A 114,977-nucleotide genomic window follows, 5' to 3' on the forward strand; every position below is an offset into this window, starting at 1 on the left:
ACGCCTCCAGACCCGCGTCACGCGCCATGGTCCGGGTGCGCATCGAATGCCACGGATCGCTCACCAGCACCACCGACGACAGGCTCCGCCCGCGCATGGCGTCGGCGACCGCGTCGATACTCTCCAAGGTGTCCGAACCGGTCTGCACCGCCAGCACGTGATCCGCCGGCACGCCGTGATCGGTCAGGTACATCTTGCCCGCCGCGGCCTCGGTGTACTCGTCCCCGGGACGCTTACCGCCGACCGTGATCACCAGTGGCGCAACACCTTTCCCGAAGAGCCGATAGGCCTGGCCCAGCCGCGCCTGGAATACCGAGGACGGCGTCCCGTCGTACTGCGCGGCGCCCAGGACCAGGATCGCGTCGGCGTGGGAGTAGTCGTCGATGCGCGCCACCTGCCACACCCGGACCGCGGTCCCGCCGATCAGCACCAGAGCGGCCAGCAGGCTGCCCGCGATCACACGACGCACCCAGCGCCCGGTCGCGGATCGGCGCGGACGGGCGGCCGTGCGGACGACGGGCGACGGTGCGGGACGAGTCGGGGCCCAGGACATTCCACGAGTGTGCCAGTATTCGATCACGCCGAGGTTGCGGCGCGAGCTACCAGCCGCGTTCACGCCATTCTCCCAGGTGCGGGCGCTCCGCACCGAGGGTCGTGTCGTCGCCGTGGCCGGGATAGACGATGGCCTCGTCGGGAAAACGGTCGAACAGTTTGCTGGTGACATCGCCGTAGAGCGAATCGAATTGCTCCGGCGATGTGGTGCGCCCCACACCGCCGGGGAACAGCGAATCTCCGGTGAACAGATGAACCTGTCCGGCCCCGTCGGTCAGCGCGAGCGCCACCGAACCCGGTGTGTGCCCGCGCAGGTGGATCGCCTCGAGGGTGAGTTCACCGACCCGGACGGTATCGCCCTCGGCGAGCAACCGGTCGGGTGTGACCGGCAGCGGCTCGGCATCGAGCCGGTGGGCGGCGGTGGGGGCGGCGGTCTCCGCGGCCACCTTCTCCAGACCCCACCAGTGGTCCGGATGCTGGTGCGTGGTGATGATCAGCTCGAGCCGCCCGGCGGCCTCTTGCCCGATCAGTTCCAGCAGACGCTCGGGATCGTTCGCCGCATCGATCAGCAGACTCGCCCCGGTGGCGGCGTCCTGCACCAGGTAGGCGTTGTTGTCCATCTTGCCCACGGACATCTTGACGATGCGCGCACCGGGCACGGCGCGCTGCTGCGGGTTCGACCCCGGCGAGACATGGCCGGTGTATGCGTCCAGGGTAATCACGGTTCGATCGTAACCACGGGCGCCGACACCGCGCCCGTCCGCGGCCGATCAGCTCGCGGGCGGAACGGGCTCGCCGGAACGCGTCGTCAGCCACTGCTGGATCTCGACCAGATTGCCCTCCGGATCGCGCAGGTACGCACAGCGGATCCGATCTCCGAAAGTCACCGGGCCCGCGGCGATCTGGGCTCCCCGGGCGGTGATCTCGTCCAGATATTCCGTCAGATCGTCCACCCGCAGCGACACCATCGCGGTATCGCCGCGGCCCGGCCGCAGCACCTCGCCGAGCATCGCGTCCAGATCGGCCCGCTCGTGCAGGCACAGGCTGCTGCCCAGCGCGGGCTTGAAGGCGATATACGGCGGCGCGGGATCGGCCACCTGCGGTTCGAGCCCCACGACGGTGCGGTAGAACTCGGCGGTACCCGCGAAATCGTCCACGATCAGCCGGATCTGAGTCAGATGCACGGCACGAACCTACGCCGGTCGGCCGCACCTCGACCACGCAGCACTACAACCAGCCCTGGCGATCCGCGGCCCGGACCGCCTCGGCGCGGGTGCGGGTGCCGGTCTTGCCGATCGCCGCGGACAGGTGATTGCGGACCGTTCCCTCGGACAGGTGCAGCCGGGCGGCGATCGCCGCCGCGGTCGATCCGTCGGCCGCGGCGGCCAGCACCTCGCGCTCGCGGGCGGTCAGCGGTGAGGTCCCCGAGGTGAGGGTTTCGGTGGCCAGCGCGGGGTCCACCACGCGCAGACCGAGATGGACGCGCCGCACCGCGTCGGCCAATTCCCTTGCGGGCGTGTCCTTCACGACGAATCCGCTGGCCCCCGCATCGATCGCGCGGCGCAGGTATCCCGGGCGGCCGAATGTGGTGACCATCAGGATTCGCACCTCCGGACGGCTCGCATGCAACCGCGCCGCCACCGAAATACCGTCCGCCCCAGGCATTTCCACATCCAGCAGCACCACGTCGGGTGAACTGCGCTCGACCGCGTCGAGCACCTCGTCGCCCCGGCCGACCTCGGCGACCACCTCGAGGTCTGACTCGAGGCCGAGCAGCGCCGCCAGTGCGCCGCGCACCAGGGCCTGATCATCGGCCAGCAGCAGCCGGATCACCGCCGCCACCTCCGTTCACCGCACATCGGCAGGTCTCCTTCCGCACGGTCACCGGTACCGTAATCCGTTCGCACGCGAGTCATTCCGGAAAGTCGGCGGTCACCCGCAGCCCGCCGCCGGGCGCCGCGGCGAGGGTCAGCGCGCCGCCCTCCGCGCGGACCCGCTCGCGCAAACCCGCCAGGCCCGAACCGAATTCGGCATCCGGACGCAATCCGGTGCCGTCGTCGACCACCTCGATGCGCGATGGGCCGACCCGCACCGTACAACGCGAGGCAGCGCTGTGCCGCACGACATTGGTCACCGCCTCACGCAGCACCCAGCCGAAGATCGGACGGTAGCCGCCGAAGTCGCCATCGGGCAGTTCCGCCTCGATCCCGGCCGCTCCCAGGGCCGTTCGCACATTGGCCAGCTCACCGGCCAGCGAGACCTCCCGCAGCCCGCCGACGGTGTCGCGCACACCGGCCAGCGCCTCGCGGGCGAGCCTCTCCACATCGGACATCTCGGCCCGCGCACGTTCGGGGTCGAGATCGATCAGTCGAAGCGCCAGTTCGGTTTTCACGGTGATCACCGTCAGCGAGTGGCCGAGGATGTCGTGCACGTCGCGGGCGACGCGGTTGCGGTCCTCGATGATTGCCATCTCGGCGCGCTGCCGCCGTTCCAGTTCGATATTGCGCCGGCGGCGGGTTCCGATCTCCCGGCCGCCCCAGAACACGATCGGGATGACGGCGAGGAAGAAGGGGACCAGGCCCAGATGCCACCGCGGCACCAACATCGGCACGACCACCATCAGGACCGCGTAGGTGAAGACGAACTGCGCGGATTCGCGGGCGGGCAGTACGAATACGCTCATCGCGGCCACATACGTCACGGTCACGATGCCGTGGCCACCCAGCAGCACCAGCGTGGCCGCGCTCAGCAGCCCCTGCGCGCCCAGCAGCAGCAGAGCCCGCCGATCCACCCGGCGCACCAGCGGCACACCGTCCCAGCCCGGCTGCGGGAAGAGTGCGAACGACAGGGCGATGTTCACCCCGAACGCGACCACGCACGCCGAGGCGGCCACCACGAGCAGATGCTGGCCGCGGTGCCAGTGTTCGGCCAGCGGCGCGTACAGCCCGGACAACCAGGCGACGGCCATGACTCCGCCGAACGCGCCCCGGCGCAACCGCGACCCGCTGAACGGCGCGGTCCCGGCCAGCCGGTCCATCCCATCGGAAACCGGCCGCACCGCCGCCGCGAGCCAGGACCTCACCGGCATCGGCAGCTCCCGCCGGCCTGCGCGCACCCGATCATTCATCGACGCTAACCCATCCCCGCAGCATCGGGCACAGCCCGGACCCGAACCCACCACCCGCGCACGACAATCCGCGGCTCGCCGACGTCACCATCGTGCGGCCGCCTCCGATTTCCGCACCGTGCGCGCCATCTCGAACACCGAGTCCTCGCGACCGGAAGAACCGCACTCGAACCGGGAGCGAACCACCGCGAACCTGCCAGCGCCACCCGGCCCGGCGATTCGCCCCGGCCCGGTGAACGCCGCCGACCACCACCCCGGGCAGCACGCAATTCCGACCTCGCGACACCCACACCGCTCGCCCCAGCCCAGTGGCGGCCGACCACAAACCCTGGCGGCGGACAACTCCGACCTCGCGGCACCCGCACCGCTCGATGGGAGCGCTGCCCGGCGAGCGGTGCCGGCACCTCCGATAGCTCGCGGGAACACGGTCACCGGGCGGTGTCGCGGCGGAACAAAATCGCCGCGCCCCCATGACCGCCGACCACAAAACCTCGCAGCGGACAACTCCGGCCTCCCCGCACCCGCACCGCTCGATGAGCGCGCTGCCCGGCGAGCGGTGCCGGCACCTCCGATAGCTCGCGGGAACACGGTCACCGGGCGGTGTCGCGGCGGAACAAAATCGTCGCGCCCGCGGTGAAGGCCACCGCCCAGAACACGACGTTGAGCGCGGCCAGTGCGATGTCCAGGCCGGTCGAGCCGCCGAACGGGATGCGGGCGAGGGTGGCCACGCCATTGGTCGGGAACACCCGCGAGAGGTCGCCTACCCAGCCGCGCAGCGGGAAGAAGAGTCCGCCCGCGAAACCCAGGACGGCCAGCAGCAGGCCGAGGATCTGCATGATGCTGCTCGCGGGCAGCAGATAGCCGAGGAACAGCCCGAGGGCCGCGAAGATGAGCGATCCGGCCCAGACGATGACGAAACAGCTCACCCATGCCGCCGCGGGCAGATGCGCGCCGAGCGCCGCGCCGAGGATGAATACCACTGCGGCGGAACACAATCCGAGCAGCATTGCCAGCATGATCTTGGTCGCGATGTAGAGAATCGGGCGCAACGGGGTCAGGCGCAACTGACGACTCCAGCCCGAGGCCCGCTCCACCGCGACCGTCGCGCCGCCGCTGGTGGTGCACAACATCGCGCCGTAGAGCGCCATCGACACCATCGCGTACGCGGTCATATTCCCGGAACCGTATGCCTGGGTGCGGAATCCGGATTGGGTGCCGTAGGACAGGAAGACCAGCGGCGGCACGATCAGGGAGATCACCATGGTACGGCGGTTGCGCAGCATGCGGCGCAACTCCAGTGCGAGGAATTCCCAGCTGAATCCGCCCGCTCGGCGAGTCCGGTCGGCGGGCAACGTGTTTCCGAGAGTGTGGCTGCTCATGTCAACGGTCTCCGGTGAGGGCGAGGAAGGCATCCTCGAGGTTGTGGCTGGTGATCTCCAGATCGACGGCCGGGGTGGCGGTGATCAGATAGCGCGCGACGGCGTCGGAATCCTTGGCGTGCACCAGGATTCGGTCGCCGCGCTGTTCCACCTGCTCGACTCCGGGAATGGCCAGCAGCCGGGCCTGATCGGCGTCGGGCAGGGTGGCGGATACGACGCGCCCGGCCGCGAGGTTCTTGATCGCCGACGCGCTGCCGTCGGCGACCACGGTTCCGTTGCGCACCAACACGATCCGGTCGGCGTAGGCGTCGGCCTCGTCGAGGTAATGGGTGGCGAACACGACCGTGCGGCCGCCGCGAGCGTCGGCGCGGATGGCGTTCCAGAACTGCCGCCGCCCCTCCACATCCATGCCCGCGGTGGGCTCGTCGAGGATGAGCAGATCCGGATCCGGCAGCAGCGCCAGCGCGAACCGCAATCGCTGCTGCTGGCCACCGGAGCACTTCCCCACCGGCCGTCCGGCGATACCGTCGATGCCCGCGCGCGCGAGAACCTCGCCGACCGGGCGCGGACGAGCGTGCAGGCTCGCGACCAGCCGCACGGTCTCCGCGACGGTCAACTCCGGCAGCAGCCCGCCGGTCTGGAGCACCGCGGAGATCCGCCCCGCCGCGATGGCCTGATCGGGTGTGCCGCCGAAGACGCCGATCCGGCCCTCGTCGGGGCGCAGCAGCCCGAGCAGCATATCGATGGTGGTGGACTTGCCGGCGCCGTTGGGTCCGAGGAAGGCGACCACCTCACCGGGCGCGACGACCAGGTCGAGCCCGTCGACCGCGCGGACAGGCCCGGCGGAGGTGCGAAAGGTCTTGCGCAGACCGCGAATCTCGATCGCCGGTGCGGCGGCGGTCCGGTGCGCCGAGCCGGACGTGAGTGCAGATGTCATGCTTCGAGTCTGCGGCGCGCGAGGCCGGCGCACCTGCGCCGACCGTCACGACTCCACCATGACATCTGTCATGCCCGGCGCGCCCACCGGTTCCGGATCACCTGTGAGCCAGGGGCTTTCACGGATGCAGGACGATCTTCCCATGGGTGTGCCCGCGCTCGAGTTCGGTATAGGCAGCACGCACCTCGGCCAGCGGGTAGACCGCCGCGATCGGCACGTCGAGAGTTCCCGCGACGACCTGATCGGCCAGCTCGGCCAGCACGTCGATGGTGTCGGCCGCCGCGTTGCCCTCGGCCTTGACCCCGTACTTCGCCACGGCGGCGAAGTCGGCGATCGTATCGATGCGTTCGGGCCGCACGCCCAGCTCGATCGCCAGCGCGACGTAGTCCGGCCCGTACAGGTCGATGAACGCGTCCACGCCGTCGGGCGCGGTGGCCCGGATCCCGTCCGCCAGACCGTCGCCGTAGCTGATCGGAGTGACGCCCAGCGACCGCAACCACTCGTGGTTGGCCGCCCCGGCGATTCCGATCACCGTGCCGCCGCGAGCCCGAAGCAGTTGCACCACAAGCGAACCCACGCCACCGGCCGCACCGGACACCACGATGGTGTCACCGGCCTCCGGGCTCACCGAACGCACCGCCGCGAACGCCGTTGTCCCGGCCACGAACAGCGATCCGGCCACGTCCCAGGACAATCCGGCGGGTTTGGGCGCGATCTGCTCCACCGGAACGACGACGTGCGTCGCATGACTCGCACGCTCGTTGGTGAAGCCGAGCACCTCGTCGCCGACCGCGACCCCGCTCACACCCTCGCCGATCGAGGCCACCCGCCCGGCAAAGTCACTGCCCTGCCCGGACGGGAACGTCGCGGGAAAGACTTCGTGCAGCGAGCCGTTGCGAATCTTGGCCTCGCCCGGGTTGATTCCCGCCGCGACCACCTGAACGACGACCTGGCCGGGGCCCGGCACCGGGTCCGGCACCTCGACCACGTTCAGTACGTCCACATCACCGTACCGATCGAACCTGACTGCTTGCGCCATGGTGCAACTCCTGTCTGCGACGTCTACGACGTAACCGAACAGCACCTCCCGGCCCAGTATTTCCGCGGCCGGTGGACCCAGCCCCTCGATCGCGAGCTCAGGCCCCGATCAGTCGCTGCGCCAGATAACCCTCGACCTGGTCCAGCGCGATGCGCTCCTGGGCCATCGAATCACGCTCGCGCACCGTCACCGCCTGGTCCTCGAGCGTGTCGAAGTCGACGGTGATGCAGAACGGCGTGCCGATCTCGTCCTGGCGACGGTAGCGGCGGCCGATCGCGCCGGCATCGTCGAAATCGATGTTCCAGTTCTTGCGCAGTTGCGCGGCAAGGTCTTTCGCCTTCGGCGAGAGATCCGCGTTGCGCGAGAGCGGCAGCACCGCCACCTTGACCGGGGCGAGGCGCCGGTCCAGGCGCAGCACGGTGCGCTTCTCCATGACGCCCTTGGCGTTGGGCGCCTCGTCCTCGGTGTAGGCGTCGATGAGGAAGGCCATCAGCGAGCGGGTCAGACCGGCCGCGGGCTCGATCACGTACGGAATGTAGCGCTCGCCCGAATTCTGGTCGTAGAAGCTCAGATCCACGCCGGAATGCTCCGAATGCGTCTTCAGGTCGAAGTCGGTGCGGTTGGCCAGGCCCTCGAGCTCACCCCATTCGCTGCCCTGGAAGTGGAAGCGGTACTCGATGTCGACCGTGCGGGTCGAGTAGTGCGAGAGCTTCTCCTTCGGGTGCTCGAACAGCCGCAGGTTCTCCGGATCGATGCCCAGGTCGGTGTACCAGGCCAGCCGGGTGTCGATCCAGTACTGGTGCCACTTCTCGTCCTCGCCCGGCTTGACGAAGAACTCCATCTCCATCTGCTCGAACTCGCGGGTGCGGAAGATGAAGTTGCCCGGTGTGATCTCGTTGCGGAAGCTCTTGCCGATCTGCGCGATACCGAACGGCGGCTTCTTGCGCGCGGTGGTCTCGATGTTCTTGTAGTTGACGAAGATGCCCTGCGCGGTCTCGGGGCGCAGATAGTGCAGGCCCTCCTCGGATTCGATCGGGCCGAGGTAGGTCTTGAGCATCATGTTGAAGTCACGCGGCTCGGTCCACTTGCCGACGGTGCCGCAATCCGGGCACGAGATCAGTTCCATGGACACGCTGTCCGGATCGTCGATCTTGTGCTTCTCGGCGTACGCCTCCTGCAGGTGGTCCTGCCGGTGCCGCTTGTGGCAGTTCAGGCATTCCACCAGCGGATCGTTGAACACCGTGACGTGGCCCGAGGCGACCCACACCTGACGCGGCAGGATGATCGAGGAGTCCAGGCCCACGACGTCGTCCCGGCCGGTGACCATGGCCCGCCACCACTGCCGCTTGATGTTCTCCTTGAGCTCCACGCCCAGCGGCCCGTAGTCCCACGCCGACCGGGTACCTCCGTAGATCTCACCGCTCGGGTAGACCAGGCCCCGCCGCTTGGCGAGATTGGCGACGGTGTCGACCTTGGACTTGGGTGCCACGACTGGAGCTCTCCCTCTGCGATGTGATCAGGCTGTTCGCCTCAGGGTATCGGGCGTACCGGCGCGGGGTCGAAGCAGTATCCGCGCGAGCCGGCGAGCATCCTGCTCGACCTGACCCAACTCGGATCGCCGGAATGCGAGCCGTTCGGACGAGCCGCTCCGGAATAGGGCTCTGCCGTTCGGGTATCCGCCGGCCATGAGACTTCTGCCCTCCATCAACCCGCTGCGGGCGTCGGCGCGACTGTTGCTCGGCTCCAGCTTCGCCATCCTGGGCTGGGACGCCGCTCGTGAACCGGGCGGTCGCGTCGAGGTGGCGGCCGAGACGCTCGAGAACATACGCACGGTGCTACCGCTGCCGCGCGACGACGAACTCATCGTGCGCGGTAACGGCGCCGTGCAGGTCCTCGCCGGGGTCCTCTTGGCGTCCGGTCGCCTGACCCGGCCGGCGGCGGCGGCACTTGCTGGATCGCTGGTGCCCACCACCTTCGCCGGACACAGTTTCTGGAAGCTGGACGACCCGGAAGCCCGGGCGATGCAGCAGGTGCAGTTCCAGAAGAATCTCGCGATGCTCGGCGGCCTGCTGTTCGCGGTGGCCGACGGGTGATTTCGCGCGTTGTCACGCACAACCCCGGCCGGCGGCCCGGCGCACCGGTCCCGCGGCACCCGACGACACGCTGAAGTCGCCGGGAGGCGGCGCAGCATTGACATGCGCACGTGTGCATACTAATAATGGCATCGATTTCCGATAAGGAGTTGGATTCGATGACCGCCGACAGTGGTGCCACGGCGCGTGAGGGCGGCGCCCCCGCACGTCGCAGCCGCGTCGCGATGGAAGCACCCACCGCGATCCCGCACGACCCGTTTCCGTATCGCGCGCCGCTCGCCCCGGCCGTTCCCACGCGTCCGGTGCTGGACAGCGCGGGTGAGCTGCTGCGCGCACTGGCCGCGCCGGTGCGGATCGCCATCGTGCTGCAGCTGCGCGAGTCGCCGCGATGCGTGCACGAACTGGTCGACACGCTGGGCGTGACGCAGCCGCTGGTGAGCCAGCATCTGCGCATTCTCAAGTCGGCGGGGGTGGTGCGCGGCGAGCGCACCGGCCGCGAAGTCATCTACGAGCTCGTGGACGACCATCTCGCCCGCATCGTCGTCGATGCGGTCGCACATGCCGAGGAAGGGTGACAAGTGCCGGACAAGACGGGCACGGCAGACAAGATCGTCGGAGTTCGCAGTACCCGCCAGCGCAGCGCCATCTCGGCGCTGCTGAGTGATACCGAGGAGTTCAGGTCCGCACAGGACCTGCACGACGAGTTGCGCCGTCGCGGCGAGGGGATCGGCCTGACCACCGTCTACCGCACGCTGCAGTCCCTGGCCGACGCGGGCGTGGTCGACGTATTGCGTACGGACACAGGCGAATCGGTGTACCGGCAGTGTTCCCAGGGGCACCATCACCACCTGGTGTGCCGGCACTGCGGACGCACCGTGGAGGTCGAGGGCCCGACCGTGGAGGCATGGGCGCAGACCGTCGCGCGCCAGCACGGCTTCACCGATATCAGCCACACCATGGAGGTCTTCGGGAGCTGTTGCGAGTGCGCGGCGGCCGGGCGGTGATTCTCGCTCGCACCGGAGAGGATGCGGTACAGTTGAACCCGTCACGAAAGTGATGCTGGCGGTGAGGACGCCGCGTGAACGACACCCTCACCTGGGTGGGTTTACTTAGCCCGCTTGAACCAGCGGACCGAGTAGAGCGCCCCGGCGATCACGGCACTGACTGTCAGGATGATGCCGTAGTCGACCGGGGCCTTGCTCTTCTTCCGGCGATGCTTCGCCATTCCCCACCACCTCCCTTCTGGGCGCGGTGTTCGGACCTGGTCCACCGCCCCTCGAAGTGAGGTGCCACTCACATTACACGAGTCGAATACCTTGCCGTGCAACGCATTTCGCGAGCACAACTGCTATGGAACAAGTCCTTTCCGGGCGTTGCTCGCACCGGACAGGACCAGCAGCAACATTGTCGCGAGCGCCTCGTCGCTCAGGCCCGCGGCCGGGAACGTGTAGCGCAGCAGGATATCGGCCAGCTTCTCGCGGGCGATCACCGTCAGCGAGCCGAACTGCAGGGCGTTGTTGCGCTCGGCGACACGTTTGTGCAGCTGGGCCTTGAGCGGGCGGTCCCAGGCCAGCACCGCGGTGAGGGTGAGCACGTCCAGGCCGGGGGCCAGATTCACCGCGCGCAGCGAGCACAGCAAACCCTCGTATTCGAAACCGAGCGCCTTCTGCTCGATACGCACGTCGACGTTGCCGTAGTGCGCGAGGCAGGCACCGGCCCGCGCCTCCAGGTCCGCGGTGGTGGTGTCCTCGCTCATTTGACGCCCCCGAACCGACGGTCGCGCTTGGCGTAGTCCAGGCAGGCGGCCCACAGGTCGCGGCGGTCGAAATCCGGGAAAAGCGTGTTCTGATAGACGAATTCGGCGTAGGCCGACTGCCAGATCAGGAAGTTGGAGCTGCGCAGCTCCCCCGAGGGCCGCAGGAACAGATCCACATCCGGCATATCGGGCTCGTCCAGGTACTTGGCGAAACTCGCCTCGCTGATCCGCTCCGGATCCAGTTCGCCCGCAGCGGCGCGACGCGCGATTTCCCTTGCCGCGTCGACGATTTCGGCTCGTCCCCCGTAGTTGACGCACATTGTCAGGGTCATCACCGTGTTGTCCTCGGTGAGCTTCTCGGCGACCTCGAGTTCCTTGATCACGCTGCGCCACAACCGCGGCCGCCGCCCGGCCCAGCGCACCCGCACGCCCATCTCGTGCATCTCGTCGCGGCGGCGGCGGATCACGTCGCGGTTGAACCCCATCAGGAAGCGCACCTCCTCGGGGCTGCGCCGCCAGTTCTCGGTCGAGAAGGCATAGGCCGACAGCCATTTCACGCCGATCTCGATACATCCCTCGACGGTGTCCATCAGCACCGCCTCGCCCCGCTCGTGTCCGGCGGTGCGCGGCAGGCCGCGGTCCTGCGCCCAGCGTCCATTGCCGTCCATCACCAGCGCCACGTGGCGGGGCACGAATTCGGCCGGGATCTCCGGCGGCCGCGCCCCCGAGGGATGCGGCGACGGCGGGCGAATCGTGCGGGTGGACGGTGCGTCAGCGTTCTGGGTGCGATTACCGATCACGCCCCCATCCTGCCCGATGACACCCGGCGGCTCCGAACGCCCGGGAAATTCCCATCCATCCGGTCCTCTCGGACTGGACGCGGGTACCGGAGCCGACGGGGCATTACACCGCATCAACAGGGCAACAGTCCCGGTCGGCGGCCGACCGGCGCACCGCACTCACCAGCTACGGCTGGGGCGTCCGTTCTCCAGGTGACCGGTGAATCGACGGGACCACGCGGCCGCGCCGAGGCCGGTCAGGGCGAGGTCGTACCAACCGTCCGAAGTCGGCGCCACCCGGTCGTGCACCGCGCCCGGCAAAACGGTGATGTTCTCGCTGTCGGCGCGAAAGGTGATCGGCGCCGGCGTAGCGTTCCGGACACTGACCACCAGCACCGGCTCCTCGGGCGTCCCCCGCACCGCCGCCGACACCACGACCCCGATCGCCGCGGATCCACCGGTGGCCGAGAACCGGAACCCGTTCGCCGCGTACACCTCGATGTCGTAGTCTCCGGACCAGGCGATCTCCCGGGACGTCGCCGCACCCGGGCCGACGACGATCTGACTCACCCGCGCACCGCCCTCGGGCCGAAAGGCGTACGCCTGGAACGCGACCGCCTCCCGGCCCTGGTTGGCAAGGTGCACGGTGACATCCGCCTCGGTCGCCTCGGCCCATACGATCGGCTGGTACGGCAGCGGCCGCGCCTTCGCCGATCCCGGATCCTGGTGCGGTAGGGACTGTTTCGCCGGAGGCGAGGGCGCCGGCAGTTTCGATTGCGTCCGGTCCGCCTGTGCGCGCAGGGCTTTCGCATCCGGCAGCGCCGGGATACTGGTGTCCGGGTTCTCGAAATCGAAGCAGCCGAGCAGGTCTCCGCAGACCGCCCGCCGCCAGGGCGAGATATTGGGCTCACGCACCCCGGTCCACTGCTCGAGGAACCGCAGCACCGAGGTGTGGTCGAACACCTGCGAATCGACCCATCCTCCACGGCTCCACGGCGACACCACGATCATCGGCACCCGCGGCCCGAGACCGATCGGAGTCAGCGCACCGCGCGCGGCGGCGACGCCGGTGCCGGTCTGGACGAGCGGCAACTCCTCCCCCGGCGTTCCGGGCGGCGCGGTCGGCGGCACCAGGTGATCGAACAGGCCGTCGTTCTCGTCGAAGTTGATCAGCAGCACCGTGCAGCGCCACAGTTCCGGATCCTCCCACAGCGCCTGCAGCACCCGCTGGACGTAGGCCTCACCGTCCACCGGCCGCGCCGCGGGATGTTCACTGTAGCCCTGCGGCGCGACGATCCAGGAGACCTGCGGCAGGGTGTGCGTCCGGCAGGCCGAGATGAACTGCCGCAGAACGTAATCGACGCTCCTGCCGTTCTCGTCGGTGGCCAGTGGCCAGCTGCCGGTGACATTGGCCCGCTCGGCCAGCCGCCGCACCGCGGGATCGGAGGAGTTCAGCGCCTCGTGGTAGGCCCGGAACAACCACAGCGGATTGTCGCCGAAATCGCCGAGGAACACCTCGTCGGTGTCACCGGCGACGTCGTCGGCGTAGACCTGCCAGGACACCCCCGCCTTCTCCAACCGCTCCGGATAGGTCGTCCAGTCGAAGACGGGCCGATAGTCGGGCGGATTGTCGGTCGCGGGCCCGCCCCGGCGGCCCTCGGGGTCGATGGTCCCGGTCCAGTGGTACAGCCGGTTCGGTGTCGTCGGCCCCTGTATCGAGCAGAAGTAGTGGTCGCACAGCGTGAACGCACCGGCCAGGGCACGGTGGAACGGGATGTCGGCCTCGGTGAAGTAGCCCATCGTCATGGCCGACTTGGCCGCGACCCACCCGTCGTACGCACCGCCGGCCCAGGCCCGATGGGTCGAGGCCCAGTCGTGCTTCAGATCCGAGAGGTCCTGACCGTCCACCACGCGGGTATCGATCCGGAACGGCAGCCGGTAGCCGATACCGCTGTCGGCATCGGGCTGGGCCAGGACGGTGCCCGGATGCTTCGGCGCCGAACCCGGGAGCGCGCTGCCGACGTCACGGCCCGCGAATCGCGCACCGGCCCCGCCCGCGGCGGCGCGTCCGGCGGACGAGCGCAGCGCGGTGGGGTCACCGAAGCCACGGACCCCGGCCATGGTGCCGAAATAATGGTCGAAGGAACGGTTCTCCTGCATCAGGATCACCACGTGCCGCACATCGGCGAGGCTGCCCCGATGCGGCGCGGCCGACGCGCGAGCCGCCCGGCCGGGCAGCGTGCCGATTCCAGCCAGGCCCGCCGCGCCCATCATGCCGCCGAGGACGGTGCGACGAGTCGTTCCGGACGTTCGGTTCATCGCTGATCCCCCATCCATTCGGTGGACGAGCAGTTCGCACCGAGACTTCGGGTACCGGGCGGACGACGACAGGATCGCAAGCGAAAACGGACTCACGGTTACCCGCGGGCGACCGCGGCGATGAATTCGGCCCGCCGGTCCGGTGAACGCCGACACCGGCTGTTCCGGATCCCGTTTCCCGCAGGTCACGGTCGGCCGACCGGTACCCGGGAAAGGCAGGGGGCCGATCTCCGGACCGGCTCGTGCACACCGTCGCCGGGAGGTCCCCCGGATCGGCAAAGCATTCCGACCGGTCCTGCTAATCTGGGGCGGTTGTCGGGTTTCGGTCGATTGCTCCGGTCCAGCCGGCCGCGGTCAATCGGAACTCGTTGTCCTGCAACGGTTGTGAGGTAGATGGTTCCGACGCAGTCGCCCGCCTCGACCGTGTTCTCGTCCGCACCGCCTGGAGTCCCCCTTTGAGCATGTCCCCGCCATCCGGCACCGCCACGCCCGGAATCTGCCCCGTTCAGCACGGATCGCCGCTCGACTCGAACGAGCCCCGATTCCTGTTGGATACACCGGAGTTCGCAGCGAACCCGCACGCGGCCTACCGGTGGATGCGACGGGAATACGGCTCGCTGGTGCCGATCGAGTTGTCCCCCGGCGTCCCCGCGACGCTCGTGGTCGGATATCGCACGGCGCTGCAGATCCTCAACGATCCGGAGCACTTCCCGGCCGACCCCCGCCACTGGCAGGACAGCGTGCCGGAGGACTGCCCGGTGCGGCCGATGATGCAGTGGTACCCGAACGCCCTGCGCAACGCCGGAACGGTACATGCCCGCTATCGCCAGGCCTATGTGGCCGCCATCGACGGAATCGACCTGCACGCACTGCATTCCACCGTCGAGCGGATCGCGATACCGCTGATCAACACCTTCTGTGAGCGGGGTTCGGCGGATCTGCAGGCCGAGTACGCGTTCCCGCTGGTATTCGAGGCGCTGAACCAGATGGTGGGCTGCTCGCCGGAAATCGGCCAGCGGATCGCCACCGGAATGGCCGCGCTGTTCGACACCGAGAACGCCGCCTGGGGTATGCAACACACGGCCGAGGCCATGATGGAACTCATCGCGCTGCGCCGTGCGGAGCCCGGCGACGACGTCACCTCCCGCATGGCCCACCACCAGGCCGGGCTGAACGACGAGGAGATGCTCTACAACCTGATCAGCTTCTACGGCGCGGCCATCGAACCGCAGACGAACCTGATCACCAACACCCTGCTGCTGATGCTCACCGACGAGCGGTTCGGCGGCGGCTTCCTCGGCGGGGCGACCTCCACCCGCGACGCGCTGGACGAGGTGTTGTTCAACGACCCGCCGATGGCGAACTTCTCCATCACCTATCCGCGCCAGCCGATCCTGATCGACAACACCTGGCTGCCCGCGCACCAGCCCGTGGTGATCAGCCTGGCCGGGTGCAACAACGATCCCTCCATCGCCGGCGGCGACCGCACCGGCAATCGCTCGCATCTGGCCTGGGGCGCCGGACCGCACGCCTGCCCGGCCCGCTCGGTGGCCTACCTGGTCGTGCAGGACGCCATCGATCAACTGCTCGATGCGATCCCCGAACTAAGCTTGGCCATCGGAAAGGACGAATTATCCTGGCGGCCAGGACCTTTCCACCGGGCGATGGCAGCGTTGCCGGTCGTCTTCCCGAAGTCTCCCGCGTTGAATGTGATGTAAGGAGCCCGTCGATGGTGCACGAACCGATCGTCCTGGATACCAGTGGCGTCGACATCCAAGGCGAATCCGCCCGGATCCGCGCGCGCGGTCCGGTGACCCTGGTCGAGTTGCCCGGCGGCGTGCCGGCGTGGTCGGTGACCGATGCGGCGTTGCTGCGCACCCTGCTGGCCGATTCCCGGGTGTCCAAAGACCCCCGGCAGCACTGGTCTGCGTTCATCAACGGCGAGATCACCGAGTCGTGGCCGCTGCTGCCGTGGGTGATCGCGGAGAACATGTTCACCGCGTACGGGCCCGAGCACCGGCGGCTGCGCACGCTGGTCTCCCCCGCGTTCACCAATCGCCGCACCCAGGCGATGCGTCCGCGCATCGAGCAGACCGTCCGCGATCTGCTGGACACCCTGGCCGCCACCCCGCCCGGCGAGACCGTGGACCTGCGCGCCGCGTACGCGTACCCGGTCCCGATCCGGGTCATCAGCCAATTGCTGGGCGTGCCCGAACATCTGGACGCCGACATCCACAAGTGCGTCGACGGATTCTTCGACGGATCGCTCACCCCCGAGGAGTCGATGGCCAACTATGTCGAAATGGCCCGGCTCGTCGGCGAACTCGTCGCCTACCGGCACGAGCATCCCGGTGACGACATCACCTCCGTGCTGATCGGCGCCCAGCAGGAGGACGGGTCCCGGCTGACCGACAAGGAACTCGTGGACACGTTGATGCTGGTCGTCAACGCGGGGCACGAGACGACGCTGAACCTGATCGACCAGTCGATCCACGCGCTGCTGACCCGGCCGCAACTGCGCGCGGACGTACTGGCCGAACGTATCTCCTGGGCCGACGTCGTGGAGGAGATGCTGCGTTTCGAGGCGCCGGTGGCCCATCTGCCGCTGCGATACGCGGTGCAGGACATCGAGATCGGCGGCATCTCGATTGCCGAGGGCGAGGCCATCCTCGCCTCGTATGCCGCGGCCAACCGCGATCCGAAGGTGCACGGCGACACCGCCGACGAGTTCGATCCGTTGCGCGCCACCAAGGATCAGCATCTGGCCTTCGGTCACGGCGCACACCACTGCATCGGCGCGCCGCTGGCCCGGATGGAGGCCACGATCGCCCTGCCCGCGCTGTTCGAGCAATTCCCGGAGATGCAATTCGCCACGGAGCCAAGCACATTGGCGAAGCTCGGCAGCTTCATCTCCAACGGGCACGTGGAATTGCCGGTAATCCTGCGGCCTGCCGGCTAGCACGGCGAATCTCCACTATCGCCTCGAATCTCACCCTCGTGGCGAGCAGGATCGGTTACCGTGAGCCTCGGTTCGTCCCAGTCTGATTCGGGAGGGCAACGATGCTCAACCGGCGTGACCTGCTCCGTAGTGGCGCCTTGGCGGGTGCGGCCCTGGCCGCACCGAGCCTGGCGGGCTGCGGATCGAGTTCCGACGCGCTGACCTTCTTCTTCCAGGCCGCACCCGATGAGGCCAAGGTGCGGATGCGGATCATCGAGGCATTCACCAGGCTGCACCCGGAGATCAAGATCCAGGTGCAGATGTCCGGGCCCGATCCGACCCAGCAGATTCTCACCTACGCCGCCGGTGGCAAATGCCCGGACGTGGTGATGCAGTGGGAATCCTATTCGCACTTCGTCGAACTGGGCATCCTGGAGAACCTGGACACCTTCCTGAACGCCGACCCGGACTACGCGGCCCGGATCCGCGAGGACGGCGAACCCGCGGTCCACGAGTTGTTCCGCTATCGCGGCGGGCAGTACGTCCTGCCCGAGCAGTGGGCGGGAATCTTCCTGTACTACAACAAGAAACTGTTCGAGGAGGCGGGCGTGCGACCGCCGCCGGGCCGCTGGGAGGACGCCTGGACCTTCGACGAGTTCCTGGCCGCGGCCCAGGCGCTGACCAAACGCGACTCCTCGGGCCGGACCACCCAGTGGGGGTTCGCCGACGCCTGGCCGGTGCCGCGGTATTCGGCGTCGATCTTCGGAATGAACAACGGCGGTGAGTGGTTCGTCCCGCCCACCGATCCGCAACGTACCGCGATCGACGGCGAGGAGTTCATCGAGGGTTTCCAGTTCTACGCCGATCTCGCGGTACGTCACCGGGTCGCGCCGCGCTCGACCGATGCCGACGCACTGCCCTCGATCCAGCTGTTCTCCCAGGGCAAGGCCGCGATGGTGCTGACCGGACACTGGCAGTACAACGCCATGCTCGCCGAGCCCGATCTGGATTTCGACATCACCGTGCTGCCGGCCGGCCCGCGCGGCCACGGCGCGAAATCCGATATCGGCAGCACGGGCCTGGGCATCTCCGCCGCCAGCCCGCGCAAGGAATTGGCCTGGGAATTCGTGAAATTCGCGACCGGCCCGGTGGGACAACAGGCGGTGGCCGAGTCCGGCCTGTTCGTGCCGGCGCTGAAATCAGCGCTGCATTCGGAGGCTTTCGCGAAGGCGCACAGCAGGATTCGCAATCTCGAGGTGCTCACCGGCGGTCCCGCGAACGCGAATCCCATTCCGGTCACGCCGAATTGGTCACGAGTCGACGACGCGTTCCATCGCGCGTCGGACCGGGTGCTGCGCGGCGCGGCCCCGGCTACCTACTTCAGGGGCGAGGTGACCAGGCATATCAACGACCTGCTCGGGGGAACGGTATGACGGCGGTCCAGGAGCAGGCCGGGACGTCGCGGCCGCGATCGCCCCGCACATCGCGGCCGCGGTCGGCCCTGACCCGCAAGAAGGCCAGGGCCGGGCAGCGGTTCATCGTGCCGAATCTGCTCGCGGTGCTGATCTTCATGCTGATACCGCTGTTGTTCTCGCTGTACCTGAGCTTCCAGCACTGGGATCTGTTCCACGCCCCGCGATTCGTCGGCGTATCGAACTACCGGCGGCTGTTCACCGGCGATCCGATGTTCTACACGGCGCTGGTCAACACCGTGATCTTCACGATCGCGACGGTACTGCCGACGATCGTGATCAGCCTCGCCGTCGCCGCGGCGCTGAACGCGAAGGTCCGGGGAATCGGCATCTTCCGCAGCATCATGTTCCTGCCGTTGATCTCCTCGGTCGCCGCGATGGCGGTGGTGTGGAACTACATGTTCGACCCCGACACCGGCGTGCTCAACAGCGTGTTGCACTGGTTCGGCATCGGGGCGGTCCCGTGGCTGGTCGACCCGCACTGGGCACTGGCCTCGCTGTGTGTGGTCAGCGTGTGGAAGAGCGTGCCGTTCGCGGCGGCGGTGCTGCTGGCCGCGATGCAGGGGGTGCCGGAGAATCTGCACGAGGCCGCGCGCATCGATGGCGCGGGCGGATTCCGGCGGTTCGTCTCGATCACCGTTCCGCTGATCCGGCCCGCGCTGGGATTCGTCTTCGTGATCTCCATCATCAATTCGTTTCAGGCCTTCGACCAGGCCTATGTGCTGACCGGCGGTGCGGGCGGCCCCGAATCGGGCACCTATGTCTTCGGAATCATGTTGTTCCAGAACGCCTTCCAATTCGACGACCTCGGCTACGCGTCGGCGCTGGCCTGGGTGCTGTTCGCGATCCTGCTGGTACTGACCTATCTACAGCTGCGGATGGGACGAAAGGACGAGGAATCCCGATGACCGGACCCGCTCCGCTGTCCCCCGGATATCAGCGGATCATCGCCCGCCGCAGCATGCGCGGGCTGCTGGCGTACGTCGTGCTGGTGGTGATGGCGTGGTGTGCGTTGTTCCCGATCCTGTGGGCGCTGTCCGGCTCGCTGAAAAAGCAAGGGCAGCTGACCAATTCGCTGATTCCGCCGCATCCGCAGTGGTCCAATTACCGCACCGTGTTCGAATACGTGCCGTTCGGCCGGATGTTCCTGAACACCGTGATCTACGCCGGGTGCGTGACCGCCGGGCAGGTGTTCTTCTGCTCGCTGGCCGGATACGCCTTCGCGCGGCTGCCGTTCAAGGGCCGTGACACCCTGTTCCTCGCCTATCTGGCCACGCTGATGGTGCCGCTCACCGTCACGGTGATCCCGCAGTTCATCCTGATGCGCACCTTCGGCTGGGTGGACACACCGTGGGCGATGATCGTGCCGGGCCTGTTCGGCAGCGCGTTCGGCACCTTCCTGATGCGGCAGTTCTTCCTGACCCTGCCGACCGAACTCGAGGAGGCCGCGATCCTGGACGGCTGCTCGATCTGGCAGACCTACTGGCGGGTCCTGCTGCCGCACGCGCGCCCGGCGGTGATGGTGCTCGCGGTGCTGACCTGGGTGACGGTCTGGAACGACTTCCTGTGGCCGCTGGTGATGATCCAGCGCACCAGCATCTCCACCCTGAACCTCGGCCTGGTCTGGATGCAGGGCCAGTACACCGCGCACTGGCCGGTCCTGATGGCCGCCTCGATCCTGATGCTGCTGCCGATGATCGTGATCTACGCCTTCGCGCAGAAGGCCTTCGTCCGCGGTATCGCCACCTCGGGCCTCGCGGGCCGCTGACACGCAGGCAAGGTGATAATATGTTTTTATGCGCACCACGATTGACTTACCCGAAGAGCTGATGCGTGCTGCCAAAATCGCGGCTGCTGAACGTCACATGAACCTCAAGGAGCTGTTCACCAAGGCGTTAGCGCATGAACTCGGCACCCAGGTGTCGGCGCAGAAGCGGGGCCGGGTTGAATTTCCGCTGGTCGGCAGCGACCGTTCCGGCGCGAAGACCAACCTCACCAACGAGGACATCGCTGAGATCTTCGCCGACGAAGATGCAGAGAAGTACGCGTGACGACACTGATCGATGTAGGCGCGTGGCTTGCCGCGACGTGGCGCGGACACGTCCACAACGAGTCGGCGGTTCGGTGGTTCGAGCGCGAGTCCGGAAGTCTGCTGATGTGCCGGGTCACCCAGACCGGACTGCTGCGTCTGCTCTCCAATCCAGCGGTCATGGGTGATGATGTCCTGACGCGTAGTTCGGCATGGCGCATCATCGACCAACTGCTCGCGGACGAACGCGTGTTGTGGGCCGAGGAACCCACCGACTTCGAGGCGGTCTTTCGGGCGCTCTCGGCACGCAACGAGACCAGCCACAAGCTGTGGACCGACGACTATCTGGCCGCGTTCGCCCAGACCAGTGGAGCCGAAATAGCCACATTGGACAGGAAATTCGCGGCCCGGTATCCGTCGGTGAAGGTCGTAACCATCGCGTTGTAGATCGTTTGGTTACCGTAGCCGGCCGAGTGCCACGGGGGTATCGGCCGTTGAGGGAACGGATGGGGGGTCGGGATCGGTGGAACCGGATCAGCCCGCTCGGGAGGCCGGCGATTCGGCGGGGGCGTCGTGCGGGCGGGTGCGTTCGATCAGGGGCAGCGTGCGGAGCTGGCGCTCGAGGTGCCATTGCAGGTGGGCGGCGGTGAGGCCGCTGGACTGGCGGCGGATGGACTCGGGGACCGCGTCGATGCCGGACCATTCGCCTCGATACAGCGCACTCATCAACTCCAGGACCCCCACCGACGGGGTGGCCGAACCGGGCGGGCGGCAGTGCACGCAGACAGCGCCGCCCGCGGCGACGTGGAAGGCTCGGTGCGGCCCCGGGGTGGCGCAGCGGGCGCATTCGTCCAAAGCCGGTGCCCAGCCCGCGAAACCCATGGCGCGCAACAGGAATGCGTCCAAGATCAGGTCCTGCGGCCGCTGCGCGGCGGCGATCGCGCGCAACGCGCCCGCGGTCAGGGTGTGCAGTCGCGGTGCGGGTGCGCGCTCCTCACCGGCCAGACGTTCGGCGGTCTCGAGGACCGCGCAGGCGGCGGTGTAGCGGCCGTAGTCGGCGACGATATCGGAGGCGAACGCCTCCACGGTGTGCACCTGGGTGACGGTGTCGAGGTTGCGTCCGGGGTATAGCTGCACGTCGACGTAGGCGAACGGCTCGAGCCGAGCCCCGAATTTGGACCGGGTGCGACGAACCCCCTTCGCCACCGCCCGCACCAGCCCGTGCTGACGCGTGAGCAGCGTGACGATGCGATCGGCCTCGCCCAGCTTGTGCTGGCGAACCACGATCGCCTGGTCCCGATACAACTGCACGGCCCCATCCTCCCACGCCACGCTGACGCGCACACCGAGCCACACACATCCCGCCGCATGGGGTATTCCGCCCGGTCGTCATCCGGCCGGACCCGCTGGTCCCGGCGGGCGGATTCAGGCGGGCCGGTACACGCTCTCGCCGTAGACCTGCGCGATGCGCGGGGCGTGAATCGTGCGCAGCAGCAGAGTGGTCCAGCCGCGGCGGGTGCGATCGATCTCGCGATCGTCCGCCTCGATCAACATGCGTTCGGATCCTTGCAGTTCCATCGATACCGCAGGATGCCCCAGCGGGACGTCGACTAGCGCCACCCGGTTGCCCCACACGACGAACCGCCGCCGGCTCATCGCGATGGTCCCCTGCCCGATGTTCTCCCAGCTCGAGGAGGCGTAATGCAACGGAGTCCGATAACTGCGCCGTGCCACCGATCCGTCCACGGGACCGAATACCACGATCCCCTCCCATTCCATATCCGAACGCAGTTGGGGCGGCAGCTCTTTCGAACCGAACGCCCGGGACATCCACTTCACCCCGCCGATGGTAGGTGCGTCCGGCATCGCGTGCATGGACCCATTTGCGCCACCTGCGCGAACGGTGTCCGACCGAGATCACACTGTGACCACCGGACTCAGAAACCGAGCTTGCCGAGCTGTTTCGGGTCGCGCTGCCAGTCCTTGGCCACCTTCACGTGCAGATGCAGATAGATGCGGGTGCCGAGAATGTGCTCGATCTGCTTGCGGGCGTTGGTGCCGACCTCCTTCAGCCGCGCGCCGCCCCGGCCGATGACGATCGCCTTCTGACTCGGGCGCTCGACATAGAGCAGGGCGTGCACGTCGAGCATCTCCGGGGACGAATCGTCCTGTCCCTCATAGCCTTCCCGAGGCAGCACCTCCTCGATCACCACCGCGAGCGAATGCGGCAGCTCATCGCGAACGCCCTCGAGCGCGGCCTCGCGGATCAGCTCGGCCATGAGCGTCTCCTCGGGCTCGTCGGTCAGCTCGCCGTCCGGATAGAACGCCGGCCCCTCGGGCATCTTGGCGGCGATCACGTCGACGAGAACCTCGACCTGCTCCCCCTTCGCCGCGGATACGGGCACCACGTCGGCGTCGGGGCCGAGCAGTTCGGACACCGCGACCAGTTGCCGGGCGACCTGGTCCCGGCCCACCTTGTCGATCTTGGTGACCACGCCCAGCAGTGTCGTCTTCGGGGCCATCTGCCGGATCTGGGTCAGGATCCACCGGTCGCCGGGACCGATCTTCTCGTCGGCCGGAATACACAGCGCGATCACGTCGACCTCGGAATAGGTGTCGCGCACCAGATCGTTGAGCCGCTGACCGAGCAGCGTGCGCGGCCGGTGCAGCCCCGGGGTGTCGACCAGGATCAGCTGCGCGTGCTCGCGATGCACGATGCCGCGAATGGTGTGCCGGGTGGTCTGCGGACGCGAGGACGTGATCGCGATCTTCTGTCCCACCATGGCATTGGTGAGCGTGGACTTGCCGGTATTCGGCCGTCCCACGAAACAGACGAAGCCGGAACGGAATTCGGCACTGCTCACTGCGTGGCCTCGGCGCCGACGGTGTCGTAGACCGCGCCGTTGCGATCGGCGAAGATGATCTTGCCGGAGGACGAGAGTTCGCGCACCGCCGCGATTCCGGCGTCGTGGAACGACGCCCCGATCACCACCGCGGCCTCGAAACCCTCCGCGCCGCTGGAGATCGCCGCGGCCACCGCGGCCTGCAGCGCGGTCAGCGTCAGCGCCCGCAGTTCCACCGCGCCCGCGGCGTAGGTGCGGCCGTCGGTGTCGCGGACCGCCGCGCCGCTGCCGCCGCCGGTGCGCCCCATCGCGCCGCGGGCGAGCACCAGCAGCTTCTCGTCCTCGGCATCCAAACCACCGGCCTGCGTCGCAGTGTCACTCATTGCTGTCTCCATCCTCGTGTCCGGGTTCGCGATCGTTCTTCTTCTCCGGGGTCCGCCGCGCCACCACGGTGTGCACCCGCATCCGGCCCCGCGCGTCGGCGCCGCCCTCGCCCCGCAGTTGCAGGCCGTGGATGACGCCCTTGGACCCGGGCAGCGGCACGCGCCCGAGCGCGTGCGCGAGCAGACCGCCGACGGTGTCGACGTCCTCCTCGTCGATCTCCATATCGAACAATTCGGCCAGGTCCTCGATCGAAAGCCGTGCCGAGACACGGAATTTGCCGTCACCGAGCTGTTCGACGGGCGCGATCTCGTCGGTGTCGTACTCGTCGGCGATCTCCCCGACGATCTCCTCCAGCACATCCTCGATGGTGACCAGACCCGCGATACCACCGTATTCATCGACCAGCAGCGCCATGTGGTTACGGTGACGCTGCATTTCGTCCAGCAACTCGTCCAGCGGTTTGGAATCGGGTATGAACACCGCCGGGCGCATCACCTCGCGGACCTGCACCTTGCGACTGCGATCACCGTACGGCACAAGATCTTTCAGGTAGACGACGCCGAGGACGTCGTCGACGTTCTCGCCGATCACCGGAATTCGCGAATGCCCCGAGCGCACCGCCAGCGAGGTCGCCTGCGCCGCGGTTTTGTCCGCCTCGATCCATACCATCTCGGTGCGCGGCACCATGACCGCGCGGGCCGAGGTATCGCCTAGTTCGAAGACCGACTGGATCATCCGGCGCTCGTCCGAATCGACCACGCCGCTCTGCTGCGCCATATCCACGACCTCGCGCAGCTCGACCTCGGAGGCGAAGGGGCCGTTGCGAAATCCGCGGCCCGGGGTGATCGCGTTGCCGACCGCGATGAGCAGGCGGCTCAGCGGACCCAGCAGCACCGCGATCGCCTGCAGCGGCAGTGCGGCGGCGAGCGTTATCGAGTAGGCGTGCTGGCGGCCGAGCGTGCGCGGGCCCACGCCGATCACCAGATAGTCGACCAGCACCATCACCACCGCGGTCACCAGCAGCGCCCAGCCGGTGCCCAGCGCGTCGATCAGCGCGGCCGCCAGCAGCACCGTCGCGGTGATCTCGCAGACCAGCCGCAACAGCACCATCAGGTTCACGTAGCGGGGGCGTTCGGTGATGATCCGGGTCAACCGCCGCGCCCCGGGCCGGTCCGCGCGAACCAGATCCTCCACCCGGGCGGGCGACACGGTGGCCAGCGCCGCATCCAGCGCCGCGAACACCCCGCCCACCGGAACCAGCGCGATGGCCAGCGGCAGCAGGATCAGTGCGTTCACGCTGCGCCCTTCGCGGCATGAGCGGGGTCCTGCGTTTTAACGCTCCGCTGCCGCCGCTGTGCCCGATGGCGGCAGTCCCGGGTCGCTCCGTGGTTATCCAGGCTGCCGCGCCCGTCGCTGCCGCGGACCTGACCGCTCATACCGGGTCCAGCGGATCACCCGCGTCGCCGAAACCGGTTTTACCGAGGAGTTTGCGGTCGCGTTCGGCGAGGGCGGCGCGGCGCTGCGCCTCACGCAAGCTCTCGTACCATTCGGCGAGCAGGGTGTTCTGCAGGCCGAACATCTCCTTCTCCTCCTCCGGCTCGGCGTGGTCGTAGCCGAGCAGGTGCAGGACGCCGTGCACGGTCAGCAGCGCGAGTTCGTGGTCCAGCGAATGTCCGGCCTTGGTCGCCTGGGCCGCCGCGAATTCGGGGCACAGCACGATATCGCCGAGCATGGACGGGCCCGGCTCGGCGCCGTCCGGTCGGCCGCCGGGTTCGAGTTCGTCCATCGGGAAGGACATCACGTCGGTCGGGCCCGGCAGATCCATCCAGCGCATGTGCAGATCGGCCATGGTGTTGAGATCGACCAGCACCATCGACAGCTCGGCCGCCGGATGCACATCCATCCGGCCGATCGCGAAACGCGCGACGCTGATCAGATCTTCCTCGGGAACGTCCATTCCCGACTCGTTGGCGATCTCGATACTCACGCGCTCAGCTTAAAGCGTCTCGTACGACCTCGGTGAGATCGGGCGGCCACGCACCGCGCGGCTGCTCGGGCGGCCTGTGTGGCGCGCCGGCGAACCTGGCGCGGCGAGCCGCCGAACCGCGCGGCTGGTGCTAAGTTCGCGGCGGTGAAGACCACACGCACGGCAGGCCGGGCCGCGGTCGCGACAGTTCTCGCCGTCATCATGTGCGCTCCGGCGGCGTCGGCGACGCCGGCCGCCCCTGCGGACACCGGCGCGCTCGCCACCGCGGTGCACCGTGATCTGGGCATTTCCGTTGCGGAGTATCAGCGGCGCGCGGATCTGGCTCAGCGGCTGGCCGTCTTCGCCGCGGCCGAGCAGCGGCGCTCGCCCGGATCGGTGCGCGGGATCGGGCTCGATCAGCAGGGCCGGGCGTTGATCGCCGCCGTGGGTGCCGCCGTCCGGACCGCGGCCCGACAGGCGGGCTTCCAGCTCGCGGACGATCTCGCCGGTTCAGCGAATCCCGTTGCACCCCATGCCATTCAGCCCAACGAGCCGAGTCCGGCGGCGGAGCGCGGCCCGAGCGCCGATCAGATCGCGGGCGGCGATGTCTATCTGAGCCGCACCCCGCCGAACGATCGGGCGGCCAAATGCTCCTGGGCGTTCAACGCGATCGAGCCGGACGGCACGCCCGCGGCGCTCACCGCGGGGCACTGCAACGAGGCCGTACTGGCCGGACATCCGCTCGCACCGGACCAGCAGACCTTCCCGTGGCACAACGACCACGTGACCGGCCCGGCGACCGGCTCGTTCCAGAAATCGGTGGTGGACGGGATCCGGGACTACTCGATCGTGCGGATCACCCCGGCGGCGCGAAACTCGTTCCGCAACAATCTCGTTCGCGGACCGGTCGACGGACCCGATATCCGGATCACCGGCGCCGGCATTCCGGTTGCCGGTGCGCCCGTGTGCAAATCGGGTTCCACCACCGGCTTCACCTGCGGCGTGATCACCGCCGTGGACCAGCCCGACCCGCAGCGCCCGCCGATCCGCTTCAAGCACAGCGCTCTATCGCTGCCCGGCGACAGCGGGGGCGCACTGCTGTCCGGAACCCTGGCGATCGGCATCATCAGCGACGGCGGAATCTATTCCGACCCTTCGCAATTCCCCACCGACCGGCCCAGTGTGCTGCCGCCCGCCCCGCCCGGATCGCCGAGTCCGGGCCGCATCCTCCAGCAGATCGGGCCCCGGGCGTTCCAACAGGCGGGCCCGCTGGTCGGGCAAGTGCTACCCGGCATCCCGCAGATCGCGATGATCGCCCAGTCCGTCGCCGACGTCCTGGACCAGAACCCCGGCCTGCGCCTGCGCACGAGCTGAACACCGCCGACCGGCTCATCCCAGAGCCGGTGCACATCCGAAACGACGCCGCACACAGCTGAATCACACATCGACGCCGTGCCGCGCCCACCATCGGCGGACACCGCTGTCGTCATCGGCGGCAGATTGCGTCCGTCTCTCCCGCCTGCCGCTACTCGGGGCACATGCCGGCGCGAGTGCCGACGAGTTCAGCGGTTCTCCGGTTCACAGTCCGAGTTCACGCCCAGTCCCTTCGCAGGGGCGATACGCCGGCGAGCGAGGTCATCGGCTCGCGGGGCCGAGGAGATCTCGGGCCGTCGGCCACCTTGGAAGATATTCGGGCCCAACCTGTTTCGCGGGTAACGACGTGTCCGCCGGTGGGACGCCGTAGCCGGACCCGATCGGCTGCGGCGTCCCCTTGCTCAGCGCCGCGAGCGCTCCGCGGCGCGGCGCTGGGCACGGTTGCCCGGGTAGTGCGGCGCCGCCAGCGCCGGGCGGTCGGCCTCGTACCGCTCGTAGGCGTCGACGATGTCGGCGACCAGGCGGTGCCGCACCACATCGCTCGAGGTGAGCTCGGCGAAGTGGATGTCGTCCACATCGGTGAGGATGTCACTGACCACCCGCAGGCCGGATCTGGTGCCGCCGGGCAGGTCGACCTGGGTGATATCGCCGGTGACGACGATCTTGGAACCGAAGCCGAGCCTGGTCAGGAACATCTTCATCTGTTCGGGCGTGGTGTTCTGCGCCTCGTCCAGGATGATGAACGAATCGTTGAGCGAGCGACCGCGCATGTACGCCAGCGGCGCCACCTCGATGACGCCGGACTGCATGAGCTTGGGGATGGATTCCGGATCCATCATGTCGTGCAGCGAGTCGTACAGCGGGCGCAGGTACGGGTCGATCTTCTCGTTCAGCGTGCCTGGCAGGAAGCCGAGCCGCTCCCCCGCCTCGACCGCGGGCCGGGTCAGGATGATGCGGTTGACCTGCTTGCTCTGCAGCGCCTGCACCGCCTTGGCCACCGCCAGATACGTCTTACCGGTACCGGCCGGGCCGATGCCGAAGACGATGGTGTGCTCGTCGATGGCATCGACGTAGCGCTTCTGGTTCAGCGTCTTGGGGCGGATGGTCTTGCCGCGGCGGGACAGGATGTCCAGGCTCAGCACCTCGGCCGGAGAATCCGAGGAACCCTCGGTGAGCATCGCGTACGTATGCCGCACCGCCTCGGGCGTGACCACCCGGTTGCGGCTCGTCAGCGCCACGAGCTGTTCGATCACGCGCTCGGCCAGGGCGACGTCGGCGGCCCGGCCGGTGAGCGTCACGGCATTGCCGCGCACGTGGATGTCGGCATCGAGCAGACGTTCGAGTTCACGCAGGTTCTCATCGGCCGAACCGAGAAAGCCGAAGACGGATTCTGGAGCGAGTTCGATACTGGAGCGCGCGGTCCGCGCGGCCGGTCCGGTACCGTTGCCGCCGTCCCCGGCGGTGGGAGTTGTCGGGTCGCCTATTTCACCTGGTGTTCTCAAAAGTGCCTATGGCCTGCTTTCCGGTCTAGAACATCACTGGTTGTGATGAAAGTTTACAGCCGAGCACCGACACAGCCCAGTGAATAGACCACGACCAGCAGGTCACGAGCCCGTGCACGGTGGCGGCGCGGCAACCGGCCCGGCCAGCGGCACCAGCACCGGCCCGCGCGGCCGCGCGAGCGAGGATCCGCGCACGCCGCGAGGCTACTCGGCATACCGCATCTCCCGATCCACCGCGTTCGCGGCCGGATACTTCCCGATGCCGGAGTGCAGGAGCGCGAACGGGACCAGCGCGAGGGCCGCGACGACCGCGGCGATCACCGGCAGCGATCCCACCAGACCGAGCGAGGAGGTCACGCTGCCGAGCCCGGCGCCCAGACCGATGCCGAGGTTGAGCACCGTGATCAGAATGCTGCCCGCGGTATTGCGGAACCGTTCGGAGGCCACCCGCATCACCCGCGCTTGCAGCACGACGGGCAGCACCCCGATGAGCACCCCCCACAGCGTCACCAGGACGAGGTAAACGATTGCGCCACTTCGCATTCCCATCCCCGCGGTGATCGCGGCCAGCGCCAGGGCGGTCACCGGCAATGCCGCGGTAGGCCAGCGATCGCCGATCCGGCCGGCCACGAGGACGCCGGCGAAACCGCCGATCCCGCTGGCGAGCAACACCCCGGGGACCGCTCCCGCGCCGATTCCGGCCGCGGCGCTGACCGGAACCACGAAGGTGAACACCGAGTAGTAGCCGATGAGCGAGAAGAATCCGCCCGCGGCGACCAGCAATACCCATCCGGCCGATCGGTCCCAGCGCTCGGGCTCGGGTCGCGCGCCGTCGCCGACCGGCGGCACCAGGATGGCGATGATCGCCGCGCAGAGCACGCACAGGGCGGCGAGCGCCACGAAGGTCACCCGCCAGCCGAGCTGATGCGCCATCTGCGTTCCCAGCGGCACGCCGACCAGGCCCGCGACGGTGGGGCCGGCCAGCACGATCGACAGCGCCCGCCCGACCCGCTCGGGCGGGACCAGCGCGGCGCCGTAGGCGACGACCACGGCCCAGAACAAGCCGTGTGCGGCCGCCGCGGCCATCCGGGCGACCAGCGCCACCGCATATACCGGGGCCAGCGCCGTGGCGAGATTCGCGGCCGCCATGACGCCCAGGCTCGCGAGCACCACCGACTTTCGAGACCAACGCATCGTCCAGCGCACCAACGGAATTCCGGTCAACGCGATGGTGCCCGCCCAGCCGGTCACGAGTAGTCCGGCCGTCGACACGCCGACCGAGAGGGACGAACTCATGGAGTCCAGGACTCCCGCGGGCATCATCTCGGCGCTGACGGTCGTGAAGGTCGCCCCGCCGAGCGCCAGCAGCGGCGTCAGGGAGCCCTTTGATCTGTTCATATCCGAGAACGTAAACTTTGACATAGGTGTCAAAGTCAAGAGGAAAGTTCGGGCCACGATGAAGATCGGCGAACTCGCGGAGCGCACCGGAATCTCCACGCGGATGCTGCGCTACTACGAATCCCAGGACCTGCTGCGGTCCGAGCGAGGTCCCAACGGTTACCGCTACTTCCAGGACAGCGACATCGAACGCGCCCGGACCATCTCCAGCCTGATCCGGTCGGGCCTGCCCACCAGACTGATCCGCGTCGTGCTGTCCGCGCAGGACCGCCCGGACGACTGGACCGACGCATGCGACAGCGAATTCGCCGCGATCCTGCGCGCGGAACTGACCACTCTCGACGACAAGATCGCCTGCCTGACCCGAAGCCGGGAAACCGTCAGCGCGTACCTCGCACGCGCCGCGGGCTGAGCGTCACGAGGGATCACGCACCGCCGCATTCGCCGGAGGCGACTTCCCCCTGTCACCCGCCCGCGCGGCCGAATGTCAAACCCCCGGTTGGATCCGCGCCCGGATCGCCGGGGCGACCGGACGCGGCCGGAGATCCTTCTCGGTGCCCCGCGGAGAACGTGACCGCGGGCCTATCTAAGAGGCATTCATGGCCACGAGTGATGCGCCGGGCACGCGCAACGTCTGGACGGCGTTGATCGGCGGGTCGATCGGGAATCTGATCGAGTGGTACGACTGGTTCGTCGCACACATCTTCGACCGATCCGATTGTGCATCCAGCCGCATCGGCCGTGGCAGGCGCCCGGGAGTCCGGGCGTGCCGGCCAGACTCACGCACCCACGGACCGACGGTGCGTCGCCGGACGCGTCGGAAGTGGTCCGTCGGGCGGCTCGTCGCTACGGGCCCGGGCGCGGAAGGACTCCGGGGTCTCGCCGGTGCAGCGGCGGAAGAATTTGCCGAAGACGGTGGGGCTGGTGAATCCCAGCCGGCTCGCGACCTGCCCCGGCCGCAGATCGGTATGCACGAGCAGCCGCTTGGCCTCCAACGCGGTGCGGTCGTCGAGGTACCGCTTGGCGGTGCGTCCCGTCGCGGCCAGGCAGGCCCGGGTGAGTGTGCGGACGCTGTAGCCGAGGGTTGCGGCGTAGTCCTCGATGCGGCGACCGGCCGCGAAGTCGCGCTCCACGGCCTCGTGGAAGCGCTGGAAGGTATCGCTCCCGCCTCCCGCGCGCAGGCCGTGCCGCCGCTGCCGGACGTGTCCCAGGCGTAGCACCAGGGCCGCCAGGAGGTGACGCATCAGGTCGACGCGGGCCTCCGGGGGCAGCGCGCCGGTGTGGCGGTAGGCGTCTTCCAGGAGACCCAGCAGCGCGGCCAGCGCCGCGTCCTCCTCGGCGTCGGGTAGCAGCGGTCCCGGCGAGTAGGGCGGGGTCAGGCGGGCGGCGGCGAGGGTGGCGGTGTCGAGGAAGCCCGGCATGAACAGCAGGACCGCGCCCGTGGCGCGGTCGAGCCCGGCGCCGAAGCGGTACACCTGACCGGGGCTGATCCACAGCCAGGCGCCGGGCGGGACGGTGTGCCGCACGTCATCCGCCCAACAGTTCAGCGAATGGGATTTCACGAGGATCAGGTGATGGAACTCGGCCCGCAGGGGGCGGCCGAGCGGCACGCCGTTGCGCTCGGCGCGCTCGCGCAGCCGGGTGAAGTCCCACACCTCGACACCCGGCGGCCCTCCGGGCGGCGGACGGAAAGGAACTTCGGTGATGCGAGCTTGTCCGTTTTGGTCCATGACGTGACGTAAGCGTACGTCATCCGGGCCCGGTTTGCGCCTAGCGTGGAGTGCGACGGAGCGATTCGGAGCGCGAACCCCGGCCAAGTCGGAAAGTCTTCACCGCCCGTCACTTGACCGAATCGTTCTCGGGTATTCGGGCGGATCAGCAGACACCGGAAGAGGAACCACCATGCGTTTGATCGTAGGAATGACAGGTGCCACGGGTGCCGTCTTCGGCATCCGCCTGCTGGAGAACCTGCGCGAAATACCCGACGTGGAAACGCATTTGGTGCTGTCCCGGTGGGCGCGGACCACGATCGAGCTGGAGACCGGCCGCTCGGTGCGCGAGGTGGCCGAACTGGCCGACGTCACGCACAGCCCGCAGGACCAGGGCGCCACCATCTCCTCCGGTTCCTTCCGGACCGACGGCATGATCATCGCGCCGTGCTCGATGAAGACCCTGGCAGCCATCCGGGCCGGCTATGCCGACGGGCTGGTCGCCCGCGCCGCCGACGTCGTCCTCAAGGAGCGCCGCAAGCTGGTGCTGGTTCCCCGCGAGACGCCGCTGAGCGAGATCCACCTGGAGAACATGCTCGCGCTGACTCGCATGGGGGCGCAGATGGTGCCGCCCATGCCCGCCTTCTACAACCACCCCGCCACCGTCGAGGACATCGTCGACCACATCACCGCACGCATCCTCGATCAATTCGACCTGCCCGCCCCCGCTGCCCGGCGCTGGGAGGGTATGCGCGCCGCCCACCGGCCGAACCCGGCCCGCAACGCCCCCACCGCCGCCTGACGCCCCGACATCCGAAGGAGTTGACCGACCATGGCCTACGACGACCTGCGAAGCTTTCTGGAAATCCTCGACAGCCAGGGACAACTGCGGCGCGTCACCGAACAGGTGATGCCCGAGCCCGACATCGCCGCCGCGGCCAACGCCGTCACCCGGCTGGGCGAGCAGGCCCCGGCACTGTACTTCGACAACGTCTACGGCTTCGATCGGGCGCGGATCGCGATGAACGTGCACGGCTCCTGGGCCAACCACGCCCTGGCCCTGGGCCTGCCCAGGGAGACGGGCGCCAGGGAACAGGTCGAGGAGTTCATCCGGCGCTGGGCGAAGTTCCCGGTGGAGCCCGAGTACCGGGACGACCCGCCGTGGGCGCAGAACACGGTCGAGGGCGAGGACGTCGACATCTTCGACATCCTCCCGCTGATCCGGCTGAACGACGGCGACGGCGGCTTCTATCTGGACAAGGCCGCCGTCGTCTCGAAGGACCCGGACGACCCGGCCAGCACGGACAAACAGAACCTGGGCGTCTACCGGATCGAGGTCAAGGGCAAGCGGAAGCTGGCGCTGCAACCGGTGCCGATGCACGATATCGCCCAGCACCTGCGCAAGGCCGAGGAGATGGGCGAGGATCTGCCGATCGCGATCACGCTCGGCAACGACCCGGTGATCTCCATCGTCGCCGCCACCCCGATGGAATACGACCAGAACGAGTACGAACTGGCCGGCGCTTTGCGCGGCGCCCCGGCGCCGATCGCCCGCTCGCCGCTGCACCACCTGCCCGTGCCGTGGGGCTCGGAGGTCGTGATCGAGGGCGTCATCGAGGGCCGCAGGCGCGAGATAGAGGGCCCGTTCGGCGAGTTCACCGGTCACTACAGCGGTGGCCGCAACATGACGGTCATCCGCGTCGACAAGATCTCCTACCGCACCGATCCGATCTTCGAGCACCTCTACCTGGGCATGCCGTGGACCGAGATCGACTATCTGATGGCCGCCAACACCTGCGTTCCGCTGTACGAGCAGCTGAAGAAGGATTTCCCCGAAGTCCGCGCGGTCAACGCGTCGTACACCCACGGCCTGGTCGTCATCGTCTCGACCGCGAAGCGCTACGGCGGCTTCGCCAAGGCCGTCGGGATGCGCGTGCTCACCACTCCGCACGGCCTCGGCTATGCGGCCACGGTCATCGTCGTCGACGAGAACGTGGACCCCTTCAACCTGCCCCAGGTGATGTGGGCGCTGTCCACCAAGATGAATCCCTCCGCCGACCTCGTCGTGGTGCCCAACCTCCCGATCCTGGAACTCGCGCCGCAGGCCGACACGCCCGGCATCGTCGACAAGCTGATCATCGACGCCACCACCCCGGCCCCGCCCGACAGGCGCGGCAACTACGGCAACCAGGTGACCGACCTGCCCGAGATGGGCGAGTGGATCACCAAACTCCAGCAACTCGCCGAGAAGTGATCCCCGCCGACCCGAAGGAGCCGAACGTCATGTCCGACAAGAACATCCGGCCCGCAGAGTGCCCGCGCTGCGGCCACCGATCGCTGGAGCTGCTGCACGTCTCCCCCGTCGCCGGAGCCTGGGAGGTCTACCAGTGCCGGCAGTGCCTGTATTGCTGGCGCACCAGCGAGCCGGCCCGCCGCACCCGGCGTGACGCCTATCCGGAGAGTTTCAAGATGACCCCCGAGGACATCCGCAACGCTCCCGAGGTCCCCACCGTCCCACCGCTGCGAGCCGGCGCATGACCGCCCCCGGGCATGCCGGTCCGTGCCCGCCGCCGATTCGCCGGGCGCTGGACGAACACACGACCCTGAGCTTGGCCTACGTCGACGAGGCGGGCTCTCCCGGGGCGTGCGCCGTCTTCTACGCCCGCACCGAGGCCGGGCCGCTGGTCTTCCTGAGCTCTGCCGACACCGTCCACGGCCGAGCACTGTCGGCCGGCCGGCCGGCGACGCCGGTCGCTTTCACCGCCCAGCGCGACGGGCAGACCTGGACGGACATCACCGGCATCCAGGGCCGCGGCAGCTGCCGCCGGCTGACCGGAGACGAGGCCGCGGCGGCGCGCCGGGACTATGCGCGACGTTTCCCCTTCATCGATACGGCCCCGGGCTTGTCCGCCGCCCTGGCCGCGACCGAGTTCTGGGAGATCCGGCCGCATTGGCTCCGCCTCATCGACAACACCCGCGGTTTCGGCCACAAGACCGAATGGACCCCGCCGACAGGAAGGAATTCAGCCATGTCCGGTAACGCGGACTTCGAGACGACGATCGAGCAGCCCGTCCCCCCGCAGGACCTGTCCCACATCGTCGGGCACCGCTTGATCTACACCTACGCCAACGGCTGGCAGTACGAGATGTATGTGAAGAACGACCACACCATCGATTACCGGATCCATTCCGGGATGGTCGGCGGACGCTGGGTCAAGGATCAGCAGGTGAATCTGGTTCAGCTGGCCGAGGACAGCTACAAGATCTCCTGGACCGAGCCCACCGGCACCTCGGTGTCGGTCGACGTGATGCCCGCCAAGCGCCGGCTGCACGGCGTGATCTTCTTCCCGCACTGGGTGGAAGAACACGGTGAGCGCACCGTGCTGTACCAGAACGACCATCTGGACAAGATGCGCGAGTACCGGGACGCGGGCCCCACCTACCCGATCTACGTTGTCCCCGAGTTTGCCAAGATCACGCTGTTCGAATACGTCGGCCCCGATGACGACACCGTCATCTCGGTAGCACCCGGCGAACTTCCCGATGGCTGGTCGGATCGCGCCAACTGACCCGGCGCGGCGATCCTGTTAGCAAAACCCGGCGGACCGGAAAGCATTGGCGGCGGGCTGCCCGGGTACCCCACAATCGGACCACGACCCATATCGGTCGTGGGACGAGAACGGGGGTGAAAGCAATGCCGGTTCGAATAGCAGAATGGCTTATCAGCAGCGAAATCGTGGACGAAATGGCCTTCCGGATCGATGTTCCGGGCGGCGACCGGGGGCGGTGGATCGTCTCGTTCCTCCCGCCGGGCTTTCGACTTACCGAGAAGCAGGCACTGACCTGTATGGAGCTGGCCGAGATGATTCTGCTCGCCCTGGAGTCCTCCGTCGGCACGCTCGAACTGGAACTCGCTCGAATCCGGGCGAACGAACTGGAACTGAGCCTGGAGGACCTGATGTGGTTGCTGGCAGCTCGCTCGACCACCCTGCATCAGAATCCCGCCCCGGAAACCTCGGGGTCCGCACAGGCGTAACCGCACCGCACCGGCTCGGTCCGGTGCGGTGCTCCCGATTCGCGGTCACTTCACGCAGGGAATCCCGCTGCCGTTCATACTGGACAGATCGGTCGGCGCGGGCGCCTTCGCGCCGAGGTTCGTCGCCGAGACCGGCGGCGGCGTCGTCGTGGAGGCCGGGGTTCCGGACGTCCCGCTGAGGCCGGCCATGCTGGTGAGCGAGTCGCTGCCGGCCAGTTCGGTTCCCACGGTCAGCTGAATCGATTGCGCACTGATCGAGGACGACCTTGGCCTCGCCGCTGTCCGGATCATTACCGAAATCCTCGACCGGCAGCGTGAACAGGGTGAGCCCACCGGACATCAGCGACGACGCCTCCGCGGCGAACCTTCCGAGATCCAGGCCTTTGTCCACGGCCATGTTCTGCTGAGCGACGCCGAGCAGGTTCATCAATTTGCCGGGACTGGACATGGTTCCGCTGCTCTGCAGTTTGCTCGCCAACGAGACGATGAACGCCTGCTGCCGACGGGTGCGGTCCAGATCGGTGAAATTCAGCGATTCGTCCGGATCCCGGCGCTGCCGCACGAAAGCCATTGCCTGCGAGGCATTGATCTCCTGCCTGCCCTTCACGAAATCTGCGCCGGAGAACTTGTCCTGGGTCCGCTCGTTCAGGCATACCGTGATGGGCTGCACCGCCTGAGCCACCTGGAAGAAGGCCGCCAGGGTGACCTCCACGAAATGGTCGATCGGCACGCCGCCGAGGAATTTGGTGACGGTATTCGCCTCGGCCTTGCGCCCGGCATCGCGCGCCTTGGCGTCCAGCGCCTCCGGATTCCCGATCTTGTTCTGGTACTTCTGTTTCGCCGCGAAATAGGCGCGCCCGTACGCCTCCTTGATCTTGCCCTTGCAGATATCACCGCCGCAGGACGCCGGGTCCAGGGTGACGTAATCGTCGCGGGGAATGGAGATGGCCGTCGACTTGGAGCCGTCGCCCGGAATGTGGATCAGCATCAACACATTCGAATTCATCCCGACGACGCTGTCGTCGCCCGCGTGCAGGGCGTTGTACATGTCCTGCGGCAGCGGATTGCCGTGCTCGTCCAGGCGGCTGTCCAGGCCCATGATCAGGATGTTCTGTTCTTGGCCTGCCGATTTGGGGCCGTCGCTGATCGCGTCGGAGGTCGTGACGCCCTTGATCGCGTGGTCGTAGACCCGCCACGCCGCGCCCGTCCCGACCAGAACCAAGGTCGACACCAGTGCGATGAGTGTGCGCGCGGACAGCGCCGCCCGGTGGTCGCCCCGGCCGCGCACCGCCGCACGTGCGGGCCGCCGCGGCCGATCCGTACCGGTCTGCTCCACGGCCCGCGACCGGTCGCGGGCCGTACCCGCGTGCGTCTCACGCGAGGACCGCGGTTGGGTGCCGTGCGGCAACCGCTCGGTATCCGGACCATCCGCCGGTCTTCGCGGACGCTCCCCATCATGGGTCATACGGACCGAATATAGGCCGCGATCTCGAGACCGGCGAAATGCGCGGATTACCGCACCGGGACCGGAATCACTTCACGCAGGGAATCCCGCTGCCCTTCATACTCGACATGTCGGTCGGCGCCGGAGCCGTCGTGCCCGCGTTCGTCGCCGACACCGGCGGAGGCGGCGGCGTCGTGGAGGTGGGAGTGGAACTGCCGTCCTCGCTCGAATTGCCCACCATGCCGGTGATCGAACTACTGCTCGCGAGGTCCGTGCCGACGGTCAGCTGAATCGACTGCGAATTGATCGAGGAAGACTTGGTCGCGGTCAAACCCAACTGCCCGGCCAACGCGGTGGCCGCCTCCTGCGCACCCGAACCGTACAGCAGTGTGCTGGAACTGCGCGTGGTCCCGGTGATCGCCTCACCCTGCGCGAAACCGCGTGCGGCGAGCGCCTTTTCGAGATTTCCACCCAGCCCGTTCTTGCCCGAACTGTTCACCACGTTGGCCGTCACTCCGGACGCGGACGGGATGTTCGTACTCGTCGGCGTCGCGCTGGGGGTCGCGCTGGCGGCCCCCGGCTTGGGCGGATACAGCAGATTCTTCACATAGGAGTGAATCAGGTCGAGGTCGACGATGCTGGTGTCCTCGCCGTCGATGACCTTGAAGTCCTTGACCGGCAGGGTGTACAGCGTCAGTCCGCCGCCCATCAGAGACGACGCCTGCCCGGCGAACTTGCCCAGATCCAGACCACTGTCCACGGCCATGTTCTGCTGCGCGACCTTGAGCAGGCCCATCAGGGTGCTCGGGCTGGAAAGCGTTCCGCTGCTCTTCAATTTGTTCACCAGCGAGACCACGAACGCCTGCTGACGACGGGTGCGGTCCATATCGGTGAAATTCAGCGACTCGTCCGGGTCCCGGCGCTGCCGCACGAAAGCCATTGCCTGCGAGGCATTGATCTGCTGTTGGCCCTTGACGAATTTCGCACCGGAGAACGTGTCGTGCGTATTCTCGTTCAGGCACACCGTGATCGGCTGTACCTGCTGCGCGATCTCGAAGAACGCGGCCATGGTGATCTCCACGAAATGGTCGATCGGAACATCGCCCAGGAACTTGCTCACCGTCTTCAGCTCGGCCTTGCGCCCTGCGTCACGAGCCTTGGTCTCCGCGTCCGGATCTCCTTGGGCCTGCTTGCCCAGCACGGCGCCGTAGGTGCGGCCGTACGCCTCCTTGATCTTGCCCTTGCAGAGGTCGCCGCCGCACGCGGCCGGGTCGAGGGTCACATAGTCGTCGCGCGGGATCGAGATCGCCGTGGATTTGGTGCCGTCACCCGGAATGTGGATGAGCATCAGCACATTCGAGTTCATGCCGCCGTTGTCGTTGTCGCCGGCGTGCAGGGCGTCGTACATCGCCTGCGGCAGCGGATTGCCGTGCTCGTCCTTGCGGCTGTCCAAGCCCATCAGCAGGATGTTCTGATCCTGGCCGAGGGATTTGGGGCCGTCGCTGATGGCGTTCGAGGTGATCACGCCCTTGACCGCGTGATCGTAGATCCGCCATGCCGCACCGGTTCCGACCAGAACCAGGACGGACACCAGCGCGATCAGGGTACGGCCGACGGCCACCGCCTTGGCGTTGCGCCGCGGGCGGGCCGGGCGCCGGGAGTGCCGGCGCGGCCGCAGCAGCGTCGTCGCGGCATCGGGGTCCGGCTGCGCCTCCGCGGTCGTCGCCTCGCCGGGCTGGGACTGCGCCGACTGCGACTCGGCTTCGCGTGTCTGCGAACGACTTCCCCGAGTGGGCGGCACGGCGTGCGCCCTCTCGGCGCGCGCCGAACGCGCCTTCGCCACGCGCGACAGGCGCGGCTGAGTGCCATGCGGCAGCCGCTCGGTACTCGGACCGTCCGGCTCCTTCCGCCGATGGCCCCCTCCGTAAGTCATACGGACTGAATATAGGGGTCGTGACCGGCGTTCGCCAGACGAGCGCCCGCCGACGTGGAATTGATCACCGACAACCGGTGCGGAGTATGACAACGCGATCGAACCGGTTGTGCGCCAAGACAATGAATGATTGCTCTACCACCTGGAAGTCAGCGCACCCAGCGCACCCAAGGCGACCGCGCCCGCGGTCGAGGTGCGCAGCACGGTAGGCCCGAGCAGTGCGACGTCCGCGCCCGCATCGGCGAGCGCGGTGATTTCGGCATCGTCCAGGCCGCCTTCGGGCCCGACGATGAGGACGATCCGCGATGCGGCGGCCAACGGCAGGGAAACGAAACGGGCCGTACCCGATTCGTGCAGCGCGACGACGATTCCGTTGTCCGCCTTGGTCTCCCGCACGAGTGCCAGCACATCGGAAGTGTGATGGGGTTCGGCGATCTCCGGGATGAACGCCCGGCGGGACTGCCGCGCCGCCGAGCGCGCCGCGGCACGCCATTTGTCGACGCCCTTGCGCGCCTTGCCTTCCCAGTTTGCCACGCAGCGCGCGGCCTGCCACGGCACGACGACGTCGACGCCGGCCTCGGTCATCAGTTCCACCGCCAGCTCCGAGCGATCGGATTTGGGCAGCGCCTGCACCACCGTGACCGGCGGCGCGACCGGTTCCGCGAGAATGCGGTCGAGTACCCGCAGGTCGAGTCGGTCCTTCTGCGCCGCAACGACTTCCGAGGACGCGAGCAGGCCCGCGCCATCGGACAGGGTGATCGGCTCGCCCACCCGGATGCGCCGCACGGTCGCCGCATGGCGCCCCTCGGGGCCGTCCAGGATCGCGATACCGCCCGGCTCGGGTATCTCGTCGAGATAGAAAACCGTTGCCGCCACTGTGAATCCGTCTTCGGGTCAGCGACCGCTGAACGAGGCGCGCAGGCGCGCGAACAGACCGCTGTTGTGCTCGGATTGGGCCGAAAGTACCTCGGTGCGTTCGCCGTTGCGCATGGCCTTGTACTTGCGCAGCAGATCGGACTGCTTGGCGTCGAGCTTGGTCGGCACCACGATGTCCAGGTGCGCGATCATGTCGCCGCGGGCACTCGAACGCAGTTTGGGCATACCGTGCGCGCGCAGCACCGAGACCTCGCCCGGCTGCGTGCCGGCCGGAATGGTCAGCTCGGTCGGGCCGTCGAGAATCGTGTCGACCACCACGGTCGCGCCGAGCGCCGCGTCGACCATCGGGACGCGGATCGTGCAGTGCAGATCGTCACCGTCGCGGACGAACATGTCGTGCGGCTGCTCGACGATCTCCACGTACAGATCACCGGCCGGGCCGCCGCCGGGGCCGACCTCGCCCTGCGCGGCCAGCCGCACCCGCATGCCGTTCGCCACACCCGCGGGAATCGGCGCGGCGATCTCCCGGCGCGAGCGCACCCGCCCGTCGCCGCCGCACTTGCGGCACGGATCGGGAATGGTCTCCCCGGCGCCGCGGCAGGTCGGGCACGGCCGGGAGGTCATCACCTGACCGAGGAACGAGCGCTGCACGGTCTGCACCTCGCCCGCGCCGCCGCAGGTCTCGCAGCGCACCGGCTTGGAGTTGCCGTTGGTGCCCGCGCCCTGACACAGGTCGCAGAGCACGGCGGTGTCCACGGTGAGGTGCTTGGTGACCCCGACCGCGCATTCGGCCAGCGACAACCGGGTACGCAGCAGCGAATCCGCACCGGGTTGCACACGTCCACGCGGACGCCGCGGACCGGAGGTGTTCATACCGCCGAAGAAGGCCTCGAACACATCGCCCAGACCACCGAATCCGGCACCGGAGAAACCACCCGGACCGCCGCCGGACTCGAGCGGATCGCCGCCCATGTCCACGATGCGGCGCTTCTCGGCATCGCTGAGCACCTCGTAGGCCGCCGAAACCTCGCGGAACCGCTCCTGGGCGTCCGCATCGGGGTTGACGTCCGGGTGCAGCTCACGCGCCAGCTTGCGATAGGCGCGCTTGATCTCCTGGTCGGAGGCGTTGCGTCCGACACCGAGCAATCCGTAGTAGTCCCGTGCCACTTGCGTCTCTAGTCCTGTTCCGAATCCGTTTGCTTCACGATCTCATCGCGACACTTCACCCGGCACACTCACCTTTCGGCAAGCACCTCGCCGATGTATCGGGCGACTGCCGCGACCGAGGCGATCGTCCCCGGATAGTCCATGCGGGTCGGGCCCAGCACACCCATACCCCCGAGCACGGTACCCGGCATACCGTACCCGGTGGAAACCACCGAGGTTCCGCGCATCTGCTCGAGCTGTGTTTCCTCGCCGATCTGCACCGTCACCGTGCCCGGATGCTGCGCGGCGGCCAGCAACTTGAGCACGATCACCTGCTCCTCCAGGGCCTCCAGCACCGCGCGCAGCGAACCCGGGAAACCGAAGTCGTTGACGTTGCGGGTGAGATTAGCCGTACCGCCGAGCACCAGCCGCTCCTCGGGATGCTCCACGAGCGTCTCCACCAGCACGGTCGACACCCGGACCAGCACGTCGCGCAGGCGGGCCGGGGAATTCTCCGGCAGATCCGCGACCGCGGCGGAGGCCGCCGAGAGGCGTTTGCCGTCCATCGCCTTGCCGAGCATCGCGCGCAACGCGGTCAGATCCTCGTCGCCGATCACCCCGCCCAGTTCGACCAGGCGCTGATCGACGCGCCCGGTGTCGGTGATGACCACCAGCAACAACCGGGCCGGATTGAGTGCTACGACCTCGATGTGCCGGACCGTGGAGGCCGAGACGGTCGGATACTGCACCATCGCGACCTGGCGGGTCAGCTGCGCCAGCAGCCGCACCCCGCGACGCAGCACGTCGTCCAGGTCGACGCCACCGTCGAGGAAGTCCATGATCGCCCGCCGCTCGGCGGTGGACAGCGGCTTGACCTCGGCGATGTTGTCGACGAACTGGCGATAGCCCTTGTCCGTGGGAATGCGACCGGAGCTCGTGTGCGGCTGGGTGATGTATCCCTCGGCTTCGAGCACCGCCATATCGTTGCGCACCGTCGCACTGGAAACGCCCAGGTTGTGCTTGTCGACCAGTGTCTTCGACCCGATCGGCTCCTTGGTAGCGATGTAGTCCGCGACAATCGCGCGCAGGACCTCGAGCCGCCGCTTCTCGGTGCTCGACATCGGCCCCACCTCCTCGTTCGCCATCGGACCGCCCGGCGTATGCGAGCAGCATCGACCGCGCGGACCCCGAGTTGATCCGGTTCCAGTTTAGTTCGTGAAAGCCGAATCCCCGCTGTGGCGTGGCGCAACCTCGGCGCGGACCCCGTAAGCCGCCGCCCGGAGGTGCCGGTTCACCCCAGAAGCGCGCGCACGACCCCATCGGCCAGCAGGCGCCCGCGGTCGGTGAGCACGACCGCTCGATCGCGGACCTCGATCACACCGTCGGCGACGAGTCCGTCGACCGCCGCGCGCCCGCCGGCGTCCAGGTCCGCCAGCGGCAGCCCGGCACGCAACCGCACCGCGAGCATGATTCGTTCGGTGTGGCGCTCGGCGTCGGTCAGCTCCTCCCACCCGTCCGCGGGCAGGGTCCGGGCCGCCGCGACACGTTCGGCATAACGTCCCGGATGCTTCACGTTCCACCAGCGCACGCCGCCGACATGACTGTGCGCACCCGGTCCCGCGCCGAGCCAGTCGCCGCCGTCCCAATAGCCGAGATTGTGCCGGCAGCGCGCGGAATCGCCCGAGGCCCAGTTGGACACCTCGTACCACCGCAGACCGGCCGCGGACAGCCGCGCGTCGATCCGTTCGTAGCGGGCGGCGAGCACGTCCTCGTCGGGAGCGGGAAGTTCGCCGCGGCGGACCTTGCGGGCCATCGCGGTGCCGTCCTCGACGATCAGCGAGTAGGCCGAGACGTGGTCGACGCCGGCCGCGAGCACCGCGTCGAGACTGGCATCGAGATCGGCATCGGACTCACCGGGGGTGCCGTAGATCAGATCCAGGTTGACGTGGTCGAAACCGGCCTCGCGGGCCTCGCGGGCGGCGGCGACCGGACGCCCCGGAGTGTGCGTGCGATCGAGGATGCGCAGCACGTGCGTCGCGGCCGACTGCATGCCCAGCGATACCCGGGTGTAGCCGGCGGAGCGGATCCGGCCGAAGAATGCCGGGGAGGTGGATTCGGGATTCGATTCCGTGGTCACCTCGGCATCGGCGGCCAGGGTGAAGTTCGCGCGGATGATCTCGAGCACATCGGCCAGCCCGTCGCCGCCCAGCAGCGAGGGCGTCCCGCCGCCGACGAAAACCGTCGACACCGGCGGCTGCCGGCTCGGCAGTGCGTCGAAAACGGCTGCGGCCGTGGACATCTCACCGCGCAACGCATCGAGCCAGGACTCCGGTGAGGCCGTGCTGCCCAGTTCGCCGGCGGTGTAGGTGTTGAAATCGCAGTATCCACAGCGCGTCGCGCAGAACGGGACGTGCACGTAGATGCCGAACGGCCCGTCGCCGAAGTCGCGCAGCGGCGGGGCGGGCAGTGCGGTCTGCTGGACGGTCGGGCTCACCTTTCCAGTGTGCGTGCGCCCCGCCGCGCGGCCGGGCGCGGGTACCGGTTCCCGCCGATGATCTATGACGCATCTCACAAACTGACTCGAGCGTCCAGGGAATTTCCCTCGAATATGCGGAAAATATGGGCCGGCGGTCGGAACTACCCGGCTGACATGGCACAATAGACCGCATGACCGGACTTGGAGTACGCCTCGTGGCTCGTCGCCACGTCGACTTCAAGCGTGTCTGCAGTGCGAGCTGTCTGCCGGAAAGCCTCCGGTAGTTCGGCCCCGCAGCTCCGGTTTCGACGCCCATTCTCGGCGTCGAGTCTCCCGGCCGCGTACCGGAGGCGTGAGTCAGCCCCTCCCGCCTATCGCCAGGCCTGATCACCCGCAGGAGTGACCCTATGACGTCGAGCACCGACGCCGGTCCCACACCCGAATCCGAACCCGCCGCGCGCGCGGAATCCGAGCGTCTCGCACGCGAACAGGAAGTCGCCCGCGAGCGCGCGCAGGCCGCTCGCGAACGCCGGGCGCGTTCGCGGGCCGGCGCGCAGGCCAGCGGCCCGCGCGAACGGACCGGAAAACCACTGCGCCGCAAGTCCGAAGGTCAGTGGGCCCTGGGCTACCGCGAACCGCTGAACCCGAACGAACAGAGCAAGAAGGACGACCACCCCCTCAACGTCCGCACCCGCATCGAGAACATCTACGCCCCCGGCGGATTCGACTCGATCGACAAGGCGGACCTGCGCGGCCGATTCCGCTGGTGGGGCCTGTACACCCAGCGCGAGCAGGGCTACGACGGCACCTGGACCGGCGACGAGAACCTGGATCTGCTCGAGGCCCGGTACTTCATGATGCGGGTGCGGTGCGACGGCGGGGCCCTGAACACCGAGCAGGTACGCACCCTCGGCGGGATCTCCACCGAGTTCGCGCGGGACACCGCCGACCTCTCGGACCGGGAGAACCTGCAGTACCACTGGATCGAGATCGAGAACGTCCCGGAGATCTGGCGGCGGATCGAGGGCGTCGGCCTGCAGACCACCCAGGCGTGCGGCGACTGCCCGCGCGTGGTGCTCGGCTCCCCGCTCGCCGGCGAATCACTGGACGAGATCATCGACGGCAGCTGGGCCGTGGAGGAGATCACCCGCCGCTACGTCGGCAAGAAGGAGTACTCGAACCTCCCGCGCAAGTTCAAGACGGCGATCTCGGGCCAGCAGGATGTGGTGCACGAGATCAACGACGTCGCGTTCATCGGCGTCGAGCACCCCGAACACGGCCCCGGCTTCGACCTGTGGGTCGGCGGCGGGCTGTCCACCAACCCCATGCTGGCCCAGCGGGTCGGCGCGTGGGTGCCGCTGGCGGAGGTGCCCGATGTCTGGGAGGCGGTCGTGTCGCTGTTCCGCGACTACGGCTACCGCCGCCTGCGCACCAAGGCGCGGTTGAAGTTCCTGATCAAGGACTGGGGCATCGAGAAGTTCCGGCAGGTGCTCGAGGACGAGTTCCTGAAGCGCAAGCTGATCGACGGTCCCGCGCCGGAGGCTCCGGTCCGGCCCATCGATCACGTGGGCGTGCAGAAGCTGCGCAACGGATTGAACGCGGTCGGCTTCTCCCCCATCGCCGGGCGCGTCTCGGGCACGATCCTGACCAAGGTGGCCGACGCGGCCGAGCGGATCGGGTCCGACCGGATCCGGTTCACCCCGTACCAGAAGCTCATCGTGCTCGACGTCCCCGACGACAAGGTCGAGGAATTGATCACCGAGCTCGAACCGCTGGGCCTGCAGGCCCGTCCGTCCAAGTGGCGGCGAAACCTGTTGGCCTGCAGCGGTATCGAGTTCTGCAAGCTTTCCTTCGTGGAGACCCGCAAGCGCTCCCAGGTGCTCGCGCCCGAACTGGATCAGCGGCTGGCCGATATCAACGCCCAGCTCGATGTGCCGGTCACGATCAACATCAACGGCTGCCCGAACTCCTGCGGCCGTTCGCAGATCGCCGACATCGGCTTCAAGGGACAGCTCGTGGACGACGGCAACGGGAATCAGGTGGAGGGCTTCCAGGTTCATCTGGGAGGCACCCTCGGCCTCGATGCCGCCTTCGGCCGAAAGCTGCGCCAGCACAAGGTGACCAGCGACGAGCTCGGCGACTACATCGAGCGCGTGGTGCGCAATTTCGTCAAGAACCGCAACGACGGTGAGCGGTTCGCGCAGTGGGCGGTCCGTGCCGACGAGGCCGACCTCCGGTAAGGAAAGAGACGCTATGACAACCACTCTGGGAAAGCTCTCCGAGGACGAACTGCGGCGCATCGCCGAGGACGGCGCGGCCGCGCTCGGTCCCGACGCCTCGGCCGCCGAGCTGCTGCGGTGGACCGAGGACACCTTCGGCCCGGGTTACATCGTCGCGTCGAACATGCAGGACGCGGTGCTGGTCCACCTGGCCGCGCAGATCCGGGCCGGGGTGGACGTTCTTTTCCTGGACACCGGCTACCACTTCGCCGAGACCATCGGCACCCGCGACGCGGTGGAGACGGTGTACGGCGTGAACATCATCAACGCGCAGCCGGAACACTCTGTGGCCGAACAGGATCGGCTGCTGGGCAAGGATCTGTTCGCCCGCGAGCCCAACGAGTGCTGCCGCCTGCGCAAGGTCGTGCCGCTGAAGCAGTCCCTGAGTGGTTACAACGCCTGGGTGACCGGCATCCGCCGGGTCGAGGCGCCCACCCGCGCCAACGCCCCCCTGATCTCCTTCGACGAGGGCTTCGGCCTGGTGAAGATCAACCCGATCGCCGCCTGGTCCGACGAGGAGATGGCCGAGTACATCGACCGCCACGGCATCCTCGTCAATCCCCTTGTGGAAGAGGGATATCCGTCCATCGGTTGCGCTCCGTGCACGCGGAAGCCGGAACCGGGAGCCGATCCGCGAAGCGGCCGCTGGGCCGGCCTCGCCAAGACCGAATGCGGGTTACACAGCTCATGACTCCTACCGCGACCGATACCCAACCGACCGACGCCGCCGACATCGACCGGGCGCTGCGCACCCCAGCCGCGGAGTTCGACACCCTGGCCGCGCTGGAGTCCGAGGCCATTCACATCTTCCGCGAGGTGGCGGGCGAGTTCGAGCGGCCGGTGATCCTGTTCTCCGGCGGCAAGGACTCCACGGTGCTGCTGCACTTGGCGCTCAAGGCTTTCTGGCCCGCGCCGCTGCCGTTCGCGCTGCTGCACGTCGACACCGGGCACAACCTGCCCGAGGTCCTGGCCTTCCGCGATCACGTGGTGGCGAAGTACGGGCTGCGGCTGCATGTGGCCAGCGTCGAGGAGTACCTGGCCGACGGCCGGCTGACCGAGCGCCCGGACGGCATCCGCAACCCGTTGCAGACGGTGCCGCTGCTGGACGCGATCACCGACAACCGGTTCGACGCGGTGTTCGGCGGCGGGCGTCGCGACGAGGAGCGCTCGCGCGCCAAGGAGCGGATCTTCTCGCTGCGCGACGCGTTCGGGCGCTGGGATCCCAAGCGGCAGCGGCCCGAACTGTGGAACCTGTACAACGGCCGGCACGCACCGGGCGAGCACGTCCGGGTGTTCCCGCTGAGCAACTGGACCGAGCTGGACATCTGGCGGTACATCGCCCGCGAGGACATCGAGCTGGCGACCATCTACTACGCCCATCAGCGCCCGGTCTACCAGCGCGACGGCATGTGGATGACCCCGGGCAGCTGGGGCGGCCCGCGCGACGGCGAGGAACTGGTCACCAAGTCGGTGCGCTACCGCACCGTCGGCGACGGATCCACCACCGGCGCGATCATCTCCGACGCCGCCGACAACGCCGCGATCCTCGCCGAGGTCGCGGCCTCGCGGCTCACCGAACGCGGCGCGACTCGCGGTGACGACCGGGTATCCGAGGCCGCGATGGAGGACCGTAAACGAGAGGGTTATTTCTGATGTCCGACCTATTGAGACTGGCCACCGCCGGCAGCGTCGACGACGGTAAGTCCACACTGGTCGGACGCCTGCTCTACGACACGAAATCCGTTCTCGCGGACCAGATCGACGCCGTCACCCGCGCCTCGGTAGACCGGGGCCTGTCCACCCCGGATCTGTCGCTGCTGGTGGACGGCCTGCGCGCCGAACGCGAACAGGGCATCACGATCGATGTGGCGTATCGCTACTTCGCCACGCCGCAGCGGTCTTTCGTGCTGGCCGACACCCCCGGACACGTCCAGTACACCCGCAATACGGTCTCCGGCGCGTCCACCGCACAACTGGTGATCCTGCTGGTCGACGCGCGCAAGGGCGTGATCGAGCAGACCCGGCGCCACGCCGCGGTGATGGCGCTGCTGGGCGTGCCCAAACTCGTTCTGGCCGTGAACAAGATCGACCTGGTGGACGACGCGGCGGGCGTGTTCGAGAAGATCGTCGACGAGTTCACCCAGCTGACAACGACATTGGGCTGGGCGCGCGAGGACGTCACCGAGATCCCGGTCTCGGCGCTGCACGGCGACAACATCGCCTCACGTTCGGCGAACACGCCCTACTACCACGGTCCCTCGCTGATCGAGCATCTGGAGTCGGTCCCGGTCGACGCCGACGTGCACGGCCGACACCAGGTGGGGCTGCGTTTCCCGGTGCAGTACGTGATCCGGCCGCGCACCCCGGAGTACCCGGACTACCGCGGCTACGCCGGGCAGATCGCCGCCGGCGTGGTGCGCCGCGGGGACGAGGTCGTGGTGCTCCCGTCGGGGACCCGCACCACGGTCGAGCGGATCGACACCGCGGACGGTGAGCTGGAATCGGCACAGCCGGGGCGCAGTGTCACGTTGATTCTCGCCGACGACGTGGACGTTTCGCGCGGCGATGTGATCGCCGCTGCCGCAGATGCCCCCGAGCCCATCGACACCTTCGACGCCACCGTGTGCTGGCTCGGCGACAAGCCGCTGCGTCCGGGCGCGCGGCTGCTGCTCAAGCACGGCACCCGCACCACCCAGGCGGTCGTGGGCGCGCTGCTCGAGCGTTTCGACGAACAGCACCTGGCCGCGGACAACGAGGCGGAGTCGTTGGCGCTCAACGACATCGGGCGCATCTCGGTGCGCGTCGCGGACCCGGTCGTGGCCGACGACTACCGGGTCAACCGGCACACCGGCAGCTTCCTGCTGATCGATCCCGCCGGGGGTAACACCCTGGCCGCGGGCCTGGTCGGCGATGCGCTGACCGCGGTCGAGGTCGGTACCGAAGGCTGATGTCACCCAACGGGATCATCGGCCGGCCGCTCGCACCGCGGGCCGGCGCTCCGGCGCTGGTAGCGGTCGCGCACGGCAGCCGGGATCCACGTTCGGCGGCGACCGTGGCCGCGGTGGTCGCCGATGTGGCACAGCAGAATCCGCGTCTGGACGTGCGGCCGGCGTTCCTGGATCTGAATACGCCGTCGGTCGAGCAGGTCATCGATGCCGTAGCCGCACAGGGACATCGGGACGCGGTCGTCGCACCGCTGTTGCTCGGCAGCGCGTTTCACGCACGCGTCGATCTGCCCGGCCTGCTCGCCGCCGCCCGCGCGCGGCACCCGCGCCTGCGGCTGATCCAGGCCGATGTGCTCGGTCCCGATCCGCTGCTGATCACGGCCCTGCGCGAGCGGGTGCTCGCGGCCGGGGCCGAGCCGGACGACGACACGCTGGGGGTGGCCGTCGCGGCGGTCGGCTCCTCTCGTGCCGAAGCCAACCACCGCACTCGCGCCCTGGGCCGGCTGCTCACCGCGGGCACCGCGTGGCGTACCGAGGTGTGTTTCGCGACCACCGAACCCGCGCTTCCCCGGGCGATCGCGAGGCTACGGGCGCGCGGTTGCGGCCGGATCGTCGTCGCGCCGTGGTTTCTCGCTCCCGGCCTGCTCACCGATCGCCTGGTGACGGCCGCGCCGGAGGTCACCCACGCCGATCCGCTCGGCAGTCACCGTCTCGTCGCACAGGTCGTCGGGCAGCGGTACGCGGCCGCGGTGCGTGAGCTGCGGACGCGGCCGGACTCCGCGGTCGCCGTCGCGTAGTCCCGCCGACCACGGTCAGCCGGCGAACCAGCGTTCGAGAACCAATGCGACGCCGTCCTCGTGGACCGGGGCGGTGACCTCGTCGGCGAGCTCGCGGGCGACCTCGACCGCATTGCCCATGGCGACGGAATGCCCTGCCCAGGAGAGCATTTCGCAGTCGTTGTAACCGTCGCCGATGGCCAGGGTGGCCGCCGGGGGAACGTCGAGTTCGCGGCGCAGCCGTTCGAGTGCCCAGCCCTTGGATATGCCCTGGCGGCACGCGACGAGCCAGGGTTCGTCCTCGCCGTGCACCCAGCCCGCGCCGGGAAGCTCGTGCTCACCCATCACAGCGACCATATCTTCCAGCGAACCGCCGGGCCACCAGCCGTTCAGGCGCGTGGTCGGTTCCAGGCTCAGATCCTCGTCCTCGACGAACCGGAATTCACCGAGCCGGAAGCTGCCGGGGTAGTAGCCGGTGGTCCAGGTGCCGATACCGACCTTCTCCACCGAGAGCACCATGTCGGGGAACAGCTCGCGCAGGACGGCGACCGACGGCTCCGGATCGAAGGTGTGCACGTCCTGCGGCTCCCAGGTCGAAATATCCGCCTGCACCGCGCCGTTCGAGCAGATCGTGCGGCCTTCGGCCAGGCCCAGATCCCGCACCACCAGCTTGGTCGCCAACAGGGTCCGGCCGGTCGCCACGACGATGTGCGCCCCCGCGTCGGCCGCCGCGTGCACCGCCTTGCGTACGCGCGGGCTGACCGGCTCACCGGTCCGCAGCAGGGTTCCGTCCACATCCAGAGCTATCAGTCGAGGTCTGTCGGCAGCGTCGTCCACAGTCTCATTCTTGCCGATCGCACAGATGCGCTTTCATCCCCATCGGGGATCAACTGCCTGTTCCAGCCGGCGCCGACCGAGCTGGGGCCCGAGAACGGAACATGCTGTGGTCGAGGTCGATTCGCCGCCGATCACAAACCGGGCACGGAGTCGCTACTACGCGTTCGCGACTGCGGGCACGTGCCGTCGCCTCAGCGATCCCGGCCGTCGAATTCGGGCAGCGGCAGGTACGGGGTGATCGCATGGGCGAGATTGGCGACGGTCAACGACTGCAACCACACTCGGCCCGGACCGGTGAGCGCGGCCAGGAACAAACCGTCCCCGCCGAACAGGACGTTCCGGATGCCGCGCAGGATCGTGATGTCGAATCCGACCGTGGCGTCGAACATTCCGACATGTCCGGGATGTACCCGCAGTCGCTCCCCCGGGGCCAGATCGTATCGGATCACCTCACCGGACAGCTCGGCCCACATATGACCCGACCCGCTCACCCGCTGCAACGTGAAACCCGCCCCGCCGAAGATCCCCGCACCCAGCCGGCGCTGGAAGCTCAGCGAAACCCGGACATCGCCTGCGGCGCAGAGGAATCCGTGCCGATGCAGCAGATAGTCCCGCCCCGGCTCCACCGGCACCGGCACGATCTGGCCCGGCAGTTTCGCCGCGAACGCCACCGTTCCCGGATTGCGCACCGCCGAGTACTCGGTCATGAACAACCCGGCCCCCGCCAAGGCACGCTTCACCGCCCGGAACACCCCGCCGGATCCCGCCCGCGTCGAGGTGTGCAACCGAATCGACTCGGTCATCCAGGACAGCTGCCCCGATTCGGCCACCAGGGTCTCCCCCGGCTCGAGCGACACCTCGAGCACCGGCATCACACTTCCGATGATCCTGGGTTCCACCCCACCAGTGTGCGCCCATCGGTCCCCCGTGGCCGATGATCCGAACCCTTGCCGCACAGACGTTCAACGAGCCGTCCGGATCACCGCTTCGCCCGTGTGTCTCGCACGAGCGCCAGAAAAATCCGAAAGTGGTTGATTTCGCGCGACACCCACGACCGGCCCCCCGGCGCCTGCATGTGCTCGAAGGCGCGCATCTGCGCCATACCGTCGTACCACCGGCGAAGCCGCATCAGGGCGGCCTGGAAAGTGCCGTCGTCGAGTGCCTGCCCGATCGCTCCGTCGTTGAATCGCTCGGCCCGGACCAGCAGGGTCAGTACACGGCAAGCCTCGCCCATCGGAGCGTCGGCCAGACCTTCGCCGCCCGGGTAGCGCAGGAGACCGTCCCATCCGGTCCAATCGAATCCGACGATAGCGTCGACCTCGTACAGCGCGGCTCGGACGCGATTCAGAGCATCGCTGTAAACCGCGTAAGGCAGACAGAGAGAGCCGTCGGCGTTGTGGATGCGAATTTCCCACGGGCTGGGCCGCTCTGCGAGCAAATCGTCCACTGCGGCCCACAATCGCTGCCATGGCTCGGGCGGTACGTTCAGTAACTTCAGCTTGATGCCGGAATCGCTCGCCTCCACCCTGGGCACGATATCGGGTAATCGAACGGTGTACATCTCCCGGACGCCCGTGCGCCGCAACCGCACGAGAATCACGAGAGGCGCTACCCCCCAGTGGTTTTCGACAGGAACACGCATCGGACCGGTGCACCTTCGATCCGGTCCGCTTGCCGCGCAGACGATCGGCCGACCGTCGCCGCGAATCGCTATCGCGAGGCGGGCTTTCGATGTGCCGGCGCAGCACGCCGGTCAGTTCGGGCTGTCCGGTCCGGGGTTCCGCACGTCGAATGCTTCGGCGACGGCGAGGCTGTCCTCGTAGAGGTGGTAGCGGACGATGAGGCCGTGCTCGATGGTGAGGTGCAGCGCGAAGCGGGCACGGTAGGCGCGGCCGGTGGGGCGGGCCGTCTGACGAATCTCGCCCAGCACCACCGCATCCGGGCCGTCGACCAGGATGCGCTCGATCACGGTGCCGACCTGCTCGGGTATGTGGTGGCGGGCGATCTCCCGGAAATGCTCGGCCGCGTCGGCGCGGGTGGCACGGCGCCGGATCCAGGGTGTCGCGTGGCGTCCGTGTTGGTGTTCCGGCCAGTTCAGTTTCCACTCGGCGACCGGAGCGAACAGCGCGGCGATGCGGTCCGGGTCACCAGCGCCGATCCGGCGCAGCAGTTCTTCGACGGCGGTGCGTGTGCTGTGCGTCGCGGAATCGTTCACACCCGATACCGTGCCCGCGTCGGTGCGTCCCGTCGATTACCTCCGAGGTAAGTCCGCTCCACCGCGCGGCACCCCGCCGCACCCCGCACCGCTCGCGTCCGGGGCCTCGGCAGGACACCGAATGGAGAGTGCGATCGGGTGCGGCTGGGGCGGATTCGGACCGCCGCCCCTCATGTCGCGGCGGTCCGGATGGCATCAGTGCAGTCCGCCGCCGTGGAAACCACCGCCCATGGAGCCACCGTGGAAACCACCGCCGAAGGAATTGCCACCTGCGGAAGTCGAGGGACTGTGCGACGACGGTCCGTTCGAGGTCGATCCGCCGAAGGAGTGGGACGGTTCGTTCGACGTGACGCCGCCCAGCGAGTGATGGGAGGTGGCCCCGCCCGGTGAGCTGGAGGTGTTGTTCGAGGTTCCACCCCCGGCCCAGTGCGGCGTGGCGCCGCCGAATGAGCCCGAAGTGTCGTGCGAGGCAGTGCTTTCGGGAGAATTCGACAGTCCGCTACCCGGGTTCGGTGCGGCCGCGGCATCGCCGCCGTGGGATGCGGGCCCCGAGGCCTGGCCGCCCCCGGCGGGACCGGCCGATGTCGTATTGCCGCCGGACGACAGGGCGCCCCCGGTATCGGTACTCGCCGGATCTCCCGCAGTGCTCGTCCCGGCCCCGGAGTGGGCCGTGCCGGGAGCCTGCGAACCGGGCCGGGTACTCGTTCCGGAGGCATTGCCCGGAGTCGAATGCGGGCCTGCCGCTGCCGAATCCGCTTCCGGTAGCCCCGATCCGGCCCGGGTTTGCGATACGGGTTGCGGCGTCCCGGTACTCGCCTGTGCCGCAACGGGTTCCGTCGATGAAGTTTGCGCCGGTGGCACTACTCGATCCGCCGGATCCCACCTTCGCGGCAGTGTGTCGTGGCCGGAATGGTGATGGGAGGCGGAGTTTCCCGAATTCGTCGACGGACGCGGCAGGCTGATTTCGGGAATCGTAGCGCCGGATGCGCTCGCGAACGGCAGCGGATTGATGAACCGCGCGGGGTCGGAGTAGATCGGCGGCCGCAGACGGCCGAGCGGGGCGCAGTGCGTACCCGGGCCGTACTCGGTCAGCGCGCGTTGCGCCTGAGCCGACCTGGGGTCCGAAAATGTTTGTACCACAGCGCTGTACGCCTGCACCTTGGAGTAGGACCGCAGCGGCAGCGCGACATCGGACGCCACGGGCGAACCCAGCGATGGGGCGCCGGCAACGGTTCCGTCGATCACCTGCACCTCGGGCGCCGGGTCGGGCGCGGGCCCCGCGAGCGCGGGCGCGAATTCCAGCACGGGACCGTCGGACCCGATCGGCCCGCCGCCGAGCATCGTCGCCGCCGACATCGCCACTGCCGAAGCGACTGCCGCACTGGATAATACGACCGCACCGCGCGCGTATCGGCCGAGGTTTGCGCCGGTATCGGCCATCCGGAACGAGGCCAGCGCGGCCCCCTCTGCCACGGTGTGCGCCGGATCCGGCGAGAGCACCACGGGACGTCCGAGCTCCGCGATCACCTGCGCCACCTCGACCGGGCGCGCGGCCCCGCCGACCAGCAGGATTCGGTCCACGTCGCCGATGGTGAGCCCGGCCGCGCGAACGCAACGCCGCACCAGGCGCAGCGAATTGCGAATATTCCAGGTCCGCAATCGGGCGGTGTCGTCGGCCGGGACGACCTTCGAGACCGGCGACGACGCGTCCGGCGCCAGCGCCCGGGCGTACCGGGCCAGCGTGGTTCCCAGCGGCCGGCCGCCGTATTCGTAGGAACGCAACGGTTTCCCGAGCACACCGCGCTTTTCCCGGTCGGCCTCGGTGCGCACCACCGCGACGTCGAGGCTGTTGCCGCCGAGATCGTAGACGAGCGTGAGTCCGTTGTCGGAGACGCCGTATTCGGCGTCGAGCCACTCGGCCGCGGCGACCGGCTCGGGCATCAGCAGCGTCCGGGTGGCACCGGCCCAGTCCATGGCGTGCCGCAACGCGGCAACCCGTGCGTCGGAATAGCAAGCGGGATAGGTGATCACCGGCTCGCCGTCGAATTCGGTGGCGCCGATCAGGCAGGTGGCCACGGCGGCAACGAGATCGGCGGAGGTCCAGATCCGCCCGCCCACGACGACGGGCTCGATCTCCCGGGTGAGATCCGCGAAATCCGTTACCACCGGCGCGAATCGCGGCAGGCCACCGATACGGGCCCCACCGGCGCCGTCGAATGTGACGGCGGTGCGACGCACCCGCGCCACGGGGATGTCCCCCTCTCCGGTGGTGGCGGCCCACACGGAGTTCACTGTGCCGATGCTCATGCCGAAGCCAACAGTCATTGCCATCCTGTCAAACGCACCGAGACCACGGCCCGGGGTACGAACCTCGAGGTCGCGGTCGTTTACCAAACAGCGAACACAGGTTAGCTGGTTGATATCGATGACGGATACCCAATGGGCGGAAAAGGTTTCATACCCACCGGTACACAGAACAAAACGCCTGATAGGCCGGTATTCAAGTCGGAAAATTGGGTCGCTGGATGTGCGACACGCCCAATTAGCCGGAAAAACCAGCTACCTTGCAGTAACTAGGCCGACAAACCGACCGGTGCGCTGCGAATGTCTCGCAACAGATTTCGGATACCCGCATTCGACCGCACAAAATGGAGTCGCTGAATAGTTGCCCCCGAAAGAACGGCGAACGTTTCAGACAGAATGGCACTCCGGACGGACCGGCCGGTATCCGACAGCCGGTCTCGGACAGCGACTTCCGTCGCCGAGTCCGCACTCGCCGACGACTCGTCACGACCGGCGTGCGCACCCCCGTACGGCTACACCCCTGCGGCGCCGCGCAATCGGCGACTACCGATCCGGACCACCGTTCCGGACAGCGCCTTTCACAGTCGGCCCGCACGGCGTGGGCAGAGGCCGATTCGTCCGGGAGGCACGAATCGACCCCTGCCCACCCCGAACGGAACCACCCGACTGCTCACTCTGTTCCGCTCCCGCGCCGCCGGCGATACCGGCGGGACGTCGGTCGCATCTTCCCGCTCTGCGCGTTCCGGCGAGACCACAGCCCGCCGCGGGACCGATGGTCAAGCCCGCGCGAGCAGACGACGCTTGCGCTTGGGCCGAGCCGCCACCGCACCGCCCCGGATGGCCGACGGACGACGGGCGGAGACGAGGGCATCGAAATCGACGGTGCTGTGCGCTGGTTCGGCGAGGCGACCGCTGTTGAAGTCCGCCACCAGACCGCGCACGGTCTCCTGAGCACAGGATTTGTTGGTGCCGATGAATCCGGTGGGGCCGCGCTTGATCCAACCGGTCACGTACACACCCGGAACGGCCGCGCCGTCCGGAGCCGATTGCACCCGGCCCGCGGAATTCGGGATGACCCCGGCGGCATCGTCGAACGGCAAGCCGGGCAACGGCACACCGCGATATCCGACCGAGGCGAGAACCATTCCGGTGTCGAGGGTTTCGGTGGAACCGGTGGGAACCGCGCGCACCGTGCCATCCGCATCGGTGGCGAGTTCGTTGTGCGCCAACTCGATTCCGGTGACCCGGTCGGTGCCGACCAGAGCCGCCGGCGAGGACAGATAGCGGAAAACGATCCGCTTGCGGCCGCTCACCGGCCGGTCGGCCAGAGAGCGCAGCATCCGCAACTTGTGCTCGACCTTCTGCGGCATCCCCGGAACCGGTTCGGGCACATCGCCTTCCACGACGATATCCACGTCCGCACCGAGCAGGCCCACGAATTCGGGCACGGTGAAGGCGGATTCGGCCGGCCCGCGCCGTGCGATGATCACAACCTCTTCGACCTTGCTGTGCCGCAACGCTTCCAGCGCCCGAGGCGACACATCGGTGTGCGCGAGCGTATCCGGATCGGCGGTGAGAATCCGCGCGACGTCCAGCGCGACATTGCCGTTGCCGACGATCACGGCCCGGCGCTGGGTCAGATCGAAGTCGCGCTCGGCCTGATCGGGGTGGCCGTTGTACCAGGCCACGAATTCGGTCGCCGAGGCGCTGCCCGGCAGGCCCTCACCGGGAATGCCGAGTTTGCGATCGGTCGAGGCGCCGACGGCGTAGATCACCGCGTGATGGTGCGCGAGCAGTTCCTCATGCGAAACGTCCTGTCCGACAGTGAGGTTCAGATACGCTCCGAATCCGGGCTGTTCGGACATGACGTCGTACAACCTGCTCACCCGACGAGTCTTGGTGTGGTCGGGCGCGACGCCGAACCGGGCCAGGCCGTACGGCACCGGCAGCCGGTCGATCACGGTGACCGAGACATCCGGCTGGGTCAGCAGCTCGTCGGCGGCGTACATCGCCGACGGGCCCGAACCGACGATCGCCACCCGCAGCGGCCCGCCCTCGACCCGCGCCGCGGGCACCGGGCGCGCCAGCACCGGACGCGGACGCACCTGCCGATAGAAATCGGCGTTGATCTCGATGAAGGGCTGCTGCTCGGGCGTGAGCCGCTTGGTCGAGGTGATGGCATCGACCGGGCACGCCGTGGCGCACGCCCCGCAGTCCACGCATGCCGCCGGGTCCACGTACAGCATCTCCGCACTCAGGAAATCGGGCTCGTCCGGAGTGGGGTGGATGCAGTTGACCGGGCACGCGTAGACGCAGGACGCGTCGCTACAACAGGATTGGGTGACGACGTACGGCACTGTGCGCTCGCCCTCAGCTCGCCTTGACCACGCGCAGCGGCTCCGAGCGGTAACGGCTGCTCGGACCGTCGATGCGCAGCAGCTTCCAGACACCCTTGGCGACCGGGTTCATCAGGCCGATCTGCTTGGCCAGCGCCCGCACGTCGACGAAGTAGTCGCTGAAGACCTGGCGGGCCTCCGCGGAGCCGTAGAACAGCTCCTTGCGGACCTCGTCCGGGATATCGAACTCGTCGAAGAACGACTTCGGCGGCGTGGCGATGGACCGGCCCAGAATCCACATGATCAGCGGCATGGCCAGCGACAGCACGAACTTCTTGACCGGCGACACCTGCGGCACATGATGTTCGAGGAATTCGTGCGCGAAGGAGATGTGCCGCGCCTCCTCGGCCACGTGGATCGACATGACCCCGCGCATGATCGGGTGCACCTCCTCGCCCGAACGCAGAATCGCCTTCTGGATGTGATCGATCGGCTCCTCGCCGGCGAGCACGGCCATGAAGAACAGATTCGGCGTCAGCACGGCCACCGGAACGCCCAGGTACCGCAGCTTGCGCACGACCGGGCCCATACCCGGAACGTCCGCGCCGATCCGGTTGACCATCTCCTGGAACATCTGAGTGTGATTGAGTTCCTCGGTCATCTCGTGCGTGCAGTACCGGAACTCCGGATCGCCGTTGGGCAGACCGAAGGTGTGGTTCACCATCCCGCTGATCAGGATCGACTCGAACTGCAGACCCACCTTGGCGACGTTCGCCTGGCGGTACTTGCCGATTTCGATCTGCCGCTCCCGGGACTGCGCCAGATACCACGGATGCCGCCCGAGCGGATCCGCCGAAACGGGCAGAATCCACCGCTCGGGGGCGGCATCCGGGTGGAAATCGGGGTTTTCCCAGTCGATGTCCTCGAAGGGATCGAAGTGACGATTCACCGACCCTTCGGACAGCAGTGTCAGCTTGGCGGCGTACTCCCGTGCCTCTCGGACAATCGGGTCCTCGGGCTCGACGTGGTCGGCACCAGGCGTCGTGGCAACGGACGTCATCGTCACAGCCTCTCCACTCGTTGGGGTAACTGTTTCCAATAGTTACACCAACCGTGGGTCACGTCAACTGGTGCAGGTCACCGGTCCAGCGGCACCAGCCCCGCATGCGCCGATCCGGCCGCAACCGCGGCCTCGGGCACCACGACTCCGGCCATCGCGCCACCGCCGGCGATCAGCACCGCCGCCGCGACACGCACCAGCCGCCGCTGCGACCACGCCGTGCCCGTCCGCCGACGACCGCGGGTCCCGCACGCCGCCTCGGCGGCCTGCTGCGCGATGATCGCCGCCCCTTCCGCGATGGTGCGCTCCGGATCGGCCGCAGCGATCACCGGCCGCGCGAGTTCCTCACCGAGCACCTGCGCGACCTCGCGCGGCCGGGCGGCGCCGCCGATCACCAGCACCCGGTCCACATCGGCCATGGTCACGTCGGCGGTGCGCAGGCAGGTGTAGACCAGGTCCACCGAACGCAGCACATGGATGGAACGCAGCGCCGAGATCGCGGCATCGGAATCGGTGAGCGAACGCGGCGAGGCCAGCCGGCTCGCCCGTTTGGTCATCAGTGTCCCGAACGCGCGTCCGCCGTATTCGCTCGACCGCACCGGCGTGCCGATCACGCGATTGTCCGGCGCGCCCGCGCCGACCCGGACCAGGGTCACGCTCAAACCCGAACCGCCCAGGTCGTAGACGAGCATCAACCCCGGAGCGACCGGGCCCCGGGCGGCCTCGAACCAGGCCGCCGCGGCGACCGGTTCCGCGATCAGCTCGGCCCGCTCGAGGCCCACCGTGTCGAGCGCGCCGCGCAGATCGCCGACCTGCCTGTCCGAATAACCGACGGGATGGGTCACCGCCAGCGCGAGATCCTCCCGCGGCTCCGCGCCCAGGGTTTCGGCGATCACGCCCTGCGCGACGGTCGCCACCAGGTCCGCCGCGGTGAGCGTGCGGTTACCGACCCGGGCGGTCGGCGTGGAACGCTGGCTCAGATCGGCGAATTCGGCCAGGGCGCGGCCGTGAGCGGGAATGCGGCCGACGCGAGCGACGCCGGCGCTGTCGAACGTGAGGGTGGTGCGCCACTTGGTGGGCACGCCCTTTCTCTTGTTCCGGTGCGCGGCTCTGCCGTTCTCCCCCGCCACTTCGCACACCGTATTGACCGTTCCGATACTGACTCCGAGCCCAACTGCCATCTACACCCACCTCGGTCGACGAACGAACAGGGTTTATGCAATCGTGATCCGAACGAATCCCAGGCAATCATCCGCAACCCGGCGCTGACAACCACCGGACAAGCGGTTGTCCGCTCGTGACATCTCCCGCACATACCGTTCAGAAGTGGGCAAACCGTGCGGATCGGCCGTCCGCGCAGTTATCGGCGAGCCGGGCGGACCACCTCGGAAGTCCGCCCGGCGCCGCACTCAGACTCCCGCCGGCAACTCCGGAATCCGGGTCGCGCGGGCGTATACGGTCTCCCCGTCACGCAACTGCAGCGCCTCGGAGTCGCCGCGGGTGATCTGCGCGGTGAACACATCGCCGGTAGCGGCGTTGCGCAACTCCAGCCGCACCTCGAAGCCGAGCACCACCACCCGCTCCACCGTGGCGCGGGTGACGCCCGCCGATTCCGCGGTGCCCTCGTGCGAGGCCAGCGCCATCTCCGGATCACGACCGATCCGGATATCGTGCGGACGCACCAGATGTCCGTTCAGCTTGGCCACCGCGCCAAGGAAGGACATGACGAACTGGTTCGCCGGACGGTCGTAGACGTCCTCCGGACTGCCGATCTGCTCGATGCGCCCGGCGTTCATCACCGCGATCCGGTCCGCGACGTCCAGGGCCTCCTCCTGATCGTGCGTCACCAGCACCGTGGTCACGTGGACCTCCTCGTGCAGACGGCGCAGCCAGGTCCGCAGGTCGGTGCGCACCTTCGCGTCCAACGCGCCGAACGGCTCGTCCAGCAGCAGCACCTGCGGATCGACCGCGAGCGCGCGGGCCAGGGCCATGCGCTGGCGCTGACCGCCGGACAGCTGCGCCGGGTACCGATGCTGGAAACCGTCCAGGCCGACGATGCCGAGCAACTCGTCCACCCGCTTGGCGATCTCGTTGCGCGGCCGCTTGCGGATCTTCAGGCCGAACGCGACGTTGTCGCGCACGGTCATGTGCTTGAACGCCGCGTAATGCTGGAAGACGAAGCCGATGTCGCGCTTCTGCGGCGAGACCCGGGTGACATCGCGACCGGCGATGGTGACCACGCCCGAATCCAGCGATTCCAAACCGGCGATCGAGCGCAGCAGCGTCGATTTACCCGAGCCCGAAGGGCCCAGCAGGGCGGTCAGCTCGCCCGAGGGGATATCGATGCTGACATCGTCGAGTGCGGCGAAACTGCCGTAGTTCTTCTTCGCATTCGCAACGGTGATCATGTGCTCGCCTCCGGCGGGGATCGTCGAGTTCGTCATTTCGCGGTGCCCCGCTTGCGTTCGAGTACGGTCATCAACAGCAGGGTGACCAGCCCCATGGCCATCAGCAGCGTCGCCGCGCAGTAGGAGCCGAAGATGTTGCGGTCGTCCATGTATCGCGCGTTCACCAGCAGGGTCAGCGTCTGGCCGCCGCCGGGCAGGCCCGTCGAGACCATGATCACCGCGCCGAATTCACCGAGCGACCGCGCGACCGTCAGCACGATGCCGTAGGTCAGGCCCCAGCGGATCGCGGGCAGGGTGATCCGCCAGAACGTCTGCCAGCGTGAGGCGCCCAGGGTCGTCGCGGCCTGCTCCTGATCGTCACCGATCTCGTGCAGTACCGGCTCCACCTCGCGCACCACGTACGGCAGGGTCACGAACAGCGTCGCGATCACCATTCCGGGCAGCCCGAAGATCACCCGGAAGCCGAGATGCTCTATGCCACCGAACCATCCGGTGACACCCCACAGCATGATCAGCGAAACGCCAACTACCACAGGCGAAACCGCGAAAGGCAGATCGACCACGCCCTGAAGCAGGCTGCGGCCCGGGAAGTTTCCGCGCACCAGGGCGATCGCGGTGAGTATGCCGAACAGCACGTTGAGCGGAACCACGATCAGCAGGATGATCATCGTGATGTTGAACGCGGAGATCGCGGCGGGCGTGGAGATCCAGTCGTAGAACTGTCCCACTCCCTTGGCGAAACTGCGCCACAGGATGATCACCAGTGGCGCCACCAGCAGTGCGAACAGATAGACCAGCGCGACCACGCGCAGTGAAACGCGGCTCAGCGGTGAGAGTTTCATCGGCTCGCCAGCTCCTTGCGCGCGGTGCGGTCGGCGAACAGCCGCAGCACCAGCAATGTCGCGAATGAAATGACCAGCAGCGCAACAGAAACCGCAGCCGCGCTGACGGGCCGGTCCACCTCGATCTGCTGCTGGATGTACTGCGAGGCGACCTGCGTGTGTCCGGGAATGTTCCCGCCGATCAACACCACCGAGCCGAATTCGCCGATGGCGCGGGCGAACGCCAGGCCCCCGCCGGAGATGATCGCCGGAATGAGCGACGGCAGCACGATACTGCGGAATGTGGTCCAGTTGCCCGCCCCCAGTGAGACCGCGGCTTGTTCCACCGAGTGGTCGGATTCCAGCAGCACCGGCTGCACCGCCCGGACCACGAACGGCAGCGTCACGAAGGCCAGCGCGATGACGACGCCGGGCTGGGTGGCGTTGAGGTGGATGCCGATCGGGCTGTCCGGCCCGTACAGCGCCAACATCACGATGCTGGCGACGATGGTGGGCAGGGCGAAGGGCAGGTCGATCAGCGAGTTCACGATCGACTTACCCGGAAACTCGTCGCGCACCAGCACCCAGGCCACCAGTGTGCCCATCACCACGTTGAGCAGTGCCACCAGCACCGACAGGATGACGGTCACCTTCAGCGCGTCCAGCGCCGCGGGTGCGGTGGCCGCGGACCAGAATCCGGACCAGCCCTTGTCGAACGCGTGAAATGCCAACGCCGCCAACGGAAGCAGGACGATCACACTCAACCACAGCACCGCCGTGGCGATGCCGAGCGGGCCGACCGATCCGGTCACCCGCAGCCATGATCCGCGGCTCGGCGTATTCACCGACGCCGCGGTTTCGATCTCGGTCACTATTTCGTCGCCCTGTCGTAGATGGTCGCCACGCTGCCGGTATTGGGCGTGAACAACTGCTTGTCCACCTGCTTCCAGCCGCCGAGGTCCGCGATGGTCCACAACTTCTTCGCGGGCTTCGGGAAATCGTGGCCGAATTCGGCGGCGACCTGCGGGTCGACCGGGCGGAATCCGGCATCGGCGATCGCGCGCTGGCCCGCCGGGGTGTAGAGGAAGTCCTTGAACGCCACGGCCTTGGCGAGATTGCGGCTGTTCTTCACCACGGCCACCGGATTCTCGATCTTGAACGTGATCGGCGGGATCAGGTACTCGATCGCATCGCCCTCACGCTGGGACAGGATCGCCTCGTTCTCATAGCTGATCAGCACGTCACCGGTGCCCTGCAGGAAGGTCTCGGTCGCCTCGCGGCCGGATTTGGGCTGCACCTTGATGTGATCCTTGGTGATCAGCTTGCCCAGATAGTCCAGTCCGGCCTGGGGATCCTTGCCGCCGTCGCTCTTCTCCGCGTACGGCGCCAACAGATTCCACTTCGCGGAGCCGGAGCTGAACGGGTTCGGGGTCACCACCTGCACACCCGGCTTCAGCAGATCGTCCCAGTCGTGGATGCCCTTCGGATTGCCCTTGCGGACCACGATCGCCACCACCGAGCCGAACGGAATTCCCTTCTCCGCGTCGGCATTCCACTTCGAATCGACCAGCCCCGCGGTGACCAGGCGGGTGATGTCCGGTTCGACCGAGAAGTTCACCACATCCGCGGTCGCGCCCGCGGCGACCTTGCGGGACTGGTCGCCCGATGCGCCGTAGGACTGCTGCACCTGCACGCCCGCGCCCGCGGCGGTCTTGTTGAACGCGGCCACCGCCTTGTCGAAGGCGGGCTTGGCGGTCGAATACGCGAACAGCGTCAACGCGCCGTTACCGCCGCCGCCGCCCTTACTGCCGGGGACATCGCTGGTACCTCCACTACAGGCGCTCAGCAGTGCCATGACGAGCGCGACCGCGGCGGCCGCGGTGAACCGCCGGGCGCCGGGCCCTTTGCTGCGAGACATTTCGGATGTGGACCTTTCCTGCCTGCCCGCCTGATCAGCGGGTGGGATCGAGATGCCGCTTCCGTTGCCCTGCAAGGGATTTCGACAACGCCGCGACGAGGCCCGAAGGGGCCTGGCGAATACGGACACATCTGGAAATTCGATCGCGGCCAGTGTAGGCGCGCAGTAGTGTCCGCCCTATCAGCGACAGTAGATGTCCGCGAGCACGAGGCAACCGACCGCGATCAACGCCAATTCATGGCGGACCTTCGGCAGAACACTCGATGACACGGGCAGACTGTAGCAGAACGGGACGAATCACCGCGACCTAATCGAACCCCAGGGGGTATCTGTGACCGCAACGCCGCGCGAGCCCGCACCGCAGGATCGGACGGTGGCCGGATCCACCGCTCCGGACCGCATCCGGCGCACCTTTCCCGGCATCAGCACGCGTGCGTGGGAGCATCCGGCGGACCGCACCGCGCTGGTGGCCATGCGCACCTTCGCCGGTTTCGACACCGTGCTGCGCACCCTGTCCGGCCTGTTGCGGGAACGCCAGCACCGGCTGATGTACCTGGCGACCGCGGTCCGCGTCGACGAGCGGCAGTTCAAGACGCTGCACGATCTGCGCGCCGATGCCGTGCGCATCCTCGACGCACCCGTCGCACCGGAGCTGTACGTGCTACAGGACCCGGTCGCCAACGCCTTCACCATCGGCATGGACGAGCCGTTCATCGTGCTGACCACGGGACTGGTCGAACTACTGGATGTGGAGGAATTGCGGTTCGTCGTCGGCCACGAACTCGGGCACGCGATGTCCGGGCACGCGGTCTACCGGACCATGCTGATGCACCTGCTGAATCTGGCGTCCTCGTTCGGCTGGATGCCGATCGGCGGCTGGGCGCTGCGCGCGATCATCGCGGCGCTGATGGAGTGGAGCCGCAAATCCGAGCTCTCCGGCGACCGTGCCGGGCTGCTGTGCGGACAGGATGTCGAGGCCTCGGTGCGGGTCCATATGAAATTGGCCGGCGGCGCGATGGTGAGTGAGATGAATCATGCCGCATTCCTGCAGCAGGCCGACGATTACGACCGCACCGGCGATCTGCGCGACGGCGTGCTCAAACTGCTGAACATGGAACTGCAGACGCACCCGTTCTCGGTCCTGCGCGCGGCGGAATTGCGCCGCTGGATCACCGGCGGCGAGTACGACCGCATCCTCGACGGCCGCTACCCACTGCGCGAACAGGACAAGAACACCCGGATCAGCGACGAGATCCGCGAGGCCGCCCGCACCTACCGGCAGAGTTTCGACACCTCGGAGGACCCCCTGATCCGCACGGTCCGCAACCTGGGCCGCGATGTCGGGTCCGCGGTGAGCACCGTCGGTCAGGAGGTCGGCGAGACGGTCTCGAAGATCGGGAAAAGATTCGGGCTGTAATTTCTGCCTCCGCTTCGCTCCGGCTGGTTTGCGGCGCTTCAAGGCTCACCGCCCAGCCCCGTGTCGGGCACTCGTTCCTCGCACCCGCCACACGTGCGGGCGGCAAGCCCGCGCCGCAAACCCGAGGTTGACGTTGTCCGGGGTTGGCGGAACGAGGTGAGCGAGAAACACTGCTCCACCAGGGTGGCGGAACAAGGTGAGCGAGACACGTTGTCCCAACAACGAGGTGGAACAAGGGTGAGCTGGACACGCTGCCCCACCAACAAGGCGAAACAAGGTGAGCTGGACACGCTGCCCCACCAAGATGGCGCGGAACAGGGTGAGCTGGACACGCGTCCGCACCAGGGGCGGCGGGACGAAAGGTAAGCGAGGCAGTGCTTCCCCTGTGACCGGGGTTCATCGAACGAGGTGAGCGGGGGCACTGCTTCGGCAGTGTGACCGGGGGCGGCTCGGCTGCTCAACAGGTCGGCATAGGCCGAGCCGCCTACCGGGTTTCAGTCTTCTTCCAGCTCTGGCGGGCTCTCCAGCAGGTCCAGGATCCACTCCTCGGAGGCCGACTCCTCGCCGTCCTCGTCGGACTCCTCGATCCGCAGCCGGTTGTGCAGCCGGACTCCCAGGCCGAGCAGCTGAGCGGCGCGCACCATCTCGATCGCCTCGTCCGGGGAGGCGTAGTGGGTGGCGATCAGCCGGGGGGCCTCCTCGACTTCCTCGGTGTCGAGCAGCTGGGTGAGCTCAGCGAAATCCTCATCGGTTGACATGGGCGAGAGCGTACCCCGGGCAACCGACAGCGGCAGGACGTTCGTGCCCAGGGACGAGGCGTTCTCCCCTCTCGCCGGCGCGCGGGCTAGGCTGACCATGTGCATCGCATTGCTGGCTGGTGGGACGGTTTCGAACTGTGGGTCGCGGGCCTGCCGTTCCTACCGCAGTTCGCGGTGGTGCTGATCGGGATGGTCCCGATCAGCTTCCTCATCGCGTATCTGCTCGACCGTCTCCTGCGTGAGGCGCTGCGCCTGCTCGGCCGCGATCGAGTGGTCGCGGCGGAACCCATCTCGCCGATCGACGGCGAGAATCGCGCCGTCCCCATGCAGGCCGTCACCACCGCGGTGGATTACGAGCCACCGGCCGCGGAGTTCGGACCGCAGCCCCTGGATTACGGGCCACAGCCGCTGGGATACGGAGCGCGAGCGCTGTCCCCCGCCCCCGGAACGCGGCAGAAGGAAGTGGTGTGATGCCCCGCTCACGGGTCCAACTGGCCCTCCTGGCTCTGATCGTGCTCGTGATCGTCGCCTGGCTGCTCACCCGCTGACCGCGCGCGGCGCTGGACGACACGGTCGTGACGGGCCGATGATGTCCACATGACGTCCTACGACGAACCGCTGAGCGACACACCCGACGACGTCAGCAACGCGGACATCCCGCCACAGCCCGTTCCCGCGGACACCGTGCCGATCAACGCCGACGATCCAGCGGTACGCCGCGACGCCCTGGGCGATGTCGCGGACGACCAGCTCACCGCCGGATATCTGCCGACCCCGTCTGCGGGTCTGACGCACAAATCCGCCTACCCGCCCATCGACGACTACGCATTCCTGTCCGATTGCGAGGCGAACTGCCTGATCGCCCGTAACGGCGCGGTCGAGTGGATGTGCCTGCCGCGCCCGGATTCGCCCAGCGTCTTCGGCGCGATGCTGGACCGCAGCGCCGGGCATTTCCGGGTCGGCCCGTACGGGGTGAACGTGCCCGCGGCCCGCCGCTATCTCCCCGGCGGCATGATCGTCGAGACGACCTGGCAGACCGACACCGGCTGGCTGATCGTGCGCGACGCCCTGGTGCTCGGCCCGTGGCACAACAACGACAAGCGCAGCAGGACCCATCGCCGCACACCGATGGACTGGGACGCCGAACATATGCTGCTGCGCACGGTGAAATGCGTGAACGGCGTGGTCGAACTGGAGGTCAGCTGCGAACCGGCCTTCGACTACCACCGTGCTCCGGCCCGCTGGGAGTACACCGGCAAGGTCTACGAGCAGGCCACCGCGACCTGTGAGGGCGAGGCCGACTGCACCAGCCTGACGCTCACCACCGATCTGCGCATCGGCATCGAGGGACGCGAGGCCCGCGCCCGCACCCGGATGAAGGAGGGCGACGAGGTCTACGTGGCGCTGTCCTGGTCGCAGCTGCCCGCCCCGCGCAGCTACGCCGAGGCCGCGGAGAAGATGTGGGCGACCACCGAATGCTGGCGGCAGTGGATCACGCTGGGCAAGTTCCCGGACCACCCGTGGCGCGGATATCTGCAGCGCAGCGCGCTGACGCTCAAGGGCCTGACCTACGCGCCGACCGGCGCGCTACTCGCCGCGGCCACCACCTCGCTACCGGAAACCCCTGGCGGAGAACGCAATTGGGACTACCGATACGCCTGGGTGCGCGATTCCACCTTCGCGCTGTGGGGTCTGTACACCCTCGGCATGAACCGGGAGGCCGACGACTTCTTCGCCTTCCTGCACGACGCGGCCACCGGCGGCAACGGCGAGACGCTCCCGCTGCAGGTGCTGTACGGCATCGGCGGCGAACGGACCATCACCGAATACGAGCTGGGTCATCTGCACGGCTACGACGGCGCCTCGCCGGTCCGCATCGGCAACGGGGCCTACAACCAGGACCAGCACGATATCTGGGGCACCATCCTGGATTCGGTGTATCTGCACGTGCGTTCGCGCCAGCAGGTTCCCGAAACGCTGTGGCCCATGCTGGAAAAGCAGGTGCAGGGCGCGATCGAGCACTGGCGCGAACCCGATCGCGGTATCTGGGAGGTCCGCGGCGAACCGCAGCATTTCACCTCCTCGAAGGTGATGTGCTGGGTCGCGCTGGACCGCGGCGCCCACCTGGCCGAGATGCACGGCGAGACCGACTACGCCAAGAAGTGGTCCGAGCTGGCCCGGGAGATCCGCACGGACATCCTCGACAACGGCGTCAACGCCGACGGCGTGTTCACCCAGACCTACGGCGGCGACACCCTGGACGCCTCGCTGCTGCTGGTGCCACTGCTGCGCTTCCTGCCCGCGGACGATCCTCGGGTGCGCAAGACCGTGCTGGCCATCGCCGACGAACTCACCGACCAGGGCCTGGTGCTGCGGTATCGCACCGACACCACCGACGACGGCCTGTCCGGCGTGGAGGGCACCTTCACGATCTGCTCGTTCTGGCTGGTCTCGGCCCTGGTGGAGATCGGCGAGGTGCAGCGGGCCCGGCACCTGTGCGAGCGGCTGCTCGGATATGCCAGCCCGCTCGAACTGTATGCCGAGGAGATCGACCCGCGCACCGGCCGCCACCTGGGCAACTTCCCGCAAGCCTTCACCCACCTGGCCCTCATCAACGCCCTCACCCACGTCATCCGAGCCGAACAATCCATCAGCGCGGGCGAATTCCACCCCGCCCACCGCTCGGGCTAGGAAGAAAGGCCTGTCCGGACATCCGGCCGAGCACCCGGCAGTCCAATACATCCGAGCCGGGTCGATCACGGTATTGATGCGCACGTTCTTCCAGTCCCGGCCGACGTTCTGTTTTACGAATAAGCCTGCTGAGAGGCGGCCACAGCCCTTATTCTGACCAATGCACGAGATCACGTTGTCAGCTAACGGCCAACAGTGAATCCCTTGTCGCGCTTGCTGGTTCATTCTTTGGAGTTAGTCCCTTTGACAACAACACGTTCCGGCCCGTCGGAGAACGCCGGTTGCCCGGTCCGGCACACCGGCTCCCCGTTCGACACCGACGGTCCCCGAATCTCGCTGGACACACCGGAATTCGTCGCCGATCCGCACGGTGCCTATGCGGCGATGCGCCGCCGCTACGGCTCGATGGTGCCGATCGAGCTGGCGCCCGGAGTACCGGCGACGCTGGTCATCGGCTATCACGCCGCGTTGCGGATCCTGAACGATCCCGACCATTTTCCAGCCGACCCGCGGGCGTGGGAGCGAACCGTGCCCGAGGATTGCCCGGTACGTCCGATCATGGAGTGGTATCCGAACGTCATTCGCAGCGCCGGCAGTGCTCACCTGCGCTACCGGCAGGCGTTCACGGCCGCTTTCGACAAGGTCGACCTGCACAAATTGCACACCACGGTTGAGCAGATCGCCATTCCGCTGATCAACGAATTCTGTGAATCCGGTTCGGCGGATCTGGTGTCTCAGTACGCATTCCCGCTGGCTTTCGAGGTGCTGAACCGCATGGTCGGCTGCTCGGCGGAGTTGGGCGGGCGGGTCGCCACCGGGATGGCGGCGATATTCGACACGGTGAACGCCGCGTGGGGTATGGAACATATGACCCAGGCGCTGATCGAACAGGTGCAGCTGCGCCGCGCCGCACCCGCCGACGATGTCACCTCGCATCTGGCCCATCATCGGGCCAACCTCACCGATGAGGAAATGGTCCGCAACCTGATCGTCTTCTACGGCGGGGGCATCGAACCGCAGCAGAATCTGATTTCCAACACGCTGCTGCTGATGATCACCGACGAACGTTTCGGTGGCGACATCCTCGGCGGAAGCCTGTCCACCCGCGATGCGCTGGACGAGGTGCTGTTCACCGATCCGCCGCTGGCGAACTTCTGCATGACCTATCCGCGCCAGCCGATTCTGATCGACAACACCTGGCTGCCCGCCCATCAACCGGTGGTGATCAGTCTGGCTGGGTGCAATCACGATCCGGAAATCGTGGGCGGCGATCGCACCGGTAATCGCTCGCACTTGGCGTGGGGTGCGGGCCCGCATGCGTGTCCGGCCCGCTCGGTGGCCTATCTGGTGGTGCAGGACGCGATCGATCAGCTTCTCGACGCGCTGCCGGAGATCCGCCTGGCCGTCGAACCGAGTGAAATCAATTGGCGTCCCGGCCCTTTCAACCGGGCGATGGTGGCGCTACCGGTCGTCTTCCCGCCGGCGCCTCGACTGCGTCTGGGGTGAGGCACCCGGAGAGATCGATCGGATCCAGGCTCGGGGTAACTCCGTGGGGCAGGCACGCATGCCAAAATCTCGGGAGCCGCACTAGCCGCGGATCTCGCGGAGGCGGATGAGGGAGGATTCGATCTCGGTGAGGCGGCGGTCGCGGGCCGGGCCGGACTGTTCGGCGGCGGCCTCCTCGGCGGCGCGCAGCGACTCGTCCACCGAACGCAGTGTCTGATTGGCGATTTCGGTGAAGTGGTCGCGCAGCGTGCGCTGCACGCCGCGCAGGCGATGCCGCGACTCCTTGCTGACCTGGAAGATCACATCGTCCATCAGCCGCGCGACGGCCGTCTTGGCCTCGGCCTGACGACGTTCGCGGCGCAGTTTGCGATCCTCCCACAGCGCGTTGACGCCCAGCAGGACCGCGGCCGCGCCGGAGTACCAGTTCACCGGCGGGATGTTCAGCACGCTGGCCAGGACCACGCCGACCATCAGCAGGCCGCCGTAGGAACCCCGCATGATGTTCAGAATCGGTTGGATCACACCGGTTTTCGCCGACGCGAGCGGCTCCAGGGAGGCCACCGGTTCCAGGACCTCGGCCGGATTCTCCAGCCGCATATCGGCCAGCGCCGCCTCGTAGTCGGTGTCCGGGAACTTCTCCGCGACCTCCTCGGCCAATTCCACCGAGCGATAGTGCGCGATGACGAAGTTCTCCTCCACCGCCTCGCAGATCCGCGCGTCCAGGTCCGCGCCGAACTCCTTCCAGCCGCGCGCCGGATCGCCCTTGACGATCTCGGCCTCGGCGTCCCGGACCAGGCTGCGCAGCCGGTGGCGCAGATCGTGTTCGATATCTGCCATCAGATCCGAACAGCCGTCGGCCAGGGTGATCTGCCAGTTCGCCGAGCGCTGCCGCAGGCTGTCCGCCTCGGCGCGGGAGTTGCGCAATTGTTCGGTGATCTCGGTGAACCGCTGGGGATCCCGCAACGTCTCGGCCTCGCTGCGCAGGGTCAGCGCGAGATGGTCGGTGATGGTGCGGATGTCGCGCACCGCGGCCTCGCGGGCCAGCACGTCCGCGCGCCGCAGGACGTACTCGCGCAGATGCTCGATCAGTTGCGGCACACCGGATTCCAGATCCCGGCGGTGATCCGCACCGGCACGCAGATGTTTCTCCGCGGAAATCGGCGCGACGGCGAACCCGAGCCCGGCCTGATCCAGCAGTTCGCGATTACGCTGCTGCACCCGGCCCCAGGCCGGATACCGGTCGATCTTGTTCAGCACGCAGATCACCGTCGGGCAGACCTGCTGGATCCGCGCCAGCAGCACGATCTGTTCGGGGGTGTATTCCTTGCCCGCGTCGGCGACGTACAGCACGGCATCGGCCGCAGCGATCAACGACCAGGTGGTGGGCGTATCGGCGGGCGCGCCGGGCGCGTCCATCAGGACGAACCCCTCGGCCAGCAGCGGACTCGGATCGGTGAACTCGGCACGGACCACGTCTTCCAGGGACATCGCCGCCGCCGGGTCGAGCGGATCGACCGGTTGACGTTCGGTGCGGCCACCGGCGACCGCGCGCACCAGCGTCGCGGTGGCCTGCGGTCCGTATTCGGCGATCACCGGCACGCTGACCGGACTGTCGGTCGCGCTGACCACGGTCCCGACCAGGCCGTTGACCAGGGTGCTCATCCCGTTCTTGGGTCCGCCCACCACGACCAGCCGCACTCGGGGATCGGCCACCCGGGACCGGGACATGCTCAGCCGGGCGGTCAGGTCCGCCCGCCCGGCCGCACGCGTGAGACCGAGCAGCTCGTCGATCTGCCGCAACAGCGGCGCCATCGCGTCGGGATGTTTGGCCGCGGCCGGATCGACCGTGGTCACAGCGCGATATGCGGGTCGGGGGCGGGGTGGATGAGTACGTGCGCCGGGTCGGCGCCGGCTCCGGGAAGCAGACCCTCGGACAATCCCGCGGGCACGGCGGTCAGCCCGGCGTGGCCGGAATCCTGCCAGGGCTGGTAGGCACTCGAATCATGCAGCTGCGCAATGGGTTTCGTCGGCAGGTGCGGGCTCATGGTGGTCTGCGGCAGCGTCGGGGCGGGCATGCCCGGCCCGATACCGTTGCCCGGAATCTGCGGAGCCGTGACCGCGGGCGAAGAATCGTGACCGGGCATGGTCGGCACGCTCGGTTCGCGGGACGGCGCCGGAACCTGGTGCGACGGCGTCGAATCGTGCGTCGGCACGGGCTGCCGAGCGGGGCCGGCATCATGGGTGGACGTCGGGCCGTGGCTGGGCTGCGGCCCGTAGCTCGGCGTCGACTCGTGTGTCGACGCGGAATCGCGCGTCGGCGTCGAATCCCGTGTGGGCGTGGATGTTTCGCGGCTCGGCGGCACGGTGGCCGGCGCGGTCGCGGAGTCCTGGCCGGGATGCGCGGCGGTAGTCGGGTCGACCGTGCTCGGGCCGGGATTCGAGGCGGTGGTCGCATCGCTCGTGAACGTCGGGCTCGGATGCTCGGCGATGGTCGAGGTAGCGGTGCCGTGCCCGTTCGCCGGCGTGCCCGCCGGAGTCGGTTCGGCGGACGGTCCGTGCGCGTGCGACGGCACGGCCGGGCCGTAGGTCGCCTGCGCCGGCTTCTCGGGGTGCGTGGGGAAAACACTGCCCGGTTGCGGGAGGGGCGGGATGCTCACATGCGGGATCGGTAGGTGGTCGAACGCCCCGGTCAAGGGCTGCGCGGCCGTCGGCGCGGCGCTTCCGCTGTGCTCTCCGGGCGCGGGTGTGGCCGGCGTCGCCGGAGCGGGCCTGGGCAGGCCGAGAAATGCCGCGGGCCCGACCGCGGCGGCCCCGAGCGGAATCGGCCCGAGATGATCCGGCAGCGCGCCGGCCAGTACGTGCGCCGTCGCGTCCGGATGCACCGCGGGTTGCAGTGGCGTGGTGACGACCGGTTGCGGAACCGGCGGCGCCGCGATCGCCGCGACGGCGGGCTGGGGCGCGGTGGCGACCGAGGTCGCGACAGCGGGCGTGGTCACCGCCGCGGGCGCGGCGACCGATGCGGGCACGGCCGAGGCGACGGGTCCGGCCGTGGGCAGTGCCGGCGACAAGGCGGCGGTGGCCGGGACGACCGGCGCGGCGGAGACGACCGGGCCCGCGAAACTCAGCGGCATCGTCGCACCTGGCACGCCGGACTGCACGATCCCCGAGCCGGGAAGCACCGGGCCGTGGGCGGCGGGTCCCGGCCCCTCCGAACCGGGAATGCCCATGCCCGAACGTATTCCGTGCGGCTGCCCGGTCAGGCCCGGGGTCAGCGCCGACTCCGGATCCGGCGCCGCGGCGGGTGCGGGATCGCCACCGCCGAGCCACTGACCGTAGCTGTCGATCTGCTCCCCGATGCCGCCGACCACCCCGCCCGCGGCCTGCGCATCGGCGTGCAACCAGACGCCGTCCAGCCCGGCGTGCGCGTCCAGGTGCACCTGTACGCCGGCGTAGATGCTCAGCTCGGCGCTGCCCACCCCTTCGAATCCGGAAAGTAGGTGCAGCGCATCGTTTTCCGAGCCCAGCGGGCCGAAATTCGTTCCCCCGCCGGCGGCCGCGGCATCACCCAGATCGATCGGCCCGAAGCCGTTGCCGGCCTGGGAAATCGAAGCACCGGACGGATGGAGCGGACTCGCCTGCGCCGCGCCCTGGCCGGACTCGGCCGCGATCGGCGCGGCCGCCGGGTGGATGCCGGGCAGATCGAAATTCGAACCGCCGTTGCCGGAATTCAGCTTGGGGATCTGGAATTCGGGAACCGACGGGACACTGGGCATCGCCGGAACGCTCGGCAGGTCGAACGGCGAATCACCGGTACCGGGCGTATTCCCGAATCCCGGAATACCGTTGCCCAGCCCCGGGATCTTGTTACCCAGACCCGGCACCCCGTTGCCCAGACCGGGCACGGTACCCGTACCGGGCAGATGCTCGTCGCCCGTCCCCGGCACCGCCCCGTCACTGTGACCGGGAACCATGCTCAACCCCGGTGTGCTGCCATCGGTTCCGGGCATCTCGTTCATCCCGGGGATCTTGCTCAGGTCCGGCTGCTGGTCCCCGGCGGCCGCCGGCCCGGTCTCGATCCGGACGTGGAATTCGAAGCCCGGCGGGAGATTCGGGAACGCGAGCGGCGGATGGTCGGCGGCGGCCGCCCCCGGATGGCCCAGGACCGGCGGAACCGAGTCCGGAGCCGGATCCGGATAGGTGATGACCGGGCTGGGCGCATTGGGCTGCGGGTCCTGCAGTGACCAACCCGCGATTCGGCTGGCGTCGTGGGATTCACCGTTCTCCGGCGTATCGCTGCCCTCGGCGACCAGCGCGCCGCCGGTGACGTACGCCCCTGCCCTGGCGACCCGCGCGACGCCGGTCGCGACGCGGTACGCGGTGTCCCCGGCGTGATCGCCCGGGTCCTCCGCGTCTGCGTCGAGGGGCAGGTCACGCGTCATACACACTCCACTCTCAGGTGTCCGGCCCGGAGGACCGAACGGGTCTTGCCAGCTGTCGACAAACTGGTATCACCATATTTCCGGATATCCCGGCTGTCACATTCTCCAGACACGGTGAACACCGGATCATGGTGCGCCACACCAGGGTGCCAGTGCGCGGTTCGATTCGAAAGCCCCGAAATCGACCGGCCGGGGTTACTTACCCTTCGGCTTGTCCGACGACGCCTCGGTCGACAACGCGGCGACGAAGGCCTCCTGCGGAACGTCGACGCGTCCGATCGTCTTCATCCGCTTCTTGCCCTCCTTCTGCTTCTCCAGCAGTTTGCGCTTGCGGCTGATGTCGCCGCCGTAGCATTTGGCCAGCACATCCTTGCGGATCGCCCGGATGTTCTCGCGCGCAATGACCTTCGAGCCGATGGCCGCCTGGATGGGCACCTCGAACTGCTGGCGCGGAATGAGTTCGCGCAGTTTCGTCGTCATCTTGTGGCCGTAGGCCTGCGCCGCGTCGCGGTGCACGATCGCGGAGAACGCGTCCACGGCCTCGCCCTGCAGCAGAATGTCGACCTTCACCAGGTCGGCCTCCTGCTCACCGGCCTCCTCGTAGTCCAGGCTCGCGTAGCCGCGGGTGCGGGATTTGAGCGAGTCGAAGAAGTCGAAGATGATCTCCGCCATCGGCAGCGTGTACCGCATCTCGACGCGGGTCTCGGACAGATAGTCCATCCCGCCGAGTTCACCGCGCCGGGATTGGCACAGCTCCATGATCGAACCGATGAACTCGCTCGGCGCGATCACCGTGGTCTTGACCACCGGCTCGTACACGTGCCGCAGTTTGCCCTCGGGCCAGTACGACGGGTTGGTCACCACGTGTTCGGCGCCGTCCTCGAGCACCACCCGGTAGACCACGTTCGGCGCGGTGGAGATCAGGTCCAGACCGAATTCGCGCTGTAGTCGTTCGCGAGTGATCTCCATGTGCAGCAGGCCCAGGAACCCACAGCGGAACCCGAAGCCCAGCGCCACAGAGGTTTCCGGGGTGTAGGTCAGCGCGGCATCGTTGAGCTGCAACTTCTCCAGCGCGTCGCGCAGATCCGGATAGTCCGAACCGTCGACCGGGTACAGGCCGGAGTAGACCATCGGACGCGGGTCCTGATATCCGGCCAGCGGCGCGGACGCGCCGTCGCGGGCGGTGGTGACGGTATCGCCGACCTTCGACTGCCGCACGTCCTTCACGCCGGTGATGAGGTAGCCCACCTCGCCGACGCCCAGACCCTGCGTCGGCTTGGGCTCCGGGGAGACGATGCCGATCTCGAGCAGTTCGTGGGTCGCGCCGGTGGACATCATCTTGATCTTCTGGCGCGGGGTGAGCTTGCCGTCGACTACTCGCACGTAGGTGACCACGCCGCGATAGGTGTCGTACACCGAGTCGAAGATCATCGCGCGGGCCGGGGCGTCCGCCTCCCCCACCGGCGGCGGCACCTGCTCGATCACCGCGTTCAGCAGTTCGGCGACGCCGACGCCGGTCTTGCCGGACACCCGCAGCACGTCCTCGGGCTCACAGCCGACGATATGGGCGAGTTCGGCGGCGTAGCGGTCCGGATCGGCGGCGGGCAGGTCGATCTTGTTCAGCACCGGGATGATCGTCAGATCCTTGTCCAGCGCCAGATAGAGGTTGGCCAGCGTCTGCGCCTCGATGCCCTGCGCGGCGTCGACCAGCAGGATCGCCCCCTCGCACGCCTCGAGCGCCCGGGAGACCTCGTAGGTGAAGTCCACGTGACCGGGCGTGTCGATCAGGTGCAGGACATAGTCCGAACCGTCGACGGACCAGGGCAGCCGCACGTTCTGGGCCTTGATGGTGATACCGCGCTCACGCTCGATATCCATCCGGTCCAGGTACTGCGCGCGCATCGCCCGCTCCTCGACAACTCCGGTGAGCTGCAACATCCGATCGGCCAGGGTCGATTTCCCGTGGTCGATGTGCGCGATGATGCAGAAGTTCCGAATTTGCGATGGATCGGTGAACGTGGTATCGGCGAAGCTGGGCACTGGGCTCCTGGTCACGAAGGGTATTCAGGCGGCATCCATGATCCCATGCGCCCATACCGCGCCCGCCCCGAGGTCCGACTGGGCCTCGGCAACCGGGTCACGACCGGCCGGGGGCGACCGGCGCGCACCGGACCATCCGGAGAGCACCACGGGGAGAACGGGCGCGTTCACGTCGCATTAATCAACTATTGGGCGTCTCGCCAAGCTTTGTGCACCTGCCGTGCGGATCCCGCGAACACCTCGGAATGTAATGTTCGTCCGGTAGGAAAATCGCGATCATAGAACCGAAAGATATCCTCGAGCCAGCAATGAAGTTTTCGTCGATGGATTTACTGGATAAACGCGCCACGGCACCGAGCCTCGACATTTCCGCAATAGTCGGCTCCCGGGCGATATGGGAACGCGAGATGCAATTCTGGGATGCTCGGCGCTGGCATCCCCGCACGGTGTCGAAGCGAATGCGGACGTGGGTCGGTGCGACCAGGCTGCGGCGCTGGACGGCCGGGATCACGGTCCTACTCACCGTGTTGTTCCTGGTGCCCGGCATTGTCGGGGCGGCGGCGAGGGCGCAGACCGGCGTCGCGGCCGGTTCCGGGCAGACCACCGGCGGCACCTCGTCGGTGATCAGCGCGCTGAGCTGGATGGCGATCAAGGATTCCTCGGGCGCGCCGCTGTCCAACTATTTGTTCGTGACCGATCACGGCAGCCTCTTCCATCCGGGAAACACCGTTCTGTCGGTCATCATCGGCCTGGAATTCATCGGCTGGCTCGTCATCGTGATCACCGCGATCTGGCTGATCGGATTCGCACTGAGCTTCCAGTGGTTGAATCTGGTCGCCAAGGCATTGCACGGCGTGGCCGACAGCCTGACCGGACAGCTCGCGACACCGCTGATGCTGGTGACCGCGGCGACGATCGGCGCGTTCTTCGTGGCGTATTTCGTCGTGCGCGGTTTCTACAGCAAAGCGACCGTGCAGGTGGTGACCATGATCGTCATCGCCATGCTGAGCCCGCTGTTCCTGGCGAATCCGCTCGCGGACGTCCTGGACTCCGACGGTTTGCTGGCCCAGGGCCGAAATGTCGGCATCTCGGTCGCCGCCGGGCTGAACGGGGACAGCAGTCCGGATCCGACCCGGCTGGTCGCGACCATCGAAGCGGATATGGCCGACAATTTCGCGCGCAAACCCGCCGAGGTGTGGAATTTCGGGCACACACTGTCCTCGACCTGTCAGAACTACTATTCGGCGGGCATGACCTCGGGCAGCGAGAGCGCGATCAGGAACGGAATGAAGGTCTGCGGTGACACGTCGGCCTATTCCGCCTCGTCGAACCCCACCATGGGCCAGATCGGCTCGGGGCTGGTCCTGCTGATCTCCGGCACCATCATGCTGTTGTGGGCCGCCTATCTGGCGATCAGAATCATCTGGTCCGCATTCGACGCCATCTACCACGGTTTCCTGACGATATTCGGATTCGCCGCGGGCGGCTACGTGTACGGGCCGACCCAGATATTCACGATCCACAACATCGTGGACGGATTCATCGCCGCCGCGCGGATGATGGTCCAGGTCATCGCGCTGGGGGTGTACGTGCTGTTCATCGGTGATCTGTTCACCGAGGCGAACGGTCAGGTCATGACGGTGTTCGTGATCGGAGCGGTCGTCGAGATCATCTTCATCTTCCAGTTCGGCCGGTTGACCGCGGCGGTGACCCGTGGCAACGGCTGGGTGACCGGGCATCTGACCGCGGCGATCTCATCCGGACGCGGCGGATCGGGCGGGGGCGGGAGTGGCAGTGGCAGTGGCACGCCCCCGCCTTCGGCGCACACCCTCGCGGCCAATCGGATGCTGCTGAATCTGAGCGCGCTGAACTGGGTGGCCACCTCACCGGTGACGGCCTGGGCGATGGGCAAGACCCGCAACCCGCTGAATCCCTATGCGCGGATGGAGAAACGGGCCCAGGTGAAGGACTGGACCTACAAGAACACACCGTGGTACCTGCAGGCGCAGTCCCAGCAGTACATCGACCGTCGCGAGTACATGGAGCGGGCCCGCGCGGCCGCGAAGGCGAACGGCGGCGTGCGCAGCTATCGCGGCGCCGGTTACGCACTCGCGGCGCTGCGTCACCGCGGCGTGAACCCGTACACCTCGTACGGCCCGATGGAAATGGCCGGGATCGATGACCGGGATATGGTCGACAATGTCATCTCGGCATGGGTTCAGGCGGGTTTGATCTCCGATTCGAATACCTTCAAGGACAAGAATCTCGGCCTGCTGGTGGCCGCGACCCAGCGGACCATCAATTCGGCCGACGCGCTCGTTCGGGGGACCCGTGGGGCAACGGCCGGCAAGGCGGCGGGCAATATCGCCGCAATGCAGCAGGCCATGCTCGAATACCGGGACCGCATCAGGAAATTCGGAAATGTCACGCTGGACGAGGGCCGGGCGAACGGAGCGGAGCGGCAGTACGTCGAGGACTACATGCTCGCCCCGACCGAGGCCAAGATCAAGGCCCTGCAACAGTGGTCCAACGGCAATCATCGAATCCCGCCGTTGAAGAAGGACGATCCCCGCGATCCGGATACGAGCGCCGAGAATTACGAGCTCGTCCAAGCGTTGACGCGGCTCGACGGAATGGATGCCACCCAGGCACAGCGCATGATGAACTGGGTCGCCACCAACGAATCGCAACAGATCGAGGGCGCGGTCGAGGATCTCGTCGCGGATCCCACGAATCCGGAGACCTTCCGCAGGGCGCGGCAGGTCATCAACGCGGCGCAGAACACCGACCAGTGGCTTACCGGATCCGCCCGGACCGGCGCGAACTCGTTGAACCCGCCGGGGACGCGCCCGCCGTCCGACCCCGGCCACTGGGCGCGAGCCCTGCGACCGGTGGCCGATCTACTGCGCTGACTTCGCACCTACCAGCCGGGATGAGAACGGCGGGCTCCGCCGTTATGCTCGCGGACTATGGCCGGTACGTGGAGCTCACTAGGCAGGCAGCTGGGAACCCTCGCCCGGGAACAAGGGCCTCGGATCGTCCGACAGCAGGCTCCCAAACTGGTCGATCGAATGCAGCGCGCGGCGATCTGGGATCGGGCGGCGGGCAAGCGCCGACCGTCCGGGGTGGCGGTGCGACCGGCGGCCTCGGTTCCGGTGCCGACCCGCGAGCGGGCCCGCCAGGTGGTCTACTGCCCGCGTCTGGACGGGCGGGCCGATCCCGGTGAGATCGTGTGGACCTGGGTTCCATTCGAGGAGAATCCGCGCGAGGGCAAGGATCGCCCGGTGCTGGTCGTCGGCCGGGCGGGGACCACGCTGCTCGGGCTGATGCTCTCCTCGAACCCGGAACGTTCCCGCGATCATCACTGGGTCGAAATCGGTTCGGGCCCTTGGGATTACCAGGGGCGTACGAGTTGGGTGCGACTGGATCGAGTGCTGGACGTCCCCGAGGAGGGCATCCGGCGCGAGGGGGCGATCCTGCCGCGCCGCGCCTTCGACGTCGTCGCGCATCGCCTGTGCCGGGAGTATCAGTGGCAGTGACCTGGGCGATTTCACTCGGGGTCCACCCGGCTGGTACTCTCGATCGTCGGTGCGGCGCTACCCGGTCCTCGTGATTCCGGTGTAGTGCGCCCAGAGACTTCTCGGTAGTACAGAACACACCACACAGACGACAGGAATCAGAGGAACCACGCGTGGCCAACATCAAGTCCCAGATGAAGCGGATCCGCACCAACGAGGCGGCGCGTCTGCGCAACCAGTCGGTGAAGTCCGCGCTGCGCACCTCCATCCGCAAGTTCCGTGAGGCCGCCGCGTCCGGCGAGAAGGACCAGGCCAAGGAGCTGCTCGTCAGCGCGAGCCGCAGCCTCGACAAGGCCGCGTCCAAGGGCGTCATCCACGCCAACCAGGCCGCCAACAAGAAGTCGGCGCTGGCGCTGGCCTACAACAAGCTCGGCTGATTCGTCGCGGTAGCACCTACCGCATACGCTTTACGGCCGCCGTGGCAGAGGGTCTGTGTCAGCAGACGACCACGGCGGCTTTTGTCGTGCATGTCCCCTCTGCGGCGGACGTGCACGGCCACAGGCGATTCAGACCGCGCCGTGCAGGTCCAGGATGGTGGACAGCGCGTGTTCGAGGGCGTAATCCGTATCCGCGGCACCGCCCTTGACGTCGGCATTGAGGGTCGCGACGATTTGCAGGGCCGAGCCGATCGTCGCCGCGGTCCAGCCGCGGGCCTGGCCCTGGGCCTTTTTCACCTTCCACGGCGGCATACCGAGCTGGGAGGCGAGTTTGAACGGGTCGCCGCGACCGGCCGAGCCGACGCGCGCGATGGTGTGCACCGAGTCGGCGAGTGCGTCGGCGAGCAGAACCGCGGGCACGCCGCGATCGGTTGCCCAGCGCAGCGCCTCCATCGCCGCGGGGCGATCCCCCGAGACGGCCAGATCCGCGACATCGAATCCGGTCACCTCCGCCCGGCCCGAGTAGTAGCGGCGCACGGCGGCGATATCGACCTTGCCGCCGGTATCGGCGGCCAGCTGGGAACAGGCCGCCGCGAGTTCGCGCAGGTCCGACCCGACCGCCTCGAGAACGGCCTGCACCACCTCGGCCTGAACCCGCAGCCCCGCGGAACGGAATTCGTTGCGCACGAACTCGACCCGCTCACCCGCCTTACTGATCTTGGCGCAGTTGTGGGTGACCGCGCCGGCCTTCTGCAGGGCCGGAGCCAGCGCCTTGGCACGGCCGCCACCGGAATGCAGCACGACCAGGATCACCCCCTCGGGTGGTTCGGCCGCGGCATCGGTGATCACCGCGACCGCATCCTTACCCGCCTCGGCCGCGGATTCCAGGATTATCACCCTGTCCTCGGCGAACAGCGACGGGCTCAGCAACTCGGCCAGCTCGGCGGTACTCGCGTCGCCCGCCCGCAACCGGTCCACCGGTAGCGCTTCGGGATCCGGGGCGACCGCGCGCACACCCGAGACGATCGAGGCGACCGCGCGCTCGATGAGCAACTCTTCCTCACCGAGCACGAGCTGGACGGAGGCAGGACGATCGGTCACGTCCCGCATCCTACGGTGGGTCACCGACAACGCCGAACCTCGCCGCCGGTACGGATCATCTCCCCGGACCGGCCCGGAGCCGTGATTCGGCGCACTGCGGATCGGTCCGGCGATTGATCCGACGGGCGGGTGATGCGGTGCAGAAGGATCAGCAGGCCGGCGACCAGGATCGCGGTGGCGAATCCGCCGCGCGGCCCGTCCGGCAGCGAGACCGAAATCCCCAGTGACGCACCACGTTCGGCGACGAACAGCAGCCACCACAGCGGCGGCCCGGTGAGCCGCAATACCAGCACACCGGCGGGCAGCCACGCACAGGACAGCACCGCGCCGATCGCGCCGACCACGGTGATCGGGGCGATCACCGGCTCGACCAGCAGGTTGGCCACGATGGCGAGAAATCCGACGTGTCCGGTGAGCGCGACGATCAGCGGTACCGTGAGCAGGAAGGCGGCGGTGGCGACACCCACCGCCTCGGCCGGACCGCGCCGCCAGCCACGCTCCTCGAGCCAGTGCGACCACCGCGGCGCCAGCACGATCAGCCCGACCGTCGCCAGCACCGACAGCGCGAACCCGATGTCCAGCGCCAACTGTGGAGACCACCCGATCAGCCCGATCGTCGCACCACACAATGCGGGCAGAGCCTGTTTGCGCCGGCCGAGCAGCACAGCGAGCAGGGCCACACCGCCCATCACCGCCGCGCGCAGGACCGTCGGAGAGGGCCGCGCCAGAACCACGAACCCGACGAGGGCCAGCGCCGCCAGCACCGCGCCCACGCGCGGATCGATGGTCAGCAGGCGGACCGAAATCAGCACCGCGGCAAGCACGATCGTCACGTTCGTGCCCGAGACCGCCACCAGATGCGAGAGTTCGGTGTGCTGGAAATCCTCGCGCACGTGGTCGGGGAGCCGGGACACGTCGCCGTCGACAAGTCCCGGCAGCAGTCCGGCCTCCGTACTCGGCAGGGCGCGCGAGGCCGCCGCCGCGAAGTGCGCGCGCACCGCCCCGGCCGCGCGCTGCCACCACGGCGGGCGCTCGACGGTGACCGGAGGCCCCTGCGCCCGCAGCACCGCCACCGTCAGATCCCGTCGCCACGGCCGGTCCAGGCGCGCCCGGAACCGCACCACCTGCCCCGGCAGCAGTCCTGGCCACGCCGCCTGTGTGGCCAGGACCATGACCGAACCACCCGCGCGCACCGGCACCCTTCCGTATCGGTACTCCCGCAGATTCGCCTCGATCATCCACTGGCGGCCACCGAAAGACTTGGCGGGCAATGGTTTCGGGTCGTCGGTCGGGACGACCGTGACCAGCAGGGAAGTTCCCACCGCCGCGGTGCGCAACGGATGCGTCGCAACCCGGTACTCCCGCCACGCCGCAGCGACCCCGAACCCCGCACCCGCGACCACAGCGGCCAACAGCACCGCGGCGGCCATCCGCCACTCGGCCCGGCGCACCCGGACCGCGCACGCCCCTACCGCCATCGCCAGCCCGGTCAGAACTCCCGCCACCATCACCCCCACCCACCACCCCGCCAGCACGGTCAGCACCGTTGTCCCCCAACACATCACAGCCGCCGGAACCAGTCGCGCATCGAGCACCTGCGGCAGCAGCACGGCGTCACCGTCCGTCCGCTCCCCCACCTCACGCCCCCTCATCCGCGATCCCCGTTCACGCCGGTACTCGGCCTCATCGGAGCGCATACCCACTCCCTTGTGCCGCGTATGCCGGCGGAAAACTTGTGCGCGGGAACGCCGGACCCGGGTGTGCCGCCGCTCGGCTCGGGTACAGCCACATCCGGCTCGTCCACAACGCGGGATTCGGCCGGGCCGCTCGTTGGTTGCGGGCCCACGGCACCACATCGCGCACCAGTCCGCGCGCCCACGACTCGCGCGTATGAGCCGAACGCGTTGTCGGCCAACACGATCCGATCACCGTCGAGGATTCCGAGCCGAGGTTTTCGGCGCAGCCCACGGTGTCGCGTAGAGCCGCTGACGCCGCGATCGGTGCGGGCGAGCGTGAACTCACCGGGCGTGCCACCCGGGCCGGGCGGGCGGCGGTGATGGTCCGGGGCGAATTCGCGGACAGTCGCGGCCGGAATGCCGGAGTGATTCTGGCCGTGGCAGAACGGGGCCACATCGGTATCGGGAGTGTAAGACAAGCGGTTTCGCCTCCTCCGGTGGTGGAATCGTTGCGGTCCGAGCTGGGGATCTCCCGCCGTCGGATAGGTGAACCGTTAGAACGTCACCAGGTCGCGGAGGCGGTTGAGCCTGGATTGGCCCAGGCCCGGGATTTCGGCGAGTTGGTCGACGGTGGTGAATGGGCCGTGTTCGGTGCGCCAGGCGATGATGCTGCGGGCCGTCGCGGGACCCACGCCGGGGAGTTCATCCAGTTCGGATTCGGTGGCGGTATTGAGATTCACTTTGGCCGCGACGGCGGAGGAGGCGCCCGAAGCAGCATTCGCGTGCTCACTGCCGGAAATCACCGCGCTGCCGAGGTGGGGTGTGCCTTCCTGCGGGTCCAGCGCGCCGACGATGATCTGATCGCCGTCGGCCAGCCGCTGGGCGAGATTCAAGCGCGCCAGATCGGCGCCTTGCCTGGCGACCGCGATCGACACCGCATCGGCGACCCGGGAGCCCGCCGGAAGATGCAGCAGACCGACATGTTCGACCAGTCCGACAACGCTCACCACCAGTTCCGGCGGTCGGCTCGGCGCGGGCGCGGACGTGGTGGTTCCGGCCGATGTACCGGACGTGGCGGGCGCAGCCGCCGGCGCCGAGGTCTGCACTACAGGCAAGGGTGGAACCGGCTGCGCGACAGGACCTTCCCGCTGTGTCGCCACGACCGCCAGCAGCACCGCGACAACCCCGACGGCCGCGAGAACCAGCACCCCGCGCCGCCCCGGATGCAGCCGCACCCCACGGAACCTCCCGGGCACCAACCGTTCGTGCCACAGCGAGACGCTGCCCACCGGTTCGCTCAACCAGTCCGGGGTGTTCGGCACGCCCGGCATCTCGTCGTCCCATCCCCCGGACGCTTCGCGGTCGGTTTCGGCCTCCTCGAGGTCGACTTGCTCTGCGTCCCACCGTCCCCCGCGCATCGTCGATCGGCCGGGGGCCTGCCCATCGAGCGCTCCCAGCCGCTCCCGAACCCGCATCCGTTCGTCATCGCGCGCCATGTCAGCCACCGTAGGACCGAGATTCCCGCTCGCCGCAACGCCGACCTGCGGTTATATCTGTCCTGTGGACAACCGATCCGCTGTGGACAACACACCCGGCCGGGCTCGCAGATGTCAGTGCCCTGTGCTGATGCCGGAAACCCCGGCACTGCCTGCGACTGCACAGACCTCAGCAGATCCGGACAGAGTCACTGCCGCCTCGATATCGAAACAAGTTCTGCGACGGTGATATTCGGGCGTCACGGCAGCCGTGGGCCGCGCCGCGTACGCCGGGCACGCCCGTGGTCAGCCGCAGCCGCCGGGGACCACCAGCACGCCGACCGCGCCCGAGCCGAGGTGCACACCGAGCGTCGGGCCGAATTCCGCGGTGATCAGTTCGCGGATATCGGGGATCAGTTCGGTGAGCTGGGTGGCGAGGGTGCGGGCGGCGTCGGGTGCGGCGAGGTGTTGCACCGCGATCGCCGCACCCGCCTCTCCGGCCGCCTCCACCGCCGCGGCAACGAGTTTCGCGTACGCCTTGGACCTGGTGCGGGCCTTCTCGCGCAATTCGAGGCGGCCCTCGACCATCTGCAACAGGGGTTTGGTCACCAATTCGGTGCCGAAGAACGCCGCCGCACTGCTCAGGCGCCCGCCGCGGCGCAACTGCTCGGTGCGGTTGACCATGATGAACGCCCGGCTCCGGCCCGCCGAGGCGACTGCCGCGTCGTAGACGACGTCCAGCCCCGCGCCGGACCGGGCACGCCTTGCCGCGGCCAGCACCGGCAGACCCGTGCCGAGTCCGGCGCCGAGCGAATCCACCAGCCGCACCCGGTCGGCGGCGTCCATATCGTGGACGGCCTGTCGCCCGGCCTCCCAGGTCGCCGACAGCTGACGGGAGATATGCACCGCCACAACGCCGTCGCCGTCACTGAGTTCCAGCGCTCGTTCGTAGACGGCGCGCAGCTCACCCGGGGAGGCGGCCGAGGTGCTCACCGACGCCGAGGCGTAATCGATGACGCATTCGTCCACACCCTCGCGAATTTCGCGATCGTCCACCAGCACATGCAGCGGCACCACGAGAATGCCGAGGTCCGCGACCAGATCGGCGGACAGGCTGGCGGAGGAGTCGGTCACCACCACGACGGACATTCGCCCCGAGGCCTTCCCATCGTCAGCAACGCACCTCCGAGATCACCTTCACCATCGCCCGTGCGACCGCGGTGTGCCCCTCCCAGCCCCAGTGGATGCCGTCCGGATTCGATTCGCCGTGAAAAACGTTGTCCCGCACGGCCTCGGCCAGATCCACAAGCGGCACAGCGGTTTTCGCGGACCATTCGCGCAACGCCCGCACCGCGGGCTCGCGACCGGTGTGCACCCGGCCGTACGCCTCGCAGTCGTGCACCGACGGCAGCACGCCCACCATGGGCAACTCGGGACGCAACTGCGCCAGCGAGATACGGCACTGCTCGAGGTAGTCGATGCTCACATGCGGCGGGAGCGCCACCGGGCGGCCCAGTTTCGACAACCGCGGTTGCAGCCAGTTGTAACCCTCACGTACCCGCCGCCGCACCGACGGCGGCCGGACGTAGCGGATCAGCTCCCGCAACGCGGTCGGCAGCGGCGAGGGCAGCGAGTCCATCCCGCCGGTCGCGAACACCACCGCACCGGCCCGCGGCACCGCGGCCCAGACCCGCGGATCACCGATCAGCGCCCAGTAGGCGTCGCGGCAGGTCCAGCCGATCCGCCCGATCAGCTCGACATCCCAATCCAGTTCCGAGGCAACGAGATTGGGCCAGATCCGCGGATCGTCGGCGGGCAGGCCGCCCTTGGGCCCGAAGTATGCCAGCGAATCGGCGATCACGAGCAGAACCGGCCGCCCGGAGCCGCCCGCCGCCGGGCTCGCACCGTCGCCCGCCACAGCGCCTTCCTCGGCCACCGGCGCAGCATCAGCGGCGGCCGCGACCTCGGCCCCGGCTGCCGGACGACGCTCGCCCGATCCGGCTGCCGACTCGGCAACGGGAGGTTCGAGTCGGACACCATCCGCTGCGCCCTCCGCAGCGGTGGCCGAGCCCGGCTCGGCGACAACGATATTCGCCGACACACCCGATAGACGTTCGGCATCCACCGGAGCGTCGACCGACGTCGCGGACTCGGCATCGTAGGATCCGCGGCTCGAATTTTCCTCAGCGGCAGCGGAATTCGCGGCAACGAGATAATCCGCGCTCGCGGACTCGGCATCCGACACCGGATCGCCGGAACAACCGGCGATCACAGTCGATTCGGAGCTCACCGATACGCCCGGCGGTCCCGTATCTCCCTCGGAGTTCTCCGAGCCGGTCCCCGGTCCGGCCTCGTCCGCACCCGAGTTCTCCTGCCGCGCGGCCGGTTCCGGAACAGGCCCGCCGAACAGCAGGTCCGGCAGATGGCGCACGGGCACCTCGGACGCCTTGCGCAACAATTCGTCGGAGACTGCCCCGCCGTGCTCGGCGCCCGGCGCGCGCGTGTCCGCATCGGCCGGCTCGCCGGCGGGCCGAGCGGGCGCGGGCCCGCCGAACAGCGCGTCCGGCAGATGCCGGACCGGCCCCTCGGACGCCTTGCGCAGCAATTCGTCCGACACCTGCCGGGTCGTCTCGTCCCGGTCGTTCGGGGTGGGTTTCTCAGAGGACATCAGGTGCTACCTTCGCCGCCGCGTTCCATACATCCAGCCGCCACCCGGGGCGCTCGATGCTCGGACCGTGACTGCTGAGCTGCACCCAGCTGGTATTCGCCAGTCCACCCAGGACGGGCCAGTTCGCCGCAGGCAGCTCGAGCAGCGCGGCGGTCAGGGCCGCGATCAACCCGCCGTGCGCGACGAGGATGATGGTACGGCCGGGCCAGTCGGAACGCGCGGCGAACAATTCGCGCACCACCGGCAGTGATCGCGCACCGACCTCGAGCTTGCTCTCGCCGCCCGGCGGGGTGAACGACGCATCGAGCCGCCACTGCTGGCGGGCGCCCGGATATCGGGCGTCCACCTCGAGATGAGTGAGCCCCTCCCACTCGCCCAGGCCGGTTTCGCGCAGCCGCTGATCGGGCACCACGTCCAGATCGCTGTGATCGGCCAGAGCGGCCGCGGTGTCGAACGCGCGACGCAGGTCCGAGGAGAGCAGCGCGATCGGCTCGACTCCCATCAGCTCCCGGGCCGCATCCTTGGCCTGCCGACGGCCGAGCTCGCTCAGATCGGTGTCGTACTGGCCCTGCATGCGGTCGGCAGCATTCCATTCGGTCTGGCCGTGCCGCAGCAGGATCAACCGGCGAACGCCGACGTGCTTAGTCATCTGTATCCGTATCCGTCTCCGACGCCCCAGCCTGCCACCGGGCGGCGCGTGCTCGGCCACGCCGCCGCGGGTCCGTCCGTCACTCGGGCGATCCGTCCGCCGTCCGGGCCTCGCCGACCCCCTCGACCGGCACCTGCGGGCAATCCTTCCAAAGCCGTTCCAGCCCATAGAAATCGCGCTCGTCGCTGTGCTGGATGTGCACCACCACCTCGACGTAGTCCAACAGCACCCAGCGCCCCTCCCGGGTGCCCTCCCGGCGCACCGGTTTGTGCCCGGCCAGGCGCAACTTCTCCTCGACGGCGTCGACGATGGCGTTGACCTGCCGTTCGTTGGGCGCGGACGCGATGACGAAGCAGTCCGTGATCACCAACTGCTCGGACACGTCGAGCACGACCACATCGGTGGCCAGCTTCTCGTCGGCGGCACGCGCGGCCACCTGTGCCATCTGCACCGCTTCGGCGGATGCTGTCATTGCGCCCGGCCCACCTTCCCGTTCCCTACCGGCACGTACAGATGCCGCTTCGATATGTATTGCACGACCCCGTCCGGCACGAGGTACCACACCGGCCTGCCCTCGGCAGCCCGGCGACGGCACTCACTCGAGGAGATCGCCAGCGCCGGGATCTCGATCACGGTCACCGCATCGGGCGGGCTGTCCCGCAGATGCTTCTCCAGGTGATCGGTGTTCAGGTCGTATCCCGGACGGCTCACCCCGACGAACTTCGCCAGTTCGAACAGTTCCGCCCAATCCTGCCACGTGAGGATGTTGGCCAGTGCGTCCGCACCGGTGATGAAGTACAGCTCCGCGCCGGGATGCTGTTGTTTCAGGTCGCGCAGGGTATCGACGGTGTAGGTGACCTTGCCGCGGTCGATGTCCGCACGGCTGACCGAGAATCGCGGATTGGACGCGGTGGCGATGACCGTCATGAGATAGCGATCCTCGGCCGGGCTCACCTGTTTACCGGACTTCTGCCACGGCTCGCCGGTGGGGACGAAGATCACCTCGTCGAGGTCGAAACGATGCGCGACCTCGCTGGCGGCGACCAGGTGCCCGTGGTGGACGGGATCGAAAGTTCCGCCCATCACGCCCAGTTTTCGCCGAGGAGTTTCCTGCACGGCTGCCGAGCTTACTGGGCGAGGTCACCCGGGCGTGTCACCACCGCCCGCCGCAGGCGGCGGTGCGAGCGCAGCACGGCACTCAGCGACGCACCAGCGACTTGAAACCGGCCGCGGCACAACGTTCGACTCGGACCACGGAGGTGCGGTGGTGGCGGCCGGTCTCGGCGGCGGTGCAGGAGGCCGATCGGGATCCGGCCCATAGACATGCGGCGACCACCGCGAGGACCACCAGAACCAGAGCCGCCAGCGGGACCCGTCGGGTCATATCGCGCTCGCCTCCTCTCGCATCGTGTCGAGTTGTCGGCGGGTCTGCAGGAGTTCGCCGCGTACTTCCGGGGAGGCCGCGGTCCGGGCGAGCCGCTGCAAATCTTCCAGCAGAGCCCGCATGGTGGCCAGTCCGACGCGCGGGTCGGCCGCGACCGATTCCCCGCCCCAGAACTGCAGCCACGCCGCCGAACGCAGACTGCGGGCGCGCGGACCGATCCGGTCCAGCTCCGCGAAGAGATCCGCGGCGCGCAGATATGCGGTCAGGGCGTCGGCGTCGCGGCCGCACACCGACAGGGCCGCGGCCTCGGCGTGCACCAGGTCCGCGACCAGCTCGCGCTGCCGCGGATCGTTCTGGATCAGCCGGGCGGCCTCGGCGAATTGCGCCGCGGCGTCGCGGTATCGGTTCAGCGCGTTGAGCGATTCACCGAATTGCCTACGGATCACGGCGATCTCGGCCGGTGGGTAGGGAATCGCGGTGCCGGGCGCAGATCGTCCGGAGGAACCGGACTCCAGGGACAGCGGCTGCTCGAACAGCGCGGCGGCCTCGCCGTGACGGTCCGCGCGATGGTAGGCCCGCGCCGCGACCAGAGTGTGATGCAACGCGTCCGCCGCCGAGAGCGGCTCCCACCGCCAGGCCGCGACGAGCGCCGCATCGGCCAGGGCGGATTCGCGACGGGACTGCCCCGAGATCGCGGTCACCAGAAGCGAACTCAAACGAGCCAGGTGCTCGGCTGGCAGTGTCGACGCCCCGGCCTCGAGTGCCCGGCGCAGCCGCCGCTCGGCTCCGGCGGGGTCCACGGCCAGGCGGGCGACGGCCCATTCGGCCAGCTGTTCGGTCGCGTGGCGCTGCCCGGATCCCGCCGTACGAGCGGCGGGCCGGACCGGGCTGCGCAGCTCCGCCGCGGCGCGAACACCGAGCGGCAGGTGGTCCACGAGCGGCGCGCTGCGCAGTCGTGCGCGAACGACCGCACCGATCGAATCGGTGCCGTTGCGGGCGTCGAACCGGGCGCATAGCCCGTCGACCTCCGCGGTGAGCGTCTCCGATATCGCCGCGGCCGCGCTCTCGCCGACGCGCACGTCACCGCGACCCAGTTCCACCAACCGCCGCAGCAGTACGCAGACGCCGGTGAGGAATTCCAACCGCAGATTCGCATCCGCGCCCCTGTCGGTCAGCCAGCCGGCGTGCTCGCGCAGGATGTCCAGACCGCGGGCCTCGTTACCGGTCAGGGCACAGAACTCGATGTGCCGCGCCACCGCGTGCCGTAGTCCGGGAACGCCTTCGACCAGCGGGTATCCGGTCAGATGCGCCGCGCGGGCCGCGTCGAAGGCCGCGGTGCGCACCAGCGGCAGCAGCGCGTCGGCGCGAACCCGGTGCGGCTCGTGCGCGCACCGCCGCCTGCCCTCCAGCACCGGAGCCCACCGGCGCAGCGCGTCGGGATCCTGTCCGATGCACACCGACAACGTTCCGGCCCAATGGGATTCGCACGCCTCACAGTCGGTCATCTCGTCACGCGGCGCGGCCAGCGCGAGGGTGCGCAGGCGCACGGCCTCGCCGTACTCGCCGAGATCGCGGGCCAGGATCGATCGCAGTTTCAGTACCGGACGAAGACTGTAACCCGCTGTGCGATAGCGGTTTTCGAGATCATCGAACCAACGGTGGACGATCCCCAGCGGAACGGCCGGATTGTCGATCAGGTCGCTGGTCATCCATTTCAAGTACCAGTGCACCGAGCGGGACAGCTCCGCGACGGCGTCGGGATGCTCGTCGAGGATGCGCAACAGCCGGACGATGGCGATCGGCGCCAGATCTCGTTCTCCCGCATACGTATACGCCTGCACCAGGTCCAGCAGCACCTCCGCCTCCACGGCGCGGTCCGCGCCGACGCGCGCGGCCGAGGCGAGATCTTCCAGGCACCGAGCGCGATCACGGCCCGCGGGCGCCGTGCGGACACGGGTGAGTGCGTGCCTGATCTCCGCCGAATCCATGCGTGGATGATCGCGACCCGCTCATGGGGTGCGCTTAACAAAAGCTAATGGTCGCCCGCAGCTCAGATCGGCAGCAGTCCCCCGACCACGGCGGTCAACTGCCGGGCCGACCGGCATTCGTACATCTCGACGATCTCCGCGTACTTGTGAGCCGCGGAATCACCCGTGCCCCAAGCTTTTTCCGCCTCGGGATTGAGCCAATACGCGTGTTTGGCGGTATCGGCGAGCCGCCGCAGGGTATCCAGGGCCGGATCGCGATAGTTGGTGCGCGCGTCGCCGAGAATCAACAGCGAAGTGCGGCTGGTCACCGCGTCCGGCCACTGCTCGGCAAATCCGTCCAGTGCCGCGCCGTAATCGGAATGGCCCTCGAAACCCACCACCTTCGTCTCGGTGAAGATCCGCCGGGTCACCTGATCCAGCGGCGTCACCTGGTCGAACAGGTGCGTCACCTCGTCGGCGCGATCCACGAACGCGAAGATCCGCACCCGGGAGAACTGTTCCCGCAACGCGTTCACCAGCAGCATGGTGAAACTGGAGAATCCGGCCACCGAACCCGAGATATCGCACAGCAGAACCAGATCCGGGCGTCCGGGACGTGGTTTGCGCGAGACGAGATCGATCGGCACCCCGCCGGTGGACATCGACCGGCGCAAGGTTCTGCGCAGATCGATCTCCCCGCGCCGGGCGCGGCGACGGCGGGCGGCCAGCCGAGAGGCCAGTACCCGGGCCAGCCGCTGACTGCTGCGCCGCAACTCGGCCAGTTCGTTCTCGGAGATGCGCAGGAAATCCGCGTCCTCGGCCTGGCGCTGCACGCCGTAGGTGGCGACGCGCTCGCGGCCGATCCGCTCGGCCACCCGGCGCCGGGTCTCCGCCTCGACGGCGCCGCGGAACTCCTTCACCCGTTCCCGCGCCGCGCGCCGTGCGATCTCCGAGCCGAAATCCGAATCGTCCACTCCCGCTGCCAACCCCGCGAGCAGCTTGCTCACCAGCAGTTCGGGCTGTACGTCCTTGAGCGTCTGATAGGCGGAGAACGACGGGCCGTTGGCCGACCGATACTGTCCCATCTGCTCGACCATCTGCGCGGCGAGCTGCTGCAACTGCCGGGTCCGCTCGGCCGAGGGATCGGTGACGAGCAACTCGGCCAGCATCTTCCGGAGTTCGAGAAGGTCGACCTCACCGTCGGGCCGGCGCGGAATCTCCACTTCGTCCGCACCGGTGCGCTCGCCGAGCGCGGCGGGGAACCACAGGTCGAACAGGCCGTCGAAGGTGGCGCGTTGCGCGGGGCGGCGCAGCAGCGCACAGGCCAGACCCTCGCGCACCATCTCGCGGTCCATCAGGTCCAGTACCGCGATGACCTGTCCGGCGTCCACCGTCTCGGAGGGCCCGACCGGAATCCCCCTGGCGCGCAATGCCTCCACGAAGCCGACCAGATGTCCGGACAGCCCGTGCGGCGCGGCGTCCGGGAGGTCGGCGGGTGGCCGAGCCGCCCCGGGCGTCCGGGATCCGCCGCCGAACATCAGGCCAGCTTCAGCTCGGCCAGCGCGCGCTGGTGATCGCTGTGATGTTTGAGCACCACGCCGAGGGTGGCGCGCACGGACCTGTCGTCCAGATCCTTCAGGCCCAGGGCCAGCAGTGTGCGGCCCCAGTCGATCGACTCCGCCACCGAGGGCAGCTTCTTGAGCTGCATACCGCGCAGCACATGCACGATCCGGACCAGCTGCGCGGCGACCGCGGGCTTCAGCTCGGGCACCCGGCTGGCCAGGATGCGACGTTCGAGCTCCTCGTCCGGGAAGTCGATGTGCAAGTAGAGGCAGCGGCGTTTGAGCGCCTCGGACAGCTCGCGGGTGGCGTTGGAGGTCAACACCACGAACGGGGTGCGGGTGGCGGTGATGGTGCCCAGTTCCGGGACGGTGACCGCGAAATCGCTGAGCACCTCGAGCATCAGGCCCTCGATCTCGACGTCGGCCTTGTCCGCCTCGTCGATCAGCAGCACCGTCGGGTCATTGCGCCGGATCGCGGTCAGCAGTGGGCGCGAGAGCAGGAATTCCTCGCTGAAGACGTCGGATTTCGTTTCCGCCCAACCGTTCTCGGCGGTGCCCGGCTCGGCGCCGGCGGCTCCGGCCTGGATCCGCAGGATCTGCTTGGCGTGGTTCCACTCGTACAGTGCCCGCGCCTCGTCGATGCCCTCGTAGCACTGCAGCCGCACCAGTTCCGCGCCCGCGACCTGCGCGACCGCGCGGGACAGCTCGGTCTTGCCGACACCGGCCGGACCTTCGATGAGCAGTGGTTTGCCGAGACGATCGGCGAGGAACACCGAGGTCGCGGTCGCCTTGTCCGCCAGGTAGCCGGTCGCGGCGAGGCGGGAGATCACATCCTCGACCGACGCGAAGATCGGTTCGTGCACCGGGGTCTGCACCGTTGGACTCCATCCTTGCGACGTGGGCTGCCAGTCCCATCGGCCTATCGGCCGCCCCTCGACTGTATACCGTACAAACGCGGACTACCGATCGGTAACCTTACTCTGCGGTAAGTTACCGGCCGAGACGCGGTATCCACCACCTCAGGCCCTGGTCTGGCCGTCCCCCCACACGATCCATTTGGTGGAGGTGAGTTCGGGCAGGCCCATCGGGCCGCGGGCGTGCAATTTCTGGGTGGAGATGCCGATCTCCGCACCGAAGCCGAACTGCTCGCCGTCGGTGAACGCGGTGGACGCGTTCACCATCACCGCCGCCGCGTCCACCCGTTCGGTGAATTCGCGCGCCGCGCGCAGATCCGCGGTGACGATGGCCTCGGTGTGGCCGGTGCCCCACCGGTCGATGTGCTCGACGGCCGCGTCCAGGTCATCGACGACCCGCAGCGCGATATCCAGTGACAGATACTCCTGCGCCCAATCCTCCTCGGTGGCGGGCACCAGCCCCGGCAGGTCACCGTGCACGGTGACGCCGGCCTGCTCCAGCGCGCCGATCAGGCGGGGCACCGCGGTGTCCGCGACGGCGCGATCGATCAGCACCGTCTCGGCGGTATTGCATACGCTCGGCCGCCGGGTCTTGGCATTGAGCAGGATCGACTCGGCCATATCCAGATCCGCGGCGGAGTGCACGTAGACGTGGCAGTTGCCGGTGCCGGTCTCGATGGTGGGCACCTGCGCGTCCCGGACGACGGCCTCGATCAGGCCCGCGCCGCCGCGCGGGATCACCACGTCGACCAGGCCGCGCGCCTGGATCAGATGGGTGACGCTGGAGCGGTCGTGGCTGGGCAGCAATTGCACCGCGTCGGCCGGAAGCCCCTGTGCGACAAGCGCATCGCGCAGCACCTCGACCAGTGCGGCATTCGAGCGCGCAGCCGAGGAGGAGCCGCGCAGCAGCGCCGCGTTACCGGATTTGAGCGCCAGGCCGAAGGCGTCGACCGTGACGTTCGGCCGCGCCTCGTAGACCATGCCGACCACACCGAGCGGCACCCGCACCTGGCGGAGCTCGAGCCCGTTGGGCAGGGTCGAGCCGCGGATCACCACGCCGACCGGATCGGGCAGGCCCGCGACCTGACGCAGGCCCGCCGCGATTCCGTCGATCCGGGCGGAGGTCAGGCGCAGCCGGTCCAGCAGCGACTCGCCGGTGCCGTCCGCGCGGGCGGCCTCGATGTCCTCGGCATTGGCCGCCAGCACCGGCTCTGCGGCGGCCAGCAGCGCGTCGGCGCAGGCCTGCAGCGCGTCGTTCTTCTCGGCGGTGGTCAGCCGGGCGAGTGCGCGCGCGGCCACCCGGGCCCGGCGAGCCGCGTCGCGCACCGCCGTGCGGACATCGTCGAGACCGGTCGCAGTGCTAGCTGTCATGTCGACCAGGGTACTGACCGGGTGATACATGCCACCCGGGCCTCCCCCGGGCGGACCATTGCCGCGACCGGACGCCCGTTCCCGAGATGTCCGGCATCTGGCAGCAGGCCCTATCGTGGAGCTGACGCCGGTGGCGACCGGATCGACCGTGGATGCCGTACTGGATCAGCTGCAGGCGGGTATGCAGAACGGGACATGGCCGGGGTCCCGCACCGCACCGCGCGGTGCCCGACGTCATCGCTGCGGGTGATTCCGGCATGCGAGCTGGCGAATCCCGTTGGCGCTGTTGGCCATTCGCTGCGCGATGCGGCGGGCATCCGGACCCTGCCGATGATCATCATGCTCGGCGACGCGATACTCACGGCCTGCCCGGTCCGGCCGCGGCACGCAACGGCACCCTGCTGCCCCGTCGGGCACCGCAGCGGCCAGCGGCCCACAGTACGAACTGACGAGCGAGCGGGCGCGGGCGCCGGTCAATACGTAACCCCGGTGACCGGGACGAATCACTGGAAGATACGTAGTTCCACCGATTCGCCATCCCGCGGCGAGGGGCCACTGTGACTGGTAATACCGATAGGCAACCCGAGGATGCCCGGTCCACGGACTTCGAGACCGCATATGAGCCAACGGAGGAACATATGACCGCCACCGCGCCGCCCGTCGCCGAAGGCGCCATACCCGCCCACGGCCCCGCGACCGAGTCCGGCCGGCACTCGGCGAACGCCGTGCCCCGGCCGACCCCGGTGTCGATGATCGAGCGGATGACGCTGATTCTGGACGCGTTCGACGCCGCGACCCCGGCGCTGACGCTGCTGGAAATCGTCGAGCGGACCGGACTCCCACGATCGACCGTGCATCGGATCCTGGACCAGATGATCCGGCTGCGCTGGCTCGCGCACACCTCCGGCGGCTACCGGCTGGGTATGCGCACCCTGGAACTGGGCGGACTGGCCGCAGATCACAACGAGACCCGCGATACGGTCGGCCCGCTGCTGCACGAATTGGTCCAGCGCACCGGCCTGGTCGGCCATCTGGCCGTACTGGACGGCCGCGAGGTGGTCTATCTGGACAAGGTCGGCGGCCGGTTCGCCGCCGCGCTGCCGAGCCGGCTCGGCGGCCGGATGCCCGCGCACGCGACGGCTCTGGGCAAGGCGATGCTCGCGACGCTGGAGCCGCCCATCGCCGAATCCGTGGTCCGGACCCGCCCGATGCGCCTGACCGCGCGCACGGTCTGCGAGCCCGACGCGCTGCGCCGCGAACTCGACCGCATCCGGCTCCGCCAGGGCGTGGCGATCGATCACGAGGAGGCGGTGGCCGGAATCGCCTGTGTCGCAGCACCCGTGCGTGTGCGCGGTGCGGCGCCGGCGGCACTGTCGCTCACCGGCCCGGCCGACGCGATGGGATTCGACCGGCTCGCCCGCGTCGTGCTCGAGGTCGCGCACGAGGCCGGGCGGGCCCTGTTCCCGAAACGTCCGCGGAGTCGCTGACCCGGTCAGCGGCGCGCTATCCGCGCCGACCAGGCGGCGGTCTCGACGTTCCCATCCGAGTCGGACCGCACGCCCTCGACGGCCTCGGGCGGCAGGGCGCTGGTGATCCGGCCGCGATAACGCGCGGGCCGCAGATCCTCCAATTCCCATCCCGCGCCGAATGATTCGCGGATCATGCCGTCACCGATGCGCGGGCCGAATCCGGGCTCGGCGTCCGAAAGCGCCAGCAGGAGTACCCGCCCGCCCGGCGCGCACAACGTGTGCAGGGCGTTCACGTAGGCGGCCCGAGCCCGCGGATCCTCCCGGAAGACGTGGAACAGCGCACTGTCCAGGATCGTGTCGAAGACGCCCAGGCCGGCCGCGAGGCCGGGATCACCGCCGATCGCGACCATATCGGCGAGTTCGAAGCGCGCACCGGGCACGCCCTTGCGCTCGGCGTTGGCGCGCGCGTAGGCCACGGCGCTGGGCGACAGATCCACACCGAGTACGTCGTAGCCGAGTGCGGTCAGCGCGATGGTGTGCTCGCCCGCGCCGCAGCCGGGGTCCAGAACGCGGCCGCGGATCCAGCCCTCCCGTTCCGAGGCCAGCACCTGCGGCTGCGGCTCCCCGATCACCCAGGGGGCGGTGTCGTTGTCGTAGACGGTGTTCCAGAACTCTGCGGGCTGTGTCATGGATCCAGCCTGCAACCTCAACCTCGGTGCAGGTCAACCGATCATGCTCTGCTACAGCCGGTTTTCGGCCAGCCAGCGCTTGCCGCGCGCCGCCGAGGCCCGGGACAACCAGGCGTCCTGCACGATCTCGCGCAGCTCGTCCAGGCGGAGTTCGCCGATCCGGGACGCTCGCACCAGGACGGAGGTATGCCCGTCGAAATGCGGGGTGCTGAACCAGGGCGAGTCCGGACCCTGGATCAACGCCAGCTTGTCGGACTCGGACGGGACCCAGATCACGATCACGTCCGGGTAGCGCTCACCGGTTTCCGGATCGACCGCGTCCGGGCGCGGTGTCCGGAAGAAGATGAACGACTTGCGCCCGACCTGGTAGACCGGGTTCTCCAGCGGGCCGTATTCGACCGTGACGTGCGGCATGGCCAGTGCCAGCTCGTGCACGTCGTCGACCCGAGCGCGCCGCGACCTGGGCACGGGTCAATCCGCGAGTCCGGCCAGCAGGGCCCGGGTGCGGACCGCATCCTGGCCGCCGACGAACACCGCCCCGACGAACTCCGTGGCGCCCGCGGCGAAGATGGCCCGAATACGTTCGGCGACATGATCTTCCGACCCGATGATGGCCAGATCCGCCGGTCCCTCGGCACCCTCGCGATCCATCATCGCCCGGTACGAGGGCAGCGAACCGTAGACGGCGAAGACCTCGGCCGCGCGCTTGCGGGCCGCCTCCACGTCGTCGGTGACACACACCGGCAGCGGGCACACCACCCGCGGCGCGGGGCGTCCCGCCTCGGCCGCGGCGGCGGTTATCGCCGGTGCGACATGGTCACGGACGGTTGCCGGACCGGTCATCCAGAGCACGGTGCCGTCGGTCGCCGCGCCCGCGAGCCTCAGCATCGCCGGGCCCATCGCGGCGAGCAGCACCGGGACGCGCCCCTCGTCCGGCACCGACAGCGCCAGATTGGCCCGCACCGTCTCGCCGGTGAACGAGACCGGCTGGTGCTCGAGCAGCGGCGTCAACACCGACAGATACTCGCGCATATGCCGGGCGGGACGCTCGAAGCTGTACCCGAACATGTTCTCGATCACGACCTTGTGGGACAGGCCGACGCCGAGCGTGAGGCGTCCCGGACCGACCGCGAGCGCGGTGGTGCGCGCCTGCTGGGCCAGCGCACCTGGGTGCCGCGGATAGCTCGGCACGACACCGGTTCCGATATCGATCCCCGGAACTCGGCTGCCGGCCACGGCCAGCGCGGTGAGTGCGTCCACCCCGAAGATGTGCGACATCCAGGCGGAGTTGAAGCCCTCGTCCGCGGCGCGGCGCAGCTCGTCGGTCAGGCCGCGCAGGCCGTCGGGTCCGGTCGGTTCGTTCAACAGGATGCCGATCCGCACAGCGGGCCTCCTCGGTCGTCGATGCTTCTCGCTCGTGTTCCGGTGTGCTGCGGAACACGCGTCGGCAAGCCTATGCCCGCCGCGTTCGCGTCCGGCAGCCGGTTCGCCGCGAGGCCGGATCCGCCGGTCCGGGCACGCGCTAGTGTGGCGGATATGGCGCGGCGTGTCAGCGGGAACCTTCCCGCCGAGGTCACCAGCTTCGTCGGCCGACACGACGAACTGGCCGCCGCGAAGCGGCTGCTGTCGACCACACGAGTGCTGACGCTGCTCGGTCCGGGCGGTGTGGGTAAGACGCGGCTGTCCAGGCAACTCGGCGCATCGGTCGCACGCGCCTTCCGCGATGGGGTCTGGCTGGTCGAACTCGCCGATGTGCGCGATCCGGAGCTGGTGACACTGAGCGTGGCCGAGGCGTTGCACCTGGGAGACGACACCACCGATCCACTGCCGCGGCTGCTGGAATTCCTTGTCGGCCAACGGTTGCTGCTGATCCTGGACAACTGCGAGCATCTCGTCGACGCCTGTGCCGAACTGGCCGAGCGCATCGTCACCGCGACCCCGGCGGTAGCGGTCGTCGCGACCAGCCGTGAGGTGCTGGGGATCGCGGGCGAACAGGTGATGCCGGTGCCGCCGCTGCCGGTCGGCCGGGAGCGCGAGCCCGAGGATCCGGCGGGCGACAGCGATGCGGTGCGGCTGCTGGTCGAACGGGCCCGTGCGGTCGATCCCGGCTTCGCCAGCACCCCCGCCAACCGCGCGACACTCGCCGCCATCTGCCGCCGACTGGACGGGATGCCGCTGGCACTCGAGTTGGCGGCCTTGCGTTTTCGGGTCTTCACCCCCGCCCAGATTCTGGACCGGCTCGATGACACGATGACCCTGCTCAACACCGGACCGCGCACCGCGCCGGGACGACAGCGCACCATCGAGGGCGCCATTCGCTGGAGCTATCAGCTGTGCACGGACGCCGAACAGGAACTGTGGCAACAACTCTCGGTCTTCGCCGGCGGCCTGGACATCGACGCCGCGGAGGCGGTCTGCGCGCTGCCCGGCGCGGATATCGTCGGCACGCTGACCGGGCTGGTGGACAAGTCGGTGCTGCTGCTGCGTCAGGACGGCGAGAAGGCCAGATATTCGATGCTGGAACCGATTCGGCAGTTCGGCCACGACCGGCTGGTCGAGTCCGGTGCGGAGTCGGCCGTGCGGGCGCGGCATCGTGACCACTATCACCGCCTGGCGATGCGCGGACCACGCGCCTACTGCGGCCCGGACGATGTGGCCTGGTTCCGGGACCTGTCCCGGGAACACGCGAATCTCCGTTCGGCGCTGCGGTTCTCGATGTCCGATGCGCCGCACCTGGCACTGGAGACCGCGACGGCGCTGCGCCCGTACTGGGAGCACTACCGCTTCCTGTCCGAGGGCCGCCGCTGGCTCACCGACGCGCTGATGCGGATCCCGGCGACCGCCTCGCCCGCGCGGGCGCGCGGACTGTCCTCGGCGGCGTCGCTGGCCGCGCTGCTTTCCGATCGCGAATCCGCGGCCGGATTCGTCGAGGAGAGTCTCGCGCTGGCCACGGAACTGGGCGCGGCGGACATCCTGGCCGAGAATCGGCTCGACTGCGCCTTGATCGCGTTCACCGACGGGGACACCCGCCGCGCGCTGGCGATGGCCGAGCAGGCCGCCGCCCTGGCCCGCGACGCCGGGCACACCACCACCGAAATGGACAGTCTCTCATTCGGTTTCATGTGCGCCACCCTGCTCGAGGACGACCGATCGACCGTGATCGCCGAAACCCTGCGGGCGCTGACCGAGCGGCACGGCGTGCACCTGCTCGGCGGCCTCGCGCTGTGGACGGTCGGCGTGGACCACTGGCGGCACGGCAATCAGGACGCGGCCGCGGCGTACATGAGCCGCGCGGTGGAGATGTTCGCCGAATTCGACCGATGTATCTGGCTGGCCTCCGCATTCGACGGTATGGCCTGGTCCGCGGCGGCTCGCGGCGATATGGTGCGCGCGGCCCGGCTGATGGGGGCCGCGCAGACCCTGCAACGCGACACGGTGCGTCTTGCCCACGCCATCGCCACCGCGGTCGGTGAGAAGGTACGCGTCCGCGTACTGGAGGAGTTGGGCGAGAAGGGTTTTCGCGAGGCGTACGACAGCGGTGCGGCACTGTCGCTACCCGCCGCCATCGACTACGCGTTGGGCCGTGCCACCGACTCCGCGCAGCCCGCGCCGAAACCGTTGCGCCCCATACCGGCCGACGACGCGGCCACCGACGTGCTCACCCGCAGGGAGAAGGACGTCACCCGGCTGATCGCGGCCGGTCACAGTAATAAACGCATCGCCGCGGATCTGGTGATCTCGGTACGCACCGCGGAAACCCACGTCGAGCACATCCTGACCAAGCTCGGTTTCACCTCACGCACCCAGGTCGCGGCCTGGGCGCGCGATCACGGCCTGTGAGAGCTATTCGCCGGTCACGCCGTCGATGCGCTCGCGCAGCAGATCCGCGTGACCGTTGTGGCGGGCGTATTCCTCGATCATGTGCAGGTAGACCCAGCGCAGGCTGATCTGGCGGCCGGTGCGCGAGTGGACGAAGGTGTCGTCCAGCGCGAGGCCGGCGACCGCGGCATCGCACAGTTCGATCTCGGTGCGGTACAGGGCGAAATCGCCGGCCGCCCGGCTGGTGTCGACGTCGTCGAAATCGCCGTCCTGGTTCTGCTCCGTGGTGTGCTGGTACGCCACGTCCTGCCGTCCGGCGCGCCGCCGGAACCAGGCTCGCTCCACCTCGGTCATATGCCTGATCAGGCCCAGCAGCGACATCGAGGACGGTTCGACGCTGCGGATCACCAACTGGTCGGCGGTCAGGCCATGGCATTTGCACAGCAGTGTCGTGCGCTGTTGGTCGAGCATCGCCTGCAGCATCGAGCGCTCGGACCCCACCAGGAGTTGACGGGGTCGCACTATCTCCGGGGCGGTCCATGTCATGAGTGCGAGGCTAAGCCACCGGTCGTCGGGGGGACACCGAATTCCCGCGCGTCCCGGCGGGCGGAATGCGGATCACCGACGACGCCGAATTACCCCCGCGACCCTCGGTCGGCGTGCAAAAATCGCGATGGTGCACGAGATATGGCGGATCGATCAGGCGCGGACCCGCTCCATCAGCCCGGAGAACCCGACCGGAGCGCCGGGCGGCGGCGGGCGCGCGACGGAGGGCACGGGCGCACATGCGGCCGCGGAACTGGGCATCGGGTGGAAGGTATCGCCGTCGATAGACCTCGCGCCCGGCGAAACCGCCACCCTGGCCGACGTCGCGGGCCCCGGTGTGGTCCGGCACTTCTGGCTCACCACCGACCGCGCCCTGCTGAACGAGATGACGCTGCGGGTCCACTGGGACAACGATGCCGAACCGGCCGTCGAGGTGCCGCTCGGTTCGTTCTTCTGCAATGCCTGGGACGAGTTGGCACAGGTGAATTCGGAAATGGTGGTGGTCGCCCCGGCGGGCGGGCTGAACAGCTTCTGGCCCATGCCCTTTCGCGCGCGGGCCCGCTTCACACTGCACAACGGCGGCGACCGCTCTGTGCCGGTCTACTACCAGATCACCTATCTGGAACAGGATGTGCCGCGCTCGGCGGGCTACCTGCACGTGCGGCGGCGGCACAGCGATCCGCTGGGCAATCCGGCGATCCACACTGTGCTGGAGGATATTCCGGGTCCGGGCCGCTATGTCGGCACCTATCTGGCGATCGTGCCCAACGCACCGGGCTGGTGGGGTGAGGGCGAGATGAAGTTCTATCTCGACGGTGACACCGAATTCCCGACCATCTGCGGCACCGGCACCGAGGATTTCTTCGGCGGCGCATGGAATTTCGATATGCAGGGCGCCTACCACACCTACTCCACGCCCTACCTCGGCCTGGTGCAGGTGCTGCCGCCGGACCGGATCTACGAGCCGGAGCAGCGATTCGGCATGTACCGCTGGCATGTACGGGATCCGATCTGCTTCGACCGGAGTCTGCGTGTCACGCTGCAAGCGCTCGGCTGGCGTGAGGGGGGCCGATATCTGCCGCTGGAGGGGGCCCAGGTGGCCACCACCTCCTGGTGGTACCAGCATCGATCGGTGACCGGGCGCAGGCATACCTTCTGATCCGGAAACCGCTGCCCGGCACGATGTTTCAGGAGTCGGCGGTAACCACCTCGTGCCGGTCGGAGCGGTGCGAGCGCCGGTACTCGCTGGGCGCGACGCCCACCTCCCGGCCGAAGTGCGCGCGCAGGTTCGCCGCACTGCCCAGACCGCAGCGTTCGGCGACGACGTCCACGGGAAAGTCGGTGGTCTCCAACAGCTCTCGCGCCCGGATCAACCGCTGGGTGAGCAGCCATCGCAGCGGTGTGACACCGAGCTCGGCGTGGAAGCGGCGGGCCAGGGTCCGCTCACTCATCCCCGCCCGCTTGGCCAGATCGCCGACGGTGAGCGCGACGTCCAGCCGTTCCAGTGCCCATTGCAGGGTCGCGGTGAGCCCGGGGGCGGTCGCCGCGGCGGGCACCGGTGCGGCCAGGAATTGCGCCTGGCCGCCCGCGCGATGCGGCGGGACCACCAGATTCCGGGCCACGGCGTTGGCGATACGTGAGCCGAGATCCTTGCGTACCAGGTGAATACACAGATCCATCCCCGCCATCGTGCCCGCGCTGGTGAGGATGCGGCCGTCATCGATGTAGAGCACCGACGGGTCGACGTCCATGCCGGGAAACCGATCCAGCAGCACATCGACGTGCTTCCAATGCGTGGTCATCCGCCGGCCGTCGAGCAGTCCCGCCGCGGCCAGGACGAAGGCGCCCGAGCACAGCGCGACGATGCGCGCTCCGGCCGCGTGGGCCGCGCGCACGGCCTCGACCAATTCGGCGGGCGGATCCTGCCGGACGTCGGGTGTGCTGGGCACGATGACGGTTCCGGCGGTGAGCATGTCGTCGTAGTCGTAATCGGTGAGCGTGACGAACGGATCACGAAGCGTCGCATGGCGAGTCCCGCGCGGACCGCACAACCGCAGGTCGTACCAGTCCGCGGCGTCGACGCCGGGCGGCGGCTCGAAGAACACCTGATACGGAATCGCCACCTCGAACAGCGGCTGCCCCGGGGCGACAGCGATGGCGATGGTCCATTCACGACGATCGGTCATGTCGGTAATCTAGCGCATATTGTCAATTCTGCCACTGGTTGCGGTTGGTCAGTGGCTGGATAGTTGCATTCATGATTGTTTCCGCCAGTCTCGAAGGGACTGCTTCGGCAGAGCCCATATCCCTGGCCGCATCACCGAGCCGATGGCGCGTGCTCGCGGTCGCGGCCGTCGCCCAATACCTGGCCATCCTGGACCTTTTCGCCGTCACGGTCGCCTTCCCGACCCTGCAGACCTCGTTCGGTCACGCATCGGCGAGCACGGTGTCCTGGGTGCTCAACGCCTACACGATCGTCATGGCCGCACTGCTCGTGCCCGCCGGGCGCCTGGCCGACGACACCGGCCGCAAGCGCGGATTCCTGCTCGGCATAGCGCTTTTCGGGCTGGCATCGGTCGCCTGCGCGGCCGCGCCCGGCCTGGGCGCGCTCATCGCCGCCCGAATCGTGCAGGCCATCGCGGCGGCCCTGCTGGTGCCGACCGGACTCGGACTGGTCCTGCCCTCGTTCGATACCCGAGAACACCCGACCGTGATGGGAATCTGGACCGCGATCGCCGCCGCCGGCGCGGGCAGCGGGCCGGTGATCGGCGGACTGCTGTTACAGGCCGGATGGCGCTGGATCTTCCTGCTCAACATCCCGTTCACGGTGGCGGCCTTCGTAGTCGGGCTGCGCGTGCTGCCCGATATTCGCGGTCAGGCCGGACGAAAACTCGACTTGTTCGGCGCGACACTGATTCTCGCCGCCACCGCCGCGTTGACCACCGTCTTCGTCCAGGCATCGGACTGGGGATACACCTCGCCCGCCACGCTGGGAGCCCTGCTGGCCGCCCTGGTGTTCGCGGGCGCGTTCGGCCGGCACGTGCGACGTCACCCGGATCCGGTGGTGAGTCCGGCGGTGTTGCGGCACAAACAATTTCGCATCGCGACGGCCGGGGTCTTCGCCTATTACCTGGCCTTCGCCGCCCTCGTGCTCGAGGCCACGCTGTTCCTGACCCAGCAGTGGCACTACTCGCAGCTGCACGCGAGCCTGGGCATCGCGCCGATTCCGATCAGCTGCCTGGTGCTCTCACCACTGTCCGGACGGCTCGTGGCCCGGATCGGCGCGCGAGCCTGCGCCGCACTGGGCGGGGCGACCATCGCACTGGGCGCGGCATGGTGGATCGTCACGGCCGGACTCACCACGTCGTATCCGGTCACGTTCCTGCCCGGCGCGATCCTCGCCGGGGCCAGCACCGCACTGCTGCAACCGCCGCTGTTCGGAGCCTCGGCGCTGCTGCCCGCCGACCAGCTCTCCCTGGGTTCGGGAACGTTGATGATGGCACGGCAGACCAGTTCCGCACTGGGCGTAGCGATTCTGACCGCGATCCTGGCCCGTGCGGTCGTTCCCGGGCTCAGCGAGTACCGCGCCGGATGGGGGTACATGGTGGCGGTCGGCGTGCTCGCCGCCGTCGCCGGGCTGGCATACCGGCCCGGAGCACCGGCTCAGAACAGTACCGCGCCCCGCAGACCGGGCCAGCCGTAGCGGAGCGGTCCGTCGGCGAGTCCCGCGCCGCGGCCGGCGGGTTGGTTCTGCTGAGCCATCTCCGGAGCGTTCGCCAGTTCCGGGTTCTGCCGGATCAATTCGCGCCGGACCTCGTCCATATTCAGCCACATGATCTCCTGCACAACGTTTTCCAGTTGTTCGGAGGTCTTGAAACCGGGCTCGGAGTAGACCGGCAGGCCGTCGCGGAAGGCGATCAGGGTCGGCAGACTGCTGACCTGCGCGACGGCCGCCAACTGCTGTTCGGCGTCGGCATCGACGGTGGCGTGCACGATATCCGGGTGCATACGAGAGGACTCCTCGTACACCGGCGCGAATCTGGTGCACCATCCGCACCAGGTCGCCCAGAAGTCCACCAGAACGATGCCGCCGCGCGAGACGACCTGCTGGAAATTCTGCTCAGTCAGCGCCTGCGTCGGCATGCGGCCCTCCCGATATCACAACTCGCCTGCATGGTTTCGGATTCTTTCACGAATCCCGGGCCACGTCACTGTCCGGGACACCCGTCCCGGACCGCCACGCTACACCGCGTGAGCTGCGGTCCGAGGCGCGGAAGTCCCGGTCCGGCCGAACGCCGCGCGCAGCAGCCGGACATATCGGTTCCAGTGCGCCGGGGTGCGCACGGACCCGGTGAGCTCCAATTCGGCGCGATCGAGCAGATCCTCGATCAGCGCATCGTGCAACCAGCGCACGGCCAACGGCCAGATCAGCCGGAACCGGCCGCTCAGCCGCGCCGCCAACTGGTGAACCAGCAGCGTCTCGCCGCCCTCGTCGAGTACCAGGAATTCATGGAAGCCAACGACACCCGTGCTGCCGAAGACCCGATCGAACTTGCAGTTCAGCCAGCTACCCGGCTGATACCCCTGCACCGTGTAACGGACGACGCCGTGACCGCCGGACGCGCCCGCCGACAGCGGCCGGTCCAGAACCAGCGGTGGCCACACATCACCTGGCCAGAGCCGGTCGCCGGGTCCGGCGAGGGTATCGAGCAGGGCTCCCGCCTGCGCCGCGGGCGCCGAAATGCGGCGAGTGTGGATATTGAGCACAGCCATCGTGAATCACCCTCTCGGTCGCGCCTGCGGGTGCGGCCGGTGTCGATATGGAATGTTCCCTCTATATCGTATTAGAGCATACATTCCATATCGAGATCGCAAGGCTTTCGGGAGATGGCAGGTTCGACACCTCGCGCGCGGCAGTGGCGAAAACGCACCGAGCGGGGCGGACGCCGCGACGCTCGGCGGCGCGAGGTCACCGTGCGGCAGTGCGGTGCTGCTCTGCTGCCAGGAAATGCGCTGTGTCGCGGGTGGATTCGTACAGCGCACGGTAGTGCTGGTAGTACTGCGCGTACCGCTCGGTGTGCGCCGGGTCGGGCTCCACCGTGGTCACCACCGGATTCCATCCGGCCGTGTCCACACCCGCCGCCTCGGCGGCGAGCATGGCGTCACCGAGGCAGGCTCCGACGGTCTCGGCCGGGAGTTGTTGCGGCAATCCGGTGATATCGGAGACGATCCGCGTCCACAGACCGCCCTTCGTACCGCCCCCGACCGCGACGAGCCGGCGCGCCCGGCCACCGGCCTCGGCCATCGCCTCCAGGTTGTGGCGCACGCCGTAGCCGATCCCCTCGAGCGCCGCGCGGTAGAGCTCGGCACGGCCGTGAGCCAGGGTCAGGCCCGCGACGATGCCGCGCGCATCCGGATCGAACAGCGGCGTGCGTTCACCGGCGAAATAGGGCAGCATGATCAGCCCGCGACTGCCCGGCGGCACCGCACCCGCCTCGGCGACCAGATCGGCGAAATCCCCGCCGACCAGGCGGCGCAACCAGTCGGTCACCGCGCCGGAGGTGGCCATCCCGGCCGCGAGAGTGTATGTGCCGGGCCAGGTTCCGCACGTTCCCCACAGACCCGGATGCGGGCGCGGATCGGTCAGCACCTGCACCAGGAACATGGTGGTGCCGTACATGACCATGGCGTCGCCGGGCGCGCGCACCCCCACGCTGGTGGCCTCGGCCCAGGCGTCGATGGTGCCGGCGGTGACCGGTAGACCGGCCGGAAGGCCGGTGGCGGCGGCCGCGTCTCGCGTAACCCGGCCGACAATCTCTGTGGGCCAGAACAATTCGGGCAATTCAAGTCCGGGCGCGACCGAATCCGCCCAATCCGTTGCCCATTCGCACCGATGCAGGTCGTACATCGGCACGCACTGGCTCGCCGACTGGTGGTCGAGTACGTAGCGACCGGTGAGCCGGTGCACCAGAAAGGAACTCGCCATCAGCAGCATCCGGGTGCGCGCGTAGACATCGGGTTCGTGCCGCGCCAGCCAGCGCACCTTCGGCCCGACCGCTTGACTGGTGAGCGGCGAACCCGCACGTGAAAGCACCTGTTCCGCACCGAATTCCGCGCGCAGTTCCGCTATTTCGACGGTTGCGCGGGTGTCGACGCCGTAGAGGACGGCCGGACGGAGCGCAGCGCCCTCGGCGTCGGCGGGCAGCAGGCACGGGCCGATACCGCTGACCGCCAGCCCGTCCACGGACTCCGATCCCGCCGCGTCGAGCAGTTCGCGGGTGATCGCGACGAAGTCGGCCCACCACACCGTCTCCGCGTCGTGCTCGACCCAACCGGGGTGCGGCGTCGAAATACCGTGGGCCCGTTCGGATCTCGCAGCCACCGTACCGTCAGTGGTGATCAGCACACCCTTGGAACCGGAGGTGCCGATATCGATCCCGAGAAACATCAGCGCGCTCCCCTTCCTCGCTCGCCCGGACGCGTCACGGCGGTCCAGCCCCCGGTGCGGGCGTATCGTCGACGCCACCAGAATTACAGGTCCGCGGCTCGACCGACCGCGATTCACCGAACTCGCACGGATTCCATCCGACGGATACCTCGCGTGACATTCGGCTTTCGTACCCGTTCGACGGCGCGCTGCCCAGGTCGACCGACGAGTCATGGCAGGCGCACACCGGGAAGTTCAGCCCGCCCAGGTGTCGGCGGCAGTATCGACACTCACCGCGACCCCCGCGATGAGCGGGTACGTGCCGACCGCTCCTCGGACCAACGACGCGGGAGGACAAACGTGCACATCCGATCGAACCCCGTCGATTCGTCGGCATGGAGGGGTCTCGGATAGGTAGGCCGATCAACAGGCGGTAGTTCACACCGGGTCGTCGAAAAACAAAGGCGCTATGTGGACGCCGCCCTGCCCCCAACCCGCCGTGGTGATCCACCGGTCGGCACCGTCGGTGATTATCTCCGCGGCGTGGGCCTCGATATGGCCGGCGCGATCCTGGATCCGGAAGTGCAGCGGATCGGTGCTGCGGAAGACGTCGGTGCCGAGGTAATCGGGGCGCGGTCCGATGAATAGGTACCAGAATTCGTTGTGCCGCAGCACGAACGGCGATTCGGTCGGTCCGGCGCCGGTGCCTGTGGCCGGATCGGTGTAGGCGACCGCGCGCTCGCTCCAGTGCACCAGATCGGTACTGGTGCGGTAGGCGACCACATGATTGCCGCCCGCCGGTTCGCTGGTCGCGCAGTAGTACATCACCCAGCGGTCGTCCAGGCGAAGCAGCATCGGATCGCGGGCGTCGTAGCCGTCGCGGAACACCGGCCCGGGCGGATGACGTGTCCAGTTCCGCAGATCGGCTGAGGTCGCCAGATTCATCGCGGTCGCGGTGCGGTCCTCGCCCCCGCCGTCGTAGAACATGGCGTAGCCCGCGCCGCTGTCGACGACGTACGGAGCCCACAGGTGCGTCTCGCCGTACGCACGGTCCACGTCCAGCGCGGGCGCCTGTTTCGTCCACGGCCCCAGCAGATGTTCGGCGGTGGCGTGTGCGAACCGGGTCTCGTCCCACGGGTCGGCCGGTTCCGGATGGGTGATCCCGAACAGGTGCCAGAGTCCGGCCCGATCGCGAATCACGGTGTGGTCGTTGATATACCACGGATGCGTCTCGCCGTCACTCGGATCGTAGATGCGTCGGAACGGGCCTGCGGTCACCTGCATACGGCTACCGTGCCGCCTCCGCTGAACGGGCGCGCGCCGACACGCCGTACGCGCGGGGTCGCGGGATATCAGCGCCTGTGCGGGTACCCGGTCACCATGGCAGGACATCCGCGCCGGACAGCGTTCCTGGGAACGCTGATGATGCTGGTCGCCTTCATCAGCGCACTGTGGGTACACGACCTGCCGACCACGGCGCTGCGGGTGATCGCGTACGTCCTGCTGTTCCTGGTCGCGGCCGCCGGATTCGTGATGAGCTTTCGCGACTATTCCTGAATTCGCTTCAACGCCTGCGGATCAACCCGGCGAAACCCGCTCCCATCAGCATGAATCCGGATATCAGCGCGAAGCCGTTGGTGACCCAGGAATGCAGCGCCACCTGCCAGGTGGAATCGATGGACGGTAGATCGCCGATCAGGCGGAAGGTGTCGTCCGGGAACAGGATGTGCAGAATTCCCGGGAACACGCCGAACACCAGCCCGGCCGCGAAGGTGCCCGCCGGGGAGAACGCCGCCATCGCCGCCACCAGCATCAACAGCACCGATCCGACGATGATCTCACCGGCCGCGGTCCATCGGTCCGTGACGCCGCCGATGATCACCCAATACCGGATATCCGCACCGCCCTTGGCCGCGAAGGCGATACCGATCGGCGTCACCACCAGCGCGATCAGCACACCTGCCACGGTGCGGCCGGTGACGCCACGGCTCTGGAACTGCGCACCGGGTGGCGCCCAGCCCGGGGGTGACTCGAACTTGTTCGGCATCGCCCGTCCTCCCTGCTCCCACGGTGCGGCGAGGGCTCATTGCCGCTGCCGCACCCATTGTCGCGCCCGGCGCCTGAATTATCCTCGCGGACGCCGAAATCCTTCGGGTGACGACTCGCCGGGTTGCGGACGGTTAGCATCGAATATGCCCGATGCGATCTCACAGCCCCCCGACATCGCCGGAGTGCGCCGCAGCCGTATCACCGCCCGCGGTGTGCGATTCCACGTCACCGAGGCGGGTCCTGTCGACGGCCGGCCGGTTCTCGCACTGCACGGCTGGCCACAGCACCACTACGCCTATCGGCACCTGCTCGCCGACCCACCGCCCGGACTGCGGATCATCGCACCGGATCTGCCCGGCTACGGCTGGTCCGGACCGGCGCCGCACCGCTGGTTCAAGGAGGAGGTCGCCAGTGATGTGCTCGCCCTGCTGGATTCGCTGACCGCCGAACGCACCCTGTTGGTCGGTCACGACTGGGGCGGATATGTCGGCTTCCGGATGGTCCTGCGCGAACCCGAGCGGTTCTCCGGATTCGCGCCGCTGAACATGGCGCACCCGTGGCAGACCCCGCGCACCCTCGCGCCGCACGTGTGGCGATTCCTGTTGTATCAACCGCTCGTCGCGGCACTGGGCATGCCGCTGCAGCAGCACACCCCCTTCCTGGACTGGTTGTTCCGGATCGCGGTCGCCGATTCCACCGAGTTCACACCGGAGGTGGTGCACGCCTATACCGATCGTTTCCGCGATCCGGTCCCCGCCCGCGCGGCCACCGACACCTACCGGACCTTCCTGCTGCGCGAGGTCCCCGCCCTGCGCCGCGGTGAGCGACGCCGCGCCACGCTGCCGATTCGCGCTCTTTTCGGTACCGCCGACAGTGCCATCCACCGTTCACTGGCCGCCGCCGAAACCGCCGACGCCACCGACTACACCGTCGAATACGTTCCCGGCTGCGGGCATTTCATCCCCGAGGAACGTCCCGACCTGGTCCGCGCACACCTGTTGGCCTTGGCGGCCGAAACCGGCTGAGCGAGAACCGGATCGGCCGCTTCGGTGGCCGCGCCCGCGGCCCCCGCCCGCCCGCGGTCGGCACCGCGGACGAAGAAACCGGCACTCTGGGCCCGTAGCGACCAGCGATACGGATACCCGGCCGGCCGGGCTGCCCGGCTCGGACGGCCGGCTATGTCCGAGCCGGGACGACAGTCGTGTTCCGAATATCGTTGCCGGTCAGAGACTTCGGATCAGCAATGGGGTGGGCTCGGGCAAGGATGACCGGCGGATGTGTCCCTGCGGGCGCTGGCGGCCGATCCGGGCGAGCGCGGCGCGGAAGCGGGCGGTCACCGCGTCGGTGGGCAGTTCGTCCCAGGTCCAGCGGATGACGTGGAAACCTGTGCCGCGCAGAGCATCCTCACGTCGTCTCTCGGCCGCGGCCGCGTCCGCCGGATCGTGCCCAGGGTGGATCCGGCGGCCATAGCGAGTGCGGCCGTCGAATTCACCGACGATGCCGCTATCGCCGAAATAGAAGTCGACCCGGCCCAGGAATCTGCCCTCGGCGGTGAAGACGTCGCCTTGTGACTGCGGTATCGGCAGGCCGAGTTCGCGCAGCATCACCCGGCTGCGCGACTCGCCGACGCTCTCGCTGTGCGGATTCAGGAATCTCACCACCTGCCGCGCTCGATCGATTCCGCGACGTCGACCCGCCGCCGCCAACTCCGCCTCGAGATCGGCTGCGGTGACACCGTATTCGCGGGCCAGCCAGTCGCCCGCGACGACCGCGGACTCGAACGAGACCGTGCGCCCCAGATCGACGATGGTGCGCGCGGGTGTGCTCAACAGCAGGCCACCCACCTCGGCCACCGTATCGATCGGTGCGCAATGCACCTTCAGATCCGGTTTGATCCGGCCGCCATTGCGGCGGTTGCGGGTGACGCAGAGACGATCCATCGGCGCGGCCCAGATCGGCGCACCGTAGATCGCCGCCGCCGACTGATGACTCACCACGGCGTCGGCCGCCATATCGGGCAGCACCGCCGCGGCCAGAACACGATGGCGGGCAACCGCGTCCAGCTCGGCGTAGACCGCCTCCTCCGAATAGACCCCGCGCCGCAGCCGACGCCACCGCCCGCCGCTGCACATCCGGCGAATCTGATCGTCGGTCAGACCACGGGCGAGCGCATCCCGCCGCCGATGGATCCGGGCCTGCTCGGCGGATACCGGCTGCGCCGCGGCGGCGCAATCGTGCGGCGCGGCCGCATCTCCCCCGTCGTCGCCCACGGCCCCCGGGCCGAGTTGCGGACGACACCCCTGCCCCGTCGCCGAACCGCCGGGCCGAGCGAGCCGGTTCGCGAGGCGCGGGCCCGGCGCGGAACCGAAGACCGGATGCAACCTCGTGGCGCTCACCGGAAATCGGTCTCCGGGCGCGGGCGCCGGGTGGGGCGCGAGGTGAACCGCTCACAGTACGCATCGTGCCGAAGGACGGGACGGACGCGCGGTGCGCGAGAGCCGATTCCGTTACGCCACGAGGTGCGACAACCTTGACAGTGCTTCAACGCTCGAACCTCCCCATACGAATTGGTCGAACCGGGTTTGTTCTAGTTCGACGCGAGGTGGCCCGATCCGGTTCCATAGTCATTTGACCAGGTCACAGCCGCACCCGCTGCCATGATTCGCATACTTCGCAGCCTGACCGAAACCGTGCGGATCCGGATACGAGGTGCGGCCGGTCAGCAGTCGTCTCGACGGGATGCGAAGGATTGGACGGTGTACAGGCGACCAGTTCGCGGACGCGCGCCGCGGTGGTCGCGAGCCGGGCAACCGCACTCCGTGCGCACATCCGCACCTGGAGCAAGTCCTGGGACGGGTGCGGATGCCGACATCGGGTGCGGCTGTCCATCGGACGGTGGAGTGTGTCGGTGGGCTCGGGCACCATGGTCGGCGTGACTACAACCGACCTGCGCGAATCCGCCGAGGCACTGCTGCGTGACCTGGCCGGGCCACACGCTCACCTGCGAGAGGACCAGTGGACCGCCATCGACGCGCTGGTCCGGCAGCGGCGGCGAGCGCTGGTCGTGCAGCGCACCGGCTGGGGCAAGTCGGCGGTGTATTTCATCGCCGCCAAACTCCTGCGCAAGGCGGGACGCGGGCCGACGGTGATCGTCTCGCCGCTGCTGGCGCTGATGCGCAACCAGGTCGCGGCGGCACGCAGAGCGGGTGTCGTCGCAGCGACCATCAACTCCGGGAACATGACCGAGTGGGACGACATCCACGCGCAGGTGGCGGCCGGAGCGGTGGATGTCCTGCTGGTCAGCCCGGAGCGCTTGAACAATCCCGACTTCCGCGATGCGGTCCTGCCCGAGTTGGCCGCCGATGCCGGCCTGGTCGTGATCGACGAGGCCCACTGCGTCTCGGACTGGGGTCACGACTTCCGGCCCGACTACCGCCGGATCCGTACCCTGGTCGCCGATCTCGGCCACGACGTGCCGGTCCTGGCCACCACGGCCACGGCGAACGACCGCGTGGTCACCGATGTGGCCGGTCAGATCGGTACCGACACCCTGGTTCTGCGCGGCACCCTGGACCGCGAATCGCTGCACATGTCGGTCGTGCAGATCGAGGATGCGACCGCGCGCACCGCCTGGCTCAGCCGATATCTGCACGAACTCCCCGGCTCGGGCATCATCTACACCCTCACCGTCGCGGCCGCCCACGACCTCGCGGACGTGCTCGGCTCACACGGCCACCGCGTCGGCGCGTACACCGGCCGGACCGATCCCGCCGAACGGGAGGCGCTCGAACAAGCCCTGCTGGACAACGAGGTCAAGGCACTGGTGGCGACCTCGGCCCTGGGCATGGGGTTCGACAAGCCGGATCTGGGATTCGTCGTGCACGTCGGCGCGCCGTCCTCGCCGATCGCCTACTACCAGCAGGTGGGTCGCGCGGGTCGTGGCACGGATCGCGCGGAGGTGGTGCTGCTGCCCGGTCCGGAGGACCGGCGGATCTGGAGTTACTTTGCCTCCGTTGCCTTTCCGCGCGAACATATCGTCCGCGCCGTCCTGGACGCATTGGATTCCGAACGCCCGCTGTCCACCAGCGCGCTCGAACCGCTGGTCGAACTCAATCGTTCCCGGCTCGAGATGGTGCTCAAGGTGCTCGATGTCGACGGGGCGGTGCGCCGGGTCCGAGGCGGCTGGCTCGCCACCGGCGAACCGTGGACCTACGACACCGAACGCTACGAACGCTTGTCCCGGGCGCGCGAGGCCGAGCAGCAGGCGATGATCGACTATCAGACGACCACCGAATGCCGGATGAGTTTCCTGCGCCGCCAGCTCGACGATCCGGCGCTGAGCGCGGCAGGGTCCGATGCCCCGGCCTGCGGGCGGTGCGACAACTGCACCGGCGTCCGCCCCGATACGGCAGTCGACACCGAGGATCTGGCCGCCATCCGAACCCGTCTGGACCGGCCCGGTATCGACCTGTCCCCGCGCAAACAGTGGCCGACCGGTATGGTGAAGCTCGGAATCCCGTTGTCCGGCAAGATAACCGACGGTCCGGCCACCGGCCGGGTCCTGGGCCGGCTCAGTGACCTGGGCTGGGGACAGCGCCTGCGTCCACTGCTCGACGGCCCCGACGCACCGGTCCCCGACCACATCGTCGACGCGTGCATCGCGGTCCTGCGCGGCTGGGATTGGGAGCAACGGCCCACCGCCGTCATGGCCATGGAATCCCCGACTCATCCCAAGCTGACCGCCGACCTCGCCGCCCGCCTGGCCCATATCGGCCGCCTCCGCGACCTGGGCACCCTGCACATTCGTCCCGGCCGCCCACCGGTCTCCGCCGCCAACTCGGCACACCGCGTCGCCGCCCTGTACGACTCCTGGGACACCCCGCCCCTCGACGATCTCGACGGCCCCGTCCTCCTCGTCGACGCCCTCACCGATACCGGCTGGACCCTCACCATGGCCGCGCACACCCTCAGAACCGCCGGAGCCCCCGCCGTTCTCCCC

105 protein-coding genes (2 of these 105 running past the window's edge) are annotated in these 114,977 nt (G+C 68.4%); 37 read left to right on the top strand and 68 right to left on the bottom strand.

What is annotated here, in order from left to right; genetic code table 11:
• From AC5WS7_RS20445 to AC5WS7_RS20485, 9 genes are all read right to left on the bottom strand, one after another.
• A protein-coding gene (locus AC5WS7_RS20445) for a YdcF family protein (RefSeq protein ID WP_495956145.1) crosses the window boundary here: on the bottom strand, positions 1-553 show its 5' portion. The gene continues 140 nt to the left of window position 1, outside the view; the window shows 553 of its 693 coding nt (coding positions 1-553); it begins with the start codon at positions 551-553; the stop codon falls past the left edge of the window.
• Between the two features lie 46 nt (positions 554-599).
• Positions 600-1,274 carry an MBL fold metallo-hydrolase gene (locus AC5WS7_RS20450; protein WP_495956146.1) on the bottom strand — a complete coding sequence of 225 codons (675 nt, stop codon included), beginning with the start codon at positions 1,272-1,274 and terminating at the stop codon, positions 600-602.
• Between the two features lie 48 nt (positions 1,275-1,322).
• Entirely contained in the window at positions 1,323-1,736 is a 414-nt protein-coding gene (locus AC5WS7_RS20455) for a VOC family protein (protein ID WP_495956147.1), read from the bottom strand.
• Between the two features lie 43 nt (positions 1,737-1,779).
• A complete protein-coding gene (locus tag AC5WS7_RS20460) occupies positions 1,780-2,385 on the bottom strand; it encodes a response regulator (RefSeq protein WP_495956436.1) in 606 nt (201 codons plus the stop codon).
• Between the two features lie 79 nt (positions 2,386-2,464).
• The gene (locus tag AC5WS7_RS20465) at positions 2,465-3,640 is read right to left on the bottom strand and encodes a sensor histidine kinase (RefSeq protein WP_495956148.1); all 1,176 of its coding nucleotides are present in this window, start codon (positions 3,638-3,640) and stop codon (positions 2,465-2,467) included.
• 629 nt (positions 3,641-4,269) lie between these two features.
• Positions 4,270-5,058: an ABC transporter permease gene (locus tag AC5WS7_RS20470; protein ID WP_495956149.1), complete on the bottom strand. Its 789-nt coding sequence runs from the start codon at positions 5,056-5,058 to the stop codon at positions 4,270-4,272.
• A 1-nt stretch (position 5,059) separates the two neighbouring features.
• Positions 5,060-5,995 carry an ABC transporter ATP-binding protein gene (locus AC5WS7_RS20475; RefSeq protein ID WP_495956150.1) on the bottom strand — a complete coding sequence of 312 codons (936 nt, stop codon included), beginning with the start codon at positions 5,993-5,995 and terminating at the stop codon, positions 5,060-5,062.
• Between the two features lie 118 nt (positions 5,996-6,113).
• Positions 6,114-7,034, bottom strand: coding sequence for an NADP-dependent oxidoreductase (locus AC5WS7_RS20480; protein ID WP_495956151.1), 921 nt, complete (start codon positions 7,032-7,034; stop codon positions 6,114-6,116).
• A gap of 97 nt (positions 7,035-7,131) precedes the next feature.
• Positions 7,132-8,523, bottom strand: a complete 1,392-nt coding sequence (locus AC5WS7_RS20485) for a glycine--tRNA ligase (RefSeq protein ID WP_495956152.1) — start codon at positions 8,521-8,523, stop codon at positions 7,132-7,134.
• Between the two features lie 196 nt (positions 8,524-8,719).
• On the opposite strand from AC5WS7_RS20485, the gene AC5WS7_RS20490 reads away from it, so the two are divergent.
• The 3 genes from AC5WS7_RS20490 (at position 8,720) to AC5WS7_RS20500 (ending at position 10,131) form a co-directional block, all read left to right on the top strand.
• Entirely contained in the window at positions 8,720-9,127 is a 408-nt protein-coding gene (locus AC5WS7_RS20490; RefSeq protein ID WP_495956153.1) for a DoxX family protein, read from the top strand.
• A 224-nt stretch (positions 9,128-9,351) separates the two neighbouring features.
• On the top strand, positions 9,352-9,702 hold the full coding sequence (locus AC5WS7_RS20495) for an ArsR/SmtB family transcription factor (protein WP_067891923.1): 351 nt from the start codon (positions 9,352-9,354) through the stop codon (positions 9,700-9,702).
• A gap of 3 nt (positions 9,703-9,705) precedes the next feature.
• Entirely contained in the window at positions 9,706-10,131 is a 426-nt protein-coding gene (locus AC5WS7_RS20500; RefSeq protein ID WP_495956154.1) for a Fur family transcriptional regulator, read from the top strand.
• A gap of 344 nt (positions 10,132-10,475) precedes the next feature.
• Here AC5WS7_RS20500 and AC5WS7_RS20505 read toward each other — a convergent pair whose 3' ends face one another.
• The 3 genes from AC5WS7_RS20505 to AC5WS7_RS20515 all read right to left on the bottom strand — a co-directional run bounded on the left by AC5WS7_RS20505 (position 10,476) and on the right by AC5WS7_RS20515 (position 13,981).
• Positions 10,476-10,883, bottom strand: coding sequence for a hypothetical protein (locus tag AC5WS7_RS20505; protein WP_495956155.1), 408 nt, complete (start codon positions 10,881-10,883; stop codon positions 10,476-10,478).
• Positions 10,880-11,683: an isoprenyl transferase gene (locus tag AC5WS7_RS20510; protein WP_495956156.1), complete on the bottom strand. Its 804-nt coding sequence runs from the start codon at positions 11,681-11,683 to the stop codon at positions 10,880-10,882. The genes AC5WS7_RS20505 and AC5WS7_RS20510 overlap by 4 nt, the downstream gene beginning before the upstream one ends.
• A gap of 159 nt (positions 11,684-11,842) precedes the next feature.
• Positions 11,843-13,981 carry a phosphocholine-specific phospholipase C gene (locus tag AC5WS7_RS20515; RefSeq protein ID WP_495956157.1) on the bottom strand — a complete coding sequence of 713 codons (2,139 nt, stop codon included), beginning with the start codon at positions 13,979-13,981 and terminating at the stop codon, positions 11,843-11,845.
• A 461-nt stretch (positions 13,982-14,442) separates the two neighbouring features.
• Between AC5WS7_RS20515 and AC5WS7_RS20520 the strand changes: the two genes are divergently transcribed.
• The 7 genes from AC5WS7_RS20520 to AC5WS7_RS20550 all read left to right on the top strand — a co-directional run bounded on the left by AC5WS7_RS20520 (position 14,443) and on the right by AC5WS7_RS20550 (position 20,867).
• A complete protein-coding gene (locus tag AC5WS7_RS20520; RefSeq protein ID WP_495956158.1) occupies positions 14,443-15,699 on the top strand; it encodes a cytochrome P450 in 1,257 nt (418 codons plus the stop codon).
• Between the two features lie 11 nt (positions 15,700-15,710).
• A complete protein-coding gene (locus AC5WS7_RS20525) occupies positions 15,711-16,940 on the top strand; it encodes a cytochrome P450 family protein (RefSeq protein WP_495956159.1) in 1,230 nt (409 codons plus the stop codon).
• Between the two features lie 101 nt (positions 16,941-17,041).
• On the top strand, positions 17,042-18,352 hold the full coding sequence (locus AC5WS7_RS20530) for an ABC transporter substrate-binding protein (protein ID WP_495956160.1): 1,311 nt from the start codon (positions 17,042-17,044) through the stop codon (positions 18,350-18,352).
• Entirely contained in the window at positions 18,349-19,299 is a 951-nt protein-coding gene (locus AC5WS7_RS20535) for a carbohydrate ABC transporter permease (protein WP_495956161.1), read from the top strand. The genes AC5WS7_RS20530 and AC5WS7_RS20535 overlap by 4 nt, the downstream gene beginning before the upstream one ends.
• A complete protein-coding gene (locus tag AC5WS7_RS20540; protein WP_495956162.1) occupies positions 19,296-20,159 on the top strand; it encodes a carbohydrate ABC transporter permease in 864 nt (287 codons plus the stop codon). The genes AC5WS7_RS20535 and AC5WS7_RS20540 overlap by 4 nt, the downstream gene beginning before the upstream one ends.
• A gap of 28 nt (positions 20,160-20,187) precedes the next feature.
• Positions 20,188-20,442 (top strand): hypothetical protein, encoded by a 255-nt coding sequence (locus AC5WS7_RS20545; protein WP_495956163.1) that lies wholly within the window; start codon positions 20,188-20,190, stop codon positions 20,440-20,442.
• The gene (locus AC5WS7_RS20550; protein WP_495956164.1) at positions 20,439-20,867 is read left to right on the top strand and encodes a TA system VapC family ribonuclease toxin; all 429 of its coding nucleotides are present in this window, start codon (positions 20,439-20,441) and stop codon (positions 20,865-20,867) included. Before AC5WS7_RS20545 ends, AC5WS7_RS20550 begins: the two co-directional genes overlap by 4 nt.
• An 87-nt stretch (positions 20,868-20,954) precedes the next feature.
• On the opposite strand, the gene recO is transcribed toward AC5WS7_RS20550, so the two are convergent.
• The 6 genes from recO to ybeY form a co-directional block, all read right to left on the bottom strand.
• Complete coding sequence (recO, locus tag AC5WS7_RS20555) at positions 20,955-21,731, bottom strand: DNA repair protein RecO (protein WP_495956165.1); 777 nt, start codon at positions 21,729-21,731, stop codon at positions 20,955-20,957.
• A 114-nt stretch (positions 21,732-21,845) separates the two neighbouring features.
• Positions 21,846-22,286: a hypothetical protein gene (locus AC5WS7_RS20560; RefSeq protein WP_495956166.1), complete on the bottom strand. Its 441-nt coding sequence runs from the start codon at positions 22,284-22,286 to the stop codon at positions 21,846-21,848.
• A 71-nt stretch (positions 22,287-22,357) separates the two neighbouring features.
• Complete coding sequence (gene era / locus AC5WS7_RS20565; protein WP_495956167.1) at positions 22,358-23,284, bottom strand: GTPase Era; 927 nt, start codon at positions 23,282-23,284, stop codon at positions 22,358-22,360.
• Entirely contained in the window at positions 23,281-23,646 is a 366-nt protein-coding gene (locus AC5WS7_RS20570; RefSeq protein ID WP_495956168.1) for a cytidine deaminase-like protein, read from the bottom strand. The genes era and AC5WS7_RS20570 overlap by 4 nt, the downstream gene beginning before the upstream one ends.
• Entirely contained in the window at positions 23,639-24,943 is a 1,305-nt protein-coding gene (locus AC5WS7_RS20575; protein ID WP_495956169.1) for a hemolysin family protein, read from the bottom strand. Before AC5WS7_RS20575 ends, AC5WS7_RS20570 begins: the two co-directional genes overlap by 8 nt.
• 136 nt (positions 24,944-25,079) lie before the next feature.
• Positions 25,080-25,634: an rRNA maturation RNase YbeY gene (gene ybeY, locus AC5WS7_RS20580; protein WP_495956170.1), complete on the bottom strand. Its 555-nt coding sequence runs from the start codon at positions 25,632-25,634 to the stop codon at positions 25,080-25,082.
• A gap of 144 nt (positions 25,635-25,778) precedes the next feature.
• Between ybeY and AC5WS7_RS20585 the strand changes: the two genes are divergently transcribed.
• On the top strand, positions 25,779-26,987 hold the full coding sequence (locus AC5WS7_RS20585) for a S1 family peptidase (RefSeq protein WP_495956171.1): 1,209 nt from the start codon (positions 25,779-25,781) through the stop codon (positions 26,985-26,987).
• 401 nt (positions 26,988-27,388) lie between these two features.
• Here the strand turns inward: AC5WS7_RS20585 and AC5WS7_RS20590 are convergent, their stop codons facing one another.
• Both AC5WS7_RS20590 and AC5WS7_RS20595 read right to left on the bottom strand, forming a co-directional pair.
• Positions 27,389-28,471 carry a PhoH family protein gene (locus AC5WS7_RS20590; protein ID WP_495956437.1) on the bottom strand — a complete coding sequence of 361 codons (1,083 nt, stop codon included), beginning with the start codon at positions 28,469-28,471 and terminating at the stop codon, positions 27,389-27,391.
• A 222-nt stretch (positions 28,472-28,693) separates the two neighbouring features.
• Entirely contained in the window at positions 28,694-29,887 is a 1,194-nt protein-coding gene (locus AC5WS7_RS20595; RefSeq protein WP_495956172.1) for an MFS transporter, read from the bottom strand.
• 58 nt (positions 29,888-29,945) lie between these two features.
• On the opposite strand from AC5WS7_RS20595, the gene AC5WS7_RS20600 reads away from it, so the two are divergent.
• On the top strand, positions 29,946-30,299 hold the full coding sequence (locus tag AC5WS7_RS20600; protein WP_495956173.1) for a MerR family transcriptional regulator: 354 nt from the start codon (positions 29,946-29,948) through the stop codon (positions 30,297-30,299).
• A 367-nt stretch (positions 30,300-30,666) separates the two neighbouring features.
• Here the strand turns inward: AC5WS7_RS20600 and AC5WS7_RS20605 are convergent, their stop codons facing one another.
• Positions 30,667-31,617, bottom strand: coding sequence for a helix-turn-helix domain-containing protein (locus AC5WS7_RS20605; protein WP_495956174.1), 951 nt, complete (start codon positions 31,615-31,617; stop codon positions 30,667-30,669).
• 172 nt (positions 31,618-31,789) lie between these two features.
• On the opposite strand from AC5WS7_RS20605, the gene AC5WS7_RS20610 reads away from it, so the two are divergent.
• From AC5WS7_RS20610 to AC5WS7_RS20625, 4 genes are all read left to right on the top strand, one after another.
• Positions 31,790-32,398, top strand: a complete 609-nt coding sequence (locus AC5WS7_RS20610) for a non-oxidative hydroxyarylic acid decarboxylases subunit B (protein ID WP_495956175.1) — start codon at positions 31,790-31,792, stop codon at positions 32,396-32,398.
• A 30-nt stretch (positions 32,399-32,428) separates the two neighbouring features.
• On the top strand, positions 32,429-33,850 hold the full coding sequence (locus tag AC5WS7_RS20615) for a non-oxidative hydroxyarylic acid decarboxylases subunit C (RefSeq protein ID WP_495956176.1): 1,422 nt from the start codon (positions 32,429-32,431) through the stop codon (positions 33,848-33,850).
• A 29-nt stretch (positions 33,851-33,879) separates the two neighbouring features.
• Positions 33,880-34,134, top strand: a complete 255-nt coding sequence (locus AC5WS7_RS20620) for a non-oxidative hydroxyarylic acid decarboxylases subunit D (protein ID WP_495956177.1) — start codon at positions 33,880-33,882, stop codon at positions 34,132-34,134.
• A 491-nt stretch (positions 34,135-34,625) separates the two neighbouring features.
• Entirely contained in the window at positions 34,626-35,165 is a 540-nt protein-coding gene (locus AC5WS7_RS20625; protein WP_495956438.1) for a phenolic acid decarboxylase, read from the top strand.
• A 252-nt stretch (positions 35,166-35,417) separates the two neighbouring features.
• Here AC5WS7_RS20625 and AC5WS7_RS20630 read toward each other — a convergent pair whose 3' ends face one another.
• From AC5WS7_RS20630 to hemW, 6 genes are all read right to left on the bottom strand, one after another.
• Complete coding sequence (locus AC5WS7_RS20630; RefSeq protein ID WP_495956178.1) at positions 35,418-37,097, bottom strand: LCP family protein; 1,680 nt, start codon at positions 37,095-37,097, stop codon at positions 35,418-35,420.
• A 67-nt stretch (positions 37,098-37,164) separates the two neighbouring features.
• The gene (locus AC5WS7_RS20635; protein ID WP_495956179.1) at positions 37,165-39,009 is read right to left on the bottom strand and encodes an LCP family protein; all 1,845 of its coding nucleotides are present in this window, start codon (positions 39,007-39,009) and stop codon (positions 37,165-37,167) included.
• Positions 39,010-39,144: 135 nt separating this feature from the next.
• A complete protein-coding gene (locus AC5WS7_RS20640; RefSeq protein ID WP_495956180.1) occupies positions 39,145-39,885 on the bottom strand; it encodes a 16S rRNA (uracil(1498)-N(3))-methyltransferase in 741 nt (246 codons plus the stop codon).
• A gap of 18 nt (positions 39,886-39,903) precedes the next feature.
• Positions 39,904-41,052 carry a molecular chaperone DnaJ gene (dnaJ, locus tag AC5WS7_RS20645; RefSeq protein WP_495956181.1) on the bottom strand — a complete coding sequence of 383 codons (1,149 nt, stop codon included), beginning with the start codon at positions 41,050-41,052 and terminating at the stop codon, positions 39,904-39,906.
• A 68-nt stretch (positions 41,053-41,120) separates the two neighbouring features.
• A complete protein-coding gene (gene hrcA / locus AC5WS7_RS20650; protein WP_495956182.1) occupies positions 41,121-42,152 on the bottom strand; it encodes a heat-inducible transcriptional repressor HrcA in 1,032 nt (343 codons plus the stop codon).
• 170 nt (positions 42,153-42,322) lie between these two features.
• Positions 42,323-43,525, bottom strand: coding sequence for a radical SAM family heme chaperone HemW (hemW, locus tag AC5WS7_RS20655; RefSeq protein ID WP_495956183.1), 1,203 nt, complete (start codon positions 43,523-43,525; stop codon positions 42,323-42,325).
• 173 nt (positions 43,526-43,698) lie between these two features.
• On the opposite strand from hemW, the gene AC5WS7_RS20660 reads away from it, so the two are divergent.
• The 6 genes from AC5WS7_RS20660 (at position 43,699) to AC5WS7_RS20685 (ending at position 49,528) form a co-directional block, all read left to right on the top strand.
• The gene (locus AC5WS7_RS20660) at positions 43,699-43,791 is read left to right on the top strand and encodes an Ms4527A family Cys-rich leader peptide (protein ID WP_353526446.1); all 93 of its coding nucleotides are present in this window, start codon (positions 43,699-43,701) and stop codon (positions 43,789-43,791) included.
• Positions 43,792-43,914: 123 nt separating this feature from the next.
• On the top strand, positions 43,915-45,747 hold the full coding sequence (locus AC5WS7_RS20665; RefSeq protein ID WP_495956184.1) for a nitrite/sulfite reductase: 1,833 nt from the start codon (positions 43,915-43,917) through the stop codon (positions 45,745-45,747).
• Positions 45,748-45,760: 13 nt separating this feature from the next.
• Positions 45,761-46,477 (top strand): phosphoadenylyl-sulfate reductase, encoded by a 717-nt coding sequence (locus AC5WS7_RS20670; protein WP_495956185.1) that lies wholly within the window; start codon positions 45,761-45,763, stop codon positions 46,475-46,477.
• Complete coding sequence (gene cysD, locus AC5WS7_RS20675) at positions 46,456-47,439, top strand: sulfate adenylyltransferase subunit CysD (protein ID WP_495956186.1); 984 nt, start codon at positions 46,456-46,458, stop codon at positions 47,437-47,439. The genes AC5WS7_RS20670 and cysD overlap by 22 nt, the downstream gene beginning before the upstream one ends.
• Positions 47,439-48,734, top strand: a complete 1,296-nt coding sequence (locus AC5WS7_RS20680) for a sulfate adenylyltransferase subunit 1 (RefSeq protein WP_495956187.1) — start codon at positions 47,439-47,441, stop codon at positions 48,732-48,734. The genes cysD and AC5WS7_RS20680 overlap by 1 nt, the downstream gene beginning before the upstream one ends.
• Positions 48,734-49,528, top strand: a complete 795-nt coding sequence (locus tag AC5WS7_RS20685; RefSeq protein ID WP_495956188.1) for a sirohydrochlorin chelatase — start codon at positions 48,734-48,736, stop codon at positions 49,526-49,528. The genes AC5WS7_RS20680 and AC5WS7_RS20685 overlap by 1 nt, the downstream gene beginning before the upstream one ends.
• Before the next feature lie 15 nt (positions 49,529-49,543).
• Here the strand turns inward: AC5WS7_RS20685 and AC5WS7_RS20690 are convergent, their stop codons facing one another.
• The 13 genes from AC5WS7_RS20690 to AC5WS7_RS20750 form a co-directional block, all read right to left on the bottom strand.
• Complete coding sequence (locus AC5WS7_RS20690) at positions 49,544-50,344, bottom strand: HAD family hydrolase (RefSeq protein WP_495956189.1); 801 nt, start codon at positions 50,342-50,344, stop codon at positions 49,544-49,546.
• 191 nt (positions 50,345-50,535) lie between these two features.
• Positions 50,536-51,243: a TIGR00266 family protein gene (locus tag AC5WS7_RS20695; protein ID WP_495956190.1), complete on the bottom strand. Its 708-nt coding sequence runs from the start codon at positions 51,241-51,243 to the stop codon at positions 50,536-50,538.
• Positions 51,244-51,323: 80 nt separating this feature from the next.
• A complete protein-coding gene (locus tag AC5WS7_RS20700) occupies positions 51,324-51,986 on the bottom strand; it encodes a DUF6508 domain-containing protein (RefSeq protein ID WP_495956191.1) in 663 nt (220 codons plus the stop codon).
• 111 nt (positions 51,987-52,097) lie between these two features.
• Positions 52,098-52,559 carry a nuclear transport factor 2 family protein gene (locus tag AC5WS7_RS20705; RefSeq protein WP_495956192.1) on the bottom strand — a complete coding sequence of 154 codons (462 nt, stop codon included), beginning with the start codon at positions 52,557-52,559 and terminating at the stop codon, positions 52,098-52,100.
• Between the two features lie 195 nt (positions 52,560-52,754).
• Positions 52,755-54,851 carry an Hsp70 family protein gene (locus tag AC5WS7_RS20710; RefSeq protein WP_495956193.1) on the bottom strand — a complete coding sequence of 699 codons (2,097 nt, stop codon included), beginning with the start codon at positions 54,849-54,851 and terminating at the stop codon, positions 52,755-52,757.
• A 788-nt stretch (positions 54,852-55,639) separates the two neighbouring features.
• A complete protein-coding gene (locus tag AC5WS7_RS20715) occupies positions 55,640-57,220 on the bottom strand; it encodes an FAD-dependent oxidoreductase (RefSeq protein WP_495956194.1) in 1,581 nt (526 codons plus the stop codon).
• A gap of 13 nt (positions 57,221-57,233) precedes the next feature.
• Positions 57,234-58,259 carry an AurF N-oxygenase family protein gene (locus tag AC5WS7_RS20720; protein WP_495956195.1) on the bottom strand — a complete coding sequence of 342 codons (1,026 nt, stop codon included), beginning with the start codon at positions 58,257-58,259 and terminating at the stop codon, positions 57,234-57,236.
• Positions 58,260-58,336: 77 nt separating this feature from the next.
• Positions 58,337-59,341, bottom strand: coding sequence for an Hsp70 family protein (locus AC5WS7_RS20725; protein WP_495956196.1), 1,005 nt, complete (start codon positions 59,339-59,341; stop codon positions 58,337-58,339).
• 327 nt (positions 59,342-59,668) lie between these two features.
• A complete protein-coding gene (locus tag AC5WS7_RS20730; RefSeq protein WP_495956197.1) occupies positions 59,669-60,667 on the bottom strand; it encodes a sulfate/molybdate ABC transporter ATP-binding protein in 999 nt (332 codons plus the stop codon).
• A gap of 32 nt (positions 60,668-60,699) precedes the next feature.
• On the bottom strand, positions 60,700-61,509 hold the full coding sequence (gene cysW / locus AC5WS7_RS20735; RefSeq protein ID WP_495956198.1) for a sulfate ABC transporter permease subunit CysW: 810 nt from the start codon (positions 61,507-61,509) through the stop codon (positions 60,700-60,702).
• Complete coding sequence (gene cysT, locus AC5WS7_RS20740) at positions 61,506-62,360, bottom strand: sulfate ABC transporter permease subunit CysT (protein ID WP_495956199.1); 855 nt, start codon at positions 62,358-62,360, stop codon at positions 61,506-61,508. The genes cysW and cysT overlap by 4 nt, the downstream gene beginning before the upstream one ends.
• Positions 62,360-63,406, bottom strand: coding sequence for a sulfate ABC transporter substrate-binding protein (locus AC5WS7_RS20745; RefSeq protein ID WP_495956200.1), 1,047 nt, complete (start codon positions 63,404-63,406; stop codon positions 62,360-62,362). The genes cysT and AC5WS7_RS20745 overlap by 1 nt, the downstream gene beginning before the upstream one ends.
• Before the next feature lie 180 nt (positions 63,407-63,586).
• Complete coding sequence (locus AC5WS7_RS20750) at positions 63,587-63,676, bottom strand: Ms4533A family Cys-rich leader peptide (RefSeq protein WP_373864614.1); 90 nt, start codon at positions 63,674-63,676, stop codon at positions 63,587-63,589.
• A gap of 61 nt (positions 63,677-63,737) precedes the next feature.
• Between AC5WS7_RS20750 and AC5WS7_RS20755 the strand changes: the two genes are divergently transcribed.
• Entirely contained in the window at positions 63,738-64,823 is a 1,086-nt protein-coding gene (locus tag AC5WS7_RS20755; protein ID WP_495956201.1) for a M48 family metallopeptidase, read from the top strand.
• A gap of 237 nt (positions 64,824-65,060) precedes the next feature.
• The gene (locus AC5WS7_RS20760; protein WP_495956202.1) at positions 65,061-65,189 is read left to right on the top strand and encodes a hypothetical protein; all 129 of its coding nucleotides are present in this window, start codon (positions 65,061-65,063) and stop codon (positions 65,187-65,189) included.
• Between the two features lie 128 nt (positions 65,190-65,317).
• On the opposite strand, the gene AC5WS7_RS20765 is transcribed toward AC5WS7_RS20760, so the two are convergent.
• On the bottom strand, positions 65,318-65,581 hold the full coding sequence (locus tag AC5WS7_RS20765) for a hypothetical protein (RefSeq protein ID WP_495956203.1): 264 nt from the start codon (positions 65,579-65,581) through the stop codon (positions 65,318-65,320).
• A gap of 99 nt (positions 65,582-65,680) precedes the next feature.
• Here AC5WS7_RS20765 and AC5WS7_RS20770 point away from each other — a divergent pair, with 99 nt between their 5' ends.
• The 3 genes from AC5WS7_RS20770 (at position 65,681) to AC5WS7_RS20780 (ending at position 69,778) form a co-directional block, all read left to right on the top strand.
• Complete coding sequence (locus tag AC5WS7_RS20770; protein WP_495956204.1) at positions 65,681-66,052, top strand: hypothetical protein; 372 nt, start codon at positions 65,681-65,683, stop codon at positions 66,050-66,052.
• A 126-nt stretch (positions 66,053-66,178) separates the two neighbouring features.
• Positions 66,179-68,272, top strand: coding sequence for a glycoside hydrolase family 15 protein (locus AC5WS7_RS20775; protein WP_495956205.1), 2,094 nt, complete (start codon positions 66,179-66,181; stop codon positions 68,270-68,272).
• A gap of 228 nt (positions 68,273-68,500) precedes the next feature.
• Positions 68,501-69,778: a cytochrome P450 family protein gene (locus tag AC5WS7_RS20780; protein WP_495956439.1), complete on the top strand. Its 1,278-nt coding sequence runs from the start codon at positions 68,501-68,503 to the stop codon at positions 69,776-69,778.
• 81 nt (positions 69,779-69,859) lie between these two features.
• Here the strand turns inward: AC5WS7_RS20780 and AC5WS7_RS20785 are convergent, their stop codons facing one another.
• The 3 genes from AC5WS7_RS20785 to lepA all read right to left on the bottom strand — a co-directional run bounded on the left by AC5WS7_RS20785 (position 69,860) and on the right by lepA (position 76,272).
• Positions 69,860-71,632, bottom strand: a complete 1,773-nt coding sequence (locus AC5WS7_RS20785; protein ID WP_495956206.1) for a P-loop NTPase family protein — start codon at positions 71,630-71,632, stop codon at positions 69,860-69,862.
• The gene (locus AC5WS7_RS20790) at positions 71,629-74,217 is read right to left on the bottom strand and encodes a hypothetical protein (protein ID WP_495956207.1); all 2,589 of its coding nucleotides are present in this window, start codon (positions 74,215-74,217) and stop codon (positions 71,629-71,631) included. Before AC5WS7_RS20790 ends, AC5WS7_RS20785 begins: the two co-directional genes overlap by 4 nt.
• A gap of 195 nt (positions 74,218-74,412) precedes the next feature.
• The gene (gene lepA / locus AC5WS7_RS20795; RefSeq protein WP_495956208.1) at positions 74,413-76,272 is read right to left on the bottom strand and encodes a translation elongation factor 4; all 1,860 of its coding nucleotides are present in this window, start codon (positions 76,270-76,272) and stop codon (positions 74,413-74,415) included.
• A gap of 392 nt (positions 76,273-76,664) precedes the next feature.
• On the opposite strand from lepA, the gene AC5WS7_RS20800 reads away from it, so the two are divergent.
• The 3 genes from AC5WS7_RS20800 to rpsT all read left to right on the top strand — a co-directional run bounded on the left by AC5WS7_RS20800 (position 76,665) and on the right by rpsT (position 80,212).
• A complete protein-coding gene (locus tag AC5WS7_RS20800) occupies positions 76,665-79,169 on the top strand; it encodes a hypothetical protein (RefSeq protein ID WP_495956209.1) in 2,505 nt (834 codons plus the stop codon).
• Positions 79,170-79,226: 57 nt separating this feature from the next.
• Entirely contained in the window at positions 79,227-79,796 is a 570-nt protein-coding gene (locus tag AC5WS7_RS20805) for a type II toxin-antitoxin system PemK/MazF family toxin (RefSeq protein WP_495956210.1), read from the top strand.
• A 152-nt stretch (positions 79,797-79,948) separates the two neighbouring features.
• Entirely contained in the window at positions 79,949-80,212 is a 264-nt protein-coding gene (gene rpsT, locus AC5WS7_RS20810; RefSeq protein ID WP_495956211.1) for a 30S ribosomal protein S20, read from the top strand.
• 129 nt (positions 80,213-80,341) lie between these two features.
• On the opposite strand, the gene holA is transcribed toward rpsT, so the two are convergent.
• The 13 genes from holA to AC5WS7_RS20875 all read right to left on the bottom strand — a co-directional run bounded on the left by holA (position 80,342) and on the right by AC5WS7_RS20875 (position 94,979).
• A complete protein-coding gene (gene holA / locus AC5WS7_RS20815; protein ID WP_495956212.1) occupies positions 80,342-81,313 on the bottom strand; it encodes a DNA polymerase III subunit delta in 972 nt (323 codons plus the stop codon).
• A gap of 20 nt (positions 81,314-81,333) precedes the next feature.
• The gene (locus tag AC5WS7_RS20820; RefSeq protein ID WP_495956213.1) at positions 81,334-82,950 is read right to left on the bottom strand and encodes a ComEC/Rec2 family competence protein; all 1,617 of its coding nucleotides are present in this window, start codon (positions 82,948-82,950) and stop codon (positions 81,334-81,336) included.
• 593 nt (positions 82,951-83,543) lie between these two features.
• Positions 83,544-84,485, bottom strand: coding sequence for a ComEA family DNA-binding protein (locus AC5WS7_RS20825; RefSeq protein WP_495956214.1), 942 nt, complete (start codon positions 84,483-84,485; stop codon positions 83,544-83,546).
• 285 nt (positions 84,486-84,770) lie between these two features.
• Positions 84,771-85,613: a DegV family protein gene (locus tag AC5WS7_RS20830; RefSeq protein ID WP_495956215.1), complete on the bottom strand. Its 843-nt coding sequence runs from the start codon at positions 85,611-85,613 to the stop codon at positions 84,771-84,773.
• A 22-nt stretch (positions 85,614-85,635) separates the two neighbouring features.
• Positions 85,636-86,382, bottom strand: a complete 747-nt coding sequence (octT, locus tag AC5WS7_RS20835) for a diglucosylglycerate octanoyltransferase (RefSeq protein ID WP_495956440.1) — start codon at positions 86,380-86,382, stop codon at positions 85,636-85,638.
• Between the two features lie 739 nt (positions 86,383-87,121).
• A complete protein-coding gene (locus AC5WS7_RS20840) occupies positions 87,122-87,781 on the bottom strand; it encodes a histidine phosphatase family protein (protein WP_495956216.1) in 660 nt (219 codons plus the stop codon).
• 79 nt (positions 87,782-87,860) lie between these two features.
• On the bottom strand, positions 87,861-88,253 hold the full coding sequence (gene rsfS, locus AC5WS7_RS20845; RefSeq protein WP_495956217.1) for a ribosome silencing factor: 393 nt from the start codon (positions 88,251-88,253) through the stop codon (positions 87,861-87,863).
• A complete protein-coding gene (gene nadD, locus AC5WS7_RS20850; protein ID WP_495956218.1) occupies positions 88,250-88,897 on the bottom strand; it encodes a nicotinate-nucleotide adenylyltransferase in 648 nt (215 codons plus the stop codon). Before nadD ends, rsfS begins: the two co-directional genes overlap by 4 nt.
• Before the next feature lie 82 nt (positions 88,898-88,979).
• Positions 88,980-89,165 carry a hypothetical protein gene (locus AC5WS7_RS20855; RefSeq protein ID WP_495956219.1) on the bottom strand — a complete coding sequence of 62 codons (186 nt, stop codon included), beginning with the start codon at positions 89,163-89,165 and terminating at the stop codon, positions 88,980-88,982.
• Entirely contained in the window at positions 89,162-91,153 is a 1,992-nt protein-coding gene (locus AC5WS7_RS20860) for a hypothetical protein (protein ID WP_495956220.1), read from the bottom strand. Before AC5WS7_RS20860 ends, AC5WS7_RS20855 begins: the two co-directional genes overlap by 4 nt.
• Positions 91,154-91,215: 62 nt before the next feature.
• Positions 91,216-92,670: a vWA domain-containing protein gene (locus AC5WS7_RS20865; RefSeq protein ID WP_495956221.1), complete on the bottom strand. Its 1,455-nt coding sequence runs from the start codon at positions 92,668-92,670 to the stop codon at positions 91,216-91,218.
• Positions 92,670-93,569, bottom strand: a complete 900-nt coding sequence (locus tag AC5WS7_RS20870) for an AAA family ATPase (RefSeq protein ID WP_495956222.1) — start codon at positions 93,567-93,569, stop codon at positions 92,670-92,672. Before AC5WS7_RS20870 ends, AC5WS7_RS20865 begins: the two co-directional genes overlap by 1 nt.
• Positions 93,570-93,713: 144 nt before the next feature.
• The gene (locus AC5WS7_RS20875) at positions 93,714-94,979 is read right to left on the bottom strand and encodes a glutamate-5-semialdehyde dehydrogenase (protein ID WP_495956223.1); all 1,266 of its coding nucleotides are present in this window, start codon (positions 94,977-94,979) and stop codon (positions 93,714-93,716) included.
• A gap of 638 nt (positions 94,980-95,617) precedes the next feature.
• Between AC5WS7_RS20875 and AC5WS7_RS20880 the strand changes: the two genes are divergently transcribed.
• Positions 95,618-96,466: an IclR family transcriptional regulator gene (locus tag AC5WS7_RS20880; protein WP_495956224.1), complete on the top strand. Its 849-nt coding sequence runs from the start codon at positions 95,618-95,620 to the stop codon at positions 96,464-96,466.
• 5 nt (positions 96,467-96,471) lie between these two features.
• Here the strand turns inward: AC5WS7_RS20880 and AC5WS7_RS20885 are convergent, their stop codons facing one another.
• Genes AC5WS7_RS20885 through AC5WS7_RS20895 form a run of 3 tightly spaced genes read right to left on the bottom strand, consistent with a single transcriptional unit; the run spans position 96,472 to position 98,520 of the window.
• A complete protein-coding gene (locus AC5WS7_RS20885) occupies positions 96,472-97,137 on the bottom strand; it encodes a class I SAM-dependent methyltransferase (protein WP_495956225.1) in 666 nt (221 codons plus the stop codon).
• 51 nt (positions 97,138-97,188) lie between these two features.
• On the bottom strand, positions 97,189-97,551 hold the full coding sequence (locus AC5WS7_RS20890) for an MmcQ/YjbR family DNA-binding protein (RefSeq protein ID WP_495956441.1): 363 nt from the start codon (positions 97,549-97,551) through the stop codon (positions 97,189-97,191).
• 57 nt (positions 97,552-97,608) lie between these two features.
• Positions 97,609-98,520, bottom strand: coding sequence for an LLM class F420-dependent oxidoreductase (locus AC5WS7_RS20895; protein ID WP_495956226.1), 912 nt, complete (start codon positions 98,518-98,520; stop codon positions 97,609-97,611).
• A 153-nt stretch (positions 98,521-98,673) separates the two neighbouring features.
• On the opposite strand from AC5WS7_RS20895, the gene AC5WS7_RS20900 reads away from it, so the two are divergent.
• A complete protein-coding gene (locus AC5WS7_RS20900) occupies positions 98,674-100,977 on the top strand; it encodes a LuxR C-terminal-related transcriptional regulator (protein WP_495956227.1) in 2,304 nt (767 codons plus the stop codon).
• A 3-nt stretch (positions 100,978-100,980) separates the two neighbouring features.
• Here the strand turns inward: AC5WS7_RS20900 and AC5WS7_RS20905 are convergent, their stop codons facing one another.
• A complete protein-coding gene (locus tag AC5WS7_RS20905; protein ID WP_495956228.1) occupies positions 100,981-101,502 on the bottom strand; it encodes a DinB family protein in 522 nt (173 codons plus the stop codon).
• Between the two features lie 127 nt (positions 101,503-101,629).
• Here AC5WS7_RS20905 and AC5WS7_RS20910 point away from each other — a divergent pair, with 127 nt between their 5' ends.
• Positions 101,630-102,661, top strand: a complete 1,032-nt coding sequence (locus tag AC5WS7_RS20910) for a glycoside hydrolase family 172 protein (RefSeq protein WP_495956229.1) — start codon at positions 101,630-101,632, stop codon at positions 102,659-102,661.
• 28 nt (positions 102,662-102,689) lie between these two features.
• Here the strand turns inward: AC5WS7_RS20910 and AC5WS7_RS20915 are convergent, their stop codons facing one another.
• Positions 102,690-103,688, bottom strand: coding sequence for a GlxA family transcriptional regulator (locus AC5WS7_RS20915; RefSeq protein ID WP_495956230.1), 999 nt, complete (start codon positions 103,686-103,688; stop codon positions 102,690-102,692).
• Between the two features lie 71 nt (positions 103,689-103,759).
• Between AC5WS7_RS20915 and AC5WS7_RS20920 the strand changes: the two genes are divergently transcribed.
• Positions 103,760-105,205, top strand: coding sequence for an MFS transporter (locus tag AC5WS7_RS20920; RefSeq protein ID WP_495956231.1), 1,446 nt, complete (start codon positions 103,760-103,762; stop codon positions 105,203-105,205).
• On the opposite strand, the gene AC5WS7_RS20925 is transcribed toward AC5WS7_RS20920, so the two are convergent.
• From AC5WS7_RS20925 to AC5WS7_RS20940, 4 genes are all read right to left on the bottom strand, one after another.
• Positions 105,166-105,645 carry a thioredoxin family protein gene (locus AC5WS7_RS20925; RefSeq protein ID WP_495956232.1) on the bottom strand — a complete coding sequence of 160 codons (480 nt, stop codon included), beginning with the start codon at positions 105,643-105,645 and terminating at the stop codon, positions 105,166-105,168. The two genes, AC5WS7_RS20920 and AC5WS7_RS20925, sit on opposite strands and share 40 nt — an antisense overlap.
• 99 nt (positions 105,646-105,744) lie before the next feature.
• Entirely contained in the window at positions 105,745-106,275 is a 531-nt protein-coding gene (locus AC5WS7_RS20930) for an SRPBCC family protein (protein ID WP_495956233.1), read from the bottom strand.
• Between the two features lie 196 nt (positions 106,276-106,471).
• Positions 106,472-107,950 carry an FGGY-family carbohydrate kinase gene (locus AC5WS7_RS20935; protein WP_495956234.1) on the bottom strand — a complete coding sequence of 493 codons (1,479 nt, stop codon included), beginning with the start codon at positions 107,948-107,950 and terminating at the stop codon, positions 106,472-106,474.
• 417 nt (positions 107,951-108,367) lie between these two features.
• A complete protein-coding gene (locus tag AC5WS7_RS20940; protein WP_495956235.1) occupies positions 108,368-109,213 on the bottom strand; it encodes a glycoside hydrolase family protein in 846 nt (281 codons plus the stop codon).
• Between the two features lie 96 nt (positions 109,214-109,309).
• Here AC5WS7_RS20940 and AC5WS7_RS20945 point away from each other — a divergent pair, with 96 nt between their 5' ends.
• Positions 109,310-109,486 carry a hypothetical protein gene (locus tag AC5WS7_RS20945; RefSeq protein ID WP_495956236.1) on the top strand — a complete coding sequence of 59 codons (177 nt, stop codon included), beginning with the start codon at positions 109,310-109,312 and terminating at the stop codon, positions 109,484-109,486.
• A gap of 7 nt (positions 109,487-109,493) precedes the next feature.
• On the opposite strand, the gene AC5WS7_RS20950 is transcribed toward AC5WS7_RS20945, so the two are convergent.
• Positions 109,494-109,976 (bottom strand): hypothetical protein, encoded by a 483-nt coding sequence (locus AC5WS7_RS20950; RefSeq protein WP_495956237.1) that lies wholly within the window; start codon positions 109,974-109,976, stop codon positions 109,494-109,496.
• Between the two features lie 145 nt (positions 109,977-110,121).
• Here AC5WS7_RS20950 and AC5WS7_RS20955 point away from each other — a divergent pair, with 145 nt between their 5' ends.
• Complete coding sequence (locus AC5WS7_RS20955; RefSeq protein ID WP_495956238.1) at positions 110,122-111,003, top strand: alpha/beta fold hydrolase; 882 nt, start codon at positions 110,122-110,124, stop codon at positions 111,001-111,003.
• A gap of 198 nt (positions 111,004-111,201) precedes the next feature.
• Here the strand turns inward: AC5WS7_RS20955 and AC5WS7_RS20960 are convergent, their stop codons facing one another.
• The gene (locus AC5WS7_RS20960; RefSeq protein WP_495956239.1) at positions 111,202-112,374 is read right to left on the bottom strand and encodes a hypothetical protein; all 1,173 of its coding nucleotides are present in this window, start codon (positions 112,372-112,374) and stop codon (positions 111,202-111,204) included.
• Between the two features lie 527 nt (positions 112,375-112,901).
• Between AC5WS7_RS20960 and AC5WS7_RS20965 the strand changes: the two genes are divergently transcribed.
• Positions 112,902-114,977, top strand: the 5' portion of a protein-coding gene (locus tag AC5WS7_RS20965; protein ID WP_495956442.1) for a RecQ family ATP-dependent DNA helicase. The gene runs 24 nt beyond the window's last position; the window shows 2,076 of its 2,100 coding nt (coding positions 1-2,076); it begins with the start codon at positions 112,902-112,904; the stop codon falls past the right edge of the window.

This window comes from Nocardia sp. PLKS1-43 (assembly GCF_059510335.1).

What these genes read in the sequence shown, in the direction of transcription:
- AC5WS7_RS20465 (WP_495956148.1), bottom strand. Translation starts at nt 3,640, where the DNA reads ATGCCGGTGAGGTCCTGGCTCGCGGCGGCGGTGCGGCCGGTTTCCGAT.
- AC5WS7_RS20470 (WP_495956149.1), bottom strand. Translation starts at nt 5,058, where the DNA reads ATGAGCAGCCACACTCTCGGAAACACGTTGCCCGCCGACCGGACTCGC.
- AC5WS7_RS20475 (WP_495956150.1), bottom strand. Translation starts at nt 5,995, where the DNA reads ATGACATCTGCACTCACGTCCGGCTCGGCGCACCGGACCGCCGCCGCA.
- AC5WS7_RS20480 (WP_495956151.1), bottom strand. Translation starts at nt 7,034, where the DNA reads ATGGCGCAAGCAGTCAGGTTCGATCGGTACGGTGATGTGGACGTACTG.
- AC5WS7_RS20490 (WP_495956153.1), top strand. Translation starts at nt 8,720, where the DNA reads ATGAGACTTCTGCCCTCCATCAACCCGCTGCGGGCGTCGGCGCGACTG.
- AC5WS7_RS20495 (WP_067891923.1), top strand. Translation starts at nt 9,352, where the DNA reads ATGGAAGCACCCACCGCGATCCCGCACGACCCGTTTCCGTATCGCGCG.
- AC5WS7_RS20505 (WP_495956155.1), bottom strand. Translation starts at nt 10,883, where the DNA reads ATGAGCGAGGACACCACCACCGCGGACCTGGAGGCGCGGGCCGGTGCC.
- AC5WS7_RS20515 (WP_495956157.1), bottom strand. Translation starts at nt 13,981, where the DNA reads ATGAACCGAACGTCCGGAACGACTCGTCGCACCGTCCTCGGCGGCATG.
- AC5WS7_RS20520 (WP_495956158.1), top strand. Translation starts at nt 14,443, where the DNA reads ATGTCCCCGCCATCCGGCACCGCCACGCCCGGAATCTGCCCCGTTCAG.
- AC5WS7_RS20525 (WP_495956159.1), top strand. Translation starts at nt 15,711, where the DNA reads ATGGTGCACGAACCGATCGTCCTGGATACCAGTGGCGTCGACATCCAA.
- AC5WS7_RS20530 (WP_495956160.1), top strand. Translation starts at nt 17,042, where the DNA reads ATGCTCAACCGGCGTGACCTGCTCCGTAGTGGCGCCTTGGCGGGTGCG.
- AC5WS7_RS20535 (WP_495956161.1), top strand. Translation starts at nt 18,349, where the DNA reads ATGACGGCGGTCCAGGAGCAGGCCGGGACGTCGCGGCCGCGATCGCCC.
- AC5WS7_RS20540 (WP_495956162.1), top strand. Translation starts at nt 19,296, where the DNA reads ATGACCGGACCCGCTCCGCTGTCCCCCGGATATCAGCGGATCATCGCC.
- AC5WS7_RS20545 (WP_495956163.1), top strand. Translation starts at nt 20,188, where the DNA reads ATGCGCACCACGATTGACTTACCCGAAGAGCTGATGCGTGCTGCCAAA.
- AC5WS7_RS20560 (WP_495956166.1), bottom strand. Translation starts at nt 22,286, where the DNA reads ATGCCGGACGCACCTACCATCGGCGGGGTGAAGTGGATGTCCCGGGCG.
- AC5WS7_RS20570 (WP_495956168.1), bottom strand. Translation starts at nt 23,646, where the DNA reads ATGAGTGACACTGCGACGCAGGCCGGTGGTTTGGATGCCGAGGACGAG.
- AC5WS7_RS20595 (WP_495956172.1), bottom strand. Translation starts at nt 29,887, where the DNA reads ATGAACAGATCAAAGGGCTCCCTGACGCCGCTGCTGGCGCTCGGCGGG.
- AC5WS7_RS20600 (WP_495956173.1), top strand. Translation starts at nt 29,946, where the DNA reads ATGAAGATCGGCGAACTCGCGGAGCGCACCGGAATCTCCACGCGGATG.
- AC5WS7_RS20605 (WP_495956174.1), bottom strand. Translation starts at nt 31,617, where the DNA reads ATGGACCAAAACGGACAAGCTCGCATCACCGAAGTTCCTTTCCGTCCG.
- AC5WS7_RS20610 (WP_495956175.1), top strand. Translation starts at nt 31,790, where the DNA reads ATGCGTTTGATCGTAGGAATGACAGGTGCCACGGGTGCCGTCTTCGGC.
- AC5WS7_RS20615 (WP_495956176.1), top strand. Translation starts at nt 32,429, where the DNA reads ATGGCCTACGACGACCTGCGAAGCTTTCTGGAAATCCTCGACAGCCAG.
- AC5WS7_RS20620 (WP_495956177.1), top strand. Translation starts at nt 33,880, where the DNA reads ATGTCCGACAAGAACATCCGGCCCGCAGAGTGCCCGCGCTGCGGCCAC.
- AC5WS7_RS20625 (WP_495956438.1), top strand. Translation starts at nt 34,626, where the DNA reads ATGTCCGGTAACGCGGACTTCGAGACGACGATCGAGCAGCCCGTCCCC.
- AC5WS7_RS20630 (WP_495956178.1), bottom strand. Translation starts at nt 37,097, where the DNA reads ATGACCCATGATGGGGAGCGTCCGCGAAGACCGGCGGATGGTCCGGAT.
- AC5WS7_RS20635 (WP_495956179.1), bottom strand. Translation starts at nt 39,009, where the DNA reads ATGACTTACGGAGGGGGCCATCGGCGGAAGGAGCCGGACGGTCCGAGT.
- hrcA (WP_495956182.1), bottom strand. Translation starts at nt 42,152, where the DNA reads ATGTCGAGCACCGAGAAGCGGCGGCTCGAGGTCCTGCGCGCGATTGTC.
- AC5WS7_RS20660 (WP_353526446.1), top strand. Translation starts at nt 43,699, where the DNA reads ATGACCGGACTTGGAGTACGCCTCGTGGCTCGTCGCCACGTCGACTTC.
- AC5WS7_RS20665 (WP_495956184.1), top strand. Translation starts at nt 43,915, where the DNA reads ATGACGTCGAGCACCGACGCCGGTCCCACACCCGAATCCGAACCCGCC.
- AC5WS7_RS20670 (WP_495956185.1), top strand. Translation starts at nt 45,761, where the DNA reads ATGACAACCACTCTGGGAAAGCTCTCCGAGGACGAACTGCGGCGCATC.
- cysD (WP_495956186.1), top strand. Translation starts at nt 46,456, where the DNA reads ATGCGGGTTACACAGCTCATGACTCCTACCGCGACCGATACCCAACCG.
- AC5WS7_RS20680 (WP_495956187.1), top strand. Translation starts at nt 47,439, where the DNA reads ATGTCCGACCTATTGAGACTGGCCACCGCCGGCAGCGTCGACGACGGT.
- AC5WS7_RS20685 (WP_495956188.1), top strand. Translation starts at nt 48,734, where the DNA reads ATGTCACCCAACGGGATCATCGGCCGGCCGCTCGCACCGCGGGCCGGC.
- AC5WS7_RS20700 (WP_495956191.1), bottom strand. Translation starts at nt 51,986, where the DNA reads ATGCGTGTTCCTGTCGAAAACCACTGGGGGGTAGCGCCTCTCGTGATT.
- AC5WS7_RS20720 (WP_495956195.1), bottom strand. Translation starts at nt 58,259, where the DNA reads ATGACGTCCGTTGCCACGACGCCTGGTGCCGACCACGTCGAGCCCGAG.
- AC5WS7_RS20730 (WP_495956197.1), bottom strand. Translation starts at nt 60,667, where the DNA reads ATGATCACCGTTGCGAATGCGAAGAAGAACTACGGCAGTTTCGCCGCA.
- cysW (WP_495956198.1), bottom strand. Translation starts at nt 61,509, where the DNA reads ATGAAACTCTCACCGCTGAGCCGCGTTTCACTGCGCGTGGTCGCGCTG.
- AC5WS7_RS20745 (WP_495956200.1), bottom strand. Translation starts at nt 63,406, where the DNA reads ATGTCTCGCAGCAAAGGGCCCGGCGCCCGGCGGTTCACCGCGGCCGCC.
- AC5WS7_RS20765 (WP_495956203.1), bottom strand. Translation starts at nt 65,581, where the DNA reads ATGTCAACCGATGAGGATTTCGCTGAGCTCACCCAGCTGCTCGACACC.
- AC5WS7_RS20775 (WP_495956205.1), top strand. Translation starts at nt 66,179, where the DNA reads ATGACGTCCTACGACGAACCGCTGAGCGACACACCCGACGACGTCAGC.
- AC5WS7_RS20790 (WP_495956207.1), bottom strand. Translation starts at nt 74,217, where the DNA reads ATGACGCGTGACCTGCCCCTCGACGCAGACGCGGAGGACCCGGGCGAT.
- AC5WS7_RS20800 (WP_495956209.1), top strand. Translation starts at nt 76,665, where the DNA reads ATGCAATTCTGGGATGCTCGGCGCTGGCATCCCCGCACGGTGTCGAAG.
- AC5WS7_RS20805 (WP_495956210.1), top strand. Translation starts at nt 79,227, where the DNA reads ATGGCCGGTACGTGGAGCTCACTAGGCAGGCAGCTGGGAACCCTCGCC.
- AC5WS7_RS20825 (WP_495956214.1), bottom strand. Translation starts at nt 84,485, where the DNA reads ATGGCGCGCGATGACGAACGGATGCGGGTTCGGGAGCGGCTGGGAGCG.
- AC5WS7_RS20830 (WP_495956215.1), bottom strand. Translation starts at nt 85,613, where the DNA reads ATGTCCGTCGTGGTGGTGACCGACTCCTCCGCCAGCCTGTCCGCCGAT.
- AC5WS7_RS20840 (WP_495956216.1), bottom strand. Translation starts at nt 87,781, where the DNA reads ATGACTAAGCACGTCGGCGTTCGCCGGTTGATCCTGCTGCGGCACGGC.
- rsfS (WP_495956217.1), bottom strand. Translation starts at nt 88,253, where the DNA reads ATGACAGCATCCGCCGAAGCGGTGCAGATGGCACAGGTGGCCGCGCGT.
- AC5WS7_RS20855 (WP_495956219.1), bottom strand. Translation starts at nt 89,165, where the DNA reads ATGACCCGACGGGTCCCGCTGGCGGCTCTGGTTCTGGTGGTCCTCGCG.
- AC5WS7_RS20860 (WP_495956220.1), bottom strand. Translation starts at nt 91,153, where the DNA reads ATGGATTCGGCGGAGATCAGGCACGCACTCACCCGTGTCCGCACGGCG.
- AC5WS7_RS20865 (WP_495956221.1), bottom strand. Translation starts at nt 92,670, where the DNA reads ATGTTCGGCGGCGGATCCCGGACGCCCGGGGCGGCTCGGCCACCCGCC.
- AC5WS7_RS20875 (WP_495956223.1), bottom strand. Translation starts at nt 94,979, where the DNA reads ATGACAGCTAGCACTGCGACCGGTCTCGACGATGTCCGCACGGCGGTG.
- AC5WS7_RS20880 (WP_495956224.1), top strand. Translation starts at nt 95,618, where the DNA reads ATGACCGCCACCGCGCCGCCCGTCGCCGAAGGCGCCATACCCGCCCAC.
- AC5WS7_RS20885 (WP_495956225.1), bottom strand. Translation starts at nt 97,137, where the DNA reads ATGACACAGCCCGCAGAGTTCTGGAACACCGTCTACGACAACGACACC.
- AC5WS7_RS20890 (WP_495956441.1), bottom strand. Translation starts at nt 97,551, where the DNA reads ATGCCGCACGTCACGGTCGAATACGGCCCGCTGGAGAACCCGGTCTAC.
- AC5WS7_RS20900 (WP_495956227.1), top strand. Translation starts at nt 98,674, where the DNA reads ATGGCGCGGCGTGTCAGCGGGAACCTTCCCGCCGAGGTCACCAGCTTC.
- AC5WS7_RS20905 (WP_495956228.1), bottom strand. Translation starts at nt 101,502, where the DNA reads ATGACATGGACCGCCCCGGAGATAGTGCGACCCCGTCAACTCCTGGTG.
- AC5WS7_RS20910 (WP_495956229.1), top strand. Translation starts at nt 101,630, where the DNA reads ATGGTGCACGAGATATGGCGGATCGATCAGGCGCGGACCCGCTCCATC.
- AC5WS7_RS20915 (WP_495956230.1), bottom strand. Translation starts at nt 103,688, where the DNA reads ATGACCGATCGTCGTGAATGGACCATCGCCATCGCTGTCGCCCCGGGG.
- AC5WS7_RS20920 (WP_495956231.1), top strand. Translation starts at nt 103,760, where the DNA reads ATGATTGTTTCCGCCAGTCTCGAAGGGACTGCTTCGGCAGAGCCCATA.
- AC5WS7_RS20925 (WP_495956232.1), bottom strand. Translation starts at nt 105,645, where the DNA reads ATGCCGACGCAGGCGCTGACTGAGCAGAATTTCCAGCAGGTCGTCTCG.
- AC5WS7_RS20930 (WP_495956233.1), bottom strand. Translation starts at nt 106,275, where the DNA reads ATGGCTGTGCTCAATATCCACACTCGCCGCATTTCGGCGCCCGCGGCG.
- AC5WS7_RS20935 (WP_495956234.1), bottom strand. Translation starts at nt 107,950, where the DNA reads ATGTTTCTCGGGATCGATATCGGCACCTCCGGTTCCAAGGGTGTGCTG.
- AC5WS7_RS20940 (WP_495956235.1), bottom strand. Translation starts at nt 109,213, where the DNA reads ATGCAGGTGACCGCAGGCCCGTTCCGACGCATCTACGATCCGAGTGAC.
- AC5WS7_RS20945 (WP_495956236.1), top strand. Translation starts at nt 109,310, where the DNA reads ATGGCAGGACATCCGCGCCGGACAGCGTTCCTGGGAACGCTGATGATG.
- AC5WS7_RS20950 (WP_495956237.1), bottom strand. Translation starts at nt 109,976, where the DNA reads ATGCCGAACAAGTTCGAGTCACCCCCGGGCTGGGCGCCACCCGGTGCG.
- AC5WS7_RS20955 (WP_495956238.1), top strand. Translation starts at nt 110,122, where the DNA reads ATGCCCGATGCGATCTCACAGCCCCCCGACATCGCCGGAGTGCGCCGC.